We start from the raw sequence: 114,483 nt of genomic DNA on the forward strand, positions 1-114,483 counted from the left end.
CCCCCCCCCCCCCCCCCCCCCCCCCCCCCCCCCCCCCCCCCCCCCCCCCCCCCCCCCCCCCCCCCCCCCCCCCCCCCCCCCCCCCCCCCCCCCCCCCCCCCCACGGTGGCGGGCCGGCTCAGTAGCCGGGGCCGACCTGACCGACCGCCCCGAGCAGCACCCGGAGCGCGGCCAGCTGCTGCTGCCTCACCGGGGGGCCCGCGGCCGCCCACGCGTCGAGGGCGCAGTCGGGGTCGTCGGCGGTGTGCCCGCAGCCGGGCGGGCACTCGGTGGCCGCCTCGGCGATGTCCTCGAACGCGGCCAGGACGTCGTCGGCGGTGACGTGGGCCAGCCCGAACGAGCGGATCCCCGGGGTGTCGATCACGGTGCCGCCGCCGGGCAGGTCGAAGAGCACGGCCGACGACGACGTGTGCCGGCCCTTGCCGATCTTGCTGACGTCACCGGTCGCCCGGAACGCGTCGGGGACGAGCCGGTTCACCAGCGTCGACTTGCCCACGCCGGACTGGCCGACGAAGACGCTCATCCGGTCGAACAGCCGGTCCAGCAGCGGCTCCAGCGGTGCCTCGCGGGAGAGGGCGACCGCGTCGAGGCCCAGCCCCGCGTAGCGGTCCAGCAGCGGCTGGGGGCTGCCCAGGTCGGTCTTGGTCAGGCAGAGCAGGGGCTCGAGGCCGCCGGCGTAGGCGGCGACGAGGCACCTGTCGAGGAAGCCCAGCGCCGGGTCCGGGTCGGTGACCGCGGTGACGATGACCAGCAGGTCGGCGTTGGCCACGACGACGCGTTCGGTGGGGTCGGTGTCGTCCGCCGTCCGGCGCAGCGAGGTCGTCCGCTCCTCGATCGTCACGATGCGGGCGAGGGTGTCGGGGCGGCCGCTGGTGTCGCCGACGAGGCGCACCCGGTCGCCGACCACCACCCCGTGCCTGCCGAGCTCACGGGCCCGCATCGAGGTGACGTCCACCGGCTCGCCGGCCGGGCCGTCCACGCGCACGGTCATGCGCCCCCGGTCCACCGCCACCACCAGCCCGGGGACGGCGTCGTCGTGGGCCGGCCGCTGCCGGGTGCGGGGACGGGAGCCACGACGATTGGGCCGGACCCGGATGTCGTCCTCGTCCGAGCGGCTGTCGTGCCTCCGGCTCATGGCTCGGCTCCGGGCTCGTTCCGCTCCTCGGTCGCTGGCGCTCCCTGCGATGCTCGCTCGCCCGTCGCCTTCGCGCGCCTCAGGAGACCACTCCCGCGGGCTCGCCCAGCAGCCCGCCCCAGCGGTCGACGAAGTCGGGCAGCGTCTTGGAGACGGCGCCCGGGTCGCCGGCGCGCACGCCCTCGATGGCGAGCCCGAGGACGGCCGCCGCGTGGACCATCCGGTGGTCGGCGTAGGAGTCCAGCAGTGCGGGCCGCCGCGGGCCGGGCTCGATCACCAGACCGTCGGGCAGCTGCTCCACCCGCGCGCCGACCGCCGTCAGCACCTCGTCGAGCGCCTGCAGCCGGTCGGTCTCGTGGCCGCGGAGGTGCCCGATACCGGTCAGCCGCGAGGGCCCGTCGGCCAGGGCGCAGAGCGCGGCGAGGACCGGGGTCAGCTCCCCGACCTCGCCCAGATCGGCGACCAGCGGCCGGATCGTGCCCGTGCCGGTGACCTGGAGCCCGCCGGGGGTCCGCTGCACGTCCGCCCCCATCTCGGTGAGCAGCCGGTCGAGCTGGGCGCCGGGCTGGGTGGTGACCTCCGGCCAGTCGCGCACGGTCACCCGACCGCCGGTCACCAGCGCGGCGGCGAGGAAGGGAGCCGCGTTGGAGAGGTCCGGTTCGACGACGACGTCCCGCGCGGCGATCGGACCGGGCGAGACCCGCCATCCCCGCTCCGTCGCGGCCACCTCGACGCCGTGGGCCCGCAGCGTCGTCACGGTCATCTCGACGTGCGGCATCGACGGCACCCCGCCGGTGAGGGAGAGCTCGAGCCCCTCGTCGAAGCGGGCGGCGGCCATCAGCAGACCCGAGACGATCTGCGAGGACTCGCTCGCGTCCACGGTCACCGCGCCACCGCGCACCCGGCCGGCGCCGTGCACGGTGAAGGGCGCCTTGCCGCGCCCGCCGTCGTCAACCTCGACGCCGAGATCGCGGAGTGCGCCGAGGAGGCCGGCGTTGGGGCGGTCGCGCAGCCGCGGGTCGCCGTCCAGCCGGACCGGTCCGGTGGCCAGGGCGGCGACGGGGGGCAGGAAGCGCAGCACGGTGCCGGACAGGCCGGCGTCCACGTCGGCGGGACCGCGCAGCGGTCCCGGGGTGACCACCCAGTCGCCGTCGTCGTCCTCGACGACTGCCCCGAGGGACCGCAGCCCGGCCGCCATCAGATCCGTGTCGCGGGCGCGCAGCGGCCGCACGAGGCGGCTGGGCCCGTCGGCGATCGCCGCCAGGATCAGGGCCCGCGCGGTGATCGACTTGGACCCGGGCAGGCTGACGACGGCGTCGACGGGTGCCGTGCGGTGCGGCGTCGTCCAGACCGGGGTCATGCCTACATCCTGCCCCGTCGGCGGCGTCGCACCGCGCGGCCCCGCCTCAGCCGGCCTGCGGCTTCTCGGCCTTCTTGGCCGGCACCGTGCGCAGCAGCCGCCGGTTGGCGAACTCGAACATCGCCAGTTCGGACAGCTCGCGGCCGTACCCGGACCGCTTGATCCCGCCGAAGGGGAGCTCGGGGGAGGAGCCGGTGGGCTGGTTGATCCAGACCATGCCGGCCTCGATGCGCTCGGCCACCGCCCGCGCCCGGTCGAGGTCGCCGCTCATGACGGTGGCGCCCAGGCCGTACACGGAGTCGTTGGCCAGGGCGATCGCCTCGTCCTCGTCCTTGACCTTGTAGACGACGGCGGCGGGGCCGAACAGCTCCTCGTGGTAGGCCCGCATGTCGGGGGTGACGTCGGCCAGCAGGGTCGGCTCGACGAAGGCGCCCGGCAGGTCGGGGCGGCCGCCACCGGCCAGCACGGTGGCACCCTTCTCGACGGCGTCCTGGATCTGCGCGTGCAGGTCCTTGGCCGCCTGCTCCGACGACAGCGGCGCGAGCGTCGTCGACGGGTCGGACGGGTCGCCGGGGGAGAAGGTGGCCCAGGCCTGCTGGAGCCCGGCGACGACGGGCTCGTAGACGTCCTCGGTCACGATGATCCGCTTCGCGGCGATGCACGCCTGGCCGGTGTTCTGCATCCGGCCCGTCGTGGCCGCCTTGACCGTGGCGCCGAGGTCGTCGGCGTCCAGGACGATGAACGGGTCGCTGCCGCCGAGCTCCAGCACCGACTTCTTCAGGTGCTTGCCGGCGAGGGCGCCGACCGCGCTACCCGCGCGCTCGCTGCCGGTGAGCGTCACGCCCGCGATGCGCGGGTCGGCGATCACCTGCTCGATGTCGGCGATCCGCAGGAACGTGTTGGTGAAGACGCCCTCGGGGGCGCCGGCGTCGGTGAACAGCCGCTCGATCGCCTGCGCGCACTGCGGCACGATCTCGGCGTGCTTGAGGATCACCGTGTTCCCGAGCACCAGGTTCGGGCCGGCCACGCGGACCACCTGGTAATAGGGGTAGTTCCACGGTTCGATCGCCAGCAGCGCACCCACCGGCTGCGTCTCGACGACGGCCTCGCCCTTGCCCAGCAGCGGCTGGATCGGCGTGGGCTGCAGGAACGCCGGGCCGTTGTCGGCGTAGTACTTGAGGATCATCGAGCACAGGAACAGCTCGCCGGCGGCTTCCTCGACGCGCTTGCCCATCTCCTTCGTGGCGAGCGCGGCCAGCTCGTCCCGCCGCTCGTCCATCAGGTCGGCGGCGCGGCGCACGACGGCCGCCCTGTCCTCCACCGACCGCGTGCGCCACTCCTGGAAGGCCGCGTGCGCCCGCCCGACGATCCCGTCGATCGCCTCGGTGGGCGTGAAGTCGAACTCCTGCTCCGTCTCGCCGGTGAACGGGTTCACCGTCGCGTAGCGCCGCTCCCCGGTGGGGCCGGCGGTCTTCGGGTGCTCGGTCGGGGGGTTCTGGGTGGCGGTCACGCGCGTGGTCCTCGTCTCTGGGGAACGTCGTCCGGTACGAGGTCTACCCCTCGCCCCGGCACGCACGCACGGCGGGTTGTCGCAGGCCGCACCTAGGCTTCGGGGAGGACAGCCCGAGCAGGGAGGAAGCGCCGATGTGCGGTCGCTACGCGGCCAGCCGCAGCCCCGACGACCTCGTCGTCGAGTTCGAGGCGGTCCGCGCCGAGGGCCAGAAGCCGCTGCCGGCCGACTACAACGTCGCGCCGACCAAGGACGTGTACGTCGTCCGGCACAAGAAGGAGCGGGACGCCGAGGGGGCGCCGACGGGCGCCGGCCACCGCGAGCTGCGGTCGGTGCGCTGGGGTCTGGTCCCGTCGTGGGCCAAGGACGCCTCCGTCGGCAACCGGCTGCTCAACGCCCGCGTGGAGTCGCTCACGGAGAAGCCGGCCTTCCGCAAGGCGGCCGCCTCGCGGCGCTGCCTCGTGCCGGCCGACGGCTGGTACGAGTGGGCCAAGCGGCTGGACTCGCCCACCAAGCAGCCGTACTTCATCACGCCGCAGGACGGTTCGGTGCTCGCCTTCGCCGGGTTGTACGAGGTCTGGGGGCGCGGTGAGGACCGCCTCTACACCTGCACGATCGTCACCGCGCCGGCCGTCGGCGAGCTCACCGAGATCCACGAGCGGATGCCGCTCGTCCTCCCGCCGGACCGCTGGGGCTCGTGGCTGGATCCGGCCCGGGAGGACGTCGGCGAGCTGACGGAGCCGACGCCGATCGAGGTGGTCGAGGCGTTGGAGCTGCGGCCGGTGAGCACCGCGGTGAACAACGTGGCGAACAACGGGCGCGACCTCCTGGCCCGTGCGGAGTCGGTCAGCCCCCCTGCTGACCAGCCCGCGCTGTTCTGACGGTGGCCGCGCCCGCGGACCAGGCCGCGCCGACCGGTCCGGTGCCCTCCGGTGCGCTGCCCGGCTGGGTCGCGGCCGTCGTCACCTTCCTCAGCTCCGGTGCCGTCCTGGTGTTGGAGATCGTCGGGCTGCGGCTGATCGCCCCGTACGTCGGCGTCACGCTGCAGACCAGCACCGCCGTCATCGGCTACGCGCTGGCGGCCATCGCCCTCGGGGCCTGGAGCGGCGGCATCGTCGCCGACCGCACCGACCCGCGCCGGTTGATCGCCCCGCTGATGGTGGCCGGCGGCGCGCTGGTGATCGCCGTCCTGCCGCTCGTGCGGTTCACCGGCTCGCTGCTCAGCGGACCGGACGCCGGAGCGGTCCTGCTGCTCGCGGCGGTGGCGGTCGTCGTCCCGGCGGCGTTGCTGTCGGCGGTGCCGCCGATGGTGGTGAAGCTGCAGCTGGCCAGCCTCGACGAGACCGGCGCGGTGGTGGGCCGGCTCTCGGGCATCGGCACGCTCGGCGGCATCGCGGCCACCTTCGTCACCGGTTTCGTGCTCATCGCGATCCTGCCCAGCAGCGTGATCATGGTCGCGACCGGCGTGGTCACCGTCCTGGTCGGGCTTGCGGTGGCGGTGTTCCTCCGGCGCCGGGCAGGGGGCGGCGCGGGGTCGGTCCCCGTCGCGCTGCTCGTCCTGGCCGTGGCCGGCGGCGGTCTCGCCGCGATCGCGCCCAGCCCCTGCGAGACGGAGACCGGCTACCACTGCGCGCGGGTGGAGGCCGATCCCGAGCGCGAGTCCGGGCGGGTGCTGTTCCTCGACACGGCGCGGCACTCCTACGTGGACCTCGAGGACCCGACGTACCTGGAGTTCTCCTACGTCCGGGCCATCGCGTCGGTCACCGACGTGCTGCGCGACGAGGGCGACCCGCTCTCGGCGCTGCACGTCGGCGGGGGAGGGCTGACCCTGCCGCGCTACCTGGAGGAGGTCCGGCCCGGCACCGAGAGCCTGGTGCTGGAGGTCGACCCCGGGGTCGTCGCCATCGACCGCGAGCAGCTGGAGCTGGAGACCTCCGACCGGATGCAGGTCCGCGTCACCGACGGCCGAGTCGGCCTCGCGGAGGAGCGCGCGGGCTCGCGCGACCTCGTCGTCGGCGACGCCTTCGGCGGCTTGTCGGTGCCGTGGCAGCTGACCACCCGCGAGGCAGTCGAGCTGGTCGACCGGGCGCTGACCGACGACGGCGTCTACGCCATCAACCTCATCGACCACCCGCCGCTGGCGTTCGTCCGCGCGGAGCTCGCGACGCTCCGGGCGGTGTTCCCGCACGTGGCGCTGCTCGCCCGTGCGCCGATCCTGGCGGGGGAGGACGGCGGGAACGTCGTCGCCGTGGCCTCGCGCTCACCCATCCCCGTGGAGGCCCTGGAGCGACGGCTCACCGAGCGCGAGCCGGACTGGCAGCTGGCGGAGGGCGCGGAGCTGGACCGCTTCATCGGGGACGCCGAGACGCTCACCGACGACTTTGCGCCGGTCGACCAGCTGCTCACCCCGTACGGCTGAGTCAGCGGCCGATCGGTGCGGTGCGGGCACGGGTGAGGGCGACCAGGTCCTGGGGCGGCAGCTCCAGCTGCAGGCCGCGCTTGCCGGCGCTCACCATGACGGTGGGGAAGCCGAGCGCGGACTCGTCGACCACCGTGGGCAGCGCCTTCTTCTGCCCGAGCGGGCTGATGCCGCCGAGCACGTAGCCGGTCGCCCGCTCGGCGTCGGATGGTTCGGCCATGGCCGCCTTCCGGCCGCCGACCGCGGCGGCCAGCGCCTTGAGGTCGAGGGTGCCGGCGACCGGGACGACCGCGACGGTCAGCGTGCCGTCGACGCGGGCCACCAGCGTCTTGAAGACCTGGTGCGGATCGGCGCCGAGCGCGGCGACGGCGGCCTCGCCGTGCCCCTGGTCGGCCGGGTGCTCCGGGTCGTAGGGGTGCAGGGTGTGCGCCACCCGGGCCTTCTCGAGCACTCGCACCGCAGGGGTCGCCGCCACGGCGCCGCAGCGTAGCGAGGGTCTCGCGAGAGGCCGACGCGACCGGGAATCGGTGCCCACCGGCGTCGGTTGCAGGAACCGTGAGCAGCACCGTCTCCAGCGCCCGCCCGAGGGCCGCGCACCGGCGGCCCCCGGGCCGTCCCGACGCCGCGCGGCTAGGATCGACCGATGCGGCGCCCCGCATCCGGGGGCCCCAGAGAGGACGGTCGGTGCCTGAGCAGACCGCAGATCAGACTCCCGAGGTGACGGTTCCCGTCGAGACGCCCGAGGCCCGGGCCGACGGCAGCCGTGCCGGGGTGGCCGAGACCCGCGCCGAGCGGGACGCCCGCTTCGAGCGGGACGCGCTGCCCTTCCTCGACCAGCTCTACCCGGCGGCGCTGCGGATGACCCGCAACCCCGCCGACGCCGAGGACCTGGTGCAGGAGACCTTCGTGAAGGCGTACTCGGCCTTCCACCAGTTCGCCGAGGGCACGAACCTCAAGGCGTGGCTGTACCGGATCCTGACCAACACCTACATCAACAGCTACCGCAAGAAGCAGCGCCAGCCGCAGCAGTACCCCACCGAGCAGGTGCAGGACTGGCAGCTCTATGCCGCGGAGGAGCACACCTCCAGCGGGCTGCGGTCGGCCGAGATCGAGGCGCTGGACCACCTCCCGGACTCCGACATCAAGGAAGCCCTCCAGCAGCTGCCAGAGGACTTCCGCCTGGCGGTGTACCTCGCCGACGTCGAGGGCTTCGCCTACAAGGAGATCGCGGAGATCATGGGCACCCCGATAGGCACGGTGATGTCGCGACTGCACCGCGGCCGCCGGGGTCTGCAGAAGCTGTTGGCCGATTACGCCCGCGAGCGCGGCTTCGTCCGCGCCGGAGCCGGTGAGGAGGCGAGCCAGTCATGACCGACGACGTCCATGGCGGGGCTGAGCCGATCGACATCACCTCGTGCGACGACGTGCTCTCCCACGTGTTCGAGTTCCTCGACCACGAGACCGGTGACGCGCGCCGGGCGCAGATCGCCGAGCACCTCGAGGACTGCTCGCCGTGCCTGCGCGAGTTCGGCATCGAGCAGGAGTTCAAGGCGCTGGTCCGCCGCCGCTGCGGTGGCGACGCGCCGCCGTCCGGTCTCCGCGAGCGGATCAAGATCCAGCTCACCAGCGTCTCGTTCGAGGAGGACGGCACGCAGGTCAGCGTCGAGCGGATCACCGCCGAGCGCACCGGCGAGTAACCGGCCCCCGAACGACGAAGCGCCCCACTCCCGCAGTCGCGGAGGTGGGGCGCTTCTCGTGCTCTCAGGCGTTGGGCCGCTTGCCGTGGTTGGCCTTGTTCCCCTTGCGGGAGCGACGCTTGCGTCCACGCTTGGACATCGCGCTGCCCTCCTCTCGCTGCCGGTGGGGCTGCAGACCCCTCGTTCTCGCGGGCCGGGACGCCGGTCACTATCGTGCGCGGGGCCGCCGGAACCGCCAAGCTGACGTTGCAAGCCTCTCACGGGGTGCTCCGGCTGCGTGCCGGGCGGGGGGTTGCTGAGGGGGCAGTGGTGGCACAGCTGGCGATCGAGAGCGTGCTGGTGGCGGGACGGGGGCCGGCCGCGTGCGCCGTGATCTCGGCGTGCACACGGCTCGGCGTGAAGGCCGTGGCGGTGCACTCGGAGGCCGAGCGTTCCGCGCGCCACGTGCGGCTCGCCGACGACGCGGTGCTGCTGGGGCCGGCGCCCGCCTCCGAGTCCTACCTCGCGGTCGACCGCATCGTCGAGGCGGCCCGGCGCAGCGGCGTGCGCGCCGTCCTGCCGGTGCCCCCGGCGCTGGCCGGCAACGCCCGCCTGGCCGCGGCGGTGGTGGACGCCGGGTTGACGTGGGTCGGACCCGACGCCGACGTCCTCGAGCGCCTGGGCGGGGACGGCGTGGAACCGGCGAGCGAACGGGGCTTCCTGGCCTGGGTCACCGCCGACGGCCTGCGGTTCGCGACGCCGGTCGCCCGTGACCGGGCAGCCGGCATCGCCCGCGTCTCCTGGACGCCGGACGGGTGGGCTGGGGGCGCCCTGGAGCTGCCCCAGGCCGCGCGCCGGCTGGCCGACGTGGGCTGGCGGGGGCTGGTGACGGTCGGCATCGCCCCGGACGGCGCGCTGGCCGAGGTGGCGGCAGGCTTCTCGCTCGACATCGCGGTCCTCGAGCGGGCCCACGGGGTGGACGCCGTGGAGCTCGCCCTCCGCAGCGCGGGTGGTGCGGCCGGGCCGGCGCCGGCCGGCCGCGGCCCGCGTGCGGCGGTGGCCGCGCAGCTGCGCTCGACGCTCCCTCCGGGGACGGCGGGGCGGATCACCGGGACGCTGCCGATCCACTCGGGACCGCCGGCGGACGACGTCGACCTCGTGGCCGTCAGCGGCTACGAGCCGGGCGACCGCCTGGACGGGTGGTACGACGCCCTGCTGGCGACGGTCAGCGCCGGCGGGCCGGGCACGGCAACCGCTGCGGGGGCCGTCTCGGGGGTGCTGTCGGCCCTCCCGGACGTCGGCGTGCCCCACGACGGCGACGAGGTCTGCGCGGTCATCGCGCGACTGGCGGCCGGGAGCAGCGTCCCCCGCGCCTGAGCGGCGTGCTTGGATGCAACCGCCGGGTTCGGTGCACGCTCACGAGGAGGCACGGTGGCGGTCGAGGAGATCCACGCGGAGATGGTCTCCAGCGTCTGGAAGGTCCTCGTGGAGCCCGGCGCGACGGTGGCGCCCGGCGACACCCTGGTCATCCTCGAGTCGATGAAGATGGAGATCCCCGTCCTCACCGAACGCGCCGGCGTCGTGCAGGAGATGCACGTGGTCGAGGGCGAGGTGCTCCAGGAGGGCGACCTGATCGCCACCGTCACCGACGCCTGAGCCTCGCGGGACCTCCGTCCCTGGACCACCGCCAGGGGCGCTGCGAACGTCGGCTGCGCGCACGCCGCCGACGGAGGAGGTGCCGTGGATCTCGGACGCGCCGCGCCGTGGGCCCGGGCGGCCGGTCTGTCGGGACACGCCGCCAACCTCCTGCTCGCGGCGTTCTTCGCGGTCGAGGCGGGACGACGCCGCGTCCTGCCCGTGTCCCTGGGATCGGCCAACGACGTCGTCGGCTCGGTCGGCTCCGCGCTGATGGTGCCGGTCGTCCTGGCGGTCAGCCCGGGGCGGCGGACCCGTCTGCTGGGGCTCACCGCGACAGCCGTGCTGACCGCCGCGGGCCCGGCGCTCGTGCTCGGCTGGGTGCGCTTCGCCGTGCAGGCGCCGATCGCGAGCGGCGCCTTCGAGGGCCTCGCCGCCTGGCTGGTGCTCACCAGCCGGGCCGGGCGCGGCGTCCTGCCCGACGACGTCGTCAGGCTGGGGATCCGTTCGGGAGGTGCGGTACTCGTCGGCGGAGCCGTGGCCGGCGGCGGGCTGCTGCTGCCGGAGCGGAGCGTCCCGCGGCGGCTGGCGCTGGCGCTGGGCGGCGTGCCGGGGGTCATCGGCATGCTGGCGGTGCCGACCTGGTTCCAGCGGCTCGGCCGCCCGGGTCAGAGGTCGAGCGCGTAGACCATCAGGTCGATGCCGGGGACCGGAGTCCAGTCCCGCTCGGGCAGCCGCCGGAAGCCCAGCCGTTCGTAGAGGCGGTGGGCCGCCGTCATCGCCGGGCCGGTCGAGAGCACCATCCGCCGCTTCCCGGCTGCCCGGGCGAGCTCCAGGCAGGTCCGCACCAGCAGCTCGCCGATGCCGCGCCCCTGCCACCGCGGGTCGACGACGAGCATCCGGAACGCCGCCTCGTCCTCGGACTCGGTCACCTCGCCGAAGTCGCCGCTGAGGACGAGCGCGACGCTGCCGACCACCCGGTCGTCCTCGTCCCGGACGACGAGCAGCTGCGACCGCGTCGACCGGCCGGTGACGTCGGCGAGCTCGGCGGTGTACCCGGAGGACGCCAGCCCGCCGTCCACGTAGACGCCGACGGTCAGCTCGGCGATGCGCTCGAACTCGTCGGGGCGGGCGGGCTGCACGGACAGAGCGGGAGCGGGGCGGACCACCTGCGCAGCGTATGCGGCCCTCCTGCAGGGGCCCGTCGCGAGCCTGCGAGCGGCGGGGGGTAGGCGGGTCCTGTGTCTAGGCTCGGACCACCATGGACACCACAGGCGCCGCATGAGCAGCCTCTCGGACCGGCTGACCCGCGGGTCGGCGTCCCACCCGTCGCAGGTCGAGCACGCCCGCCGCCTGGTCGCGGACTGGCAGCTGCTCGCCGATCTCGCCTTCGCCGATCTCACGCTGTGGGTCCCGCTGGCCAGCGGGACCTGGTGGTGCGTGGCGCAGGTGCGGCCCCTCACCGCGCCCACGAGCCGGCCGGAGGACCTGGTCGGCAGCGAGGTGTCCGGGGAGATCGCCGAGCCGTTCGTGACCGCGCACCGGGAGGGCCGGCCGGTCACCGAGGGCGAGCCCGACTGGTCGGGGGCGGCTCCCCGGCGTCGCGAGGTCATCCCGGTCCGCCACGACGGCGTGGTGGTGGCGGTCCTGGCCAAGGACACCAACCTGGCGGTCACCCGCTCGCCGTCGACGCTGGAGCTGACCTACCTCGACATCGCCGCGGACCTGTGCCTGATGGTGTCGGCGGGCACCTTCCCGCCGCAGAAGCTGCAGGACGCCGAGATGAGCCCGCGGGTGGGCGACGGCCTGGTGCGCCTGGACGCCGCCGGGCGGGCCACCTACGCCAGCCCGAACGCGCTGTCGGCCTACCGGCGCATCGGTGTCCCGGGGGACGTCGTCGGCGCAGACCTCGCGGAGCTGACCCGGCTGGCGTCGGCCGACCGGGTCGCCGGCGAGGCCGCCGCGGCGTGCATCAGTGCCGCCGTGTCCGGGCGGTTCCCCGACCCCGTGGACGTCGAGGGCCCCACGGCCACGATGCTGGTGCGCGCGCTGCCGCTCCAGGCGCCCGGAGCCGAGGCGGGTGCGCTGGTCCTCGTCCGCGACGTCACCGACGTCCGTCGCCGGGACCGGGCGCTGCTGACCAAGGACGCCACCATCCGGGAGATCCACCACCGGGTGAAGAACAACCTGCAGACGGTCGCCGCCCTGCTGCGGCTCCAGGCCCGGCGCATGACGGAGCCGGCGGCACGGGCCGCGCTGGAGGAGTCGGTGCGGCGGGTGGCGTCGATCGCCGTCGTCCACGAGACCTTGGCCGGCAGCCGCGAGGACGTCGTGGACGTCGACGACGTCCTCGACCAGGTGCTGCCGATGCTCGGGGACCTGACGTCGGTGGGCCCGGCGGCACGGACCCGGCGGACGGGTTCGTTCGGGGAGCTGCCGGCGGCCGCGGCGACGCCGCTGGTCCTCGCCGTGACCGAGCTGCTGCACAACGCGGCCGAGCACGCCTTCCCCGACGGGGAGCCGGGCAGCATCGAGCTGGTCGCGGAGCGGGACGGCGACGACCTGGTGGTGCGGGTGCGCGACAACGGCCGCGGCCTGCCCGAGGACTTCGACCCGGCCGCCAGCGACGGGCTGGGCCTGCAGATCGTCCGAACGCTGGTCACCAGCGAGCTGGGCGGCACGCTGCGCATGGGCGCCCCGGCAGACCAGCCAGGGACGGAGGCAGTGCTCCTCCTGCCCGGAGCCGGCCTGCCCAAGCGGTAGGCGGGCAGGCGACCGAGGCGTCTAGCCGAGCCGAGCAAGGAGGTGCCCGGCGGCGTCGAGCCGAGTGGGCCAGGAGGTGACCGGCGCCGTCGGGCCGAGTGGGCCCGGCGGGGTCCGCGCAGGCACGACTCAACGGCTCAGCGGCGCGGGGGGACGGCACGTGGCCGCGGTGCGATCCGGAGGATCGCGATGGGCACAGCACAGCACGAAGGCCGGCCCGGGAGATCCCGGACCGGCCTCGGTGGCGTTCTGTCGGTCGTGCGGGGCGCCGCGGGGGAGATCCCCCGGGTGCCGGTGGTGCTCCGGCTCAGGCGGTGTGCACCCGGGTGCGAGCCTGACGGCGCTTGAGCGCGCGTCGCTCGTCCTCGGAGAGCCCACCCCAGACGCCGGAGTCCTGACCCGAGCGCAGGGCCCAGTCCAGGCACGACTGCACCACGGGGCAGCGGCGGCACACGGCCTTGGCCTGCTCGATCTGCACGACGGCCGGACCGGTCGTCCCGATGGGGAAGAACAGTTCCGGATCCTCGTCCCGGCAGAGCGCGCGGTGGCGCCAGTCCATGGCGGTGTACTCCTCGGTGTCGTCTACGGTCGGTACTTCAGTCGCCGGCCTCGGACCGCGGTTCAGGGCCGACACCGGTTGCCCAGCGCTTTGGCTCAGCGACTCACTTGCTTTGTTACCGGCAAGTTGCGTTCTTCACGCGATGTTTTCACGAGAAAGACGCCTGTCAAGCAGATCGAGGCCGTCGTGGGACCCCTCGTGAGCAAGCTCACCACGGGCGTGCTAGGCCCGCCACTCGACGGAACCACACGCCGCTGAGGAGCGTTGACAACGCCCGCCGGACGTGCGTGAGAGGCCCGGCCGTCGGGCTCAGGCGACGACCCGGAGAGCGGCCGGCACGTGCCGGACGCGCAGGCCCGTCGCCGTCCCCAGGTGGTCGCCGTCGACCTGCCACCCCTGCGGTCGCGACGCCGTCAGCGACAGCTCCGCCAGGTCGTGCCGGCGGTGCACGCCACGACCGCGCGCGTCGGGCTCGCGCGCCAGGGTCTGGCGCAGGGTGTGCAGCATGCGCAGGGGGCCCATGCGGCCCATGGCGAAGACATCGAGGCCGGTGTCGAACGAGGCCTCCGGTGACGGGTTCACCGGGCGGGCGCCCAGGTACGTCCAGGGGCTGACGTTGGAGACCAGGCAGAGGAACAACCCGTCGAGGTCCGGCTCGCCCGGCAGGTGCAGGGACATCGCCGGACGGCGCCGCTCGCGGCCGAGCAGGAAGGCCGCGGTGGCCTCCTTCACGTACAGCGGGCCGGTGGAGCGCCGGCCGGCCGCCCGGCGGGCCTCGACGCGGGCGATGACCTCGGCGTCGAAGCCCAGCCCGGCCGCGAAGACGAAGTAGCGGGGCGTCGTCCACTCGTCGTGCGCGGCCGCGTCGGCGGCGGCCACCACCTCGGCGGCGTCGGGCGCCGTGCCGCGCACAAGTGCCGTGCTCGTCCCGGTCGCGCTCGCCGTGCCGAGCGATACCAGCCGGGTGCGGCCCGCCCGGAGCGACGCGAGGATCTCCGCCGTCGCCTCCACCGGGTCGCGCGAACGCCCCAGCGCCCGGGAGAAGACGTTCGTCGACCCGCCGGGGACCACGGCGAGCATCGGCAGGTGCGGACCGGGCCCGTTGGACAGCAGGCCGTTGACGACCTCGTTCACCGTGCCGTCGCCGCCGACCGAGACCACGAGGTCCATGCCTTCGGCGGCCGCCTGCTCGCCGAGCTCACGACCGTGCCCGCGGTGGGAGGTCTCGACGACGTCGAGCTTCAGCTCGCTGGCGAGGGCGCCGACCAGCACGTCGCGCATCTTGGAGCTGGTGCTGGTCGCCGCCGGATTGACCACCACGAGCGCGCGCATGGAGGTCAGGCTAACCAGCGGGAGCACGGTTCCGCCGGAGGACGGCCCTTACCGGGACGGCCGGATGGTGGCCGCACCCGCGTAATCTCGCCGTCGTGACCGAGCCGACGCAGCCGCCCCGCCGCGCCCTGGACCGGTTGTTCGGTGCGGCCGCCGACCCCACGGCGCCGCGGGCCGAGCGGCCGCGCGTGGACGCCCCGGGCTCGCTGCGCTGGGCGGCGGTCCTCGTGGGCGTCCAGGCCGCGGCCGTGGGCGCCGGCGCCGCCATCTGGCTGTGGCTGACCCTGACCAGCACGCCGGACAGCTACGCCCGCGCGCTGGCCGAGGTGGTCATCCTCGCCCTCGTCGCGGTCGGTCTCGCCGTGGCGGCCCGCGCCCTGGCGCGGGTCGCCGGCTGGGCGCGTGGTCCGGTCATCGCGGCGCAGATCTTCTTCGGCCTCACCGGGTTCGTGACCGCTTTCGAGGCGCAGCGCCCGTTGATCGGCCTGCCGATCCTGCTGCTCGTCGCCGCGGTGCTGTACCTGCTGGCCACCCCCGAGGCCCGGCTCGCCTACGTCGAGCGCGACGAGGAGCGCCGCCGCTAGATCAGGTCGATGACGTCGGCGATCGAGTCGAGGATCCGGCTCGGCCGGAACGGGAACCGCGCCACGTCGCCGGCCGCCGTCGACCCGGACAGGACGAGGACGGTCTCCAGGCCGGCCTCGATGCCCGCGACGACGTCGGTGTCCATGCGGTCGCCGACCATGATCGTCGACTCCGAGTGGGCCTCGATCCGGTTCATGGCGCTGCGGAACATCATCGGGTTGGGCTTGCCGACGAAGTAGGGCTCCGCGCCCGTGGCGCGGGTGATCATCGCGGCGACCGACCCGGTGGCGGGCAGCGGCCCCTCGGGCGACGGCCCCGTCACGTCGGGGTTCGTGGCGATGAAGCGGGCGCCGCGGCCGACCAGCCGGATGGCCCGGGTGATGGCCTCGAACGAGTACGTGCGCGTCTCGCCCAGGACGACGTAGTCCGGGTCGGTGTCGGTCATGACGTAGCCGACCTCGTGCAGCGCGGTCGTCAGGCCCGCCTCGCCGATGACGTAGGCGGAGCCGCCGGGCAGCTGCGTGGTCAGGAAGTCCGCCGTCGCCAGCGCGGAGGTCCAGATGGACTCCTCCGGCACGTGCAGGCCGGTGCGGGCCAGCCGCGCGGCCAGGTCGCGGGGGGTGAAGATGGAGTTGTTGGTGAGCACCAGGAACCGGCGCTGCTTCTGCACCAGCCGCTCGAGGAACTCCGCGGCGCCCGGCAGCGCCTTCTCCTCGTGGACGAGGACGCCGTCCATGTCGGTGAGCCAGCACTCCGGCGGGACGCGTTCGGTCGTCATGCCGCGAACGCTAGCGCGTGGGCTCGGTCGGCCCGCCTGCGAAGCTGGTCAGCGCGTCGTCGGTGAGCCGGAAGACCGTCCACTCGTCCATCGGGACGGCGCCGGCCGCCTTGTAGAACTCGATCGAGGGCGTGTTCCAGTCCAGCACCGACCACTCCAGCCGGGAGTACCCGCGCGCCACGCAGACCTCCGCGAGGGTGCGCAACAGCTCCTTGCCGAGCCCGCTGCCGCGGTGGGCGGGGGAGACGTACAGGTCCTCGAGGTAGATGCCGTGGGTGCCGCGCCAGGTGGAGAAGTTGAGGAACCACAGCGCCATGCCGACCACCTGCCCCTCGACCTCGGCCACGTGACCGAACACCGCCGGGGACTCGCCGAACAGGTACCGCGTCAGCTGCTCCTCCGTGAGCCGCACCTCGTCGAGGGCCCGCTCATATTCGGCGAGCTCGCGGACGAGCCCGACGACCGCGGGGACGTCGTCCGGGCGGATGGGGCGCACGGTCATGACAGGACCTCCTTGAGCCGCGCCGGCACGAGCTTCGCCAGCGGGGAGACGATCGGCAGCAGCAGCGGGGCCAGCAGGTAGCCGTAGGCCAGCACGACTCCGGTGACGGTCGGCACGAGCGCGAAGCCCACGACGAGGACCACGGCGAGGGCGATGATCCCGTACGGCCGGCCGCTCTTCGGGCTGACCAGGGACCGGAACGACCGGAACCGGATGTTGCTGACCATCAGCAGAGCCGGGACGACGACGACCAGGAGCACCCAGAGCCGGTCACGGCCCTCCAGGTGGTCGCCGAAGGCGAACACCGACGCCAGGACGACGCCGGCCGCTCCCGGGCTCGGCAGGCCGGTGAAGTACCGCTTGTCGGCCGTCGGGTCGACGGTGGTGTTGAAGCGCGCCAGCCGGATGGCGGCGCAGGCCAGCCACACGAAGCAGGCGACCCAGCCCAGCGGGTCCCACTCGTCACGCCCCTGCGAGAAGAGCGTGAAGGCCAGCAGCGACGGGGCGAGCCCGAACGACACCAGGTCGGCCAGCGAGTCGAACTGCAGCCCGAACGGGGTGACCGCACCGACCAGCCGGGCGACGGCGCCGTCGGTGATGTCGAAGACGATCGACAGGCCGATGAGGACGGCGGCCAGCCGGTACTCGCCGCGGATGGCGACGAGGATCGCGAAGAACCCGCAGAACATGTTGGCGAGCGTGAACAGGCTCGGCAGCGTCGCGAGCGCCCGGCGGCGGGTGCCGCGGACGGATCCGCGGACGAACTCGACGGTGGCCGTGCGGCGTGTCGGTGGCATGCGGCTCCCTCAGCCCGCAGCGGGCCAGCGCGCGATGACGGTCTCGCCGCCCCGCACCCGCTGCCCCTTCGTCACTGTCACCGTGCACTCCGGTGGCACGAAGACGTCCATCCGGGAGCCGAACTTCATCAGGCCCATCCGCTCGCCCGTGGCCAGCCGCTGACCCGGCCCGGTACGGGTGACGATGCGCCGCGCGAGCACGCCCACGATCTGCCGGAACACGACGGTGCGGTCACCGTCGCGCAACCACAGCTCGCTGCGCTCGTTCCGGTGCGCGGACTCCTTGCGGTAGGCGGCCAGGAAGCTGCCCTTGCGGTAGGAGCTCTCCACGACCTCGCCGCGGTACGGCGAGCGGTTGACGTGCACGTCGACGACGGAGAGGAACACGCTGACCTGCTGCCAGTCGCCCTCGGGGGCGACGCCCTCCTGCGGTTCGCCGGCGACCATGACCACGCCGTCGGCGGGGGAGAGGACGTCGTCCGGGTCCGGCGGCACCGTGTCGCAGCGCCGGTCGGGGTCGCGGAAGAACAGGGCCATGTAGGCGGACAGCGCCAGGAACGGCCAGGCGAGACGGCCCAGCCCGCGGCGACCGGCGCTGCGGCCGGCGACGGCGGCGAGGGCCGCGGGGGCCAGGGGTCCGGTGATGAATGGCCACCCGGCCCGGTCGATGCGCATGGTGAGCCGAACGGTACCGGCCCGCGTCCGCGAGATCCGACCAGCCGATCAGACGGGGCCCGACGCGCGCGCCGGATCCGCCCCGAACTCCGTGACCCGATCACGCCGCGGGCCGCCGTACCAGTCGATGCACACCATCGTGGCGTCGTCGCGCAGGTCGCCCCCGGTGGCCCGGAGGACCGCCGCGCCCAGCTCGTGGACCACCTCGCGGGGATGCAGGTCGGCGCTGTCGCCGAGGGCCGATGCCACGTCGAGGCTCGCGGCGTTGCGCTCGAGCATGCCGTCGGTGAGGAAGATCAGCCGGTCGCCGGCCTCCAGCGGGAAGGCCTGCACCTGGAAGTCCTTCCCGGGGACGACGCCGAACGGCGGCTCGACGACCAGCCCCACCTCCTCGACCCGGCCGTTCCGCAGCCGGAGCGGCAGGGTGTGCCCCGCGTTGATGATCAGCGCTGTTCCCGTGCGCAGGTCGAGCTGCAGGAGCTGGCCGGTGACGAACTGCCCGGCGCCGGCGTGCGCGGCGAGGGCGTCGTTGGCGTACCGGGCCTGCCCCGCGAGGTCCAGCCCTCTGCGCCGCGCGTTCCGCAGCGCCCCGACGAGCAGGGTGGCTACGAGCGCGGCGGCGACCTGGTGGCCGACCGCGTCGGTGATCGACACCAGCAACGTGTCCCGGTCCAGCGAGTAGTCGAAGGTGTCGCCCCCGACGGAGGCGGCCGGCTCCAGCCAGCCGGCCAGGGTGAACTGGCCCGCCTCGCACGTGTAGGAGGCCGGCAGCAGCCGGCGCTGGATCTCGGCGGCGAGCTCGAAGGGAGCGGACCGCTGGCCCCACTCGAACACGTCGGTGTGTCGGCGGGCGGCGATCACGATGTAGGCCAGTGCGTGGGCGGCGCTGCCGATGTCGGTCACCTCGTCCGTGGAGGGGTACCGCGGCAGGTCGAGCTCGAGCAGGCCGATCGCGTCGCCGCGGTCGGTGACCGGCACGACCACCCGGGCGCCGTCACCGATCGGCTCGACGTCCGCCTGCTGGGTCCGGAGGACCCGTTCGTAGTGCGTCCCGGGGAGCGGCACCGTCTCGGCCTGCTCGCTGCCCTTGCGGCGGGTTCCCTCGACGAGGTCGGACGACGTGAGGCGGACCACGGCTCGTCCGCTGAAATCGGCGATGAGCAGGGTCACCGTGTGGGCGTCCACCATGCGGCCCAGCTCGGCGGCCACCACCTCGACAGCGTCGATGGGCGGAGCGGCCTCGACCCTCTGCAGCAGCGCGCCGACGTCGATCACGCGATCCTCCGAGGCGCGCATCGGTTGACCCGGGCGGATGCGCGACTCGCCGCGGGTGGGCAGGGGGGGCACAGCATGGCGCTGCCGGGCCGTCCGAGGACGACCCGGCAGCGCGGGTGCAGCGTGGGGGCTAGGCGGCGGCCTTGGTCTCCCAGAAGATCTTGTCGATCTCGGCGATGTAGTCGAGCAGCTTCTGGCCCTCGGCCGGGTCCATGCTGCCCTTGCCACCGGCCGCGCCGGCCTGCTTGGTGGCCTTGTTGAACAGCTCGTGCAGCTGCGGGTACTTCTCGAAGTGCGGCGGCTTGAAGTAGTCGGTCCAGAGCACCCACAGGTGGTGCTTCACCAGGTCCGAGCGCTGCTCCTTGATCAGGATGGCGCGCGTGCGGAAGACCGGGTCCTCGTTGGCCTGGTACTTCTCCTGGATGGCCTTGACGGACTCCGCCTCGATGCGGGCCTGGGCCGGGTCGTAGACGCCGCAGGGGAGGTCGCAGTGCGCGGTGGCCTCGACGGCGGAGAACATGCGGGTGAGACGCACGGATGTACCTCCGGATGTCGTGAAATCGGGTCGTCTGCGACCCTACTCGCGGTGATCAGCGACGACAGGGCGGGAGACGAGCCTCACGCGCCCGTCGCGCCGCTGGGCAGCGTCTGGGCAACCGTCCGGGTCACCGGCCCGTCCATGTCGCCGTCGGTCCGCCACGGCGACCGGCTCCTGGCCCGCCGGGTCCGGTCCGCGTCGGCGGTGCGTCCCGGTGACGTCGTCCTGGCCCGCTTCCCCTCCCGCCCCGAACTGCTGGTCGTCAAGCGGGTCCGGCGCGAGGTGCCGGGTGGGCACTGGGTCGAGGGGGACAACGCGTTCGTCGGCGACGACAGCCGGGCGTTCGGTCCGGCGGTGGTCGTCGGCCGCGTGCTGTGCCGCCTCTGGCCGCGCCCGGGGCGGGTGCCCGCCGTACCGCGCACCTGACCGGCGGTACAGCTCCGCCGCCCGATTACGCTCGGTGTCCATGGGCGGCAACTCTCCCGGCGGCGACGATGCCGCCACGACCGACCGCTTCGCCGACGACCCGGCATTCGCGGTGCACGAGGGCGGCAAGCTCTCGGTGACGGCGACCCGGCCGATCGAGTCGATCGCCGACCTCGCCCTCACCTACACGCCCGGCGTGGCCCGGGTGTCGAGCGCGATCGCCGCCGAGCCGGAGCTGGCCCGCCGGTTCACCTGGGCCCCGCGCGTGGTCGCCGTGGTCTCCGACGGCACCGCCGTCCTCGGGCTCGGCGACATCGGGCCGACGGCGTCCCTGCCCGTCATGGAGGGCAAGGCCTGCCTGTTCAAGGAGTTCGCCGACCTCTCGGCCGTCCCGGTCGTGCTGTCCACGACGGACGTCGACGCGGTCGTCGAGACGGTCGCGGCGATCGCGCCCTCCTTCGGCGGGATCAACCTCGAGGACATCAGCGCACCCCGGTGCTTCGAGATCGAGGCCCGGTTGCGGGAACGGCTCGACATCCCGGTCATGCACGACGACCAGCACGGGACGGCGATCGTCGTCCTGGCGGCCCTGCGCAACGCCGCGAAGGTCGTCGGCCGGGAGCTCGGCGACCTGCGGGTGGTCGTCGCCGGCGCCGGGGCGGCGGGCGTCGCGTGCACGAAGATCCTGGTCGAGGCCGGCATCGGCGACATCGCGGTGGCCGACTCCAAGGGCGTACTCCACTCCGGCCGCGACGACCTGACACCGATCAAGCAGTGGCTGGTCGAGAACACGAACAAGGCCGGCTACGCCGGGACGATGGTCGGCGCGCTCGAGGGCGCGGACGTCTACCTCGGCCTCTCCGGCGGGTCGGTCCCGGAGTCGGCGATCGCCTCGATGGCCCCCGACTGCATCGTCTTCTCCCTGGCCAACCCGACACCGGAGGTCGACCCGGAGATGGCCGCGAAGTACGCCGCGGTCGTGGCCACGGGGCGCAGTGACCTGCCCAACCAGATCAACAACGTGCTCGCCTTCCCCGGCGTCTTCCGCGGCGCGATCGACGCCGGTGCCACCAGCATCACCGAGGAGATGAAGCTGGCCGCCGCGTCCGCGATCGCCGACGTCGTCGGCGACGAGGTGCGTGCCGACTACGTCGTGCCCAGCCCGCTCGACCGCCGGGTCGCCGAGGCCGTCGCCGCGGCGGTCGGGGCCTGCGCGCGGGAACAGGGCGTCACGCGCTAGCGGGGTCCCGGCTGGGTCGGTAGACCAGGTCGAGGACGCCGGCGAGCAGCCGCTCGGCCACGGGCCGGGGGAGCGCCGCGACCAGGGCGTGCACCGGCGCCATCCGCTCGGGCAGCCGGCCCCCGCCGACCCCGGCGACCTCGAGCAGCGCGTCGACCTCCGCGACGGTGAGCGTCGCGGGGTCGATGGTCGCGGCCGCGGCGACCAGGTCGGGGTCGGCGACGGGTGGGGGCAGCACCGACGCCGCGCGGGCGGCCTCGGCGAGGTCGGCCAGCAGCGCGTCCACCCGGCCGGCCGTCGCCCCGGTCACCGTCAGGTGCAGCGTCGCGGGCAGGTCGCCGCCGGGCTGGGCGAAGGGCGGCTGCGGCTGCAGCAGCCAGCCGCGCGCGGTCATCTCGTCGGCCAGGTTCAGCACGTCGACGCCGTCCGGGCCGTCCTGGGCGACCGCCACCAGGGTGGTGACCGGGTCGCCGACGACCCGGAGGCCGTCGAGGGCGTCGATGCCCGCTGCGAGGGCCCGGGTCGCCTCGTGCGCCTGCCGGGCCAGCGCCCGGTAGCCGTCGTCGCCGAGCCAGCGGTGGATCGCCCACGCCGCCGCCATGGCACCGGCCGGGCGGGTGCCGGCCAGCGTCGGGTTCACGACGGGGTAGCCGGGCCAGCCGGCGGTTGCGAACCAGTGCTCCTGCCGCAGCTCCGGGTCGGCGGTCAGCAGCACCGAGACGCCCTTGGGCGCGTAGCCGTACTTGTGCAGGTCGACCGAGAGGGAGGAGACGCCCGGGACCGACAGGTCGAACGGCTCGGGGACGTCGTCGAGGAACGGCAGGATCCACCCGCCGATGCAGGCGTCGACGTGGCAGGGGACGCCCGCGGCAGCGGCCGGCCCGGCGACCTCGCCGACCGGGTCGAGGACGCCGTGCGGGTAGGACGGCGCGCTCACCACCACCAGCGCCGCCCGGTCGTCGAGCAGGTCGGCGACGGCGGCCGGGACGGCGCGGCAGGTGACCGGGTCCACCGGGACGTCGGCGATCTCCAGGTCGAACAGGTGCGCGGCCTTGCGGAAGGCGGCGTGCGCGGTGACCGGCAGCAGCAGCCGCGGCCGTCCCTGCCCGCCGCGGCGGCGCCACCGCTCCCGCGCGGCGAGCACAGCCAGCAGGCAGCTCTCGGTCCCCCCGCTGGTCAGCGTGCCGACCGTGGCGGCGCCCCCACCGAGCAGGCGGACAGCCGCTCCGACGAGGTCGTTCTCGATGCGGGCGACGCTCGGGAAGGCGGTCGGGTCGAGGGCGTTGGTCCACTGGAACGCCGCCTGGGCGGCCGCCGCGAGCTCCTCGATCTCCTCGCGGCCGGAGTCGTAGACGTAGGCCATGGTCGCGCCGCCGTGGGTCGGGAGGTCGCCGGTCTGGAGGGCGGTCAGCTCGGCGAGCACGTCGTCGGGGGTCACGCGTTCTCCTGGGCGTCGAGGCGGTAGCGCGCGAGGACGGGGATGCTGGCGAAGACCAGCAGTGCCGGGACGAGGGTGAACCCGACGCGGACGGCGAGGACGGCCGTGTCCGACTGCGCGACCACCTCGTCGCCGGTGGACGAGACGTAGCCGGCCGCGGCGAGCAGCAGGCCGAGGAGTCCGGGGCCGACGGCCAGGCCGAGGGTCTCGGCGGCGGTCCACACCCCGGTGAAGACGCCGGCGCGGCGCTCGCCGGACGCCGTCTCGTCAGCGGCGATCACGTCCGGGAGCATCGACAGCGGGAACATCTGCATCCCGGCGTAGCCGACGCCGACGAGGACGACCAGCGGAACGGCGAGAGCCGTGCCACCCGAGGGCACCACGGCCAGCAGCGCGGCGCCGGCGGTGAACAGCGCCGACGAGACGAGCAGGCCGGTGCGCTTGCCGAGCCGGCGGCCGACCCGCAGCCAGAGCGGCATGACGAGGATCGCCGGCGCGACGAGCGCGGCGAACAGCAGCGTGCCGGCGTCCGGGTCGTCGAGGACCTGCTCGGAGAAGTACGGGACCCCGGCCAGCATCACGCCGATCCCGAGCGCCTGGACGACGAAGCCGACCAGCAGCACCCGGAACGGCCGCGACGCCCAGGCCAGCCTCAAGGTCGTCCCCAGCCGGCCCTCGCTCCGGACGCGGGTCAGCGTGGGCGCCTTCCTCGTGCCGAGGACGGCGCCGAGCATCCCGACGGCGAGCAGCAGGGCGACGAAGACCGACATCGCGAGGTAGCCGCCGCGCCCGTCGCCGAAGGCGTCCACGACGGCGGGCGCGCCCGCGCCGGCGAGCAGGATGCCCAGCGCGAGAGCGGCCACCCGCCAGGCCATCAGCGTCGAGCGCTCACCGGGGTCGTCGGTGATCTCGGCGGGCTGGGCGACGTAGGGCACCTGGAAGCAGCCGTAGGCCGTGGCGGCCAGCAGGAAGGTGACCGCAACCCACACCGCGGCGAGCGCCGGGGGAGCGCCCGGACCGGCGAAGACCAGGACGAACAGCAGCGGCAGGGTCACCGCGCCGGCCAGCATCCACGGGCGCCGCGGACCCCACCGGCTCTCGGTCCGGTCTGAGCGGCTGCCGATCCACGGGTTCAGGACGACGTCCCACGCCTTGGGCAGGAACACCACCAGCCCGGCGATCCCGGCGGCGACGCCGAGCACGTCGGTCAGGTAGTAGAGGAGCAGGAGGCCCGGCACCGTGCCGAACGCTGCTGTCCCGATCGAGCCCAGGGCGTAGCCGACGTGCGTGCCCCGGCTGAGCCGAGGGGCTGGCGAGACGGCGGTCACAAGATCGGCACGGTACCGCTCAGTCGCCCTTCACGTTCACCAGCTGCCGGAGGGTGTGCCGGATCTCGACCAGGTCGGCGGCGTCGGCCATCACGACGTCGACGTCCTTGTAGGCCGCCGGGATCTCGTCGAGGAAGGCGTCGCTGTGCCGCCACTCGATGCCGCGCATGGACTCCTCGAGCTGCGCCCGGGTGAAGGTCCGGCGGGCCTTGCTCCGGGAGTAGACCCGGCCGGCACCGTGCGGCGAGGACTCCAGAGACTCGGGGTTGCCGAGGCCCCGGACCACGTAGCTCGCCGTCCCCATCGAGCCCGGGATCACCCCGTCCTGGCCCTTCCTCGCCTGGATGGCGCCCTTGCGGGAGATCCACAGGTCCTCGTCGAAGTGCCGTTCCCGCTGGGTGAAGTTGTGGTGGCAGTTGATCCGCTCGAGTTCCGGCGTCCCGTCGGCGCGCATGTGTGCCGCGAGGGCCGCGGCGACCCGGTCCATCATCTCCTCGCGGTTGAGCAGGGCGAAGTGCTGCGCCCACTGCAGCTCGGCGATGTACCGGTCGAACTCCGGGGTGCCCTCGTCGAGCCAGGCGAGGTCGCGGTCGGGGAGGTCGAGGTGCTCGTCGCGGGCCCGCTGCTGGGCGATGGCGATGTGCTTCGAGGCGATCTTGTTGCCCACGCCGCGGCTGCCCGAGTGCAGGAAGAGCCAGACCCGCTGCCGCTCGTCGGCGGTGACCTCGATGAAGTGGTTGCCCGAGCCGAGGCTGCCCAGCTGCAGGGCCCAGTTCGGCGCGGTGGAGGTGACCGAGCGGAGCACCGTCGGGCCGAGCTCGTCGGCCTTCGCCTCCAGCTCGGCGACGCGGCGCTTCGCGGAGTCGGTCAGCTTCTTGTTGTACTTGCCGGCCGACAGCGGGACGGCGCGCTCGATGTCGCCGCGCAGGGGTGCCAGCGACCCGCGCGAGCGCACCTCGTCCACCGACCACGGCGTCCGGACGGCGATCATCCCGCAGCCGATGTCCACGCCCACCGCGGCCGGGATGATCGCGCCCTTGGTGGGCAGGACCGAGCCCACGGTCGCGCCCTTGCCCAGGTGCGCGTCGGGCATCAGCGCGATGTGCGGGTGGATGAACGGCAGCGTCGCGGTGCGCTCGGCCTGCCGGCGGGTCTCGTCGTCCAGGATGCTGGCCCAGTTGAGCAGCGTGCCCGAGAGGCGTTCCACGGGACGGGTCTGCCCGCCCCGGGCGCCCGTGAACCCGGTCAGCCGAGGCTGAGGATGCGCTCCACGATCGGGTCGATGGCGGTGCCCGCCGCGGTGTTCAGGTAGACGAACACCGCGATCGCGACCAGGAAGACCGGCACGAGGACGGCCTTCTCGACGAAGGCCCCGGTGCGCAGGTGGATCGGCGCCAACCGGCTGCGGCGGACCAGCCAGAAGACGGGCACCGGGATGCCCTCCTTGGTCAGGAAGTCACCGGCGATGTGGGTGAGCACTCCGACGCCCACCGCGTACGGCAGCCACGCGGGGCTCGGGCTGTGCTCCAGGAGGTACCACGCGCCGCCCCACGACAGCAGCAGGTTGCCGATGACGGTGTTCTCGGCCCGGCCGGGGATGACGAAGTGCAGGGCGCGCAGGGCCAGGCCGATGGCCAGCGCCATGAGCAGCAGGCTCGACCAGTACGCGCCGGCCGCGAGGTAGGCGAGCCCGCCGAGGACGGCGGGGCCGAGGATCGCGTCGTGCGTGCCCCAGCGGTGCCCGCGGGCGACCGTGCCGACCAGGCCCGAGGGGACGTCGGTGAACGGCCCCCACATCCGCGAGATCGTCGAACCCTGCTGGTCGAGGTCGGGCAGCATCGCGAACCCGCCGGCCGCCGAGATCCAGGCGACCTGGGCGACGGTGCCGTGTACGGGCGCCCAGGGCAGCGTCGCCGCGCCCGCGGCCAGGCCCGACAGGGCGTGCGAGTGTCCGAGCACGCGCACAGGGTGACGCCCCCGCGGCCACCGGTCGGGAAGGCGCGCGGTCTGCGGCCCCGACTTCGGGGAAACAGGGCTCTGGAGGTGTGCCCAGGGCCCTACTTCCCGGAAGTCGGGGTCACGACAGCAGCCTCACTCGTCGTCGTCGTCGTCCGTGCCCCCGCGGGCCAGCCAGGTGGCCAGCCGCTCGACCGGCACCTCGAAGTCGGGGTTCTGGTCGACGAAGGCCTGCATCTGGTCGGCCAACCAGGCGAGCGTCACCTGCTCCTCGCCGCGCCGGTCGGCGAGCTCCTCGAGCCCGCGATCGGTGAAGTACATCGGCTAGTCCGCGAACGCCTCGGCGATCAGCTTGCGCTGCTCGACCTCGTGCACCTTGGCCGACCCGACCGCCGGGCTGGCCGACGCGCGCCGGCTGACCCGGCGGAACGTGCGGCCCTCCGGCAGGTGCTCGGGGAGGTTGACCGCCATGAACTGCCAGGCGCCCATGTTGGCCGGCTCCTCCTGCACCCACACGACGTCGTTCGCGTTCGGGTACCGCTCCAGCTCGGCCCGGATCTGCTCGGCCGGCAACGGGTAGAGCTGCTCGACCCGCACGATCGCGGTGTCGGCGGTGCCGTCGTTCTCCCGCTGCGCCATGAGGTCGTAGGCGATCTTGCCGCTGCAGAGCAGCACCTTGCGGACGGCGGAGGCGTCGAGCGGCTCGCCGCCGACACCGGTGTCCGGCAGCACCGGGCGGAAGCGCTGCTCGGTGAACTCCTCGACCGAGCTCACCGCCGCCTTGGCCCGCAGCAGCGACTTCGGCGTGAACACGACCAGGGGGCGGTGCACGTCGGAGAGCGCCTGGCGGCGGAGCAGGTGGAAGTAGTTGCCCGGCGTCGAGCAGTTGGCGACCGTCATGTTGTTCTCGGCCGACAGCTGCAGGAACCGCTCGATGCGGCCGCTGGAGTGGTCGGGGCCCTGGCCCTCGAGCCCGTGGGGCAGCAGCATGACCACGCCGGAGCGCTGGCCCCACTTGGCCTCACCGGAGCTGATGAACTCGTCGATGACCATCTGGGCGCCGTCGACGAAGTCGCCGAACTGCGCCTCCCAGAGCACCAGCGCCTTCGGGTTGGCCACCGAGTAGCCGTACTCGAAGCCCAGCGCCGCGTACTCCGACAGCAGCGAGTCGTAGACGAAGAACTTCGCCTGGTCGTCGGTGAGGTGCAGCAGCGGCGTGTACTCGGCCGCGGTCTCGCGGTCGATGAGGACCGAGTGGCGCTGGACGAACGTGCCGCGTCGGGAGTCCTGGCCGGCCAGGCGGACCGGCACGCCCTGCATGAGCAGCGACCCGAAGGCGAGCAGCTCGCCCATCGCCCAGTCGATGCCGCCCTCGCTGGCCATCGCGGCCCGCTTCTCGAGCATCTTCTGCAGCTTCGGGTGCGGCGTGAAGTCCGGCGGGAACGAGACGTGCGCGTCGCCGACGGCCTTGAGCACCTCACGGGTGATCGCCGTGTCGACCTGCGACTCCTGCGGGGTGCGCGGGTCCATGACGGGCTCGGGCTTCGAGGAGTCCTGGGCGTCGTGGGTCTCGGCGAAGGCCCGCTCGAGCTGGCCCCGGTAGTCCTTGAGGGCCTCCTCGGCCTCGTCCAGGGTGATGTCGCCCCGGCCGACCAGCGCCTCGGTGTAGAGCTTCCGGACCGAGCGCTTGCGGTCGATGATGTCGTACATCAGCGGCTGGGTCATCGACGGGTCGTCGCCCTCGTTGTGCCCGCGCCGGCGGTAGCAGACGAGGTCGATGACGACGTCCTTCTTGAACTCCTGCCGGTAGTCGACCGCCAGCCGGGCGACCCGCACGCAGGCCTCCGGGTCGTCGCCGTTCACGTGGAAGACCGGTGCGTTGACCATGCGGGCGACGTCGGTGGAGTAGAGGCTCGACCGGGCCGCCGTCGGGCTGGTGGTGAAGCCGACCTGGTTGTTGACGACGACGTGCACCGTGCCGCCGGTGCGGTAGCCGCGCAGCTGGGAGAGGTTCAGCGTCTCCTGGACGACGCCCTGGCCGGCGAACGACGAGTCGCCGTGCAGGAGGACCGGCAGGACGGTGAAGCCCTGCTCGCCCTTGTCGATCATGTCCTGCTTGGCCCGCACGATGCCCTCGAGCACCGGGTTGACCGTCTCCAGGTGGCTGGGGTTGCTGGCCAGCGAGACGGCGATCTCGGCCTCGGGCTTGAACGGGTTGCGGAAGGTGCCGGTGGCGCCGAGGTGGTACTTCACGTCGCCGGAGCCCTGGACGGTGCCGGGGTCGATGTTGCCCTCGAACTCGCCGAAGATCTTCGCGTAGCTCTTGCCCAGCACGTTGGCCAGGACGTTGAGCCGGCCGCGGTGCGGCATGCCGATCGCGACCTCGTCGAGGCCGTGGTCGGTGCCGGCGAGCAGGACCTCGTCCAGGACCGGGATGAGCGACTCGCCGCCCTCGAGGCTGAACCGCTTCTGCCCCACGTACTTCGTCTGCAGGAAGGTCTCGAACGCCTCCGCGGCGTTGAGCCGGCCCAGCACGTGCTTCTGCTTCTCGCGGTCGGGCTGCTCGTGCTTGACCTCGACCCGCTTCTGGAGCCACTCGCGCTCCTCGGGGTCGGTGATGTGCATGTACTCCACGCCGACCGTGCGGCAGTAGGAGTTGCGCAGGACGCCCAGGATGTCGCGCAGCGCCATCAGCTTCTCGCCGGCGAAGCCGCCGACGGGGAACTTCCGGTCGAGGTCCCAGAGGGTCAGGCCGTGCTCGAGGATGTCGAGGTCGGGGTGGGTGCGGACCTTGAACTCGAGCGGGTCGGTGTCGGCCATGAGGTGGCCGTTGCGCCGGTAGGACTCGATGACCTCGATGACGCGGGCTTCCTTGTCGATCTGCCCCTCGCGCGTGATCCGCACGTCCGGCATCCAGCGCACCGGCTCGTAGGGGATCCGCAGCGAGCGGAAGACCTCGTCGTAGAAGCCGTCCTCGCCCAGCAGGAGGGCGTGCAGCCGGCGCAGGAAGTCGCCGGACTCGGCGCCCTGGATGATCCGGTGGTCGTAGGTCGAGGTCAGCGTGATGATCTTCGACACGGCCATCTCGGTGAGCGCGTCGGGGTTCATCCCCTGGAACTCGGCCGGGTACTCCATGGCCCCGACGCCGATGATCGCGCCCTGGCCGGCGGTCAGCCGCGGCACCGAGTGGTTGGTGCCGATCGTGCCCGGGTTGGTGAGGCTGATCGTCGTGCCGGAGAAGTCCTCCATCGTCAGCTTGTTCTGACGCGCCCGGCGGATGACGTCCTCGTAGGCGGCCCAGTACTGGGCGAAGTCCATCTCCTCGGCGGCCTTGATCGAGGCGACGACGAGGGAGCGGGAGCCGTCGGGCTTCGGCAGGTCGATGGCCAGGCCGAAGTTGACGTGCTCGGGCTGCACCAGCACCGGCTTGCCGTCGACCTCGGCGTAGGCGTTGTTCATGTTGGGGAAGTCGTCCAGCGCCCGCACCAGCGCGTAGCCGATGAGGTGGGTGAAGGAGACCTTCCCGCCGCGGGAGCGGGCCAGGTGGTTGTTGATGACGATGCGGTTGTCGGCCAGGAGCTTCGCCGGCACCGCGCGCACGCTCGTCGCCGTCGGGACGGTGAGCGAGACGTTCATGTTCTTGACGACGGCCGCGGCGGCGCCGCGCAGCGGCGACTGGGAGCCGGCAGCGACCGGCGCGGCCGGTGCCTTCGCGGCGGCGGCCGCCGGGGCGGGCTTGTCCGCGGGCTTCTCGGCCGGCTTGGGGGCGGGCTTCTCCGCGGGCGCGGCGGCGGCCGGCTTCGGGGCGGGGGACGGCGCCGGAGCCTGCGCGGCCGGCTGCTGCTTCGGCGCGGCGGCTCCGTTGGAGGCGGCCGGCTGCTCGGTGCGGTCGGCGGCCCCCACCGGGCTGCCGGGCCGGTAGTCGGCGAAGAACTCGTGCCACGCCTGGTCCACGCTGGCGGGGTCGGCGAGGTACTGCTGGTACATCTCCTCGACCAGCCACTCGTTGGTGCCGAAGCCGGCCACCGGGGAGGAGGACGCGGGGGAGGGCCGGGATGAGCTCACGCTTGACACGGGGTCGAGTGCCTTCTTCGTCTGTTGGCTGCGTCGTGTGTGCTGGTGCTGCTGTCGTCGTGACCGCAGGCCGTGGTGCACGAGCCTGAGGGCATGGCTGGACCGGGTGTCGAGTCTACGCCCGGTCCTGTTCCCTGACCGGGTGCGACGGTCCTAGTCGGTGGCGCCGTGCGACGCGAGCAGGTCGACCAGCGCATCGTTGGCGGTCGCCCTCCCCGCGTCGCCCCTCCGGTGGCGGGCCGCGGCCACCCGGGTGATGTCCAGGGCGCTCGCGCCGTCGTTGGTGGTCGCGTTGACGTCGGCCCCGGCGGCCAGCAGCACCCGGACGACGTCGAGCGACTCCTCGGCGCCGCTGCTGACGGCCGCGTGCAGCGGCACGCGTCCGGAGTCCCGGTCCCGGCGGTCGACGTCGGCGCCGGCGTCCAGGAGGAGCCGCACCAGTTCGAGACGGGCCCCGGATGCCGCCGCGAGCAGCGCGCCGCCGTCGGCGTCCGCCCCGCGCTCCAGGAGCAGCCGCGCGGTGGACGGTGCCCCGCCGAGCGCGGCCCAGGACAGCAGGTCCACCCCGGACTCGGCGTCGGCGAGCGAGGCGCCGTCGTCCAGGTGCGCGGTCAGCTCGTCGAGCCGGTCCAGGTAGGCCGCGCTCGGGGCGTCGAGGACCGCGCCGAGCTCGAGGAGCAGCGGGACCAGGTCCGGGCAGTGCTCGAGGGCCACGTGCAGGGGCGTGCGGCGGTGCTCGGTCCGCGCCCCGAGGTCGGCACCCGCGGCCACCAGGAGCCGCACGACGTCGGACTGGCACTCGGCGACCGCGACGTGCAGCGGCGTCCAGCCGCCCTGCCCGTCCCGCTCGACGGTGCCGCCGAGCAGCCGGGGGGACGCCTCGACGGCGGTGCGCACCTCGTCGACCTCCCCGGCCGCGATCGACCGGCACAGCCGCTGGGCCGTCATGCGCGTGGTCACACGGGTCTCCCGTTCTCCGTGGCGACGAGGACGGGGTCGTGGCTACACGACGTCGCGCCGCACCGCCAGCAGGGTGCCGAGCAACGCCGCGAGCAGGCCGTAGCCGACGAGCAGCAGGGCGCCCTGCCAGCCGGCCAGGAGCTCCGGGCCCTCGAACGTCGCCGTCAGCGCCTCGAGCGCGCCGCCGGGCATCCACTTGTAGGCGCCCGCCGTCGCCGGGATCGAGCGGATGACCGGCTCGACGACGAACAGGTAGACCAGGCCGCCGACGATGGCGCCCACCTGGTTCTTGAAGAGCGCCCCGATGCCGACGCCGATCACCGCGTAGATCACCAGCGCCAGGGCGGAGCGGCCCAGGACCGCGAGGTTCTCCCCGTTCAGCGCCGGGGCGGCACCGCGGGCGCCGGCGTGGATGGCCACGACGACGTAGTTGACCGCCGCCACGATCACGGCGAAGACGACGGACGCCGCGGCGTAGGCCAGCAGCTTCGCCACGACCACCCGGCCGCGTCGGGGCTCGGTGAGGAAGGTCGGCGTCGCCGTCCGGTGCCGGTACTCCTGCGTCATCCCGATGATCCCGAGGATGAGGAACAGGATGTTGGCGTTCGCCGCCTGCGAGAGGGCCAGCTCCTCGTAGAGCGAGGTGCCCACCGCCGGGATGCCGCTCTCGGCGTTGCCGGCGAATGAGGTGAACAGGATCGAGAACCCGACCACCATGACGATGGAGCCGAGCAGGAGCCCGAGCCAGACCTTCGTGGTGAACAGCTTGGTCCACTCGGCGCGCACCAGGCGGGTCATCGGGTGGCCTCCTGCACGGTCGGCGACGGCGCGGCGTACTGCTCGGAGCCGCTGGTGAGCTGGAAGTAGATCTCCTCGAGACCGCTGGTGCGCGAGCGCAGCTCGTGCAGCTCGATGCCGGCGGCGAACGCCCGGCGGCCCACGTCGGCCGGGGTGGTGCCGGTGACGGTGAGCGCTCCGTCCTCCTGGCCGACCTGCGCGCCGTCGGCACGGAGGACGTCGGCCAGCCGCGCGACCTCGGGGCTCCGGACGAGGACCGTCCCGGCGCCGTCGGCGCCCGAGCGCAGCTGCTCCATGGAGCCTTCGCGGACCAGGCGGCCGGCGCCGACGATCACGACCCGGTCGACGGTCTGCTCGACCTCCGACAGCAGGTGGCTGGACACCAGGACGGTCCGCCCCTGGTCGTGGGCCATGTGCCGCAGGAAGCCGCGCAGCCACTGGATGCCCTCGGGGTCCAGGCCGTTGGCCGGCTCGTCGAGGACCAGGACGGCGGGGTCGCCGAGCAGGGCGGTGGCCAGGGCGAGCCGCTGCCGCATGCCGAGCGAGTAGCCGCCGGCCCGCCGGTTGCCGGCATCGGCCAGCCCGACCTGCACCAGCACCTCGTCGGCACGGGAGAGCGGGAAGCCTGCGGCGCGGCAGTACACGCGCAGGTGGTTGCGGCCCGAGCGCGCCGGGTGGAAGGCGGTCTCCAGGACGGCGCCCACGGTCCGCAGCGGCTGCGCCAGGGACGCGTACGGGGCGCCGTTGAAGGTCGCCGTCCCGGCGTCGGGCCGCATGAGGCCGAGCAGCATGCGGAGCGTGGTGGTCTTCCCGGCGCCGTTCGGGCCCAGGAAGCCGGTCACCGAACCGGGTTCGACGGTGAAGCCGAGGTCGGAGACGGCGCGCACCTGACCGAAGGACTTGCTGAGTCCGCGCACCTCGACCCGGACGGGGTCGACCGTCGCGGTGCTGGGGTTGGAAATGACGTCTCCTCGAGGTGGACCGCCGGGGCGCACCCATCCAAGCGCACCAGGGGTTGCTCCCGGGAGCCCTCGCAGCTGATCGGCGTGCCGTCGCGCTCCGCCGTGCGCGAAATGATCTCGGGGTGACCCACGTCATCAGGTCACATAGAGTCCCCGCCGTGAGCGAGACCTCGAGCGCCTACCGGACGATCGTCGTCGGGACCGACGGGTCGGAGTCCTCCCTCCGCGCCGTCGCGCGGGCCGGTGCCGTGGCCGGCGCCTCCGGTGCCACGCTGGTCATCGCCTGCGCCTACCTGCCGACCGAGGCCGACGACCGCGAGCTGTCGCGCGCCCAGGACGCCCTCGGGGAGGACGCCTACCAGGTCGTCGGCTCGCACCCCGCCGAGGACACCGTGCGCACCGCCGCCGAGCGGGCGGGCGCCGCGGGCGCGAAGAACGTGAAGACCGTCGCCGTCCAGGGATCGCCGGTGGAGGCACTGCTCGACGTCGTCCGCCGGGAGGACGCCGATCTGCTGGTGGTCGGCAACCGGGGGCTGGCCGGCATCAAGGGACGGCTGCTCGGCTCGGTGCCCGCCGACGCGACCCGCCGGTCGCAGGTCGACGTGCTCGTCGTGCACACCACCGGCTGAGGTCGATCGAGGCGCATGGACGACGCGGGGGAGGCGCCGGGCCCGGACGCCCGGGAGGCGCTCGAGCGGCTGCTGCTCGACGGACCGCGCCGCTACACGCGGCTCCAGGTGGCCGAGATGGCCGGCATGCCCCCCGAGCGCACGCAGCGGCTGTGGCGGGCCCTGGGGTTCCCCGACGCCGCCGACGACGACCCGGCGTTCACCGACGCCGACGTCGAGGCCCTGGGCGTGCTCTCGTCCATGATCGAGTCCGGGTTCGTCGGACCCGACACCGAGGCCTCGATCGCGCGCGCCATGGGCCAGGCGCTGTCGCGCCTGGCCGACTGGCAGACCGACATGCTGGCCGATGCCCTCGCCCGCGCCGGGGGTGACGACGACCGGCCGACGGCGTCGGTCGACGAGGCCATCGACGCCGCCCGGCTGCTGCTGCCCAGGCTCCGCCAGGTCCAGGACTACGTGTGGCGGCGGCACCTGGCCGCGAACGCCGACCGGCTGCTGGCCGCGACGGGCACCGGCGACCGCCGCGAGCTGGCCGTGGGCTTCGCCGACCTCGTCGGCTACACCTCGCGCAGCCGCGGCATGGGCGGGCGGGAGCTCGGGGCCATGGTGGAGGACTTCGAGAGCATCGCCGCCGAGGTCATCGCCCGCCACCACGGCCGGGTCGTCAAGACCGTGGGGGACGGCGTCCTGTTCACCGCGGGCAGCGCCATCGACGCCGTCGAGATCGGGCTGTCGCTGCCGGTGGCGTGGAACGCCGACGAGCGCCCGCCGCTGCGGGTCGGGGCGGCCTACGGAGCCGTCCTGACCCGGCTCGGCGACGTCTACTCGCCGGTGGTGAACCTGGCCAGCCGGCTCACGTCGCTGGCGCGCCCGGGCACGATGCTGGTCGACCGCGACCTCGCCGAGTGGCTGCGCGAGCACCCTGCCTACAAGGTCCGCCCGCTGCGGCGGGTCTCCGTCCGCGGGTACGACCACCTCCAGCCGTGGCTCGTCCGGCGGCGCCCCTCGGGCGACGACACGGCCGACGGGGACGGCTACGACGAGGACGCCTTCGACCCGGACGGCGAAAACGGCGGGTGAACCCCCCAGCGGCTCGGCTATCGTCGGGTCGTGCTCTCGCTGCGGTAGTCGCCGATCCCGTCCGGCCCTCTCGTACCGCCTAGGAGCAACCCCCCATGAGTGCCACCCTCGTCGCGCGCGGCCTCTCCGCCGGCCACGGCGCCCGCGTCCTCTTCTCCGGTCTCGACCTCGTCGTGGCCCCCGGTGACGTCGTCGGGCTCGTCGGCGTCAACGGCGCGGGCAAGTCGACGCTGCTGCGCATCCTCGCCGGCGAGCTCCCGGCCGAGGCAGGCTCGCTCGTCGTCAGCCCGCCGACCGCCACCCTCGGTTACCTGCCGCAGGAGCACGAGCGCCGGGAGGGGGAGACCGTCCTCGCCGCGCTCGCCCGGCGCACCGGCGTCGCGGCCGCGCAGGCGGCCCTGGACGCGGCCACCGACGACCTGGCCGCCGGCCGCCCCGGCGCCGACGACGCCTACGGCGACGCCCTCGAGCAGTGGCTCGCGCTCGGCGGCGCCGATCTCGAGGACCGTGCCGCGGAGGTCGTCGCCGAGGTGGCGCCCGGCGTAGCCCTCGACGCCGCGACCGCCGGCCTGTCCGGTGGCCAGGCGGCCCGCGTGGGTCTGGCCGCGCTGCTGCTCTCGCGCTACGACGTCCTGCTGCTCGACGAGCCGACCAACGACCTCGACCTGGCCGCGCTGGACCAGCTGGAGCGGTTCGTCACCGGGGCGCGGGCGGGCATCGTCGTCGTCAGCCACGACCGCGAGTTCCTCAGCCGCACCGTGACCCGCGTGGTCGAGCTCGACCTCGCCCAGCAGCTCGTGCGCGTGGTGGACGGCGGCTACGAGGCGTACCTGACCGAGCGGGAGGTCGCCCGGCGGCACGCGCGCGAGGAGTACGAGGAGTACGCCGAGACCAAGGCAGGGCTCGAGGCCCGGGCACGGATGCAGCGCAACTGGCTGGCCAAGGGCGTCCGCGACTCGATCAAGAAGGCCACCGACGGCGACAAGCACGTCAAGAACCACCACCGCGCCACCTCGGAGAAGCAGGGCGCCAAGGCCAAGCAGACCGAGCGGATGATCGAGCGCCTCGAGGTCGTCCAGGAGCCCCGCAAGGAGTGGGAGCTGCGGATGGAGATCGCCGCGGCCCCCCGCGCCGGCGCCGTGGTGGCCACCCTCCGCGGCGCCGTGGTCCGGCGGGGCGGCTTCACGCTCGGCCCGGTCGACCTGCAGGTCGACTGGGGCGACCGGGTCGCGATCACCGGCGCCAACGGCTCGGGGAAGTCGACCCTGCTCGCGGCGCTGCTCGGCCGGGTGCCGCTGGAGGAGGGCAGCGCGTCCCTGGGGCCCGCGGTGCAGATCGGCGAGATCGAGCAGGCGCGCAGCCGGTTCTTCGGGGCCGAGCAGCTGCTGGACGCGTTCTCCGCCGAGGTGCCCGACTGGCCGACGTCCGAGGTGCGCACGCTCCTGGCCAAGTTCGGGCTCACGGCCGAGCACGTGCTGCGGCCCGCGGCCACGCTCTCACCGGGCGAGCGCACCCGCGCGGGGCTGGCGCTGCTGCAGGCGCGCGGGATCAACGTGCTGGTGCTCGACGAGCCGACCAACCACCTCGACCTGCCGGCGATCGAGCAGCTGGAGCAGGCGCTCGCCGCCTACCCGGGCACGCTGCTGCTGGTCACCCACGACCGCCGGATGCTCGACGCCGTGCACACCACGCGCCGGCTCGAGGTCGTCGACGGGCAGGTCACGGAGCGCTGAGCGGGGCGGGCTGGACCACCCAGTCGACGTGCTCCACCGGCGGGAGGGGCAACGGGTCCCCGTAGGAGTGCACCTCGAGCAGGGACAACCGTCCGGCGTCCAGGAACAGGAGCAGGCCGCCGACCTCCTCACCCGAAGCGTCCCGGATGACCCCTTCAGCGGGCACGGGACTCCCCGCCGTCGACGCCGGCGACGACGGAGCCGGGAGGAGGTCGATGCTCCCGCAACCGCAGGTGTAGCCCGGCCCCGCACGCACCTGCTCCACCTGCTCGCGGAGCTCCGCGACGCCCTCGAAGTCCTGCGCGAGGAGGCCGTCGAGCAGCGCCCGCTCGCCAGGCTTCAGCTCTCGTGGACGTGGCATGGCGGCGACCGTATCGCCGGGTCTCCCTAGCGACGTCTCATTTCCGCAGGCACGACGTCAGCCGCCGGCGGAGCTCAGCTCGTCGGCGATGCCGACGGTGTCCATCCCCGCCCACGTCTCGTTCACGTGGTGGGCGAGCACCATGAGGTCGCGCAGCTCGCCGTTCCGGTCGCGGATGTGGTCGCGCAGCAGCGCCTCGCCGCTGAACCCGAGGTCGGTGAACAGCGCCAGCGCCGCGCCCTGCTCGGCGACGACCTCCACCACCAGCTTGGACAGGCCGGAGGAGACCGCCTCGGTCAGGGCGCGCCGGGCCAGCGTGCGGCCCAGCCCGCTGCCGCGGCTGGCGGGCGAGACGACCAGCCGCACCTCGCCGACGTGATCGGACCAGCCCGGTAGCGGCCGGACGGCGACGTAGCCGGTCACCTCGTCTCCGTCGACGGCGATCCACCGCCCTCCGGACGAGGTCTCGGTGGCCCAGGAGCGCACCGTCTCCGGATCGGTGACCTCCTCCTTGATGAAGGTGACGTCGCCCTCGGGCAGGGACGCGAAGAACGCCAGCAGGGCGTCGCACCGCTCGGGTCCGAGCTGCTCGATCTCCACCTCAGGCCTCCTGCGCCGCGTCGGCGTCGATCGGGTCGCTCCGGCGGCGGACGAAGTCGATGATCGTGGGCACCGTCGTCTTCGCGGCCGTGCGCCCCACGACCAGGCCCATGTGCCCGGCGTCCAGGCAGAGCTCGTGCTTGTCCGGCGAGCCGACGAGGTCGATCAGCGGCGCGGTCGCGTCCGGCGGGACGATGTGGTCGCGGTTGGCCCGCACAGTGAGGAATGGGACCTGTATGTCGGCCAGGTGCACCGGGTCGCCGCCGACGGTGAGCCGGTCGGTGAGCATGCCGTTGTTCCGCACCAGCATCTCGGCGGTCTCGCGGGCCGCGGCGCCGGGGAACGGCACGTGGTCGTCCGACCAGCCCGTCATCGCCTGGTAGGACGCGACGTACTCGTCGTTCCAGAGCCGCTCCCACAGGGTCACGTAGCGGCTGACCTCCGCCGTCGGCGTCAGCGTCCGGAAGCCCTGCACGACCACCGACGGCGGCACGTTGCCGTCCTCGCCGAGGACCGATCCGACGTCCATCCCGCCCACGCTGAAGATGTCGGCCAGCGGCCCCATGTGCCGGAAGTCGACCGGCGTCGCGAGCACGGTGAGGCTGCGCAGCGGCGCGTCGGGGTGGTGGGCGGCGTACAGCAGGGCCAGGTCACCGCCGAAGCAGTAGCCGAAGAGGTTCACCTCGTCCGCGCCGGAGAGCTCCATGACCCGGTCGATGCCGGCGGGGATGTAGTCGTCGACGTAGTCCTCGAGCCGGTTCTCCGCGTCCCGCTCGTCGGGCTCGCCCCAGTCGAGCATGTAGACGTCGAAGCCCGCCCTGAGCAGCTGCTCGACGAAGCTGTTGCCGGGCGTCAGGTCGAGGATGTAGCTGCGGCTGATCAGGCTGAAGACCAGCAGCAGCGGCGGCTCGTACCGGACGCCGCCGTAGGTCTCCGGGTCGTTGCGGTAGTGCCACAGCTGCGTGCGGCCGCGCTGCCAGACGACCTCCTTGGGGGTCTGGCCGACGCCGGGTCGGTCGACACCGGCGACGAGCTTGATGCCGTTACGGGCGCGCAGGGCGTTGCGCTCGACGTCGCGCCGGACGCGGTCGAGCACCGTCTGCGGGCTGGGCACCGTCGGCATCGCTGTCCTCCGTCGACGTCGTGGGCAGGGACCGCGCGCCGGCCGAGCGGCGCCGCTCCTGCTCCAGCTGGATGGTCAGGCGCCGCACCTCGCGGTCGAGCGCCCCGATCTGCGTGCGCAGCCGGCGGACGTCGGTGCCCGCCGGCAGGTTGAGCAGGTGCCACGCGCGGGCGCTGAGGCCCTGGGCCGACCGGCCGGCCAGCATCCGGGCGCGTCGCGCCAGGGCCACCCCGAGCGAGAAGTACTCGGTGCGGACGAGTTGCTCCGCCCGCGGGGCGACCGCGCGCTCGGCCGCGTCGTACGCCTGCCGCCACAGCGGCGGAGCGGGCGCGGGCTTCTTCGGTCGGGCGGGTTCGCTCACCGCTGGCCCACCTGCTCGGGCACCTCGACGGCGCGGCGGAGGATCTTCCCCGTCGGGCCCTTGGGCAGGGAGTCCACCAGCCACAGGTGCCGCGGGTACTTGTAGGCGGCGACGCGCGCCTTGACGAACTCGCGCAGCTCGTCGACCTCGGCCGAGGCGCCGGGCTTCAGCGCGACCGCCGCGGCCACCTCCTCACCGAGCTCGGGGTGCGCGACGCCGACGCAGGCGACCTCGGCGACCGCCGGGTGCTCGTAGAGCGCTTCCTCGATCTCGCGCGGGTACACGTTGTAGCCGCCGCGGATGATCATCTCCTTCTTGCGGTCGACGATGAAGAAGTAGCCGTCGTCGTCCTGGCGGGCGAGGTCACCGGTGCGGAACCAGCCGTCCGGGATCGCCTTGGCCGTCTCCTCGGGCTTGCCCCAGTAGCCCTTCATCACGTTCTCGCCGCGGATGGCGATCTCGCCGACCTCCCCGACGGCGACGTCCTCGCCGTCGTCGTCGACCAGCCGCATCTCGACGCCGGCGATCGGCGTCCCGATGGAACCGGGCTTCCGCTCGGCGTGCGGGTGGTTGAAGGACGCCACCGGCGAGGTCTCGGACAGTCCGTAGCCCTCGAGGATGACGCAGCCGAACTTCTCCTCGAAAGCCCGCATGATCTCCACCGGCATGGCCGAGCCGCCGGAGACGCACAGCCGCAGGCTGCTGACGTCCTGGGTGCCCGCGGCGGGGGAGTGCAGCATCGCGGCGAACATCGTGGGCACGCCGTCGAAGATCGTGACCTTGTCGCGGGCGATGACCGACAGCGCCTTGGTGCCGTCGAAGCGCGGGATGAGGGTGAGCGTCGAGCCCTTGAGGACGGCGGTGTTGAGCCCGCAGGTGAGCCCGAAGACGTGGAACAGCGGCAGGCAGCCCATGATCACGTCGTCGGCGGTGTTCTCGGCGAGCGTGTCGGCGGTCGTCCGCGCGTTGCCCGCCATGTTGGCGTAGGTGAGCTCGGCGCCCTTCGGCTGCCCGGTCGTGCCCGACGTGTAGAGGATGACCGCGAGGTCGTCGTCGGCCCGCTCGACCGCCCCGTCCACCGGCTCCCCGTCCATCAGCTCCTCGGGGAGGGCCGGACCGACGCTCACCGCGTCGATGCCGACGCCGCCGGCGGCCTCGACGACGGCCGCGTCCGAGCCGGAGAGGGCCACGACGACCCGGGCCCCGGAGTCGCGCAGGTAGTACTCGACCTCTCGCGCCTTGAGCAGGGGGTTCATCGGCACCACGGCCGCGCCGGCGAGCAGCGCCCCGTAGAAGACGACGGGGAAGGAGAGGACGTTGGGCAGCACCATGCCGACGCGGTCGCCCGGCTGGACCCCGCGGGCCTCCAGCGCTCCGGCCACCGCCAGGGAGGCGTCCCGGAACTGGCCGTAGGTGAGCGTGGCGTCGTCCATCGTCAGCGCCGGGTGCTCGGCGTGCTCCGCGGCGGTCTCCAGCAGGTTCTGCGCCAGGTTGGTCACGGTGGTTCCTCCCCCTCGAGGTCCGGGTTCGCGCCCTACCCGCCCGGGAGGTGACCTACCCCACGATGTGGCTACCGTGCGGGGGACGCCCGAGACCCGACGACAGGAGCTGACTCCGGTGGCAGACCGCACGATCCTTGACATGTTCCGGCTCGACGGCCGGGTGGCGATCGTGACGGGAGCGTCCTCCGGCCTCGGGGCGGTGTTCGCCCGCACGCTGGCCGAGGCCGGTGCCGACGTGGTGCTCGGGGCGCGGCGGGCCGACCGGCTTGCCGAGACGCAGAGCGCGGTCGAGGCGGCCGGCCGCCGCGCGATCTCCGTCCGCACCGACGTCGCCGTGCCCGAGGACTGCCAGGGCCTCGTGGACGCCGCGATGGCCGAGTTCGGCCGCGTGGACGTGCTGGTGAACAACGCCGGCATCGGTACCGCGGTGCCGGCCACCCGCGAGACCCCGGAGCAGTTCCGGCAGGTCGTCGACGTCAACCTCAACGGCTGCTACTGGATGGCGCAGGCGTGCGCGCGGGTCATGCAGCCGGGCAGCTCGATCGTGAACATCTCCAGCGTGCTGGGGCTGACGACGGCGGGTCTGCCGCAGGCGGCCTACGCGGCGACCAAGGCGGGCTTGATCGGGCTGACCCGGGACCTCGCCCAGCAGTGGACCGGGCGGAAGGGCATCCGGGTCAACGCGCTGGCGCCGGGCTTCTTCGAGTCGGAGATGACCGACCAGTACCCCGAGGGCTACATCGAGTCGCAGCTCGCCCGCGTGCTGGTGGGCCGCAAGGGCGACCCGGACGAGCTGGCCGCCGCGCTGGTCTTCCTGGTCAGCGACGCCGGCGGCTACGTCACCGGCACCACCATCCCGGTCGAGGGCGGGATGCTGACCAGCTGAGCGGTCAGCCCGCCCGGGCGATCAGCGCGCTGATCCGGTCGAGGATCTCCGGCCACATCGCCCGGGGCAGGTCGTGACCCATGCCGTCGACGAGGAAGAGCTCGGCGCCGGGGACGGCGGCGGCCGTGGCCTTGCCGCCGCTGACGTCGACCAGCGTGTCCTGCGACCCGTGGATCACGAGGGTCGGGACGGCGACCTTCGCCAGGTCGGGCGTGCGGTCGTGCGTGGTCAGGATCGCGGCGAGCTGGCGGGCCACACCGGCCGGGTCGTGCGCCCGGTCGAACGACAGCCCCGCGCGGTCGCGGAGCGCCGCCTCGTCGAACTCGAAACCGGGGGAGCCGATCACCCGGTAGGTGTCGATGACCCGCTGGATCGCGCCCTCGCGGTCGGTGGCGGCGGGTGCCAGCAGGACCGGCAGGGCGACCTCGGCGGGCGCACCGACGCCGGGCTCGCCGGTCGTGGACATGATCGAGGTGAGGCTGCGGACGCGCTCGGGTGCCTGGATCGCGACGAGCTGGGCGATCATGCCGCCCATCGAGGCGCCGACCAGGTGCACGCTGTCGAGCGCGAGGGCGTCGAGCAGACCGATCGTGTCGTTCGCCAGGTCGGGCAGCCCGTAGGCGGCCGTCGAGGCGTCGCCGCCGAACATCGCCATGATGTCCGGCGCACCGGCGCTGTGCAGGTGCGTCGACAGGCCGATGTCGCGGTTGTCGAAGCGGACGACGAAGTGGCCGCGGCCTGCCAGGTCGGCGCAGAACTCGTCCGGCCAGCCGATCATCTGGGTGGCCAGCCCCATGACGAGCAGGACCGGCGGATCGCCGGCGTCGCCGAAGGTCTCGTAGGCGATCTCGAGCTCGCCCACCCGTGCCCGCTGGATGCCACTCGTCTGCATGCGCGCGGACGCTAGCCGAGCCGCTCCGGCCGTTCGGCACGGCCCCGGACTGTCGGACCCGGCGGCCACACTCCCGGCCACCGCCATCGGGGCGGTGAAGACCCCAGGAGGTCCCCGTGCCGGTCGAGCTGATCAACCCCGACGGACTGCCGACGTCCGACGCCTACGTCCAGGTGGGCGTCGCCACCGGCTCCCGGACCGTCTACGTGTCCGGGCAGGTGGCGCGCACCGCCGACGGGCAGCCGGTGGGCGCCGGCGACCTCGCCGCGCAGGTGGAGCAGGCCTACCTGAACCTGCACACCGCGCTGGCCGCGGCAGGCGCGGGCTTCGACGACCTGGCGAAGGTGAACGTCTACGTCGTCGGCTGGGACGACTCCAGCCTGCCGGCCCTGATGGACGGCGCCGGTCGGGTGGCCGCACGGCTGGGGAGCTTCCCGATCCGGCCGATGACGCTCGTCGGTGTCACGGCCCTGACCGAACCGGACCTGCTGGTCGAGGTCGAGGCGGTGGCGGTGCTGCCCTGAGGCGGGCTGTCCGGCGGAGTGCCCCCGGCAGGATTCGAACCTGCGCACCCGCCTCCGGAGGGCGGTGCTCTATCCCCTGAGCTACGGGGGCTCGTGGTGGTGGGGCGCTGGAGAAGTTACCAGCCCGGGGAACCGCTCCGGAGAGCGGGCCCGAGGTCGGCTCAGGGCGCGGGCAGCGGGGTGCCGCCCCGCGCGGTGAGCATGTCGGTCATCGTCCCGGTCTCCGCCGTCTGGGTCTGCGCGATGGTGTCGGCGAGCTCACGGACGGCCCGCTCCTGGGCGTGCTCGGCGGCGTACTCGGCCATGTCCTTGCCGCCCTGGTGGTGCCGGATCATCAGCCGCAGGAACTCCACGTCGAACGGGGTGCCCGACAGCTGGCGGAGGTTCGCCAGCTCCTCCTCCGTCGCCATGCCCGGCATCAGGCCGCCGTCCATGCCCGCCATGTCGTGGCTGTGGCCCCCCGACTCCGACATCCACGCCATCGTGTCGCCGCCGGTGGTGGGCAGGCCCCAGAGCGCCAGCCAGCCCTGCATCCGGCCGGCCTGGTTGGTCTGCGTGGCGGAGATGTCGAAGGCCAGCTGCCGCACCTCCGGGTCCTGGCTGCGCTCGGCGACCAGGTTGGCCATCTCGACGCCCTGCAGGTGGTGGCGCGCCATGTCGCGCGAGAAGCCGGCGTCCACCGAGTCCACGGTCGGGTCCGCCGTGCGGCCGATGCCCAGTGCCACGGCGAGGCCGCCGCCGAGGAGCACGAGGCCGATCGCGATGACCGCCAGGAGCGTGGTCCGCAGCGGGCTGCGGCGAGCGGGTCGGCCGTCGGTCACGTCGTCCACCTCCTCGGCGTGCGGCATCACGGGCGCGGTCATCAGGGGGCAGTGGTCTCCGACGTCGGGGCCTCCGTCGGCTCCGTGGCGGCCGGCTCGGTCGTCGTCGGCTCGGCCGACGGCGTCGGCGTGGTGGGCATGTCGCTCTCGCCGATCGGCGTGCTCGCGTCGCCCTCGACGAGCGGGCTGGCGGCGAACGCCGGGTTCTCGCAGCTGGCGCCCGGCTCGGGGAACTCACCGGTGCGGAGGGTGAGGAAGTCGGCGAACTGCTCGATGCGGATGTCGTCGGCCGAGTCGACCTTCAGCTGGTGGTTCCACGACTGGAGGCTGATGGGGGAGTCCAGCCCGGCGTAGGGCGACAGCATCCGGCCGTTCTCGCCCTCGACCAGGTCGGCGAGCTTCGCGACGTCGTCGTCGGACACCTCGTCGGGGTTGTAGGTGATCCAGACCGCGCCGTGCTCGAGCCCGTGCACCGCGTTCTCGTGGCGGATGTCGACGTCGTAGACGGTGCCGGTGCAGTCGGCCCAGTTCCCGTCGTGCGGCCCGCCGACCGGCGGGTCCTCGGTGTAGTCGACCTCGGTGGTGACGTGGTCCTGGCCGGCCGCGTAGTCGAAGGTCTGGACGCCGTCGATCTCGTCGATCGACTCGACCTCGTTCTCCTTGGACTTGTTCACCTGCACCACGGCGTAGGTGATGACCGCGGCCGCGAACACCACGACGGCGAGCGCCGCGGCGATCAGGCCCCAGGGCCGCTGCGGGGCGACGACGTTGGCCGCGGGCCGGTTGCGCCCGCCCGAGGCGGAGGACCCGCCCCTGCCGGCGGAACCGCCCTTCCCGGCAGACCTGCCGGTGCCGGTCGCGGGCTTGCGGTCCTTGGCCAAGGCCTCTCCTCGATGCTGGGGTGCGGGTGCTCGCGGGCGCGGGAGGACGCCCCCGTGGACAGGTGCCGGTCCCGCGCCCGTGCGAGTCTAGGTGCGCTCCCTGTGCGGTCCCTGGGAACGTGGGGTTCCTGGGGGAAGGCGGGTGGACGGGGCCGGGGAGACCGGTCAGTACGCTCGTGCGGTGACACCTGAGCAGCTGCGTGACGTCGTCCGGACCGTCGTGGCCGCGGCCGTCGGCCGCGGCGCGCTCGCGGTCGAGGTGCCCGACGAGGTCCTCGTGGAGCGCCCGAAGAACCGGGCTCACGGCGACTACGCCACCAACGTCGCGCTCCGGCTCGCCAAGGCGGCGGGCCGGCCGCCGCGCGAGATCGCCGGCCTGCTGGCCACCGACCTCGCCGCGCAGCCGGGGATCGCGGCCGTCGACGTCGCCGGCCCGGGCTTCCTCAACATCACCCTCGCCCAGGGCGCGCTCGGGCAGATCGCCGTCCAGGCCGTCACGGCCGGGGCCGCCTACGGGCGGACCGAGGTGCTGGCGGGGCAGAAGATCAACCTCGAGTTCGTGTCGGCGAACCCGACCGGCCCGGTGACCCTCGGCTCGACCCGGTGGGCCGCGGTCGGCGACGCGCTCGCGCGGCTGCTGGAGGCCAGCGGCGCCGACGTCAGCCGCGAGTACTACGTCAACGACGCCGGCGCCCAGATCGAGCGCTTCGGCCGCAGCCTGCAGGCCGTGGCGCTCGGCCGGCCGGTTCCCGAGGACGGGTACCAGGGCGACTACGTCGAGACGGTGGCCCAGCAGGTGGTCGCCGCGGAGCCGGGCCTGCTCGACCGGCCCGAGAACGAGCAGCTCGCCGTCTTCGCCGACCGCGGGGTCGCCGCCATGGTCGCCGACATCCGGGCCACCCTCGACGGCTTCGGCGTCCACTTCGACACGTTCTTCTCGGAGCGGACGCTGCACGAGTCCGGGGCGCTGGAGAAGGCGGTCGCCACGCTGCGGGAGCAGGGGCACGTCTTCGAGGCCGACGGCGCCGTGTGGCTGCGCACCACCGACTTCGGCGACGACAAGGACCGGGTGCTGGTCAAGGCCGACGGCGAGCCCACCTACTTCGCCGCCGACTGCGCCTACTACCTGGACAAGCGCGCCCGCGGCTTCGACCGGGTCGTGATCCTGCTCGGCGCCGACCACTCCGGCTACGTCGGCAGGTACAAGGCGCTGGTCGCGGCGTCGGGTGACGACCCGGCCACGCACCTGGAGATCCAGATCGGCCAGCTGGTGAACCTGGTCAAGGACGGCGAGCCCGTCCGCATGAGCAAGCGCAAGGGCAACTTCGTGCTGCTCACCGACCTCGTCGACGCCGTGGGGGTCGACGCAGCCCGGTACGCCCTGGCGCGGGCGTCGGTGGACCAGCAGATCGACATCGACGCCGACCTGTGGAGCCGGCAGACCAACGACAACCCGGTCTTCTACGTCCAGTACGCGCACGCCCGGATCTCCTCGGTGCTCCGCAACGCCGCCGACCTCGGGCTGACCCTGGGCGAGGCCGGCGACGTCGACGTCACCCAGCTGGCCCACGAGCGGGAGAGCGACCTGCTGCGCGCCATCGGCGAGTTCCCGCGGGTGCTCTCCGCCGCCGCCGAGCTGCGGGCCGCGCACCGGGTGGCCCGCTACCTCGAGGAGCTGGCCGGCACCTACCACCGGTTCTACGACTCCTGCCGGGTCCTGCCCCGCGGCGACGAGGAGGCGACCCCGTTGACGACGGCGCGGCTGTGGCTGTGCGCGGCCACCGCGACGGTGCTGCGCAACGGCCTCGACGTCCTCGGCGTGAGCGCACCGGAGCGGATGTGAGGGCGCACCCGGCGGGGCCGCTGCACGGGAACATCCAGCAGCCCACCGCCGCCGGCGCGCCGCCGAGCGATCTCGGCGCCCTCGACCCGCACGTCTGGCCCCGGACCGCGCAGCGGGTCGACGGCGAGCTGCACCTGGGCGGCCGCCCGGTCACCGAGCTGGCCCGCGAGCACGGCACCCCGCTGTTCGTCCTGGACGAGGCCGACTTCCGCGGCCGGGCGGCGGACTTCGCGTCGGCCTTCGACGACGCCGACGTCCACTACGCCTCGAAGGCGTTCCTCTGCGGGCAGGTGGCCCGCTGGATCGCCGACGACGGCCTGCACCTGGACGCCTGCAGCGGCAACGAGCTCTCCCTGGCCCTGGCCGCCGGCTTCCCGGCCGAGCGGATCGCCCTGCACGGCAACAACAAGTCGCTGGTGGAGCTGCAGCTGGCGGTCGACTCCGGGATCGGGCACGTCGTGCTCGACTCCTTCGACGAGATCGAGCGGCTCGTCCCGCTCGCCGAGGCGCGCGTCGCCGCAGGCGGCACCCCCGTGCCGGTCCTGATCCGCGCGACCGTCGGCATCGAGGCGCACACCCACGAGTTCATCGCCACCGCGCACGAGGACCAGAAGTTCGGCTTCTCGCTCGCCACCGGCGACGCGCTCACCGCCGCCGTCCGGGTCATCCGCGAGCCGGCCCTCGAGCTCACCGGGCTGCACAGCCACATCGGCTCGCAGATCTTCGACACCGCCGGGTTCGAGGCGGCCGCGCACCGCGTGGTCGGGCTCCTCGCCCAGGTCCAGCAGGCCACCGGGCAGCTCCTCGGCGAGCTCAACCTCGGCGGTGGCTTCGGCATCGCCTACCTCGCCGAGGACGACCCGGTCACCCCGGACGACGTCGCGGCGCGGCTGCGGGCGGTCGTGGCGGCCGAGTGCGCGGCGCTCGGGCTGCCGGTGCCCCGCCTGGCGGTGGAGCCCGGTCGCGCCATCGCCGGACCCGGCACGGTGACCCTGTACGAGATCGGGACCATCAAGCCCGTGCGGCTCGGCGCCAGCGGCGCTCCCGGCACCCCGCTGGTGCGCAACTACGTCTCGGTCGACGGCGGGATGAGCGACAACATCCGCACCGCGCTCTACGACGCCAGCTACACCTGCGTCCTCGCCAACCGGACCTCCGACGCCCCGCCCGCGCTCTGCCGGGTGGTCGGCAAGCACTGCGAGAGCGGCGACATCCTTGTCCGCGACCTGTGGCTGCCGTCGGACGTCCAGCCGGGGGACCTGCTCGCGGTCGCCGCGACCGGCGCCTACTGCTGGTCGATGGCCAGCAACTACAACTACCTGCTCAAGCCGCCGGTCGTCGCGGTCCGGGACGGCGCCGCGACCGAGATCGTCCGGCGGCAGACACTGTCCGACGTGTTCGCGCTGGACGCCGTCCTCGCCGACCGGCCCGCGCCCTCGCCGGCGCCGTCCCAGCCGGCGCCGGAGCACCCCGTGGGAGCCCGCCCGTGACCACCGCCACCTCTGCACCCCTGAAGGTCGCCCTCCTCGGCTGCGGCACGGTCGGGAGCGCCGTGCTGCGGCTGATCGAGGAGCAGGCCGACGACCTCGCGGCGCGCATCGGCCGCCCGGTCGAGGTGGCCGGCATCGCGGTCCGGCGGCCGGCCCACCACCCCGACGTCCCGCAACACCTGCTCACCACCGACGGGCAGGCGCTGGTCACCCGCGACGACGTCGACCTCGTCGTCGAGGTGATCGGCGGCATCGAGCCGGCCCGCACGCTCATCCTCGGCGCGCTCGAGGCGGGCAAGTCGGTGGTCAGCGCCAACAAGGCGCTGCTGGCCGACGACGGCCCGCAGCTGCACGCCACCGCCGCCAAGTTCGGCGTCGACCTGTACTACGAGGCTGCGGTGGCCGGCGCGATCCCGCTGCTGCGGCCGCTGCGCGAGTCACTGGCCGGCGACCAGCTCCGCCGGGTGGTCGGCATCGTCAACGGGACGACGAACTACATCCTGTCCCGGATGGCGGAGACCGGCGCCGGCTTCGCCGAGGCCCTCGCCGAGGCCACCGAGCTCGGGTACGCCGAGGCCGACCCGACGGCCGACGTCGACGGGTTCGACGCCGCCGCCAAGGCCGCGATCCTCGCCTCCCTGGCCTTCCACACGCCGGTGTCGGCCGCCGACGTCTACCGAGAGGGGATCTCCGCGGTGTCGGCCACCGACGTGGCCCGCGCCGCCGAGATCGGCTGCACGGTCAAGCTGCTGGCCATCTGCGAGCGCGTGGCGAACGGCACCGGCGACTCGGTGGCCGTCCGCGTGCACCCCGCGATGATCCCGACCACCCACCCGCTCGCGTCTGTCGGCGGTGCCTTCAACGCCGTCTTCGTCGAGGCCGAGGCGGCCGGCCAGCTGATGTTCTACGGCCAGGGCGCCGGGGGAGAGCCCACCGCCAGCGCGGTGCTCGGCGATCTCGTCGCCGTCGCGCGCAACCGGATCGCGGGCGCCTCCGGGCAGGGGCCGACCGGCTACGCGAACCTGGACGTGCGGCCGATCGCCGAGACCCCGACCCGCTACCACGTGAGCCTCGACGTGGCCGACAAGCCGGGCGTCCTGGCGACCGTCGCTCAGGAGTTCGCGCGGCACGAGGTCAGCATCGCGACCGTCCGGCAGAACGGGCACGGCGACGCCGCCACGCTGGTCATCGTCACGCACAGCGCCCCCGACGCGGCGCTGTCTGCCACGATCGCCGCGCTGCGGGACATGCCCGCCGTCCGGGCCGTGACCAGCGTGCTGCGCGTGGAGGGGTTGTCATGAGCATCTCGCCGACGACTGTGTCGCCCGGCTGGCCGGGTCTGATCGAGGCCTACCGCTCGCGGTTGCCGGTCAGCGACGACACTCCGGTGATCACCCTGCAGGAGGGCGCGACCCCGCTGCTGCCGGCGCCCGAGCTGTCCCGGCGGACCGGCTGCGAGGTGTTCCTCAAGGTCGAGGGCGCCAACCCGACGGGGTCGTTCAAGGACCGCGGCATGACGATGGCCATCACCAAGGCCGTCGAGGAGGGTTCGAAGGCGGTCATCTGCGCCTCGACCGGCAACACCAGCGCCAGCGCCGCCGCCTACGCGGCCCGCGCCGGTCTCACCTGCGCCGTCCTCGTGCCGCAGGGCAAGATCGCGATGGGCAAGCTGGCCCAGGCACTGGTGCACGGGGCCCAGCTGCTGCAGGTCGAGGGCAACTTCGACGACTGCCTCGCGCTGGCCAGCAAGCTGGCGATCGACTACCCGGTCAGCCTGGTCAACAGCGTCAACCAGTTCCGCATCGAGGGCCAGAAGACGGCGTCGTTCGAGATCGTCGACGTCCTCGGCGACGCCCCCGACATCCACTGCCTGCCGGTCGGGAACGCGGGCAACATCACGGCCTACTGGCAGGGCTACCGCGAGTACGCCGCCGACGGCACCGCCACCCGGACCCCGCGGATGTGGGGGTTCCAGGCCGCCGGCGCCGCGCCGATCGTCTCCGGGAAGGTCGTGGAGAACCCGAGCACGATCGCGACGGCGATCAGGATCGGGAACCCGGCGTCCTGGACCAAGGCGCTCGCCGCCCGCGACGAGTCCGGCGGGCGCATCGACGCCGTCACCGACCGCGCGATCCTGTCGGCGTACCGGCTGCTCGCGCGCAGCGAGGCGGTCTTCGTCGAGCCGGCGTCGGCGGCGTCGGTCGCCGGGCTGCTGCAGGTGGCGGCGGCCGGGGAGCTCGAGCCGGGGCAGCGCGTCGTCTGCACCGTCACGGGCAACGGGCTCAAGGACCCGGAGTGGGCCATCTCCGGCGCGCCGGCACCCGTGACGATCCCGGTCGACGCCGCCGCGGCGGCCGCCCAGCTCGGCCTGTGAGCGCCGTCCGCGTCAGGGTCCCCGCCACCAGCGCGAACCTCGGTCCGGCGTTCGACTGCGCCGGGCTGGCCCTCACCCGGCACGACCACCTCGAGTTCGAGGTCACCGGTTCCGGGCTGGAGGTGGCGATCTCCGGCGTCGGCGCCGGGGAGCTGCCCACCGACGAGTCGCACCTCGTGGTCCGGGCCTTCCGCGCGGCCTGCGCGGAGCTCGGCTGGTCGCCGTCGGGTCTGCGCGTCGTCGCCGAGAACGCGATCCCGCAGGGGCGGGGGATGGGCTCCTCGGCCGCGGCCGTCGTCGCCGGCGTCGTCGCCGCCTGGGCGCTGTGCCCCCACGTCGAGAAGGTCGACGACGACGCGGTCCTGCGGCTGACCACCGAGCTCGAGGGGCACCCCGACAACGTCGCCGCCTGCCTGCTCGGTGGCGCGACCTTGTCGTGGATGACTCCCGGTGGCGCCCGTGCGGCCCGCCTCGACGTGGCGCCCGCCGTCGCACCCGTCGTCCTCGTGCCCGGCGAGACGCTGTCGACGCACGTCGCCCGCGGGCTGCTGCCGGCGACCGTCCCGCACGCCGACGCCGCGCACGCGGCCGGCCGGGCCGCCCTTCTGGTGCACGCGCTGACCCGCGAGCCGGCGCTGCTGCTCGATGCGACCGAGGACCGGCTGCACCAGCGGCAGCGGACCGCGGCCATGCCGGAGTCGCTGGCGCTCGTCGACCGGCTGCGCGAGCGCGGCCTCGCGGCGGTGGTCTCCGGTGCCGGACCCAGCGTGCTCGCCCTGACCACCGGCGCGGCCGACCTCGCGACCGTCCGCGACCTGGGCGCGGAAGGGTGGTCGGTGCTCCCGCTGGCCGTCGACGCCGATGGGGCCCGAATTCTCCATGGGAACTCGCAGGTATCGTCTCGGTAACGAGGAACACACTGGAACCCACCGGTGTTGTCGAGTCCGTGAGCTGCGTCTAGGCTCACGGCGTAGCCGCCCACCTCGGGCGAGCCTCGCGCGGGGCCGAAGCAGACGAACTCTTCGCCGCTGATCCGCCTCGCATCTTTTCGACCCGTTCCCTTCTGCGTTCCCGCCCCCGGGCCGGACCTCCAGGGGCCGGGGGACCCCTGCGCCGGTAGGCGCAGGTTCACCGCAGGGAAGGACCTGTACGTGAGTGAAACCACCGACCTCGTCGTGAACGGCGCGCAGGACGCCGCCGTCCCGACCGAGGCGACTGCCGCTTCTGGGACGACGGGCAGCTCCCGTCGCCGCGGCAACGGACTGTCCGGGATGCTGCTGCCCGAGCTGCAGCGGCTCGCCGGCGAGCTCGGCATCTCCGGCACGGGCCGGATGCGCAAGGGCGACCTCGTCGCCGCCATCTCCGCCCGCCAGGTGGGTGCCGGCGCCGCGAACGGCGCCCCCGCCGACAGCCCCGCCACCGGCACCCCCGCCGAGAGCACCCCTGCTGGCACCACGGCGTCCACCGGCGGTGCCCCCGAGGCCCGCGGCGTCGCCGCCTCCTCGGCCCCGCTCGAGGCTCCCGTCAGCGGCGGCGCCAACAGCGGCCCGCTGACCGGCGCGACCGAGGGCACCCGTCCCGTCCGCACCCGCCGCGGCGCGAGCCGTCCGGCCGGCTCCCCGGCCGCCGACGTCGCGCCGGCCGCCGACGCGGCCCCGGCTCCGGAGACCGCCGCGCCCACGACGGACGCCCCGGCCGACGGCGACCAGCGGACCGACGACGACCGCCCGCAGCGCAACCGCGACCGCAACCGCACCCGCGGCGACCGTGACGGTTCCCCCCGCGAGGGCGGCAACCGGGACGGCGGCAACCGTGACGGCGGCACCGCCCGCGACGGCGGCAACCGCGACCGTGACGGCGGCAACCGCGACCGTGACGGCGGCAACCGCGACGGCAACCGCGGTCCCGACCGCGGCGAGCGCAACGACCGCGGTGGCCGACCGGACAACCGGAACGACAACCGCACCGACGGTCGCGGCCCCGCCAACGACGAGGACGACGACGACTTCGAGGGTGGCCGCGGCCGCCGCGGGCGCCGCTACCGCGACCGCAACAAGCGCGGCGGCGGTGGCCGGGAGCGCTTCGACCAGGGCGAGCCCACCGTCAGCGAGGACGACGTGCTGCTGCCCGTCGCCGGCATCCTCGACGTCCTCGACAACTACGCCTTCGTCCGGACGTCGGGCTACCTGACCGGCCCGAACGACGTCTACGTGTCGCTGTCCCAGGTGCGTCGCTACGGCCTGCGCCGCGGTGACGCCATCACCGGCGCCGTCCGCCAGCCCCGCGAGGGCGAGCGCAAGGACAAGTACAACGCGCTGGTCCGGCTCGACACCGTCAACGGCCTCGACCCCGAGCAGGCCAAGCGCCGGCCGGAGTTCACCAAGCTGACGCCGCTCTACCCCCAGGAGCGGCTGCGCCTGGAGACCGAGGCGCACGTGCTGACCACCCGGGTCATCGACCTGGTCATGCCGATCGGCAAGGGCCAGCGCGCGCTCATCGTCTCGCCGCCCAAGGCCGGCAAGACGATGGTGCTGCAGTCGCTCGCGAACGCGATCACGACGAACAACCCCGAGTGCCACCTCATGGTCGTCCTCGTCGACGAGCGGCCCGAGGAGGTCACCGACATGCAGCGCTCGGTGAAGGGCGAGGTCATCGCCTCGACCTTCGACCGGCCGCCGTCGGACCACACCACCGTCGCGGAGTTGTCCATCGAGCGGGCCAAGCGCCTGGTCGAGATGGGCCACGACGTCGTCGTCCTGCTGGACTCGATCACCCGCCTGGGCCGCGCCTACAACCTGGCGGCCCCCGCCAGCGGGCGCATCCTCTCCGGTGGTGTCGACTCCACGGCGCTCTACCCGCCGAAGCGCTTTCTCGGGGCCGCCCGCAACATCGAGAACGGCGGCTCGCTGACGATCATCGCCTCGGCCCTGGTCGAGACCGGCTCCACCATGGACACGGTCATCTTCGAGGAGTTCAAGGGCACCGGTAACGCCGAGATCAAGCTCGACCGCCGCCTGGCGGACAAGCGGGTCTTCCCCGCGGTCGACGTGAACGCGTCGGGCACCCGCAAGGAGGAGATCCTGATGAACGCCGACGAGCTGGCGATCGTGATCAAGCTCCGCCGGGTGCTCGCGGCCCTCGAGCCGCAGCAGGCGCTGGAGCTGCTCCTGGACAAGCTGAAGAAGACGCGCAACAACGTCGAGTTCCTCATGCAGATCCAGAAGACGACGCTGGGCCCGGACAAGGACTGAGCCCCGGGCGGCCGGCCGGTCTCCCGATCTGGGAGACTGGTCGGCCGAGCCCCGCTGTGCGCCGGAATAACCACCGGCCGCCGGCGTTCCACCACCTGAACGACCAAGACTTCCGCAGAAGAGGCGATATGAAGCCCGACATCCACCCGGCCTACAACGTCACCACCGTGACCTGCGGCTGCGGCAACACGTTCCAGACCCGCAGCACCTCGCCGACCGGTCAGCTGACCGTCGAGGTCTGCTCGGCCTGCCACCCCTTCTACACCGGCAAGCAGAAGATCCTGGACACCGGTGGCCGCGTCGCCCGCTTCGAGAAGCGGTTCGGCAAGCGCGCCGCTGCCGGGGCCGACGCCGGCAAGTAGCTCGTCCGACGGCGCCCGTGCCGCTCCTCCTCCGAGGGGCGGGGCGGGCGCCGTTCGCATGTCCGCACCCGCCGTCCCGAGGAACTCCCATGACCAGCACCGAGGCGCAGCCCGACCGGCTGGCGGACCTGCTCGCCGAGCACGCGTCCCTGGAGCAGGAGCTCGCCGACCCCGACGTCCACGCCGACCAGTCCCGTGCCCGGCGGCTGGGGCGCCGCTACGCGCAGCTGGCCCCGCTCGTGGAGACGTCGCGAGCTCTGGAGGAGGCGCGGGGCGACCTGGCCACCGCCCGCGAGCTCGCCGGGGAGGACGCGTCCTTCGCCGCCGAGGCCCGGTCGCTGGAGGCCCGGGTGGAGGAGCTGTCCGCCCGGTTGCGCGAGCAGCTGCTGCCCAAGGACCCGGACGATGACAAGGACGTGATCCTCGAGATCAAGGCGGGGGAGGGCGGCGCCGAGTCGGCGCTGTTCGCCGGCGACCTGCTGCGGATGTACCTGCGCTACGCCGAGCGGCGCGGCTGGTCGACCGAGGTGCTCGACGCCGTCGACGCCGAACTGGGCGGGTACAAGGACGTCGCCGTCGCCATCAAGTCCCGCACGGACGAGGGCATCTGGTCGCGCCTGAAGTTCGAGGGCGGGGTGCACAGGGTCCAGCGGGTGCCGGTCACCGAGTCGCAGGGGCGGATCCACACCTCCGCCGCCGGCGTCCTGGTGCTGCCCGAGGCGGAGGACGTCGACGTCCAGGTCGACCCGAACGACCTGCGCATCGACGTGTTCCGGTCGTCCGGGCCGGGCGGGCAGAGCGTGAACACCACCGACTCCGCGGTCCGCATCACGCACCTGCCCACCGGCATCGTGGTCAGCTCGCAGAACGAGAAGAGCCAGCTGCAGAACAAGGAGTCGGCGCTGCGCGTGCTGCGCTCCCGGCTGCTGGCCGCCGCGCGCGAGGAGGCCGAGGCCGCCGCCAGCGACCAGCGCCGCAGCCAGGTGCGGACGATGGACCGCAGCGAGCGGGTGCGCACCTACAACTTCCCGGAGAACCGGATCGCCGACCACCGGGTCGGCTACAAGGCGCACAACCTCGACCAGGTCATCGACGGCGACCTCGACGCGGTCATCGACGCGCTGGTCAGCGCGCACACCGCCGAGCTGCTGGCGGCCGGGTCGTAGGGGCGGGTCGGTCGGGGATGAACTGCAGAGCGCTGCTGACCGGTGCCGCCCGGCGGCTCGGCGACGCCGGGGTGGAGTCCCCCCGGGTGGACGCCGAGCTGCTGCTCGCCCACGTCCTCGCCGCCCCTCGTGCCCGCCTGCTCACCCTCGACGAGGTCGGCGACGACGACGCCGCCCGCTTCGAGACGCTCGTCGAGCAGCGCGCCGACCGCGTGCCGCTGCAGCACCTCACCGGCCGGGCGCCGTTCCGCCACCTGGAGCTGGCGGTCGGCCCGGGGGTGTTCGTGCCGCGGCCGGAGACCGAGCAGCTCGCCGGCTGGGCGCTGGACCGGCTGGCGGGCGCCGACGGCGCGATCGTCGTCGACCTCGGGAGCGGCTCCGGTGCCCTGGCGCTGTCCATCGCGAACGAGCACCCCGGCGCGCGGGTGACCGCGGTCGAGCGGGACCCCGGCGCCATCGCCTGGACCCGGCACAACGCCATGGCGCGGGTGGGCGCGGGGGACACGCCCGTCGGCGTCGTCCAGGGCGACATGACCGACCCGTCGCTGCTCACCGAGCTCGACGGGCGGGTGACCGTGGTGGTGTCCAACCCGCCGTACGTCCCGGACGACGCCGTGCTGCCGCGGGAGGTCGCCGACCACGACCCGCCGCTCGCCCTGTGGGGCGGGCCGGACGGGCTCGACGTCGTCCGCGGGATGCTGACCGTCGCCGCGCGGCTGCTGCACCCGGGCGGGTGGCTCGGCATCGAGCACGCCGACCAGCAGGGCGTGGCCCTGCCGGCGGTGGTGCGGGCGCACGGCGGCTTCACCGACGTCGAGGACCACCCCGACCTCGCCGGACGACCCCGCTTCACCACCGCCCGCAGGCTCTGAACGGGGGCTGGGGGAGACTCCCTGCTCGTGGCTGACCTCTTCGACTGCACCGACCCGGAGCAGCGCGCGGCCGGGCTGGACGCCGCGGCCGCCGCCATCGCCCGCGGCGAGCTGGTGCTGCTGCCGACCGACACCGTCTACGGGGTGGCCGCCGACGCCTTCACCCCGGCTGCCGTGACCGGCCTGCTCGCCGCGAAGAACCGGGGACGGACCATGCCCGTCCCCGTGCTCATCGGCGAGGCGTCGACGCTCGCCGGCCTCGTCGTGAACCTGCCGCCGGTGGCGAACGACCTCGCGCAGGCGTTCTGGCCCGGTGGCCTCACCCTCGTGCTCGAGCACGCGCCTTCGCTGGCCTGGGACCTGGGTGACGCCGAGGGGACCGTGGCCGTCCGGCTCCCCGACGACGAGATCGCCCGCGACCTGCTCCGGCGGACGGGGCCGCTGGCCGTCTCCAGCGCCAACCGCTCCGGCCGGCCCGCCGCGACGACGGTGGCCGAGGCGGTCGAGCAGCTCGGGAGCCACGCCGCGGTCGCCCTCGACGGCGGCTCGCGCGCCGGATCGGCCGCCAGCACCATCGTCGACTGCACCGGGCCGGTCCCGCGCGTGCTGCGCGTCGGCGCGATCCCCGTGGAGCGCCTCCGGGACGTCGTCCCCGCGATCACCGACTGAGTAAGGACTCCGTCCTCCCCACGCTTCGCAGGCTCAGCGCGGGCCCCGGGACGGGGCCGACGTCAGGCATTACCGTGGTTGCACCGCCGCGCGCCCGCACGGCGTCGCGGGCAGCCGCATCGATCCGATCGAGTGGGGGTCCGACCCGTGCGCGAGTACGCCGTCGTGCTCCTCACCGCCGCGCTGGTCACCTTCCTGACCACCCCGGTGGTGCGGATGCTCGCCATCCGCGCGCGGATGATGGCGGCTCCCCGCGAGCGCGACGTCCACGTCATCCCGACCCCCCGCGGTGGCGGCGTCGCGATGTACCTCGGGGTCGCCGCGGCGATCCTCGTCGCCACCCGGCTGCCGGCGCTGCAGCGGACGTTCGATGACTCCCAGACGTTCGCCGTGCTCGTCGCGGGCGGGCTGATCTGCCTGCTCGGCGTCCTCGACGACCGCTGGGGGCTCGACGCCCTGACGAAGCTGACCGGTCAGATCGCCGCGGCCGGCGTCCTCGTCCTGCTCGGCGTCCAGCTCGCCTTCCTGTTCCTGCCGGTCGCCGACATCGGCACCATCTCGCTCGGCCCCGACATCGGGGTGCCGCTCACGATCCTGCTCACCGTCGCCACGGTGAACGCGCTGAACTTCATCGACGGCCTCGACGGCCTCGCCGCCGGGGTGTCCGGCATCGCGGCGCTGGCCTTCTTCGCCTACAGCTACCACCTCGGGATGGTCGGCTACGACGACGTCGCGAGCGCCCCCGCCCTGATCACGGCGGTGCTGGCCGGCGCGTGCATCGGCTTCCTGCCGCACAACTTCAGCCCGGCCCGGATCTTCATGGGCGACTCCGGCTCGATGCTGGTCGGCCTGATGCTGTCCGCAGCGGCGGTGACGGCGACCGGGGGAGTGGACCCGCAGTCGTTCGACTCCGCCGCCAGCCTGCTCCCGCTGGCGCTGCCGCTGCTCGTGCCGATCGCGATCCTGTTCATCCCCTTCGTCGACCTGCTGATGGCGGTCGTGCGACGCACGCGCAAGGGTCAGTCGCCGTTCTCGCCGGACAAGATGCACCTGCACCACCGGCTGCTCTCGATCGGCCACTCGCACCGCCGCGCGGTGCTGGTCATGTACTTCTGGGCCGCGCTGCTCTCCTTCGGCGCGGTGGGCCTGTCCATCACCGGCGGCCAGGCCGAGCTCCTCGTCGCCATCGCCGTCCTGCTCGTCGTGGGCGTGGTCGTCGTCCTCAGCCCCCGGGCCCGGCGGGCGGCCCGTGAGGCGCGGGCCGCGGAGCTCGCCGCCCAGCGCGAGCGCAGCCGGGCCGAGCACCCGACCGCGCGTGCGACGCGGGGCCAGGCGGCCGCGCAGCGCCCCCGCACCGGGCCGGAGCAGCGTGCCGCCGGCGCCGGGCAGGTGCTCCGGTGAGCGCCCCCGCCGCGCGGCCGCCGCGCAGCGACGCCCCGTGGGACATCTCCTTCCTGCGGCCGGGCCTGCTCGTCACCGCGGCCGCGGCCGCCGTCGCCGCTCCGGTGGCGGGCGTCGTCGGCGGCTGGGGGAGCGCCGTGGCGGTGCTGGCCGGCGCGGCGGTCGTGGCTGCCTTCTTCTGCGTCTCCGCCGTGGTGATCGCGTGGGCGGGCCGGATCGACGACGCGTTCGCGCTGCCCGCCGCCCTGGGAACCTTCCTGGTCAAGGCACTGGTGCTGTTCGCCGTGCTGGGTTCGCTGCCCGAGGACGGCTGGCTGGACCGGCTGACCCTGGCGTGGACCGTCATCGCCGCGGCGCTGCTCTGGAGCGCCGTCCAGGTCCGGTGGGTGTGGACCCGTCAGCTGTACTACGTCCCCCCGCCCGCGCCCCCCTCGCGAGCCCCCGAGCACCCCCGGACGGACCCGGAAAAGCCCGCGTCACGCGGCTGAGATAGTGTCCGGAGCGATGGCCGAGGACAGCCCTGCTCGCGGGGACTCTCGACCTCGATCCACCGAACCGACCGACCGTCAGCCCAGCGGGGCGGACATCGGCTGGGGGATCACCGGGACGATGCTCTCGGGGATCATCGTGTGGGGCGGGGTCGGGCTGCTGCTCGACCGGTGGTGGGAGACACGCTTCCTCGCCTTGGTCGGCGTGATCCTCGGTCTCGGAACGGCCATCTACCTGGTGGTCGTCAAGTACGGGGCCATCGACCAGCCTCCGGCAGGTCGCCGGCCCACGCGCACGAACCCGGGTGGGCAGCGGAGCCGGCCACGGACGCAAGGCCCGACGCAGAAGGGACAACGGTGACCTCCAGCGCCATCGCGCTCGACACTGCGCTCGGCAGCGTGCTCGCAGCCAACGGGGAGGGCTTCGAGGCTCCGACGGTCGAGGAGTTCTACCCGGAGCCGATCGCGTCGTTCGACCTCTTCGGCATCGCGTTCGAGATCACCCGCATCACGCTGATCATGTGGGTCGCCACGGCGCTGATGATCTGGCTGATGGTCGCGGCGGTCCGCAAGGCCTCGATCGTGCCGGGCAAGCTGCAGTTCCTCGGCGAGAGCGGCTACTCCCTCGTCCGCGACGGCATGGCGCGCGACGTCATCGGCCCCAAGGGCCTCCCGTTCGCCCCGTTCCTGGCCTCGCTCTTCTTCTTCATCCTCGCGAACAACGCGATGTCGATCATCCCGTTCGCGCAGATCTCCCCGATGTCGAAGTTCGCGTTCCCGCTGGTCCTCGCCGTCATCGTGTGGATCGTCTACAACTGGGTCGGCATCCGCGAGCAGGGCGCCGGGCGCTACTTCAAGGACGCCGCGGTGCCCCCGGGCGTGCCCATCGGCGCGCTGATCCTGGTGACGCCGATCGAGCTGCTCCAGGTCTTCATCATCCGGCCGTTCACCCTCGCGGTCCGGCTCTTCGCCAACATGTTCGCCGGCCACATGCTGCTGGCGGTCTTCTCGCTCGGCACGGTCTACCTGCTCACCGTCGGCAACTTCTCGGTGATCTTCGCGCCCTTCTCGTTCCTCATGGCGCTGGCCATGACGTTCTTCGAGCTGCTGGTGATCGTGCTGCAGGCCTACGTCTTCACCGTCCTGACGGCCACCTACCTCAACGGCGCCGTCGAACCCGCCCACTGACCGCTCCACCCCGCCAGCCGCCCGGGACGACCCCGGGCGACCGACACAGGAGGAAGACCCCCCAATGATCGAGGTACTCGCAGAGCTCGAGGGCAACATCGGTGCGGTCGGCTACGGCCTCGCCGCCATCGGCCCCGGCATCGGTGTGGGCATCGTGTGGGCCGCCTACATCCAGGCGACCGCCCGTCAGCCCGAGTCCGCCGGCCTGACCCGGACCTACGCCTTCCTCGGTGCCGCCCTCTCCGAGGCGCTCGCGCTCATCGGTCTGGTCGCGCCCTTCATCTACGGCTGAGCCAGCCGGTCCGGTCCAGCTGACTCAGGGAGTGCAGCGCATGAACATCCTGGCCGCGGAGTCGCACAATCCGCTGATCCCGCCCGTGGGCGAGATCATCGTCGGCACCATCACGTTCGCCATCCTCGCGTTCGTGATGTTCAAGGTCGTCGTGCCGCGCTTCGAGCAGGTCTTCCAGGCCCGTCGCGAGGCGATCGAGGGCGGCATCGAGCGCGCCGAGGCCATGCAGGCCGAGGCGAAGGCGGCGCTGGAGCAGTACCGGGCGCAGCTGGCCGACGCACGCAACGAGGCCGCCCAGATCCGCGACCAGGCCCGGGCCGAGGGTCAGCAGATCCTCGAGGAGCTGCGGGCCCAGGCGCAGGAGGAGTCGGCGCGGATCGTCGCCCGCGGCGAGGAGCAGCTGGCCACGGCGCGGCAGCAGGTCGTCAACGAGCTGCGCGGCCAGATCGGCACGCTCGCCGTCCAGCTGGCCGGCCAGGTCGTGGGCGAGTCGCTCGCCGACGACGCCCGGCGCAGCGGCACGGTCGACCGCTTCCTCGCCGAGCTCGACGGCATGGCGGCCGCCGGTGACGGCGCCGTCGGCGCACGGGAGGGCTCCCGCTGATGGAGGCCTCCAGCCGGGCGGCGCTCGTGGAGGCGCGCGAGCGCCTCGCCGAGCTGACCCGTCCTGCCTCCGGCGTCCTGGAGCGGGCGAAGGACCGGCTCACCCGGCAGCCCGCGCGGGCCGCCACCGGTCCGGAGCTGCTCACCCTCGCGGACGAGCTCTTCGCCGTCGGGCGCCTGCTCGACGGTCAGCTCTCGCTGCGCCGGGCGCTCTCGGACCCGGCCGGCCGGCCGGACGACCGCGCGGGCCTCGCCCGACGGCTGTTCTCCGGGAAGCTCTCGAGCACCGCCCTGGAGCTCGTCGAGACCGTCGCACGCCAGCGCTGGTCGCGCCCGATCGACCTCGTCGACGCGTTCACCACCCTGGCCACCGAGGCGTCCCTGGACGCCGCCGACGTCCGGGGCGAGCTCGACGGCGTCGAGGACGAGCTGTTCCGGTTCGGCCGCATCGTCGGTGCCGATCGCGAGCTGGCCCGCATCCTCGGCGACCGGAAGGCCCCTGCCGAGGGCAAGGCGGCACTGCTGGACCGGCTGCTCTCCGGCCGGGTCAGCCCGGTCACCGAGCAGCTGCTGCGCAACGTGCTGACCGGCCCGCCCGCGGGCAACCCGGAGGTCGCCATCGAGCGGCTCTCCGACGTCGCCAGCCGGCGCCGCGGCCAGTCGATCGCCCGCGTGACCACCGCGGTGGCGCTCACCGCCACCCAGGAGCAGCGGCTGACCGAGGTCCTCGGCCGGCTGTACGGGCGCACCATCGGACTGCAGGTCACGGTGGACCCGGGTGTCCTCGGCGGCCTGATCGTCCAGGTCGGCGACGAGGTCATCGACGGCAGCATCGCCCACCGCCTGGAAGTCGCCGAACGGCGACTGGCCGGCTGACCGCCCCACCGACCCACCCCAGACACGACCCCGCAGGGAAGAGGACTCAGACCATGGCCGAGCTGACGATCTCCGCAGACGAGATCCGCAGTGCCATCCAGAGCTACGTCACCGAGTACAGCCCCGACATCTCCCGCGAGGAGGTCGGCACGGTCACCGAGGCCGGCGACGGCATCGCCCGTGTCGAGGGCCTGCCCTCGGTCATGACCAACGAGCTGCTCGAGTTCGAGAGCGGTGTCCGCGGCCTGGCCCTCAACCTCGACGTCCGCGAGGTCGGCGTCGTGGTCCTGGGTGACTTCTCCGGCATCGAGGAGGGCCAGCAGGTCCGCCGGACCGGCGAGGTGCTCTCCGTACCCGTCGGCGACGGCTACCTCGGCCGCGTCGTCGACCCGCTCGGCAACCCGATCGACGGCGGCGGCGCCATCGAGACCACCGGTCGCCGCGCCCTCGAGCTGCAGGCCCCCACCGTGGTCCAGCGGCAGTCGGTGCACGAGCCGATGCAGACCGGCATCAAGGCCATCGACGCCATGACGCCGATCGGCCGTGGCCAGCGCCAGCTGATCATCGGCGACCGCCAGACCGGCAAGACGGCGATCGCGCTCGACACGATCATCAACCAGAAGGAAGCCTGGGCGACCGGCGACCCGAAGCAGCAGGTCCGCTGCATCTACGTCGCGGTCGGCCAGAAGGGCTCCACGATCGCGGCGATCCGTTCCTCCCTCGAGGAGGCGGGTGCGATGGAGTACACGACCATCGTCGCGGCGCCGGCGTCCGAGGCGGCCGGCTTCAAGTACATCGCCCCCTACACCGGCTCGGCCATCGGCCAGCACTGGATGTACGAGGGCAAGCACGTCCTGATCGTGTTCGACGACCTGTCGAAGCAGGCCGAGGCCTACCGCGCGGTCTCGCTGCTGCTGCGCCGCCCGCCGGGCCGCGAGGCCTACCCGGGCGACGTCTTCTACTTGCACTCCCGCCTGCTGGAGCGCTGCGCCAAGCTCTCCGACGACCTCGGCGCGGGCTCGATGACCGGTCTCCCGCTCATCGAGACCAAGGGCAACGACGTGTCGGCCTACATCCCGACCAACGTCATCTCGATCACCGACGGGCAGATCTTCCTCGAGACCGGCCTCTTCAACTCCGGTGTCCGCCCGGCCATCAACGTGGGCATCTCGGTGTCCCGCGTGGGTGGTTCCGCCCAGATCAAGGCCATGAAGTCGGTGGCCGGCCGCCTCCGGCTGGACCTGGCCCAGTACCGCGAGCTCGAGGCCTTCGCCTCGTTCTCGTCGGACCTGGACGCCTCCAGCCGCGCGACCCTCGACCGCGGCCAGCGCCTGGTGGAGCTGCTCAAGCAGGGCCAGTACCAGCCGTACCCGGTCGAGCGCGAGGTCGTCTCCCTCTGGCTCGGCACCACCGGCAAGCTCGACCGCGTGCCGGTCGGCGACGTGCGCCGCTTCGAGGCCGAGTTCCTCGACCACCTCTCGCGCAACGAGCCCGGTGTGTTCGACGAGATCCGGCAGAGCAAGGCGCTGGGCGACGACTCGGTGCAGACCCTCGAGCGGACCGTCGAGGCCTTCTACGGCCAGTTCACGACGTCCGAGGGCGAGAACCTGGCGGGCAACGAGCCCGAGGCCGAGGCCATGGACGCCTCGGAGCGGGGTCAGGAGCGCGTCCAGGTCAAGCGGGCCGGCTGACCGATGGCCGCGTCCCTCCGCGCGCTGCGGCGCCGCATCCGCTCCACGCAGTCGACGAAGAAGATCTTCTCGGCGCAGGAGCTGATCGCCGGTGCCCGCATCGTGCGCGCCCAGGCCCGGGTGGAGGCGTCCAAGCCGTACGCCCGGGAGATCACCCGGGTGCTGTCGGCGCTGGCCTCCTCGGCCAGCCTCGACCACCCGCTGCTGACCGAGCGGCAGAACCCGCAGCGGGCCGCCGTCCTGGTCATCACCTCCGACCGAGGCTTCGCCGGCTCGTACAACGTCAACGTGCTGCGGCGCACCGAGGAACTGCTCTCCCTGCTCCGGCAGGAGGGCAAGGAGCCGGTCCTGTACGTGGTCGGCCGGAAGGGGGAGACGTACTACTCCTTCCGCAACCGCGATATGGCCGACACCTTCACCGGGTTCTCGGAGCAGCCGAACTACGAGGACGCCCAGCGGGTCGGGCAGGAGCTCATCGCCGCCTTCACCGCCGGTGAGGACGACGAGGACGGCGGAGCTGGTGCCGACGGCATCCTCGGCGTGGACGAGCTGCACATCGTCTACACCGAGTTCCGCTCGCTGCTCGCGCAGGTCCCGGTCGCCAAGCGGATGGCCCCGCTGGAGGTGGAGGAGGTCGAGGAGTTCGACTACGAGCGGGAGGACCGCGAAGCCGGACGCACCGGCGACAGCGGCGTCCCGACCTCGTACGAGTTCGAGCCCTCCGCCGAGGGCCTGCTCGACGCGCTGCTGCCGAAGTACATCACCACGCGGATCTACGCGGCGATGCTCGAGGCGGCCGCCTCGGAGTCCGCGTCGCGGCGCCGCGCGATGAAGTCGGCCTCCGACAACGCCGAGGAGCTGGCGAAGAACCTGTCGCGCCAGGCGAACCAGGCCCGCCAGGCCGAGATCACCCAGGAGATCAGCGAGATCGTCGGCGGCGCCGACGCTCTGGTCTCCGCGGGTGCCGACGACTGACCTTTTCGAGACACCACCGAAGCCCGAGGGCAGGAGAGCAGTACAGATGACCGTCACCGAGGACCGTCCGACCACCTCGCAGACCACCGGCACCGGCCGGGTCGTGCGGGTCACCGGGCCGGTCGTCGACGTCGAGTTCCCCCGCGACGCGATGCCCGACCTGTTCAACGCCCTGAAGGTCGATGTCACGCTGGCCGACCTCAGCAAGACCCTGACCCTCGAGGTCGCCCAGCACCTGGGCGAGAACGTCGTCCGCACCATCTCCATGGCGCCGACCGACGGCCTCGTCCGCGGCGCCGAGGTCACCGACACGGGTGAGTCGATCACCGTGCCCGTCGGCGACGTGACCAAGGGCCACGTGTTCAACGCCCTCGGCGACTGCCTGGACGAGCCCGGCTACGGCGTCGACGCGCCGCACTGGTCCATCCACCGGCACGCCCCGCGCTTCGACCAGCTCGAGGGCCGCACCGAGATGCTGGAGACCGGCATCAAGGTCATCGACCTGCTGACGCCCTACGTGGCCGGCGGGAAGATCGGCCTGTTCGGCGGGGCCGGCGTGGGCAAGACCGTCCTCATCCAGGAGATGATCCGACGGGTCGCCCAGGAGTTCGGTGGTGTGTCGGTGTTCGCCGGTGTCGGCGAGCGCACCCGCGAGGGCAACGACCTCATCACGGAGATGACCGAGTCCGGCGTCATCAACTCGACCGCCCTGGTCTTCGGCCAGATGGACGAGCCGCCGGGCACCCGCCTACGCGTCGCCCTCTCGGCGCTGACGATGGCCGAGTACTTCCGCGACGAGCAGAACCAGGACGTGCTGCTCTTCATCGACAACATCTTCCGGTTCACCCAGGCCGGGTCCGAGGTGTCGACCCTGCTGGGCCGCATGCCCTCGGCCGTGGGTTACCAGCCCACGCTGGCCGACGAGATGGGTGAGCTGCAGGAGCGGATCACCTCGACCCGTGGCCGGTCGATCACCTCGATGCAGGCGATCTACGTGCCCGCCGACGACATCACCGACCCGGCGCCGCACACCACGTTCGCCCACCTCGACGCGACGACCGTGCTCTCGCGGCCGATCTCGGAGAAGGGCATCTACCCGGCCGTCGACCCGCTGGACTCCACCAGCCGGATCCTCGACCCGCAGTACGTCGGGCAGGAGCACTACGCGATCGCCCAGACCGTCAAGCAGATCCTGCAGCGCTACCAGGAGCTCCAGGACATCATCGCCATCCTCGGCATCGACGAGCTCTCCGAGGAGGACAAGGTCACGGTCAACCGGGCCCGGCGCATCGAGCGCTTCCTCTCGCAGAACATGTTCGTCGCCGAGGCGTTCACCGGTCAGCCGGGTTCGTTCGTGCCGCGGTCGGAGACCCTCGAGGCCTTCAAGGCGATCACCGAGGGCAACTACGACAACGTGCCCGAGCAGGCCTTCTTCATGTGCGGTGGCCTCGAGGACCTCGAGCGCAACGCCGACAAGCTGAAGAAGGGCTGAGCCCAGCTCCGACGCCTGGCAGACGGCCGGACCCCTCCAGGGGGTCCGGCCGTCCGTCGTCGGGGGCCCGGTGCTCACGATCGGGGGAACCTGGCGTCACCCGTGTGGGTGGAACGGGACTAGGGTCTCTCCTGGTCAGCGCCCCGGGTGCCGACCATTCGACCGATGAGCCCGAGCCACGGGCACCGTGACGAGGACGACGTGGACCTGAACGACGCCATGCGCACGAACGTGGAACCCGGTTCCGCCGATCCCGGCTGGACCTGGCCCCCGTACGCGCCGTGGGAGCCCGTCGACGGCGAGCCGTTCGGCGTCGAGGAGTGGGCACCCGCCTCGACGGTGCGGCGTCCCTGGGTCCGTCTGGGGCGCTGGACGCTCCTCTACCGCCGCGCCTCCTAGCCGGCCCGGACCTCCCGCGGGCGCGCTCCCGACACGCCGGTAGGGTGAGGGGGACCGACGCCGTGTCCCCGGACCGGCGACCCCCGTACCGCACCGTCCCGCCGACCGGCTGGGCGGTGGATCCCGAGGAGAGTCGTGGCGACCCTGCAGGTCGAGTTGGTGGCCGTCGAGCGGAAGATCTGGTCCGGCGAGGCGACGATGGTCATCGCCCGCACGACCGAGGGGGAGCTGGGCGTCCTGCCCGGTCACGCACCGTTGCTCGGCGAGCTGGCCGGCGGCGGAGTGGTCACCATCCGCACGGAGTCCGGTGAGGACGTCGTCGTCGCCGCCCACGGCGGGTTCCTGTCGGTGACCGAGCGCGGGGTCTCGATCCTGGCGGAGACCGCCGAGATCTCGACCGAGATCGACGTCGAGCGTGCCCGTGAGGCGCTGCGCCGCGCGGAGGACTCGGACGACCCGGAGGCGCTCGAGGCCGCCCGTCGCGCCCAGTCGCGGCTCCGGGCGGCCGGCGAGAGCGCCTGAGCCACCGGACCACCCCCGCCGAGTCCCTGCCCGCCCACGCCGCGCCGTGACCACGGTCCTGCTGGTCCTGCTCGGCGTCCTGGTCGTGGTGCTGGCGGTCGCCTTCCTGCTCCGCCGCCGCTTCCTGCTGTCCGGGCTCGGGGCGGTCACCATGTGGCTGCGCCCCGTCCGGTCGCCGCGGTGGTCGGTGGGCGTGGCCTGGTACGGCGGCGACGTCCTCCTGTGGTACCGGGGGCTGTCCCTCGCGGTGCGCCCCCACGAGCGGTTCTCCCGCGCCGAGCTGGGCGTCGAGGCCCGGCGCAGCGCCGGCCGGGACGACCTCGCTCTGCCCTCCGACGTCGTCGTCCTGGCGATCACGACCCCGGAGGGGCCGCGCGAGCTCGCCATGGACTCCTCGACGGTGACCGGCTTCCTGTCCTGGATCGAGTCGGCACCCCCGGGGAGCTAGTGGCTACTCCGACCGTGCCGCCTGACGCTGGGCGTGGGCGCCGCTGTGCGCGCCGGGCTCCCACAGGATGTCGCCGTCCGGGTTGGCCACCCGCGCCAGGATGAACAGCAGGTCCGACAGCCGGTTGAGGTAGCGTGCCGTCTCCGGGTTGGTGCGCTCGCCGTCGGCCTGGAGCAGGGCCCACACGCTGCGCTCGGCGCGGCGGGCCACCACCCGGGCCTGGTGGAGCAGGGCCGCCGCGGGGGTGCCGCCGGGGAGGATGAAGCTGTCGAGCTTGGGCAGCGTCTCGTTGTACTCGTCGCACGCCGCCTCCAGCCGCTCGGTGTAGGCGGGTGTCACCCGCAGCGGCGGGTACTTCGGGTCCGGCACGATCGGCGTGCAGAGGTCGGCGCCGACGTCGAACAGGTCGTTCTGGATGCTGCGCAGCAGGTCGGCGACGGCCGGTTCCGGCGCACCGAGCGCGAGCGCGGTGCCGATCACGCTGTTGGCCTCGTCCACGTCGGCGTAGGCCACCAGCCGGGGATCGGTCTTGGCGACCCGGCTCATGTCGCCGAGGTGCGTCTGGCCGGCGTCGCCGGTCTTCGTGTAGATGCGGGTCAGCCGGACGGTCATGCCGGAGAGCGTAAGAGCAGCCGCCGTAGGGTGGTCACGTGGAGTGCTTCGAGGTGACCGGTGGTACGGGCCTGACCGGCCGGGTGCGGGTCACGGGTGCGAAGAACAGCGCGCTCAAGCTCATGGCAGCCGCCCTGCTGGCGCCCGGCCGCACCACCATCGACGAGGTCCCGGACATCCTCGACGTCTCGATCATGAGCGAGGTGCTCCGGCGGCTGGGCTGCGACGTGGACTACGAGCGCACCGGGAACGGCGGTGGCGGCGGACGGGTGACGATCGACGTCCCGGACAAGCCGTCGACCGAGACCGACTACGACCTGGTCCGCAAGATGCGCGCCTCGATCAGCGTGCTCGGACCGCTCGTGGCCCGCTGCGGCAGCGCCAAGGTCGCCCTGCCGGGCGGCGACGCCATCGGCTCGCGCGGGCTGGACATGCACATCTCCGGCCTCGAGCGGCTGGGCGCCACCATCGTGAGCGAGCACGGCTTCCTCGTCGCCACCGCCCCCCGGCTGGCCGGCACGTCCATCTGGCTGGACTTCCCGTCGGTGGGTGCCACGGAGAACCTGGTCATGGCGGCCGTCCTGGCCAGCGGCACCACGGTCATCGACAACGCCGCACGCGAACCGGAGATCGTCGACCTGTGCTCGATGCTGCGGGCGATGGGCGCCCGCATCGACGGCGCGGGCACCTCGACGATCACCGTCGAGGGCGTCGAGTCGCTCGCGCCGGTCACCTACACGACCGTCCCGGACCGGATCGTCGCCGGCACGTGGGCGATCGGTGCCGTGATGACCCGCGGCGACGTGCTGATCGAGCGCGCCGTCGCCGAGCACCTGACCGTCGCCCTCGACAAGCTGACCGACGCCGGGGCCACCGTCGAGGCGCAGCCGGGGGGCGTCCGCGTCGCCATGACCGAGCGCCCGCGCTGCGTCGACATCGTCACGCTGCCCTTCCCCGGGTTCCCGACCGACCTCCAGCCCATGGCCGTCGCCCTCGCGGCGGTCTCCACGGGGACCGCGCTGGTCACCGAGAACGTGTTCGAGGGCCGGTTCATGTTCGTCAACGAGCTCGTCCGGCTCGGTGCCGACGTGCGCATCGACGGCCACCACGCCGTCGTGCGCGGGCGGGAGAAGCTGTCCAGCGCCCCGGTCGTCGCGACGGACATCCGCGCCGGTGCCGGCCTGGTGCTGGCCGGTCTGGTGTCCGACGGCGTCACCGAGGTGCAGGAGGTGCACCACGTCGACCGGGGCTACCCGGACTTCGTGGAGCAGCTGCGCGGGCTCGGCGCCACGATCGAGCGGACCGAGCGGCCCGGCTAACCGGGAAACGTCGCGGCGAGGGACCGCGCGCGGGCGGCGTCCTCCGGGAAGACCAGGACGTCGGCGCGGTGCGGCGCCGGGTAGCGCACCGTCGACCGGATGCCGGCGTCGGAGAGCACCGCGCGCAGGGCCAGTGCCGACTCCCGGCGGGTGAGCGTGGCGACCGGCGTCAGCAGCCCGTCGTCCGCGCCGGGAGTCGTCGGCTGCCGCCGTCGGTCGCGGCCGTAGCCGGTGCCGAACGCCCAGCGCATGAACAGCGCGAGCAGGCCGAGGACGGCGAACGCGACCGCCGGCCCCACCAGGGGCTGCAGGCTGCCGGCCAGCGCCATCGACATGGTCGATCTCCCCTCCGCTCGTTCGAGTGTGCCACCGCTCACGCTCCCCGGCCGGGGCTGCTACTCGCGGGTAACCGCCCTAGACTCCGCCGGTATGCCGTTCCCTTCAACGCCGAAGGAGCGCGACCGCCCCTGGGTCATGCGCACCTATGCCGGCCACTCCTCGCCGGCCGAGTCCAACGCCCTGTACCGGCGCAACCTCGCCAAGGGCCAGACCGGCCTCTCGGTCGCCTTCGACCTGCCCACCCAGACCGGCTACGACCCCGACGACGAGCTCGCCGTCGGCGAGGTCGGCAAGGTCGGCGTCCCCGTCACGCACATCGGTGACATGCGGGCGCTCTTCGACGGCATCCCGCTCGACGAGATGAACACGTCGATGACGATCAACGCCACCGCGATGTGGCTGCTCGCGCTCTACCAGGCGGTGGCCGAGGAGCACGGGCACGACGTCAGCAAGCTGGCCGGCACGACGCAGAACGACATCATCAAGGAGTACCTGTCGCGGGGGACCTACGTCTTCCCGCCGGCTCCGTCGATGCGGCTGATCACCGACATGGTCGCCTACACGGTCACGACCATGCCGAAGTGGAACCCCACCAACATCTGCAGCTACCACCTGCAGGAGGCCGGGGCGACGCCGGAGCAGGAGATCGCCTACGCCCTGTCGACGGCGATCGCCGTCCTCGACTCGGTCCGCGACTCCGGGCAGGTGCCGCAGGAGAAGTTCGGCGAGGTCGTCGCGCGCATCTCCTTCTTCGTCAACGCGGGCGTCCGCTTCGTCGAGGAGATGTGCAAGATGCGCGCCTTCACGCAGCTCTGGGACGAGCTGACGAAGGAGCGCTACGGCGTCGAGGACCCCAAGCACCGCCGGTTCCGCTACGGCGTGCAGGTGAACTCCCTGGGCCTCACGGAGGCGCAGCCGGAGAACAACGTTCAGCGCATCGTGCTGGAGATGCTCGCGGTCACCCTGTCCCGCGACGCCCGCGCCCGCGCCGTGCAGCTGCCCGCCTGGAACGAGGCGCTCGGGCTGCCCCGGCCGTGGGACCAGCAGTGGTCGCTGCGCCTGCAGCAGGTGCTGGCCTACGAGACCGACCTGCTCGAGTACGAGGACCTGTTCACCGGTTCCGTCGTGGTCGAGAAGAAGGTCGCCGAGATCGTCGAGGGCGCCCGCGCGGAGATGGCGCGGGTCGAGGAGCTGGGCGGGGCGGTCGCCGCCGTCGAGTCCGGCTACATGAAGGGGCAGCTGGTCGCCTCGCTGGCCGAGCGACGCCGCAAGATGGAGAGCGGCGAGGACGTCGTCGTCGGCGTCAACAGGTTCGACAGCACCGAGCCCAACCCGCTCACCGCCGACCTCGACACCGCGATCATGGTCGTCGACCCGGCGGTCGAGAACGCCGCCCAGGAGGCGGTGCAGAAGTGGCGGGCCGAGCGTGACCAGCAGGCCGCCGACGCGGCGCTGGAGGCGCTGCGCGAGGCCGCGTCGTCCGACGTCAACCTGATGCCGGCCACCCTGGAGTGCGCCCGCGCGGGCGTGACCACGGGGGAGTGGGCGGGGGTGCTCCGCGAGGTGTTCGGCGAGTACCGCGCGCCCACGGGGGTCGCCGCTGCGACCGGTGGCGGTGAGGCCGACGAGACGCTGACCGACGTCCGCGAGCGGGTCCGGGCAACCGGCGAGGAGCTCGGCGGCCGGCTGCGCTTCCTGGTCGGCAAGCCCGGCCTCGACGGGCACTCGAACGGCGCCGAGCAGATCGCCGTCCGGGCCCGCGACGCCGGCTTCGAGGTCATCTACCAGGGAATCCGCCTGACGCCCTCGCAGATCGTCTCGGCCGCGGTCGAGGAGGACGTGCACGTCGTCGGCCTGTCGGTGCTGTCCGGCTCGCACCTGCAGGTGGTCCCGGCCGTGCTGAAGGGCCTGGCCGACGCCGGGCTGGACGACGTCCCGGTGGTCGTCGGCGGGATCATCCCCGACAGCGACGCCCGCAGGCTGCGCGAGCTCGGGGTGGCCCGCGTCTTCACGCCCAAGGACTTCGGCCTCACCGACATCATGGGCCAGGTCGTGGACGTGATCCGCGAGGCCCATGACCTCCCCGCCCACCCGGACGAGGAGAAGGTGCCCGCCCCGGCCTGATCCGGCTAGCGTCGGGCCATGGCTGACGGCGCCCCCCGGGTCGAGCGCGACGGCGACGTCGTCCGCATCACGATGGTGCGGGCGGCGCGCCGCAACGCGCTCTCCCGGGAGCACCTGACCCAGCTGCTCGCGGCGGTGACGGAGGCCGGCGAGAGCGACGCCACCGGCATCGTGCTGGGCGGCGAGGGCCCGGTCTTCAGCGCCGGGCACGACTTCGCCGACGTCGCGGGCAAGCCGGTCGCCGAGGTGCGGAGCCTGCTGCAGCTGTGCACCGACCTGATGGGGACCATCCAGCAGGTGCCGCAGGTGGTGGTGGCCCGCGTGCACGCGCTGGCCACCGCGGCCGGCTGCCAGCTCGTCGCCTCGTGCGACCTGGCCGTCGCGGCCGAGTCGGCCGGGTTCGCCGCCCCCGGCGGCAAGGGCGGCTGGTTCTGCCACACGCCGATGGTCGCGATCGCCCGCAACGTCGGACGCAAGCGCGCCATGGAGCTCGCGCTCACCGGCGACGTCATCGACGCCCGGACGGCGCTGGACTGGGGCCTGGTCAACCGAGTGGTGCCCGACGCGGAGCTGGACGCGGCGGTGGACGAGCTGCTGGCGCGCGCCACGCGGGGTTCGCGGGCGAGCAAGGCGTGGGGCAAGCAGACGATGTACGCGCAGCTGGACCGTCCCGAGCGGGACGCCTACGCGACCGCCGTCGAGGTCATGGCCGCCGCGAGCCAGCTCGACGGCGCCCGGGAGGGCATGGCCGCCTTCCTGGAGAAGCGCCCGCCCGTCTGGACCGACTGAACCCGTGAGTCCCGACACAGCGGGATGACGGTCGGGCGTGCGCGCATTGCCCTACCTGTGCAGAACCTGTGGGGCCTCACGCGTCGGCGGGCCCTCGACTTCGGACGGATGACGACCGCCGGCTGTTGACGCCGGCCGCCGCTCGTCTCCTCCTCTCCCGAACCCTCGAAAGGCCCTCTTCGTCGTGCTCGCTCGACTCCGCCGCGTGCCCTTCGCGGCGCAGGTACTCCTCGCCCTCGTCGTGGGCGTCGCCCTCGGCTTCGTCGCCCGTGAGATGGGCCCCGTCTCCGACGGCTCGCCCAACTGGCTGACCAGCACCCTGCAGACCATCGGCAGCACCTTCGTGACGCTGCTGAAGACGCTGGTCCCCGCGCTCATCGTCACCGCGGTGATCGTCAGCATCGCCAACCTCAAGCAGGTCTCCAACGCCGCCCGCCTGGCCGGTCAGACGCTGCTCTGGTTCGCCATCACCGCGCTGATCGCCGTCGGCATCGGCATCGGCCTGGGGCTGCTCACCGAGCCCGGCCGCAACAGCTCCGTCGACGCCGCGAGCGCCCAGGACGTCGGGACCACCGGCGGCTGGTGGGACTTCCTCAACGGCCTCGTGCCCGGCAACATCCTCGGCCTGCAGGCGTCGGCCGGCGACGACGGCTCGGTCGGTCTGTCGTTCAACGTGCTGCAGCTGATCGTCATCGCGGTCGCCATCGGCATCGCGGCGCTCAAGGTCGGCGAGGCGGCCGAGCCGTTCCTCGGCTTCGTGCGCTCCGCCCTGGCCATCGTCCAGAAGGTGCTGTGGTGGGTCATCCTGCTCGCGCCGCTGGGCACCGTCGGCCTGATCGGCAACGCCGTGGCCAGCTACGGCTGGGACTCCCTCGGTTCGCTGGGCGTCTTCGCGGGCGCCGTCTACATCGGCCTCGCGCTGGTGCTGTTCGTCGTCTACCCGGTGCTGCTGCGCCTGCACGGCCTCTCGCCGCTGCGGTACTTCGCGGGCGCCTGGCCGGCCATCCAGCTGGCGTTCGTGTCCCGCTCGTCCGTCGGCACCCTGCCGGTGACCGAGCGCGTGACCGAGCAGAACCTCGGCGTCCCGCGGTCCTACGCGTCCTTCGCCGTGCCGCTGGGCGCGACGACGAAGATGGACGGCTGCGCCGCGATCTACCCGGCGCTGGCGGCGATCTTCGTGGCCCAGTTCTTCGGCGTGGACCTGTCGATCACCGACTACCTGCTGATCGCGCTCGTCTCGGTCATCGGCTCGGCGGCGACCGCCGGCGTCACCGGCGCGGTGGTCATGCTGACCCTCACGCTGTCGACGCTCGGCCTGCCGCTGGCCGGCGTGGGTCTGCTCCTGGCGATCGACCCGATCCTCGACATGGGCCGCACCGCGGTGAACGTCGCGGGCCAGGCGCTCGTGCCGACCATCGTGGCCAAGCGCGAGGGCATCCTCGACGTCGAGCGCTACCGGTCGACCTCCACGATCGACCCGCTCGCCCGGGTGGAGGAGCGCGAGGGCGTCGACGCCGACCTACGCCGGCCCGAGCCCGTCACCGCGTAAGCACGCACCCGCACCCGGCCGGCCCGGTCCTCCTCGGAGGGCCGGGCCGGTCGTCGTCTCAGGACCCGAGGTCGGCGCAGCCGGTCTCGTCGGGCAACAGCGGGCGGAAGGTGACCGACCAGCGCAGCCCGTCGCCGGTGGTCCACGGGGTGGCGGCGTTCGCTCCCTGGGCCGCCTCGAGCAGGCGCTGCGCATCCGCGCCCGTCGCCGTCACGCAGCTGACGTCGGGCGGACCGCTCGTCGGCTCCCCGGGCAGTGCCGGACCGGCCCAGGGGAGCTCCGGCTGCACGAGCCCGTCACCGGGGTCGACCCACGGGGTGACGACGGCGGCGACCGACTCCGGCAGGTAGGAGGAGGTGTCCGCGCCGCCGGCGTCGGTGAGCGACGACAGGAGGTCGCTCAGCCGGCCGCGCGCATCCTCCTGCTCGGGCGTCAGGCCGCTGCCCTCGGGTGGCGTCTCCCAGAGCGCGTACACCTCGCGCTCGTGCACGCCCTCGCTCGTCACCAGCGTGAAGCGGGTGGAGGGCGCGTCGGCTACCGGGGGCGTGCCGAGGTCGGCGTCGTCGGTGACGCCGGCGGCCACGGCCTGTTCCACGAGACCCTGGACCCCCGCGGCATCGAGCTCGGCGACCTGCACGTTCGGCAGGGCGGGGCCGGGGTAGATGGCCGGCACCGGCCCCTCGGTGACGACGCGTCCGTCGGCGTACACGCTCACCAGCGGCAGCCGGCCGAGCGTCGTCGACGGTGTGACGAAGCCCCCGGTGTGCTCCACCCGCAGCACCAGGCCGTCGTCGGCCGGGACCGCTGGAGGCGCCGACGAGGGGGCCGGGCTGCCCGCAGCGCCGCGCTCGGCGCACCCGGTGAGGCCGAGCACCAGGAGAGCCGCGACGCCCGGTCCGGCGAGCCGCGTGATCGTCATGCCCCTCCGACGACGGGGCCGCGGGCGAGGTTCCCGCGCGCGGTAGCGTCGGGCCCCGTGCGCCTGGTCATCGCCCGCTGCTCCGTCGATTACATCGGGCGGCTCACCGCCCACCTGCCGATGGCGACCCGCCTGCTGCTGGTCAAGGCCGACGGCTCGGTGTCCATCCACGCCGACGACCGGGCCTACAAGCCGCTGAACTGGATGACCCCGCCGTGCACGCTCAAGGAGGACGTCAGCGACGGGGCCGGCACGTGGACGGTCACCAACAAGGCCGGTGAGCAGCTGATCATCACCATCGAGGCCGTCGAGCACGAGCACTCCCACGACCTCGGCGTCGACCCGGGCCTGCAGAAGGACGGCGTCGAGGCCGAGCTGCAGCGCCTGCTCGCCCTGCACGTGGAGACCTTCGGCCAGGGCTGGTCGCTCGTCCGGCGCGAGTACCCGACGGCCATCGGACCGGTCGACCTGCTCTGCCGGGACGCGTCGGGCGCGGTGGTCGCCGTGGAGATCAAGCGCCGCGGCGAGATCGACGGCGTCGAGCAGCTGACCCGCTACCTCGAGCTGCTCAACCGCGACCCGCTGCTCGCGCCGGTCAAGGGCGTGTTCGCCGCGCAGGAGATCAAGCCGCAGGCGCGGGTGCTCGCCCAGGACCGCGGCATCGACTGCGTGACCGTCGACTACGCCGTCCTCAAGGGCACCGACGACCCGTCGCAGCGCCTCTTCTGAGCGCACGCGCGGACCCCTGGTCCGCGGGACGCGCGGTGGCCACGCTTCTGCCGTGACCACCGCGACGCCGCACCTCCGTTCCGTCGAGGACGTCCTCGCCGCCTTCCGGGAGGTGGTGGACGACGCGGCGCGGACCGGTGACCGCGTCGGGTACTTCGCGGCCCTCTACCGGCAGGTCACGCTGGCCGTCGCCCGCGGGATCGAACGCGGCGACTTCGACGACGGTGAGCGGATGGACCGGCTCGACGCCACGTTCGCCGGGCGCTACCTGGACGCCCTGCGCGGCTGGCGGGCCGGCGCGGAGATCAGCCGCAGCTGGCGGGCGGCGTTCCGTGCGGCGGACGAACCCGGCCCCGTCCTCGTCCAGCACCTGGTCCTGGGCGTCAACGCGCACATCAACCTGGATCTCGCGGTGGCGGCCGCACGCACCTGCCCGGGCGCGGGCATCGTGGAGCTCGAAGGCGACTTCCACCGGGTGAACGACATCCTCGTGGCCACCCTGGCCGACGTGCAGGAGGCGGTCGCCGACCTGTCGCCGATGTTCGGCGTCCTCGACGTCGTCCTCGGCCGGCTGGACGAGGCCGTGATCGGCTTCGACATCGTGCGAGCGCGCAGCCAGGCGTGGGAGGCCGCCGAGCTGCTGGCCCGGCAGCCCCCGGATGCGGCAGCAGCCACGGAACGCCTGCTCGACCGCTACGCCACGGGCCTGGCCCGGGTGGCGCTCGCACCGCCGTTCCCCATGCCCGCCGCCCTGGAGCTGCTGCGCGCCACGGAGCGCACCCCGGTGGGCGACGCGGTGCGCCGGCTCGACCGGGGCTGAAGTTACCGGTCGGTAGGCCCGCGGAGCGCCGCCGCGCGCGGGGTGAGAGACTGCCCGCGATCACCGGCGGTGGGAGGAGATGGCAACGTGGCCAGGGAACTGAACGAGGTCGGCGTCGTGGGGCTGGGCACCATGGGTGCCGGCATCGCCGAGGTGCTCGCGCGGGCGGGCCTGTCGGTCACCGCCGTGGAGGTCACCGACGAGGCGCTGGCCCGCGGCCGCGGCCACGTCGAGCAGTCCACCGACCGGGCCGTCGCCCGCGGCAAGCTCGACCCGGCCGACCGGGACGCCATCTTCGAGCGGATCCGCTTCAGCACCTCGCTGGAGGACCTGGCCGACGCCGAGCTGGTCATCGAGGCCGTGCCGGAGCGCATGGAGCTCAAGGCCGAGGTCTTCACCCAGCTGGACAAGATCTGCGCCCCGGACACGATCCTGGCCACCAACACCTCGAGCCTCTCGGTCACCGAGCTCTCGGTGGTCACCGGCCGCCCGAGCAAGGTCATCGGGATGCACTTCTTCAACCCGGCGCCGGTCATGAAGCTGGTCGAGGTCGTGCAGACCGTCGTCACCGAGCCCTCGGTCGTCGAGGACGTCGAGGCGCTGGCCGAGCGGCTGGGCAAGGTCGACGTCACCATCGGCGACCGCGCCGGCTTCATCGCCAACGCGCTGCTGTTCGGCTACCTCAACCACGCGGTCTCGATGTACGAGAACCGCTACGCGACGCGCGAGGACATCGACGCGGCCATGCGGCTGGGCTGCGGCCTGCCGATGGGCCCGCTCGCGCTGATGGACCTCATCGGCATCGACACCGCCTACGAGATCCTCGACACGATGTACAAGCAGTCGCGCAACCGGCTGCACGCGCCCAGCCCGATCATCAAGCAGATGATGACCGCCGGGCTGCTGGGCCGGAAGTCCGGTCGCGGCTTCTACACCTACGCCGAGGAAGGCTCCGCCGAGGTCGTCGACGACGCCGCGACGCCGGCCGTCGGCGGTGCGGCCGAGGGGGCCCGCGAGGTGCGGACCGTGGGTGTCATCGGCTCGGGCACCATGGCCACCGGCATCATCGAGGTCGTCGCCAAGGGCGGCTACGACGTCCGGTTCGTGGCCCGCACGCCGGAGAAGGTCGAGGCCGTCACCACGGCGCTCACCAAGTCCCTCGACAAGCAGGTCGTGCGCGGCCGCCTGGACGAGGCTGCCAAGGACGAGATCCTGGCCCGGGTCGGCGGGACGACGTCGCTGGACGAGCTGGCCGACCGCGACCTCATCATCGAGGCCGTCGTCGAGTCGCTGCCGGTCAAGGAGGCGCTGTTCGCCAACCTCGGCGAGATCGCCAAGCCGGGCGCGGTCCTCGCGACCACGACGTCCAGCCTGCCGGTCATCGAGTGCGCCAAGGCCAGCGGCCGCCCGGCCGACGTCGTCGGCATGCACTTCTTCAACCCGGCCCAGGTGATGAAGCTGGTCGAGATCGTCTCCACGATCTCGACCGCCCCCGACGTCGCCGCCACCGCGCACGCGGTCAGCGCGCAGCTGGGCAAGCACGCCGTCGCCTGCACCGACCGGGCCGGCTTCATCGTCAACGCCCTGCTCTTCCCGTACCTGAACGACGCGGTGAAGATGCTCGAGGCGCACTACGCCACGGCCGACGACATCGACGCCGCCATGAAGGTGGGCTGCGGGTACCCGATGGGGCCGTTCGAGCTGCTCGACGTCGTCGGCCTGGACGTGTCGCTGGCCATCGAGCGCGAGCTCTACATCGAGTTCCGGGAGCCCGGCTTCGCGCCGGCTCCGCTGCTCGAGCACCTGGTGACCGCCGGCTACCTGGGCCGCAAGACCGGCCGCGGGTTCCGGGACTACGCCAGCCGCTGACCGGGTGCCCCGTCGCCGTCCCCGGACCGGCTCCCGACCGTCGGGTCGCGAGCCGGTCCGCCGCACCGAGCAGGTCGAGCAGGCGGCGGGCGGCGACTGGGTGGTCCGCGCCGTCACCGGGGCCGCGACCGGGAAGACCTACCGCTGCCCGGGCTGCGACCAGGAGATCCGCCCCGGGACGCCGCACGTGGTGACGTGGGCGGCCTACGCCCGCGACTCCGACCTGGACCCGTGGGACACCGAGTCGGCGGCCGACCTGCGCCGGCACTGGCACACCACCTGCTGGCGGGCGCGCGACCGCCGCCGCTGAGTCAGCCCACGGACTCGGCGAACACCACCACGTTGTCCTCGTAGCTGCCCGCTGCGCGGTCGAACGAGCCGCCGCACGTGATGAGCCGCAGCTCCGCGCCGGCGGTCGGCGCGTACACCTCGTCGGCCGGGAAGTCGGTCTTCGGCCGGGTGACGACCCGCGTCACCGCGAAGCGCGCGGTGCCGCCGTCCACCCTGCCCACGACGATCTCGGCGCCGGGCCGCAGGTCGCCGATCCGCGAGAACACCCCCGGGGCTCCCGCCCAGTCGACGTGCCCGGCGATGACCGCGGGACCGGGGAGGCCGGGCAGCGGGCCGCCGGTGTACCAGCCCGCCACCGCCGCGTCGGCGGGCGGCACCAGCGCGCCGGCAGGATCGAGGCCCGCCGCCGTGAGCGCGGCGTCCACACCGGCGTCGGGGACGCTGAGGTGGACGGGGGCGGCGGGGAAGCCGACCGGAGCCACCGCCACGGCCGGGTGGGCCGGCGCCGTGGTGGCGGGCTCCACGGCGAGGGCCGGCGTGGTCACGCCCGTGACGGCGGCCAGCCCGGTGGCGACGAGCAGGACCCTGCCCCGCCGGCCGGCGGCGGCCAGCCCGGCCGTGGCGGCGAGGGCGAGGGCGAGCGGTGCAGGGCCGCGACGGAGGTCGCCGGTGCCCGCCTCGACCGCACCGGCGGGCACGACCGCCGGTCCGGCGGCGTCGACGACCGGGCGGACGACGAGTCCTCCGTCCTCCTGGTCGAGGACGAGGACGGTGACGACGGACCCCGCCGCGAAGGACACCGGGACCGGCTCCGCGTCCCCCACGAGCAGGGTCGCCGGGCCGGCGGGCACCGTCCGCGGCTCGGCGGCGGCGCCGAACGACAGGGCGGACGCGAGCGCCGGTCCACCGCTCAGCGTGACGTCCAGCGACGGGACGCTGCCGGCCGCCGCGAGCACGCGGACCCGTGCGGAGCCCGGCGGGGGAGCGGACAGGTCGTCGTCGAGGGCGGCGACCCGGAGGTCGGCGAACGCGCCGGTGAGGGTCACAGTCCGGGCGCCGCCGGCCGGCACGTCGACCCGCGCCGACAGGGCAGGGGGCACGGTGCGACCGGTCCCCGCGGCGCGCACGCTGACCGCGTAGCTGCCGGCGGGGAGGTCGACGGGAGCGCTGACCGCGCCGTAGCCCAGGCCGGTCGTGGCGTCCTCACCCGGGTCGGTCAGCGGCCCGGTGCGGTCCGGCGGCAGGGGAGCGATCGCGACGTCCACGGCCGGGGTGTCGGGGGAGAGGTGGGCGAACCTCAGCTGCCCGTCGTCCTCCGCGCCCGCCACGGGCATGCCGAGGGACGACCACAGCAGGCCCACCACGACGACGAACAGCCCGCGCGCCGACCGGACCGTGCGGTCCGGCGACGGGCGGGCTGCCGGTCGTGCGTCTGGGCTCAGGAACGCCCCTGGCTCACCGGCTGGTCGATCGCCTGGGTCGGCGGCCCCTGCACCGGGGTGGCGCCGGTTCCGGGGCGCGGCGGCATCGGCAGCTGGCGCGTCGCCGGCTCGGTCCGCGTGGGCTGACGGGCCGCGGCGGCCTCGCCCTCACCGCGGGCGGTCGTGCTCTGGGGAGCGGTGGTGGGCGCGGTCGTCGTCGACGGGGTGGGCGAGGGACGTCGCTCGGTCTCGCGCGCGGGGGTGGCGGCGGGAGAGCTGCCGGCGGCCGGTGCGCTGCTCGGGGCGGCCTCGCTCGACGTCGTCCCCGAGCCCTGGGCCGACGTGGCCGGCTGCTGCGCCGCGGGCTGCTGGGAGGCCGGCTGCTGAGGCGTCGACTGCTGCGGGGCGGGCTGCTGGGGGCGGTCGGAGAGGTCCGGCAGCGTGGTGAGCAGCTGACGGGCGGCCAGCAGGCGGCTGGTGAGCTCGTCCCGGACGTCGCGGATCGCCTCGGCCTTGGCCTCCGCCTCGGCGATGAGCTGGGCGGCGTGCTGCTCCGCGGTCGCGATGCGCTGGCGCGCGGCCTGGGTGGAGACGCGCTCGCGCTCCTCCTCCTGCGCGGCGGCCTCGGCGCGTCGCGCACGCTGCGCGATCTCGAAGTCCTCCTCGACCTTGGCCCGGCGCGCCTGCGACTCGGCGTCGAGGCGGGCGACCCGCTCCTGGGCCTTGGCCACGAGCTCGTCGGCGCGCTGCTGGGCCTTCTGCATGATCTGCTCGGCGTTCTGGCGGGCCTCGGCGAGCATCCGCTCGACCTCCGCCTGACCGGCGGCGTGCCGCTCCAGCAGCGCCCGCTCCTCGGCCGCCGTCTGCTCGCGGACGGCCTGGGCGTCGAGCTCGGCGGCGCGGCGGATCTCGCCGGCCTCCTCCTCGGCGAGCTGCAGCATGTGCTGGATGCGCTCGCTGATGTTCTCGAAGGTCGGCGCCGAGGCGGTGGCGGCCTTGCGGCGCAGCGACTCGATCTCGCCGTGCAGCGCGGAGAGCTGACCGGCCAGGTCGGCGGAGCGGTTGACGGCCGCGTCGCGGTCGGCGATGGCGATCCGGAAGTCGGCCTCCAGCCGCTCGATCGTCTCCGCCACCTGGTTGCGGTCATAACCCCGCAGGACCACGTCGAACGAGTGCTGGGCCTCGTGGATCGGCAGCAGGTCGCGGCGGGGATCGCTCATGTCTCCATCCTCGCAGAAGGTGCGGGGCTCGTCAGCGTGTCGTCGGGATCTCGGTGCCAGTGGGACGGCTGTGCAACGCCGCGGGGCCCGGCCGCAACCTGCGACCGGGCCCCTGGTGCGGTTCTGGAGCGGCCCCCTCGCAGGGCCCCGGCGCGAGCGTGCGAGTGCCGGGGGGCGAGGGGGTCCTTTTCACACCCCGCGGAAGCGGTTGATCGCGTCGATGTGCTTCGCGCGCTTCTCGGCGTCCTTGACGCCCAGCCCCTCCTCGGGGGCGAGGGTGAGGACGCCGACCTTGCCCTGGTGGGCGTTGCGGTGGACGTCGAGGGCTGCCTGGCCGACCTCCTCCATCGGGTACACCTTCGACAGGGTCGGGTGGATGAGGCCCTTGTCGATCAGCCGGTTGGCCTCCCACGCCTCCTTGTAGTTGGCGAAGTGGGAGCTGAGGATCTTCTTCAGGTTCATCCACAGGTACCGGTTGTCGTACTGGTGCATGTACCCGGTGGTCGAGGCGCAGGTGACCACCGTGCCGCCCTTCTTGGCCACGTAGACGCTGGCGCCAAAGGTCTCCCGGCCGGGGTGCTCGAAGACGATGTCGACGTCCTCGCCGCCGGTCAGCTCGCGGATCTTCTTCCCCAGGCGCTGCCACTCCTTGGGGTCCTGGGTGTCCTCGTCCTTCCAGAACTTGTACTGCTCCGCGGACCTGTCGATGATCAGCTCCGCGCCCATCTTCCGGACGATCTCGGCCTTCTCCGGGCTGCTCACGACGCAGACCGGGATGGCCCCGCCGTTGAGCGCCATCTGGGTGGCGTACGAGCCCAGGCCGCCGGAGGCGCCCCAGATGAGGACCGTGTCGCCCTGCTTCATGTTGGCGCCGTTGCGGCTGACCAGCTGGCGGTAGGCGGTCGAGTTGACCAGCCCGGGTGCCGCGGCCTCCTCCCACGAGAGGTGGCCGGGCTTGGGCATGAGCTGGTTGCTCTTCACCAGGGCGAGCTCGGCCAGGCCGCCGAAGTTGGTCTCGAAGCCCCAGATCCGCTGCTGCGGGTCCATCATCGTGTCGTCGTGGCCGGCCGGGTCCTCGAGCTCGACCGACAGGCAGTGGGCCACGACCTCGTCGCCGGGCTTCCACTTGTTCACGCCCGGCCCGACCTTGAGGACGACGCCGGCCAAGTCGGAGCCGACGACGTGGTAGGGCAGGTCGTGCCGCTTGGTCAGCTCGGACACCCGGCCGTAGCGCTCCAGGAAGCCGAAGGTGGAGACCGGCTCGAAGATCGACGTCCAGACGGTGTTGTAGTTCACCGACGACGCCATGACGGCGACGATCGCCTCACCCGGTCCGAGCTCCGGCGTCGCCACCTCCTGCACGTGCAGCGACTTGCGCGGGTCCTTCTCCTTGGTGGCCATGCCCTGGAACATGTCCTGCTCGTCCTTGCGGACGACGACGGCGCGGTAGGACTCCGGCACCGCCAGTCCTGCAACGGCATCCAGCTGGTCGGCGAGGATGGCGTCCCTGATCTCGTTCACGCGAACTCCCGGGTCTTCGTCGGCTCGGTAGGGCGGTGCGTCGAGCGGATGTTACTGGTGAGTAATTGTCAGTGCCCAGCGGCGGGCTGGACGAGCTCCACGAGCACGCCCCCGGCGTCCTTCGGGTGGATGAAGTTGACCCGGCTGTCGGCCGTGCCGCGCTTGGGCTCGTCGTAGAGCAGGCGCAGGCCCCGCTCGCGCAGGGTCGCGCTAACGGCCTCGACGTCCTCCACCCGGAAGGCCAGCTGCTGCAGGCCCGGGCCGGACCGCCCGATGAACTTCGCGATCGTCGACTCGGGCGTGAGCGGCGCCAGCAGCTGGATCCGCGTGTCCCCGTTGCCCACGGCGAGCATGGCCTCGCGGACCCCCTGCTCCTCGTTGGTCTCCTCGTGCACCGACTGGACACCGAAGGCCTGCGCGTAGAAGGCGATGGCCTCGTCCAGGTCCGGGACGGCGATGCCGACGTGGTCGATCGTCGTGAACAGCTCGCCGGGCAGCCCGGCACGCGTCTCGTTGGTCACGCGGGGCATCCTGCCGCCAGACGTCTCAGACGTCACATCGATGTGGCGGGGTTCACCCCCGGGTGGACGAGCCCGGACGCGGGGTGGCTCGTTGCTCAGGGCGCCCTATCCTCATGCCACAGATCTGCACACGACACGGCCGCCAACGGCGGCGGCCCGGTACTGGAGGCAGCAATGTCCCGCTCCGTCATCGTCAGCGGCGCCCGTACGCCCATGGGCCGGCTGCTCGGCTCGCTGAAGGACTTCTCCGCGGCCGACCTCGGCGGCGTCGCCATCAAGGCGGCGCTCGAGCGGGCCGGCATCTCCGGCGACCAGGTCGACTACGTGATCATGGGCCAGGTCATCCAGGCCGGCGCCGGCCAGAACCCGGCCCGGCCCGCCGCGGTCGCCGGCGGCATCCCGATGTCGGTGCCGTCGTTCACGCTGAACAAGGTCTGCCTCTCCGGCCTCGACGCGATCGCCCTGGCCGACCAGCTGATCCGCGCCGGCGAGTTCGACGTCGTCGTCGCCGGCGGCATGGAGTCGATGACCCAGGCGCCGCACCTGCTGGCCAACTCCCGCACCGGCACGAAGTACGGCGACACCAAGCTCGTCGACGCCATGGCGCACGACGGCCTGTCCGACACCTTCGACCAGGTGGCCATGGGCGTCCTGACCGAGCAGGCCAACAGCCGCTACGACCTGACCCGCGAGGAGCAGGACGAGTTCGCCGCGGCCAGCCACCAGAAGGCCGCCCGGGCGTGGAAGAACGGGATCTTCGACGAGGAGGTCACCCCGGTCCTCATCCCGCAGCGCAAGGGCGACCCGATCGAGTTCAAGGAGGACGAGGGCATCCGGCCGGACACGACGGCCGAGAGCCTCTCGAAGCTCAAGCCCGCCTTCGCGAAGGACGGCACGATCACCGCCGGCACCGCGTCGCAGATCTCGGACGGCGCCTGCGCGGTCGTGGTCATGAGCGCCGAGAAGGCCGCCGAGCTCGGCTGCACGGTGCTCGCCGAGATCGGCGCGCACGGCGTCGTCGCCGGTCCGGACGCCACGCTGCAGAGCCAGCCGTCGCGGGCCATCCAGAAGGCCTGCGCCCGCGAGGGCATCGACCCCAAGGACCTCGACGTCGTCGAGCTGAACGAGGCCTTCGCCGCGGTCGGCATCGTCTCCACCCGCGAGCTCGGCATCGACCCGGAGAAGGTCAACCCCAACGGCGGCGCCATCGCCCTCGGCCACCCGGTCGGGATGAGCGGTGCGCGCATCGTGCTCGACCTGGCGCTCGAGCTCCGTCGTCGCGGTGGCGGCGTCGGCGCCGCGGCCCTGTGCGGCGGCGGTGGCCAGGGCGACGCCCTGATCCTGCACGTGCCCGCCAAGGCGTGACTTCGGACGGACTCGCCGTCCAGACGGACGCCCCCGCCGCCCCGACCGGGCGGCGGGGGCGCCGTGCCGCTGACGTCCCGACCCTCGTCGAGCGCGCCCGCGAGGGCGACGCCCGCTCGGTGGCGCGGCTGATCTCGCTCGTCGAGGACGCCAGCCCCGCGCTGCGCGAGGTGGCGGCGGCGCTGGCGCCCCACACGGGCCACGCCCAGGTGCTGGGCCTGACCGGCTCGCCGGGCGTCGGCAAGTCGACGTCGACGACGGCGCTCGTGCGCGCGCTGCGGGCGGCCGGCAAGCGGGTCGGCGTGCTCGCGGTCGACCCGTCGTCCCCCTTCTCCGGCGGCGCCCTGCTGGGCGACCGGGTACGGATGCAGGACCACGCCGGCGATAGCGGCGTCTACATCCGCTCCATGGCCTCCCGCGGGCACCTGGGCGGGCTCTCCTGGGCGACCCCCCAGGCGCTGCGCGTCCTCGACGCCGCCGGCTGCGACGTCGTCCTCATCGAGACGGTCGGCGTCGGCCAGTCGGAGCTCGAGATCGCCTCGCTGGCCGACACCACGCTGGTGCTCGTGGCCCCCGGGATGGGCGACGGCATCCAGGCGGCGAAGGCCGGGATCCTCGAGGTCGCCGACGTCTTCGTGGTGAACAAGGCCGACCGGGACGGCGCGGACCAGACGGTGCGCGATCTCCGCTACATGCTGTCGCTGGGCGGCCGGCACTCCGCGGCCGGGCACTGGCGGCCGCCGATCGTGAAGACAGTCGCCAGCCGCGACACCGACAACGGCGTCGACCAGGTGCTGGAGAAGATCGAGGCGCACCGCGAGTGGCTGGAGTCCTCCGGCGAGGGGCAGCGGCGGCGCACCGAGCGGGCCGCGCGCGAGATCGAGGCCATCGCGCTGGCGTCGCTGCGCGAGCGCATGGGCGACGTCCACGGCTCGGCGGCGCTGGGGGCGCTGGCCGACCGGGTCGTCGCGGGGGAGACCGACCCCTACCGCGCCGCGGACGAGCTGCTCGACCAGCTCTGAACGCGCAGGTCCGTCGCCGCACCGCGAGGATGGGTGGGTGAACGGGCTACAACGTTGAACGGCAAGGCTGACGCCGTCGTCGTCGGAGCGGGGCCGAACGGGCTGGCCGCCGCCCTGCGCCTCTCCGCGGCGGGCCTGCGGGTCCAGGTCGTCGAGGCGGCCGAGCGCCCGGGCGGCGGGATGCGCACCGAGGAGCTGATGCGCCCCGGCTACTTCCACGACGTCTGCTCGATCGTGCAGCCGATGGCCGCCGCCGCGCCGTTCTTCCGGGAGTTCGACCCGGAGAGCCGGGGCGTGCGGCTGGTCCAGCCGGAGGTCAACTACGCCCATCCGCTGGACGGCGGGCGGGCCTCGATCTCGATGCGCTCGCTCGAGGACACCGCCGCGAGGCTCGGGGAGGACGCCGCCGCGTACCGGCGGCTGTTCGGACCGCTGGTCGAGCACGGCACCGACGTCGTCGACTTCTTCCTGACCAGCAAGCTGCGCCGGCTGCCCACCCGCAGCCCGCTGCAGATCGCCCACTTCGGGCTCAACGGGCTGCCCAACGTGCGGTGGCTGGCCCACCGGTACTTCGACACCGAGGAGGCGCAGGCCCTGCTGGGCGGTGCCGCTGCGCACGGGATGCTCGACCTGACCCAGCCGCTGACCTCGGCGCTCGGGATGCTCCTGACGATGCTGTCCCACCACGCCGGCTGGCCGCTGATCGAGGGCGGGTCGCAGAAGCTCGCCGATGCCATGGTCCGGGCGCTCGAGGAGCAGGGCGGCGAGGTGGTCACCGGGCACCACGTCACCGACCTGCGCGAGTTCGACGGTGTTCCCGCGGTGCTGCTCAACACCACCCCGGAGGCGTTCGTGGGCATGGCTGGGGACCGGGTGAACGAGGGCTACCGCCGGTGGGTGCGGCGGTACAAGCACGGCGCCGGCGTGTTCAAGATCGACTGGATCCTGTCGGAGCCGGTGCCGTGGACCAACCCCGACGTCCGCCGGGCGGGCACCATCCACGTCGCGGGGAACCTCGACGAGACCATCGCCGGGGAGCGGGCGCCCAACGAGGGCCGGATCACCGACAAGCCCTACGTGCTCGCCGTCCAGCCGACCGTCCCCGACCCGACGCGGGCGCCCGAGGGCGGGCACATCTTCTGGGCGTACGTGCACGTGCCCCACGGGGCCGACGTCGACATGACCGAGGCCATCGAGAACCAGATCGAGCGGTTCGCGCCCGGGTTCCGGGACACGGTGGTCGAGCGGTACACGAAGAACGCCGTCGCGATGGAGCAGTGGAACCCGAGCTACCTCGGCGGCGACATCTCCAACGGCCAGGCGACCCTGCGGCAGATGCTGGCCCGCCCGGTGCCGCGCTGGAACACCTACAAGACGCCGGTGAAGGGCGTCTACCTCGCGTCCGCCGCGACCCCGCCGGGGCCCGCCGTCCACGGCCAGTGCGGTGACAACGCCGCGCGGGTGGCCCTGCGCGAGGTGTTCGGCGTGCGGGAGGTCCCGCCGCTGCGCCCCGCTGTGCGCTGAGGGGGGCGCAGCGGGACTCAGGCGATGCGGCGGGCGGTGTTGTAGCCCTCCATGTCGACGGTCGTGTACTCGACGCCGGTCGACTCGGTGCCAGCGTGGACGATCTGGTTGTCGCCCACGTAGATGCCGACGTGGCTGATCGGCTCGTAGTAGAAGACGAGGTCACCGGGCTGCAGGTCGGCGCGGGCGACCGGGGTGCCCACGTTCGCCTGGTCGGCGCTCCGCCGCGGCAGCTCGATCCCGGCCGAGCGGTAGGCGTAGCTGGTCAGGCCCGAGCAGTCGTAGCTGTCGGGGCCGCTGCCGCCGTACTCGTACGGCTTGCCGACCTGGGCCCGTGCGGTGTCGATCGCGGTCTGCGCGGCGGCGGTCGGCGCGGTGGAGCTCGTCGCCGCCGGCGTGGGCTCGGCGGCCGTGGCGGTGACCGGCGACAGCACGATCGTCAGCGAGGCGGCGGCACCGGTGAGCAGGCCCGCGCCGAGCCGGCGGAGGGGGCGGTGGCCGGTGCTGCGGAGTCGGTAGGCGTCCAGGGTCGGCTGAGTGGTTCCCACGGGTGGGAGCTCTCCTTCCGTTCGCCCGCCGCGGGCACGGCGCAGCACACCTGCGCTGGGGGCTGGGAGCTGATCGCGCTCGCTCACCGGACGGGCCCTCGTGGGCGCACCGCTCCGGGACTGCGGCGGTACCGGGACCGGGGCCACCCTCGTCGGGCGACGACCACCCGGCCGGCATCTCGACCGTACGAAGCGATCATGGCGACCACAACAGCGGAGTCGCCATGTCGAGTCGTCGACTCGGCGACATCTCGCGCCAGCTGCGGGAATACGGGCCTGGATGTGGACCGGGTCACGCTTCGCGCCCCGGCTGTCGGGTTGCTGTCGTCATCCGGGGCCGATGACGACGGCAACCCACCACTCGGCGGCGGGAGCGCCCCTGCGGCACCGGTAGCGTTCTCCGCATGGTGCGACCGCTGGGGCTGCCCTTCGACCCGATCGAGCGGGCCGGTCGGACGTGGGAGCAGCGGTTCGGCCCGGCCTCGGCCATGCGGGCCGCGACGAGCGTCTTCCGCGTCCAGCAGATCCTGCTCGCTCGGTTCGACGAGGTCCTCAAGCCGCACGCGCTGACCTTCGCCCGCTACGAGGTCCTGGTCCTGCTCACGTTCAGCCGCACGGGCGAGCTGCCGCTCAAGGTGATCGGCAGCCGGCTGATGGTGCACCCGACGAGCGTCACGAACGCGATCGACCGGCTGGTGGCCGCCGGCTACGTGCGCCGGCGTCCCAACCCGGACGACGGCCGCGGGGTCCTGGCCGGGATCACCGACGCCGGCCGGGACGTCGTCGAGGTGGCCACGAAGGCGCTCACCGATCTCGACTTCGGCCTCGCCGACCTGCCCGAGGACGAGCGCGCCACGCTCTTCGAGGTCCTGCGCCGGGTGCGGCTGGGCGCCGGGGACGTGGCAGGGGACGCCACCCCCGCCGGATGATCGACGCCAGATAGTTGGACGTCCTACTATCTGGCCATGGGAACCGATGCCGGGCAGCGGTGGCAGCAGCGGTACGACGCGGCGCTGGCCGCGGGCAGGGTGCGCGACGCCGACTTCACGACCCTGTCGGGCGTCGAGGTGGCCCCCGTCTACGGGCCCGCTGACGAGTCGGCCGTCGAGGACTTCGAGCGGATCGGCTATCCGGGGGAGTTCCCGTTCACCCGCGGGCTGCACGCCACGGGCTACCGGGGGCGGGCGTGGACCATCCGCCAGTTCGCCGGGTTCGGCAACGCCAGGCAGACCAACGAGCGCTACCGGATGATCCTGGCCGAGGGCGGTGGCGGCCTCTCCGTCGCCTTCGACATGCCCACCCTCATGGGCCGCGACTCCGACGACCCGCGCAGCCTGGGCGAGGTCGGTCACTGCGGCGTCGCGATCGACAGCGCCGCCGACATGGACGTGCTCTTCGACGGCATCCCGCTCGACGGGACGACGACGTCGATGACGATCAGCGGCCCCGCCGTCCCGGTGTTCTGCATGTACCTGGTCGCGGCCGAGCGGCAGGGTGTCGACCTCGGGAAGCTCAACGGCACCCTGCAGACCGACATCTTCAAGGAGTACATCGCGCAGAAGGAGTGGCTGTTCGCCCCCGAGCCGCACCTGCGCCTCATCGGCGACCTCATGGAGTACTGCGCCGAGAACATCCCGGCCTACAAGCCGATCAGCGTCTCCGGCTACCACATCCGCGAGGCCGGCTCGACCGCCGCGCAGGAGCTGGCCTACACGCTGGCCGACGGCTTCGCGTACGTGGAGCTCGGGCTGTCCCGTGGTCTCGACATCGAGCAGTTCGCGCCCGGGCTGAGCTTCTTCTTCGACGCGCACATCGACTTCTTCGAGGAGATCGCGAAGTTCCGCGCCGCCCGCCGGATCTGGGCCCGCTGGCTGCGCGACGTCTACGGCGCCACCACGGAGAAGGCCCAGCAGCTGCGCTTCCACACCCAGACGGCCGGCGTCAGCCTCACCGCCCAGCAGCCCGACAACAACATCGTCCGGACGGCGATCGAGGCGCTCTCGGCCGTGCTCGGGGGCACCCAGAGCCTGCACACCAACGCGCTCGACGAGGTCCTCGCCCTGCCCAGCGCCAAGGCGGCCCAGATCGCGCTGCGCACCCAGCAGGTGATCGCCGAGGAGACCGGGGTCATGAACGTGGCCGACCCGCTCGGTGGCTCCTGGTACGTCGAGGCGCTCACCGACGAGCTGGAGCGGCAGGCCGAGGAGATCTTCGCCCGCATCAAGGACATGGGCACCGACGGCACGATGACCAGCGGGATCCTCCGCGGCATCGAGGACGGCTGGTTCACCGGCGAGATCGCCGAGGCCGCCTTCGTCTACCAGCGCGCCTTGGAGAAGGGCGACAAGAAGGTCGTCGGCGTCAACACGCTCACCGGCTCCGTGGAGGCCCACGACAAGCTGGACATCCTCCGGGTCAGCCACCAGGTCGAGATCGACCAGAAGGCCGAGCTGGCCGGCCGGCGGCGGCAGCGGGACGACGACGCCGCCCGTGCCGCGGTCGCGCGGATGGTCGAGGTCTCGCGGACCGACGCCAACATGGTCCCGGCCATGCTCGACGCCGTCCGGGCGGAGGCGACGCTCGGCGAGATCTGCGACGCGCTGCGCGCGGAGTGGGGGAGCTACACCGAACCGGCCCGGTTCTGACCTTCCTCGTTCCGCATGGGCCGGTGACGTAACTCACCGGTAACTTCGCTCGTTCCGCACGGCACTTCTCCCGGATCCCGGAGGTCGTCGTGCGGTTGCCCGCCCTGCCCACATCGCTCGTGCTCGTCACCGGGCTGGCCGTGTCCGGCCTGGCCACCCCGGCCGGTGCGACCCCCGCTCCGCAGCACGAGGACTACGGCTCGGTCCGCAACGTGCTGCCACCAGGGCAGCGCGGCTCCATGGACGTCCCCGGCACCGTCGGGGCGGTGCTCGGTGACCCGCTCGGGCGGGCCGCGGTCGACGGGCAGAACGCGCCGGACAACTTCGCCGACCAGCTCGAGATGTACGACGCCCTCAACGCGGCCGACCTCTCCGCGCTGACCGAGGAGGACCTCCCGGCCTACTACAAGGACGCCCCGCTCACGCTGACCGACGACGAGGCGGTCAGCGTCGAGCGGCCCCGGGACGGCGTCGCCATCCGCCGCGACGGCTACGGCGTGCCCTACATCGAGGGCGAGACGCGGGAGGACGCCGCGTTCGGTTCCGGGTATGCCGGCACGCAGGACCGGATGTTCCTGATGGACGTCCTCCGGCACGTCGGCGCCGCCCGCGCCGCGGAGTTCCTCGGCCCCAGCGAGGCCAACATCGCGATGGACCAGGAGCAGCTGCGCTCGGCGTTCTACACCGAGGAGGAGGCCGAGGCGCAGGTCGAGGAGGTCGCCGAGCGCTTCGGCGAGGAGGGGCGGCGGCTGCTCGCCGCCTTCGACGCCTTCATCGCCGGCATCAACGCCGCGCAGGAGCAGATGTGCCCGGGCCTGGTGCTCGGCCCGGAGTGCCCGGCCGAGTACCTCGCCCTCCAGCGGGTGCCCGAGCCCTGGGACCGCGCGGACGTCGTCTACATCGCCTCCCTGGTCGGCGGCATCTTCGGCAAGGGCGGGGGAGCGGAGTTCGCCAACGCCCGCTGGCTCCAGCAGCTCGAGCAGCAGTTCGGGCCCGAGGAGGGACGGCGGATCTTCGACGACCTGCGCTCCGCCGACGACGCGCACGCCCCGACGACGTCGTCCATCGCGGCGCCGTACGGCGGCGGGCCGGTCGACCCGACGAAGCCCGGCGTCGCCCTGCCCGACCTCGACGGCCCGACCGCCCCGGGCACCGGGTCCGACGCGGGCGGGGGCGGGCTCCCGCTGCCGTCGCTCGGCTCGCTCTCGGGCCGGCTCGACCCGGCGCCGATGGCCGTGACCACGCCGTTCGGGACCATCGACCTGGCCGCGGTGGCGGACGGCATGAGCAACGCGGCGCTGGTCTCCGGTGACCGCACCGCCGACGGCCACCCGGTCACCGTGTTCGGCCCGCAGACCGGCTACTACGCGCCCCAGCTGCTGACCGAGCAGGCCGTCGTCGCTCCGGGGATCAGCGCACGGGGCGTCTCGTTCGCCGGCACGAACCTCGTGGTGCAGCTGGGCCGTGGCGTCGACTACGCCTGGTCGGCCACCAGCGCGAACAGCGACAACGTCGACACCGTCGTCGTCCGCCTCTGCGACCCCGACGGCGGCGAGGCGACCGTCGAGTCGGAGGGCTGGCTGGACGGCGACCGCTGCGTGCCGATGGACCGGCACGTGCACGAGGAGGTCGCGACCCCGACGGTCGGCGGGGCCGGGGCGCCCCAGGTGCTGAAGATGCTCGTCCTGCGCACCGACGACGGCATCGTGCAGCTGCGTACCACCGTGGACGGCGAGCCGGTCGGCATCGTGACCCAGCGGACCACCTACCACCGCGAGCTCGACTCGGTCATCGGCTTCGAGCGCTTCGGCGACCCGGAGGCGACCTCCGACGCGGCCGGCTTCCAGCGGGCGGCCGCGGCCATCGACTACACGTTCAACTGGTTCTACGCCGACGACCGCGACATCGCGTACTTCTCGTCGGGCCGGCTGCCGGTCCGCGCGGAGGGGACCGACCCGCACCTGCCGCGCTGGGCCGGTGACGAGTACGCGTGGCAGGGCTGGCTGGGCGCCGACGACCACCCGCAGCAGGTCAACCCGCCGTCGGGCTACCTCGTGTCGTGGAACAACCAGCCGGCACCCGGCTGGGCGGCGGCCGACGACGGCTGGGGCTGGGGACCGGTCCAGCGCAGCCTTGCGCTTTCCGACCGGGTGGGGGCGCTGGCCGACGGCGGTGGGGTGACGACGACCGACCTGGTCGCCGCCGTCCAGGACGCCGCCACCGTCGACTCCCGGGCCTTCTACACGCTGCCCCACCTCCTCGACGCCATCGGCGACGACCAGGAGCTGGCCGAGGCGGTGGCGCTGCTGCGTGACTGGGTCTCCGGCGGCGCGCACCGGCTCGACTCCGACCGGGACGGCGCCTACCAGGACCAGGCGGCGGTCGCGCTGTTCGACGCCTGGTGGGAGACGACCGCCGACGACGGCACGGTGCAGTCGGTGGCGCACGAGCTCCTGCGCGGCACGCTGGGCGACCTCGTCACCGAGCTGCCGCAGCGGCTCGACGACCACCCGCGTCAGGGGCTCGGATCCGCCTGGAACAACGTGGCCTGGTACGGCTACGTCGTCCGGGAACTGGCCGTCGAGGACCTCGGCGGCGACGGCGACTGGTCCCGCTCCTACTGCGGGGGCGGCGACGCGACCGCGTGCCAGGAGGACCTGCGGGCCTCGCTGCGGGCCACGGTCGACCGGGTGCTGGCCGAGCAGGGGGTGTCGTCCGTGCGGGACCTGACCTACGACAAGCACATCGACGACATCCGCTCGGTGGCGACGGGCGTGGTCGGCGTGCGGGCCATCGACTGGCAGAACCGGCCGACCTTCCAGCAGGTGGTGGAGTTCGACCGTCACCGGCCGAGGAGCTGACCGCCCCGACACGCCCGGGGACGCGGTGGGATCATGACTGGCATGCAGCCCACCCGTCCCGGACGTCCCGACCCTCGAGCTGCCGCTCAGCAGGCCCAGCTGGCGGCGGCCATGTCCGGCGCCGTCGACCTGGCCGCCGTCAAGGCCCGGTCCGAGGCCGCCGCGCGTGCCGCGGCAGCACCGCCGCCGAGCGCCGAGGCGCCGACGGGAGCCCCCGGTTCGGCCGTCGTCGACGTCACCGAGGCGACGTTCCAGACCGAGGTGCTCGACCGCTCCTTCCAGGTGCCGGTCGTCCTCGACCTGTGGGCGGAGTGGTGCGGGCCCTGCAAGCAGCTCTCCCCGGTGCTGGAGCGGCTGGCCGCCGAGGGCGGCGGGTCCTGGGTGCTGGCCAAGGTCGACGTGGACGCCAACCCCGCGCTGGCCCAGGGCCTGCGGGTCCAGGGCATCCCGGCGGTGAAGGCGGTCTGGCAGGGGCAGCTGGTCGCGGAGTTCACCGGGGCCATCCCGGAGGAGCAAGCCCGTCAGTTCGTGACCGAGCTGGTGCGCGCGACGACCGGTGGTGCGGTCCCCGGCGCCGACGGCGAGGAGACCGTGGCGGAGGACCCGCGGCTGGACGCCGCGGAGGCGGCGCTCGAGCGCGGTGACCTGGTCGCCGCCGAGGCCGCCTACCAGGCGATCCTCGACGCGGAGCCCGACCACCCCGAGGCCGCGCTGGCCCTGCGGCAGGTGCAGCTGTTCCGCCGGGCCGACGAGGCCGGCCCGGATGCGCTGGCCACGGCGGACGCCGCGCCCGAGGACGTCGAGGCCCAGACGCGGGCGGCCGACTTCCTCCTCGGGACCGGCAACATCGAGGCCGCGTTCGACCGGCTGCTCGACGTCGTCCGGCGCACCGCGGGCGAGGACCGCGACCGGGCGCGCACGCACCTGGTGGAGCTGTTCGCGGTCGTCGGCGACGAGGACCCGCGCGTCGGCGCGGCCCGCCGCCAGCTCATGGCCGCGCTCTTCTGAGGCTCAGACCCCGACGTCGCAGGCGGTGACGCCCTCGACGAAGCCGTTGCGGAAGACGTCGACCAGCTGGAAGCCGGACAGGTCGGCGGCACCCAGGACGTCGGGCTGCACGCCGTACTCGAGCAGGAAGAGCACGCTCTCGTCGAGGTCGCCGGGGGAGATCAGCAGGTCGGGGATCTGCTGGTTGTAGACCTGCGCGCTGAACCAGCCGGTCAGGCAGACGGCGGACCGCAGGGCGTCGGGGTCGGCCGGGTCGAGGCCCAGCTGGTCGCGGGCGCCCAGGGCGTAGGGGATCGAGATCGCGGTGGCCACCGCGAAGTCGCCGATCTCGTAGGCCTCGCGGGTGAGGTCCCGCTCGTCGTACCCCACGACGTTGCCGTCCGCGCAGTAGACGAGGTCGCGGTCGGCGGGCGCGCAGTCCGGCGCCGTCCCCTGGAACGCCTCCACCGGGGGCGGGTCGAAGCGCTCGTCGAAGACCTCGGAGAAGGCGCGCTCCCAGAAGGTGGGCAGGGCGCCCTCGACGTAGCCGATGAGGTCGTCGTACGGCGCGTTGCCCTGCCGCTCGAAGTCGACGTCGGACGTGAACCGGCCCTGGGTGAACACGCGCTCGGGGCCGAAGCGGTCCCGGCAGGCCGCCGGCCCGTCGTCGAAGCCCTCCTGGAAGGCCGACGCCCGGTCGAAGTAGGAGCCGTGCGCCGACTCCGCCGCCGAGCTGGTCCCCACCGGATCGCGCAGCTGGAAGTAGCCCCGCAGCAGCTCGTCGAGCTCCGGCGCCTGCAGGTCCGAGTGCTCGGCCTCGCCCTCGGCGACCCAGCGGGTCCAGGCACCGGCGAGGCAGTCGGCCTGGGTCTCGGTGGCGATCGAGGTCTCCGGCAGGCCGACCCGCGCCTGGACGGCGTGACCGAACTCGTGCGCCATCACCAGCGCCGGGATGAACCGGCCGAACTGGTCGGCGAGCTCCGCCAGGAAGGCGCGGTCGTAGGTGATCGAGTCGCTGTTGGCCGTGTTCGGGGACTGGCAGTAGAAGGCGTTGTTCTCGACCTCGAGCGGCTGCGCCCCGCAGCCCACCCCCTGCGGGTACTCCGCCGGGTCGACGTCACCGGGGTCGACGCTGAAGTAGCCGCCCTGGATCGGCTGGAACTGCTGCCCGAAGGTGTCGGGCAGCTGCTGCGACCAGAAGACCTCGAGGTCGGCGAGGGCGTTCCTGGCGAGGATGTCGACCGGCTCGTCGGTGGCGCCCTGGACGGTCACCTCTCCGCTGGTGGTGTCGCGGACGGGTGGCTCGACGCGGCCGGGCTGGCCGATCACCACCGTGGCGCAGCCGCTCAGGCAGGCGGTCGCGAGCGCCAGGACGGCGGGCAGCACGCGGTGCCGCAGCGGTCGGGCCATGACGGGTGCATCGGCGTTCCGGTGCCCACGCAAACGCCGACCGGGTCACGCGCGGGCGTCAGCCCTCCAGGTCGCAGGCCTCGCCGCCCTCGAGGAAGCCGGTGCGGAAGGCTCCCACCAGCTCGAATCCCGACGCGTCGGTGTTCGGGAACACCTCTGGGTCCACCCCGTAGGTGAGGAGGAACTGCACCGCCTCGTCGATGTCGCCGGGGCTGATGACTGCGTACTCCTCGAACTGCCGGTTGAACCACTGGGCCTCGTACCAGCCGGTGAGGCAGACGGCCGAGCGGGTCGCCGCGCCGTCATCGATCGAGAGACCGGCCTGGTCGCGGACCGCCAGCGAGTACGGCAGGGAGATCGCCGTGGTGAGGGCGAAGTCGCCGATGTCGTCGTAGGCGGGCGTCGCGAGGTCGGTCTCGTCGACGTAGACGGTGGAGTCCTCGGGGCAGTAGCCCAGGTCGCGGTCCTCGAGGCCCTCGCAGTCAGGGGCCGTCCCCTGGAAGCCCTCGATCGCCGGAGGCTCGAACTCGGTGCCGAACGCCGCAGGGAACACCTCGCCGTAGAACAGCGGGAGCGTGGCCGAGATGAAGTCGACGGCGTCCTCGAACGGGGCGTTGCCCTGGCTGGCGTAGTCCTCGGGCCGGTCGAACTCGGCCGCGGTGAACAGCCGGTCGGGGCCGAAGCGGTCGCGGCACGGCTCGACACCGCCGTCGAAGCCCTCGTAGAAGGCCGAGACGCGGTCGAAGTAGGAGCCGTGCGCCTGGGTGTCGTCCGGGTCGCTGCCGACGTCGTCGCGCAGCAGCAGGAACCCGCGGATGACGTCGTCGAGGTCCGGCGTCCGGATCGAGACGTGCTCCGCCTCGCCTGCGGCCACCCACGACGTCCAGGCGCCGGCGAGGCAGTCGGCCTGGGTCTCGTCTTGGATGCCGCGCTCGGAGAAGCCGAACCGCCCCTGCATGGCGTGGCCGAACTCGTGCGCCATCACGACCGGGACGAGGAAGCGCCCGTAGTCGGTCGCCAGCTCCTCGAGCAGCGCCCGGTCGTACGCGATCAGGTCGCAGGTGGGGTCGTAGAACGCGTTGCCCGCGACCTCCTCTGGAGAGGTGGGCGAGCCGTCGCAGCCGATGCCGGTCTCCGGGTAGGCGCCCTCGTCGACGGCCTCGGAGTCGACGGAGAAGTAGCCGCCCTCCAGCGGCGTGAACTCGTCGTCGAAGAACTCGGGGTAGGCGTCGCTCCAGAACGTGTTGAGGTCGGCCAGCGCGTTGCGGGCGAACCGGTCGATCGGCTCGTCGCTGACCCCGGTGATCGGGAAGTCGTCGGCCGCGACGTCGACCGGCTCACCGGCTCCCGGCGACGCCTGGCCGGTGACGACCTCGGTGGCGCAACCGGTGAGCAGCAGGACGCCGAGGGCGGCGGGCAGGACACGGCGCAGGACCGGCGTCATCGGCGACTGGTTCCCCCTGTGAGGTGGGCCGGCTGCGGCCCGGACCAACGGCAGCCGCACCAGGATGCCTGGTCAGCGGACTCCGCGGGGCTCTCCGGCGCGCCGACGCCGGAGAGCCCGCCGCCGGATCAGCCTTCGTGCAGCAGCCAGACGGTGCCGAGCGGGGGAGCGGCCACGGTCGCCGAGTACGGCTGCCCGTGCCACGGCGTCTCCTCGGCCTCGACGCCGCCCAGGTTCCCGACGCCCGACCCGCCGTAGCCCTCGGCGTCGGTGTTGAGCACCTCGCGCCAGTAGCCGCCCCGCGGCAGGCCGATCCGGTAGCCGTGGTGCGGGGAGCCCGAGAAGTTGACGACGCAGGCCAGCGCCGAGCCGGCGGCCGGGTCGGACGCCTCGGCGCCCTCCTTCGCGGGCTTGCCGTACCGGAGGAACGACAGCACGTTCCCGCTGGCGTCGTTCGCGTCGATCCACTGGAAGCCGGCCGGGTCGACGTCCTGCGACCACAGGGCGTCCAGCTCCTTGTAGCGGCCGTTCAGGTCGGTGACCAGCTGCAGGATCCCGCGGTGCGCCGGGTCGTCGAGGTGCCACCAGTCCAGCGAACGGCTCTCGGCCCACTCCGAGTCCTGCGCGAACTCCGAGCCCATGAACAGCAGCTGCTTGCCGGGGTGCGCCCACATGTAGGCCAGGTAGGCGCGCAGGTTGGCCAGCTGCTGCCAGCGGTCGCCGGGCATCTTCCGGAGCATCGAGCCCTTGCCGTAGACGACCTCGTCGTGGCTGATCGGCAGGACGTAGTTCTCCGAGTACGCGTACATCATCGAGAACGTCAGCTGGCCGTGGTGGTAGCTGCGGTAGATCGGCTCGCGCTCCACGTAGGCGAGCGAGTCGTGCATCCAGCCCATGTTCCACTTGAAGCCGAAGCCGAGGCCGCCCAGGTGGGTGGGGCGGGTGACGCCCGGCCACGCCGTCGACTCCTCGGCGATGGTGACGACGCCCGGCACCTCCCGGTAGACGGTCGCGTTCATCTCCTGCAGGAACGCCACCGCCTCCAGGTTCTCCCGGCCGCCGTACTGGTTGGGCAGCCACTCGGTCCGCGAGTAGTCGAGGTAGAGCATCGAGGCGACGGCGTCGACCCGGATGCCGTCGACGTGGAACTCCTTGGCCCAGTACAGGGCGTTGGCGACGAGGAAGTTGCGCACCTCGGAGCGGCCGAAGTCGAAGACGTAGGTGCCCCAGTCCAGCTGCTCGCCGCGCCGCGGGTCACCGTGCTCGTAGAGCGGGGTGCCGTCGAAGCGGGCCAGCGCCCACTCGTCCTTCGGGAAGTGGGCGGGCACCCAGTCGACGATGACGCCGATGCCGGCCTGGTGGGCGCGGTCGATCAGGTAGCGCAGGTCGTCCGGGCTGCCGTAGCGCGCGGTGGGGGCGTAGTACGAGGTGACCTGGTAGCCCCACGAGCCGCCGAACGGGTGCTCGGCCAGCGGCATGAACTCGATGTGGGTGAAGCCCGCCGCCACGACGTAGTCGACGAGCTCGTCGGCCAGCTCGCGGTAGGAGAGCCCCTGGCGCCACGAGCCGGCGTGCACCTCGTAGACGCTCATCGGCCGCTCGTGCCAGCCCCCCGCGGCCCGCTCGGTCAGCCAGGCGTCGTCGTTCCACTCGTAGGTGGACTCGGTGACGACGGAGGCGTTGAGCGGTGGCACCTCGGTGGCGAAGGCCAGCGGGTCCGACTTCTCCCGCCAGGCGCCGTCGGCCCCGAGCACGTGGTAGCGGTAGCGGCTGCCCACCTGGACGCCGGGGATGAAGATCTCCCAGACACCGGAGGAACCGAGCGAGCGCATCGGGTAGGCGCGCGCCTCCCAGTAGTCGAAGTCGCCGGTGACCTTCACACCCCGGGCGGCGGGCGCCCAGACGGCGAAGGAGACGCCCTCGACGGTGCCCCGCGGGGTGTCGTAGCGCCGGACGTGCGCACCGAGCACGTCGTAGAGCCGCTCGTGCCGGCCCTCGCGGATCAGGTGCTCGTCGAGCGGCCCCAGGGTCGGCATCCAGCGGTAGGGGTCGTCGACGGTGAACGTGTTCTGCCCGCCCTGGCCGTCCGGGTAGACGACCTCGACGCGGTAGTCCCCGGGCTGCTGCGGCAGCTGAGCCTCGTAGATGCCTCCAGCGTGCAGCTGCCGGGCCTCGTACCGGGTGCCGTCCTCGTCGACGACCGCGACCGAGACGGCGTCCGGGCGCAGCGTCCGCACGACCCAGCCGGCGCCGTCCTCGTGCGCGCCGAGGATCCCGTGCGGGTCGTGCGACCAGCCCTCGACGATCGCGCGCAGCTCCTCGTCGCTGACCTGGCGGGTCTCCACGCTGCCCGTGCCACCGGCCGGCGCGCTGCCACCCGCATCGGCGGCGGGGACCGCGGCGGCGTCCTGGCCGGTGCTGTCCTCGGGAGCCTGCGGCGTGCTCGGCTCGGCGGGGTCGGGGCTCGGCGGCTCCGGCTGGGGCGCCGGGGCGCCCGTGCCGTCACCGGGCTCGGCGATGGGAGCCGGTGCGACGACGGGGGTCGCCGTCGTCTCCTCGGCAGGGCCCTCGTCGGGCCGGTTGACCGCGTCGGGTCGCTCCTCGAGCTGGGCCGGCGCCGCCTTCTTCGCCGTCGTCCGCTTGGCCGCCGTCTTCTTCGCGGCCGGCGCCTTGGCAGCGGCCGTCTTCTTGGCCGCCGTGGTCTTCGCGGCCGTCGTCTTCTTCGCCGCCGGCGCCTTCTTGGCCGCCGTCTTGCGGGCCGCCTTCTTCGCCGGCTCGGCGTTCACGACGGGTTCGGTGCCGGCGGCGGCCTCCACGGCAGCCACCCGCTCCTCGACGGCACGCTGCAGATCGTCCTTGTCGGCCACCGGGCCGCTGTCGTCGGTCGTCATCGTCTCGCCGTCCTCTTCGGTGCTGGGGTCACTGAGCGCTGGTGAGTCGCGACAGGGAATTGAGCGGGATCATCAGCCAGTGCGGACGGTTCCGTGCCTCGTAGACGCACTCGTAAACCGCTTTGTCCGCCTCGAACGCCCGAAGGAGTGGTGACTCCCCGCACGGGTCCAGCCCGCTGGCGGCGGAGTAACCGGCGCAGTAGGCCGCGCGGTTGCGGGCCGCCCACTCCTGCGCCCGGTAGGCGCGCTGCGCGTCGTCGGGCTGCTCGACCAGCATGTGCCGGGCCGCGTAGTCGAAGCTGCGCAGCATGCCGGCGACGTCGCGGAGCGGGCTGTCGAGCTCCCGGCGGCTGGCCAGCGACCGGGCCGGCTCACCCTCGAAGTCGAGGACGATCCACCCGGTGGCCGTGCGCAGCACCTGGCCGAGGTGCAGGTCGCCGTGCACCCGCTGCCGGACGACGGGCTCCCGGCTCTCGGCCACCGCGGCGTAGAGGGCGCGCAGCCCGTCGGCGTGCTCGGCCAGCTGCGGGACAACCTCGATCGCGGCGTCGAGCCGCTCGTTCATCTGGGCGGCCGTCGCGGCGTACCAGTCCTCGCCGGCCGGCTCGCTGGGCAGGACGCGCGCCATGTCGGCGTGCACCGACGCCGTGGCCGCCCCGAGCCGCTCGCTGTCGGCGGCGAAGTCGCCACCGACCTCGTCGGCGTGCAGGTCGCCCTCGGCGTAGAGGTCGCGGACGCTCGCCGTGGCCAGCCGCCAGCCGTCGCTGGCGTTCGGCACGAAGGTCTGCAGCATCGCGACCGTGGCCGGAGGGGTGTCCCCGTCGGGGTCGTCGATCTCGATGTGCCCGAGCAGCGGGGCGATGTGCTCGTTCTCCGTCTCGCGCAGCGCGGCGTGCACCTCGACGTCGGGGTTGAGGCCGGGCTCGAGCCGCCGGAACAGCTTGAGGATCGCCTCCTGCCCGTAGATCAGGGAGGTGTTGCTCTGCTCGCCCGAGACGATGTCGCCGGGCAGGCCCTCCGGGATGTAGGCGACGCCCGCCGGGTGGAAGTGCATCGGCCCGACCGTCGAGGCGTTGACCAGGTGGATGAGCCACGGGGTCGTGGCCTCGCGGTCGCGCATCGCGTCGTAGGCGTAGGTCTCGCGGCCGTCGTTGGCGACCGCGCCGACGAACGCCGACTCCAGCTCCTCGGCCGGGTGGTCCCGCCAGGACAGCGGCACCAGGTAGGTCTCCCGCGTGCCGTCGGTGTAGCTCACGCGGACCCGGTGCACCGACACCACGGGGGTGCCGCGGTCGAGGAAGAAGCCGTCCTCGGTGACGTCGGCCCACTCGCGGCCCTTGCTGCCGAACCAGCGCTGGTGCGGCATCCACTCGCGGAACAGCTCGGTCAGGGCCTTCATCGGTCGTCTCCCGATCCCGGTGCGCTGTCGTCGGGGAGGTTGTCGCCGGGGGTCTCCTCGGCCGCGCTGACCACCCCCGCGGCCAGCAGGGTGTCGGCCACGGAGCTCGAGGTCGCGCTCTCCCAGTCCTCGTGCTCGTCGGCGGTCGGCTCGGGGACCGGCTTGCTCAGCTCGAACCAGTAGAAGCCGTGCCCGGCGAGGGTGAGCATGTACGGCAGGACGCCGATCTGCGGGAACTCCACCCGCCCGGTCAGCTCGATCGGGGTGTAGCCCTCGAACTGCCGGAGGTCGAGCTCGACCGGCTGCGGGAACCGGGACAGGTTGTTCACGCACAGCACCACGTCGTCGCCGAACTTGCGGACGAACGACAGCACCGTCGGGTTGCGCGAGCCGACCTCCTCGAAGCTGCCCAGGCCGAACGTCGGGTGCTCGTTGCGGACCTGGATCATCCGGCGGATCCAGTGCAGCAGCGACGTCGTGTTGCGCAGCTGCGACTCGACGTTGGTGACCTGGTAGCCGTACACCGGGTCCTGGTTGAGCGGCAGGTACATCCGCTGCGGGTCGGCGGTGGAGAACCCGCCGTTGCGGTCGGGGGTCCACTGCATCGGCGTCCGGACGCCGTCGCGGTCACCGAGCCAGATGTTGTCGCCCATGCCGATCTCGTCCCCGTAGTAGAGGACCGGCGAGCCGGGCAGCGACAGCAGCAGCGCGTTGAACAGCTCGAGGGTGTTGACGTCGTTGTCCAGCAGCGGGGCCAGCCGCCGGCGGATGCCGATGTTGGCCTTCATGCGGGGGTCCTTGGCGTACTCGTCCCACATGTAGTCGCGTTCCTCGTCGGTGACCATCTCGAGCGTGAGCTCGTCGTGGTTGCGGAGGAAGACGCCCCACTGGCAGTTGTCGGGGATGTCCGGCGTCTGCGCCATGATCTCCGAGATCGGGAACCGCTGTTCCCGGCGGACGGCCATGAACAGGCGCGGCATGACCGGGAAGTGGAAGGCCATCTGGCACTCGTCGCCGTCCTCGCCGAAGTACTCGACGACGTCGGCCGGCCACTGGTTGGCCTCGCAGAGCAGCACGCGGTCGGGGTAGTCGGCGTCGACGACCTTGCGGACCTGCTTGAGGAACTCGTGCGTCTTGGGCAGGTTCTCGCAGTTGGTGCCCTCCTCCTCGTAGAGGTAGGGCACGGCGTCGAGCCGGAAGCCGTCGATGCCCAGGTCCAGCCAGAAGCGCAGGGCGTCGATGATCGCCTCCTGCACCCGCGGGTTCTCGAAGTTGAGGTCCGGCTGGTGGGAGAAGAAGCGGTGCCAGAAGTACTGCTTGCGCACCGGGTCGAACGTCCAGTTCGAGCTCTCGGTGTCGACGAAGATGATGCGGGCGTCGGCGTACTTCGTGTCGTCGTCGGACCACACGTAGAAGTCGCCGTAGGGCCCCTCGGGGTCGCTGCGGCTGGCCTGGAACCACGGGTGCTGGTCCGAGGTGTGGTTCATGACGAAGTCGATGATCACGCGCATGCCGCGCGCGTGCGCCTCGGTCAGGAACTCCCGGAAGTCCTCGATGTCGCCGAACTCCGGCAGCACCGCGGTGTAGTCGCTGACGTCGTAGCCGCCGTCGCGCAGCGGGGAGGCGAAGAACGGCGGCAGCCACAGGCAGTCGACGCCGAGCCACTGCAGGTAGTCCAGCTTGTCGATCATGCCGCGCAGGTCGCCGATGCCGTCGGCGTTGCTGTCGGCGAAGCCCCGGACGAGGACCTCGTAGAAGACCGCGCGCTTGTACCACTCGGGGTCGGTCCCGGGCGGGGGGAGCGCGGAGCGGGAGTCGGGGAAGTCGGGGACGGGAACGGTCATCGCTTGGGACAGACCTCGTTCGGTTCGCGGGCGGTCAGGGGGAAGTCGGTTCAGGCGACCGGCGGCGGGAACTGCACCGGCCGCGGCAGGGTGACCGCGAAGACGTGGGCCGGCTCCCGGTAGGGGTCCAGCTCCAGGTAGTTGAACTGGCCCCAGTCGTAGTGGGCGCCGGTGAGCTCGTCGGTGACGCCGAACCGCTCGTGCCAGTCCAGGCCGAGGACGGGGAGGTCCAGGGCCGTCGTCCCGATCTGGGTGTTGTGGCTGGACAGGTTGACCACCACGAGGACGGCGTCCTGCGACCCGGGATCGGTCTTCGAGAAGCAGATCAGGTTCGGGTTGTCGACCGAGTGGAAGTGCAGCGTGCGCAGCTGCTGGAGCGCCGGGTGGGCCCGGCGGATCTCGTTGAGCCGGCGCAGGTAGGGCGCGAGGCTCCGCCCGGAGGCCTCGGCGGCGTCCCAGTCGCGGGGGCGCAGCTTGTACTTCTCGCTGTCGAGGTACTCCTCGCTGCCCGGCTTCACCGCCACGTGCTCGAACAGCTCGAAGCCCGAGTAGACGCCCCAGGTGGGGCTCATCATCGACGCGAGCACCGCACGGATCTTGAACATCGGCGGGCCGCCGAACTGCAGCGACTCGTGGAGGATGTCCGGGGTGTTCACGAAGAAGTTCGGCCGCATGTAGTGCGCGTTGCTGGCCAGCTCGCGGCCGTAGTCCTCGAGCTCGCCGCGCTCGGTCCGCCACGTGAAGTACGTGTAGGACTGCGTGAACCCGATGCGCGCCAGCTGGTGCATCATCGCCGGTCGCGTGAACGCCTCGGCGAGGAACAGCACGTCGGGGTCGGTCTTCTTGACCTCCCAGATCAGCCAGTGCCAGAAGTTCAGCGGCTTGGTGTGCGGGTTGTCGACGCGGAAGATCTTGACCCCGGCCTCGACCCACACCCGGATGACCCGGAGGCACTCGGCGTAGATGCCCTCGGGGTCGTTGTCGAAGTTGATCGGGTAGATGTCCTGGTACTTCTTCGGCGGGTTCTCCGCGTAGGCGATCGTGCCGTCGGGCTTGGTGGTGAACCACTCCGGGTGCGCCTCGACCCACGGGTGGTCCGGCGCCGCCTGGAGGGCGAAGTCCAGCGCGACCTCCATGCCGAGCTCGCGGGTCCGCGCGACGAAGGCGCGGAAGTCCTCCATCGTGCCGAGCTGGGGGTGCACGGCGTCGTGACCGCCCTCGGCGCTGCCGATGGCCCACGGGGAGCCGACGTCGTCCGGGCCGATCTCGTGCGGGTTGCCGCCGGGGAACTGCGTCGAGTTCGGGCCCTTGCGGTTGACCGTGCCGATCGGGTGGATCGGCGGCAGGTAGACGACGTCGAAGCCCATGTCGGCGATGGCGGGCAGGCGGTCGGCCGCGTTGGCGAAGGTGCCGTGCGTGGGCTTCCCCCCGACGACCGGCCCCTCCGACCGCGGGAAGAACTCGTACCAGGAGCCGTAGAGCGCCTCGCGCCGGTCCACCCAGACCTCGTAGCGGGGGGAGCGGGTGACGAGCTCGCGCACCGGGTGCTCGTGCAGATACCGCTGCAGGCCGGCGGCCAGTGCCGGCGCGATGCGGACGGTGAGCTCCTGGGTGGTGTCGCGCAGGGCGGCGGCCGCGGAGCTGACCCGGTCGCGGAAGTCGTCGTCGGCCTCGGCGGCGACGCGGTCGAGCAGCCGCGCGCCCTCCTCGAGGTCGTTGGCCAGCTCCTCGGCGCCCTGGCCGGCCTCGACCTTCACCTCGACGGCGTGCCGCCAGGTGGCCAGCGGGTCGCTCCACGCCTCGACGCAGAAGGTCCAGAGGCCCTCGCGGTCGGGCACGACGGTGGCGATCCAGCGGTCCGGCTCCGGAGGGAGCTTCGCCATGCGGACGAACGGCGACTTCGAGTCGTCGTCACCGGGGGCGGTCCACACGACGTTCGCGGCGACGGCGTCGTGTCCCTCCCGGAACACGGTGGCGGTCACCGGCAGGTGCTCTCCGACCACCGCTCGGGCGGAGAAGGACCCGCAGGACACGACAGGGGCGACATCGGAGATGCCGAGGCGGAGATCAGCGCGGCCAGTCATCACCGACCACGCTACTGAGGTCCCGTCCCACCAGCACCTCGGCTCCGATCGCGCCCCACCAACCTCACCCGTCGGGGCGTACCGGGGGGTAGGTCGGGCAATTCGCGCGAACCCCTGGCGGTACGCCGTCGGCTGGTTAGTCTCGGCCGGTGCGTGCTCTTCGTCGGTTCACCGTCCGTGCGGCGCTGCCCGAACCCCTGACGCCCCTGTCCCAGCTCGTGATGAACCTCCGGTGGTCCTGGCACCCGGAGACCCGCGACCTCTTCGAGACCCTCGACCCCTCGCTGTGGCAGACCTGCGGCGGCGACCCGGTCCGGGCGCTCGGGGAGGTGTCGGCCGAGCGGCTCGCCCAGCTGGCCAAGGACCGCCGGTTCGTGCGCCGCCTCCAGGACGCCGTCGACGACCTCGAGGAGTACCTGACGACCCCGCGCTGGTACCAGTCGCTGGGCTCCGAGGCGCCGAAGAGCATCGCCTACTTCTCCGCGGAGTTCGGCATCACCGAGGTGCTGCCGCAGTACTCCGGCGGCCTCGGCATCCTCGCTGGCGACCACCTCAAGGCCGCCTCCGACCTCGGCGTCCCGCTGATCGGCGTGGGGCTGCTCTACCGCGCCGGCTACTTTGCGCAGAGCCTGTCGGCCGACGGCTGGCAGCTCGAGCACTACCCGTCGCTGGACCCGCACGGTCTGCCGGTGAAGCTGCTGCGCGAGCCGGACGGCACGGCCGCGGTCATCACCGTGCCGCTGCCCGAGGGGCGCACCCTGCACGCCCACGTGTGGCGCGCCCAGGTCGGCCGCGTGACCCTCCTGCTGCTCGACAGCGACATCGAGGAGAACGCGCCGTCGGAGCGGCTGGTCACCGACCGCCTCTACGGCGGCGACGAGGACCACCGGCTCCGGCAGGAGATGCTGCTGGGCATCGGCGGCGTCCGGGCCCTGCGCGCCTACTGCGGCCTGACCGACACCCCGCTGCCCGAGGTGTTCCACGCCAACGAGGGCCACGCCGGCTTCCAGGGGATCGAGCGGATCCGCGAGCTGACCGAGGCGCACGGGCTGTCGTTCCCCGAGGCGCTGCAGGCCGTCCGCGCCGGCACGGTGTTCACCACGCACACCCCGGTCCCGGCCGGCATTGACCGCTTCCCGAAGGCGCTCATCGAGCGCTACTTCGCCGGCTTCGGGGTGCCGCTGCACGACCTGCTCGTGCTCGGCGCCGAGGAGGACCCGTCGAAGTTCAACATGGCGCACATGGGCCTGCGCCTGGGCCAGCGGGCCAACGGGGTCAGCGAGCTGCACGGGCACGTCAGCCGCGGGATGTTCAGCGACCTGTGGCCGGGCTTCGACGAGTCCGACGTCCCGATCGGCTCGATCACCAACGGCGTGCACGCCCCCACCTGGACCGCCCGCGAGCTGGTCGAGATGGGCACCCAGACCACCAGCCAGGGCGACCCGGCGGTCGTCGACGGGCCCGTGCACTTCGACGGCGTGGACAAGATCCCGGCCGGTGACCTGTGGGCGATCCGCCGCACCCTCCGCGGCCGGCTCGTCGACGAGGTGCGGCGCCGGCTGCGCGAGACCGCGCTCTCGCGCGGCGCCACCGAGGCCGAGGTCGGCTGGACCGACACCGCCTTCGACCCCGACGTCCTCACCATCGGCTTCGCCCGCCGCGTGCCGTCCTACAAGCGGCTCACCCTGATGCTGCGCGACCCGGCCCGCCTCAAGGCGCTGCTGCTGGACCCGCAGCGGCCGATCCAGCTGATCATCGCCGGCAAGAGCCACCCGGCCGACGACGGCGGCAAGAAGCTCATCCAGCAGATGGTCGAGTTCGCCGACGACCCGGAGATCCGGCACCGCATCGCGTTCCTGCCGGGCTACGACATCGGCATGGCGCGCTACCTGTACTGGGGCTGCGACGTCTGGCTGAACAACCCGCTGCGGCCGCTGGAGGCCTGCGGGACGTCGGGTATGAAGGCCGCGCTCAACGGCGGGCTCAACCTGTCCATCCGCGACGGGTGGTGGGACGAGTGGTTCGACGGCCAGAACGGCTGGGCGATCCCGACCGCCGACGGCGTCAGCGACCCCGACCGCCGCGACGAGGTCGAGGCGCGGGCCATCTACGAGCTGCTGGAGAACCAGGTGCAGCCGCGCTTCTACGAGCGCGACCGCGACGGTGTCCCCGGGCGCTGGGTGGAGATGGTGCGGCACACGCTGCGCGAGACCGGCCCCAAGGTGCTGGCCACCCGCATGGTCCGCGACTACGTGCAGGCGCTGTACGTGCCGGCCGCCGGCTCGGCCCGCGAGATGGCCGCCGACGGCTACGCGCCGGCCCGCGAGGAGGCGGCCTGGCGGTCGCACCTGCTGTCGAACTGGCAGTCGGTGCGGGTCGCGCACGTCGAGGCGACCGGCGCGGGGGACACCCCGGAGATCGGGACGACGCTCGCGCTGCGCGCCGAGGTCGAGCTGCCGGGGCTCGCGCCGGGTGACGTCGAGGTGCAGGCCGCCTACGGGCGGGTCGACGACGCCGACGGGCTGCACGACGTGACCAGCGTGCCGATGGCGCACGAGCACACCGACGGGTCGCGGCACTGGTTCACGGCCACGGTCCCGCTCGAGCGGACGGGTGCTTTCGGTTACACCGTGCGCGTGCTCCCGCACTCCGAGCGCATGGCAGATCCGGCCGAGCTGGGTGTGGTGAGCAGCGCGTGAACGTTGTGCACCATCAATCTGACGAGGCACTTTCATCACAGGTGACCCAATGACCTCGCGGAACGTGGCGACAGCCCGGCGTGGCGGGGGCGCGGGCGCGCCGAGACGGCGTGTCGATCACTAGGCTGGAGGCCATGCCTGACCGCTGTGAAGTGCTCCCCGGAGATTCTGTCGTCGCCCGCCGCGGCGGCGGACTGCTGTGGGTCGACGCTCCCGGCTCGCCCGCCCTCGTCGCGGCCCTGCACGCCTGCCTCGGTGTGTCCGGTCCCGGCGCCGACCGGGTGCTCGCCGCCGTCGCCGGACAGGTGAGCTCCCTCGCCCACGGGGCGGCCTCCTTCGCCCTCGTCGTCGCCGACCCCTCGACCGGCACGGGCGTCGCCCTGTGGTCCGGCAAGGGCCAGCCGGCCGTCGACGGCGTCCCGGTGTCCGGGTCGTCGGTCGAGGGCGGCACGCTCGCCTCCGGCTTCCAGCTGGGCCAGACGCTCTACGTCGGTCCCGGGCAGGCCGCGCCGCAGATGCCCCCGGGCGTGGCGTTCGACCTCGTCGAGGGCACGGTCCCCGGCTCGGGCGCCATGCTCCAGCTGGCCGCCTCCGCGCCTGCGTCCGCCGCTGCCCAGCCGGCCTCGGCGCCGTCCTTCAGCGCCGCGTCGGACGCCGGCTTCGGTTCGGGCTCCGGCTCCAGCCGGGTCGCGGCGCCGGACTCCGGTGAGCAGACCGCCTTCTGGCGACCGGACACCAAGGCGTCCGCGCCGGTGCTGCGGTTCGACGACGGCATGGTCGTCACCGTCGACGAGGACATCGTGCTGGGCCGCCGTCCCGACAACCACGAGATGGTGACCAGCGGCGGCGCCCGCCCGGTGCCGATCGCCGACACCCAGAACGTGCTGTCCTCGGCGCACGCCGCGTTGCAGCGCTCGGGCAGCGAGGTGTCGCTGATCGACCTCGGGTCGCTCAACGGCACCCACGTGGCCGGCCCCGAGGCGACGGAGTGGACGCAGCTCGAGCCGGGTGTCGCGCACCCGCTCTCGGACGGCGACCGCCTGCTCCTTGGTTGGACCGTCATCACGTTCGAGCAGCCCCAGGACTGACTCGGCACCAGCTCTGAACCACAGCGGCCCACAACCTCCCCGGTTGTGGGCCGCTGTGGTTCAACGGTGACTCAGGGACGGCGGAGCACTCGCAGCAGCCAGACGCAGCGGCTCGGCACCTCGACGGTCCCCGGGGCGACGATCGTCGTCTCCGGGGGAGTCCCGGTCGCGTACTCGGTCGAGACGACGAGCTCGTAGCCGTCCGCCCACGGGGCACCGGGCAGCTCGACGGTGACCGGGGCCGGCCCGGCGTGCAGCTGGACCAGGTACGAGTCGTCGACCACCGGCCGGCCGTGCTCGTCGCGGTGCCGGATCCCGCGGCCGTCCAGGTACATGCCGAGCGTCTGCAGGCCGGTGTCGAACCAGTCCTGCGTGGTGAGCTGGCCGCCGTCGGGCGCGAACCAGGCGAGGTCGCGCGTGCCCCCGGTGCCGGGCACCTCGTGCCCCTCGAAGAACGCCTCCTGCCGCAGGACCGGTGAGCCGCGGCGCAGGCGGATCAGCTGCGTGACGAACGTCCGCAGGTCGTCGTCGACGTCCTTCCAGTCCATCCAGGACACCTCGTTGTCCTGGCAGTAGGCGTTGTTGTTGCCCTGCTGCGTGCGGCCCAGCTCGTCGCCGGCGGTGAGCATCGGGACGCCGGTCGAGAGCAGCAGCGTCGCCAGGTGGTTGCGCACCTGCCTGGCCCGCAGCGCGGTGACGTCGGGGTCGACGGTCGGACCCTCGACGCCGCAGTTCCAGTTCCGGTTGTGGCTCTCGCCGTCCCGGTTGTCCTCGCCGTTGGCCTCGTTGCGCTTGTGCTCGTAGGTGACCAGGTCGGTCATCGTGAACCCGTCGTGCGCCGTCACGAAGTTGATGGAGGCGAAGGGCCGCCGCCCGTCGGAGCGGTAGAGGTCCGACGAGCCGGTCAGCCGGTAGGCCAGGTCGCGGACGCCGACGTGCGCCCCCGACCAGACGTCGCGCACGGTGTCGCGGTACTTGCCGTTCCACTCCGTCCACGGCGGCGGGAAGTTGCCCACCTGGTAGCCGCCGGGCCCGACGTCCCACGGCTCGGCGATCAGCTTCACCTGGCTGACCACCGGGTCCTGGTGCACGACGTCGAAGAAGGCCGAGAGCCGGTCGACGTCGTGCATCGAGCGGGCGAGCGCCGAGGCGAGGTCGAACCGGAAACCGTCGACGTGCATCTCGTTCACCCAGTAGCGCAACGAGTCCATGAGCAGCGCCAGGACGGCCGGACGGCGGACGTCGAGGGTGTTCCCGCAGCCGGTGTAGTCGGTGTACCGGCCGTGGTTGCCGCCGTCGAGCCGGTAGTAGCCGGCGTTGTCGATGCCCTTGAAGGACAGGGTCGGGCCGGTGTGGTCGCCCTCGGCGGTGTGGTTGTAGACGACGTCGAGGATCACCTCGATGCCGGCGGCGTGGAGCTCCTTGACCATCGTCTTGAACTCGACGACCTGCCCACCGCCGCTGCCCGAGGCGCTGTACGCGGCGTGCGGCGCGAAGTACCCGAGGGTGTTGTAGCCCCAGTAGTTGGTCAGCCCGCGGCGGAGCAGGTGCGGCTCGCTGACGAACTGGTGCACCGGCAGCAGCTCCACCGCCGAGACCCCGAGCGACTGCAGGTGCTCCACGAACGCGGGGTGCGCGAGGCCTGCGTACGTGCCGCGCAGGTGCGCGGGGACGTCGGGGTGCGCCGCGGTGGCGCCCTTGACGTGCACCTCGTAGATGACGGTGTCCGACCACGGGGTGCGCAGCGGTCGGTCGCCGTCCCAGGGGAAGGGGTCGTGGACGACGACGCCGCGGGGCACGTACGGCGCGGAGTCGTGGTCGCAGGGGCCCCCGTCGCCGTTGTCGCCGGTGTACCCGAACAGGGACGGGTGCAGGGTCACGTCGCCGTCGACGGCGCGGGCGTAGGGGTCGAGCAGCAGCTTCGCGGGGTTGTACCGCTGGCCGGCGCCCGGGTCGTAGGGGCCGTGGACGCGGTAGCCGTAGCGCTGGCCGGGGCCGACGCCGGGCACCCGGCCGTGCCACACCTGGTGGGTCGTCTCCTCGAGCCGGTGGCGGTGCTCGGTGCCGTCGGCGTCGAACAGGCACAGGTCGACCGCCTGGGCGCCGGACGACCACAGCGCGAAGTTCGTGCCGGTCCCGTCCCAGACGGCGCCGAGCGGTGACGGGGTGCCCGGCAGCACCTCCCGCGCGCGTTCGCTGCCGGTGCGGTCGGTGCCGGGTCCGCTCATGCCGTGATCGTGCCAACTCCGTCGCCGATGCGTGCGCAGGTGCGGCGTCCCGGGTTGGTTGGATGGGGGCGTGTCGAGCCCCACTGCCGATGAGGCGGTTGTCCGGATGACCGGTGTCGACGTCGTGCGGGGTGAGAACTTCCTGCTCCGCGGCGTCGACTGGACCGTCGAGGCGGAGCACCGGTGGGTGGTCCTCGGCCCGAACGGGGCGGGCAAGACGACGCTGATGCAGCTGGCCGCCGCGCAGCTGCACCCCACCCGGGGCGAGGTCCGGCTCCTGGGGGAGACCCTCGGCGCGGTCGACGTGTTCGAGCTGCGGCCGCGGATCGGGATCACCAGCGCCGCGCTGGCCCAGCGGATCCCGCCGTCGGAGACCACCGGCGACATCGTCGTCTCCGCGGGCTACGCGGTGGTCGGTCGGTGGCGGGAGCGCTACGACGTCCACGACCTCACCCGCGCCGGGATGCTCATGGAGCAGTGGGGTGTCGCGCAGTACGCGCACCGCCCGTTCGGCACGCTCAGCGAGGGCGAGCGCAAGCGCGCGCAGATCGCCCGCGCGCTCATGCCCGACCCCGAGCTGCTGCTGCTCGACGAGCCGGGTGCCGGCCTCGACCTGGGCGGCCGGGAGGACCTCGTCGCCCGGCTGTCGGACCTCGCGAAGTACCTCTACGCGCCGGCCCAGGTGCTGGTCACGCACCACGTCGAGGAGATCCCGCCGGGGTACACCCACGCGCTGCTCCTCCGGGACGGTGAGGTGGTCACCTCCGGCCCGGCGGACGACGTCCTCACGCCCGAGGCGTTGTCGGAGACGTTCGGGCTGGGACTCTCCCTGGAGCGGCGGAACGGCCGCTTCACCGCCCGCCGCGCGGCCTGACCGCCCCGCCGCGTCAGGCAGTGGCGGCGATCGCGGCGGCGCCGACGGACAACAACGCCAGGCCGGCCGCGACGGGCAGGCTGCGCGGCACGGTGCGTTCCCGGCCGATGCGGTCGTAGACCCGCGCGAGCCGGCGCCGGACCCGCTCGCCGTGCAGCATGCCGAGGAGCAGCAGGACGAGGCAGGGCAGGCAGTAGACGACGGCGTAGACGGCCAGCACCGGGATCGCCGTGGTGCTCGGGACGCCGGCTGCCACCAACCGCTCGATGGCGACCAGGTACGGGAAGGCGTTGGGCAGGTCGGCTCCGGTGACGAGCACCCCGATCGGCGCCGCGGTCCAGGGCGAGAACCAGGACGGCAGCTCGACGGCGCCCCTCCGCCGCTCGCGCAGCCGTCTGACGGCGGCGACCAGCAGCGCGAGGGCGGCGAAGGCGAACGCGAGCCGGCGGACCCAGACCAGTCCGCCGGTCACCGCCGATGCCGCGGCGCCGGCCGAGAGGAAGACCGCCGTCCCCATCGCCAGCACGACGGCGTAGGCGCCGAGCACGAACGCGAGCGCCGACAGCACCGGGCGGTGCACGGGCGACAGCAGTATGAGGGCGACTCCGGCGATCGTCGCCGGGTTGAGGGAGTCGAGGGCCGCCAGGCCGGCGATGCCCTTGGCGAGCCCGGGAGTCATCAGAGGAGTACGTCGACCGGAGCCATGAGACGAGCATAGCTCGTCTGAGACTCCAGCGTCTCACAGCGGGTAGGATGGGCGCATGTCGTCCGACTCCGTCGCGGAAGCCGCCTCGCGTCTGCTGGCCGTCCGACCCGCGGCGTCGATGGCGGAGGTGGCAGCTGCGGCCGGCATCAGCCGCGCCACGCTCTTCCGCCGGTTCCCCTCTCGGGCGGCCCTCGTCGAAGAGCTCGGCAGACGCGCCGTCGTGGCCTACACCTCGGCCGTCGACGCAGCCCGGCCGGAGGAGGGGCAGGCGACGGAGGCACTGCTGCGGCTTCTCGGGCAGCTGGCGGGCCTGGCCCCCGGCTACGGGCTGCTCGCACTGCAACCCCTGGGCGAGCCGGTCGAGGCCGACCTGCTCGAACTCGCCACCGCAGCCGACGACCGCGTGCGCCGTCTCGTGCACCGGGGACAGGAGGCGGGCGACTTCCGGGTCGACCTGCCGGCCGAGTGGGTCCTCTCCTCGGTCACCTGGCTCGTCGTGGCCGCCGCGGACGGTGTCCGACTCGGGCGGCTGGCGCCGAGGGACGTCGAGCGCCTGGTGTGCACGACCGTCCTCGACGGTCTGCGCCGACGGGACGGAGAGGCGGCCACCGGCTCTGGCTAAGGTCGCGGCGACGACGTCGTCGGTTCAGGAGGCCCGCACATGGCAGCGCCCGAGTTCGTGACCCTGCAGGTCGATGAGGGGGTCGGCACGATCCGCCTCGACCGGCCGAAGATGAACGCGATCGACGAGCAGCTGCACCAGGAGGTGCGGGTCGCGGCGATGGAGGCGACCGAGCGCGCCGAGGTCCGCGCCGTCGTCCTCTACGGCGGCGAGCGGGTGTTCGCCGCCGGCGCCGACATCAAGGCGATGTCCCAGCTCGACGGCACCGGCATGACGGCGTGGGGCCGCGAGCTGCAGAACTCGTTCCGCACCGTCGCCCGCATCCCGAAGCCGGTCATCGCCGCGATCACCGGCTACGCCCTGGGCGGCGGATACGAGCTGGCGCTGTGCGCCGACTTCCGGGTCCTCGGCGCGAGCGCCAAGATCGGCCAGCCCGAGATCCTGCTCGGCGTCATCCCCGGCGCCGGGGGCACCCAGCGGCTGGCCCGGCTGGTCGGCCCGGCCAAGGCGAAGGACCTCGTGTTCACCGGCCGGCACGTCGGCGCGGAGGAGGCGCTCGAGATCGGCCTCGCCGACGCCGTGGTCCCGGACGACGAGGTCTACTCGACCGCCGTGGCCATGGCCAAGAAGTTCGCCGCGGGCCCGCCCCTGGCCCTGGCTGCCGCGAAGCGGGCCATCGACGAGGGGCTCGACCGCAGCCTCGACGAGGGGCTCGCCCTGGAGACCGAGCTGTTCGCCGGTCTCTTCGACACCGAGGACCAGAAGACCGGCATGCGGTCGTTCCTCGAGAACGGCCCGGGAAAGGCGCAGTTCAGCGGTCGCTGACTCTTCACGCGACGTTCGTGTGCCGTAACCGCCCAGGGTCGGGCGACGTCCGCCACAATCTCGACGCCGGCCGCCCAGCGTCAACGGGGCACTGGGCAGGCCCGGCGCCACCCCCAGGAGGACACGTGCGACGAACCACCCTGCGGACCGCGGTCGCGGTCGTCACGGCCGGGCTCACCCTCACCGCGTGCGGCTCGGGCGACGACGGCGGCTCCGGGGGCAGTGGGTCCGACGCCGCGACCGCCACGTCGGCCGAGGACTTCGGCGGCATGGACGCGCTGATCGAGGCCGCGCAGGAGGAGGGCACGCTCAACGTCATCGCGCTGCCCCGCGACTGGGCGAACTACGGCGAGATGCTCGACACCTTCAGCGAGAAGTACGACATCGAGATCAACGAGGCGAACCCGACCGGTACCAGCCAGGACGAGCTCAACGCGGTGGAGAGCCAGAAGGGCCAGGACCGCGCCCCCGACGTCCTCGACCTCGGCACCGCGTTCGCCCGGCAGGCGCAGGCCCAGGACCTGACCGCCCCGTACCAGGTCGAGACCTGGGACGAGATCCCCGAGGGCCAGAAGGACCTCGACGGCCACTGGTTCAACGACTACGGCGGCTACATCTCGATCGGCTGCAACGCCTCGGTGATCGCCGAGTGCCCGACGTCGTTCGCCGACCTGCTCGACCCCCAGTACGCCGGCAAGGTCGCGCTCAACGGCAACCCGACCCAGGCCGCGGCGGCGTTCGCGGGTGTGTGGGCGGCCTCCCTGGCCAACGGCGGGGACCTCGACGACATCGGCCCGGGCATCGACTTCTTCAAGCAGGTCAAGGACGTCGGCAACTTCAACCCGGTCGAGATCACCC

107 protein-coding genes and 1 tRNA gene (1 of these 108 only partly in view) are annotated in these 114,483 nt (G+C 73.2%); 60 read left to right on the plus strand and 48 right to left on the minus strand.

What is annotated here, in order from left to right; translation table 11 throughout:
* Positions 1-118 precede the first annotated feature (118 nt).
* From rsgA to ACI78T_RS08960, 3 genes are all read right to left on the minus strand, one after another.
* Positions 119-1,135 (minus strand): ribosome small subunit-dependent GTPase A, encoded by a 1,017-nt coding sequence (gene rsgA, locus ACI78T_RS08950; protein ID WP_456557745.1) that lies wholly within the window; start codon positions 1,133-1,135, stop codon positions 119-121.
* Positions 1,136-1,214: 79 nt separating this feature from the next.
* Complete coding sequence (gene aroA, locus ACI78T_RS08955; RefSeq protein WP_456557746.1) at positions 1,215-2,495, minus strand: 3-phosphoshikimate 1-carboxyvinyltransferase; 1,281 nt, start codon at positions 2,493-2,495, stop codon at positions 1,215-1,217.
* A gap of 46 nt (positions 2,496-2,541) precedes the next feature.
* Positions 2,542-4,005: an NAD-dependent succinate-semialdehyde dehydrogenase gene (locus ACI78T_RS08960; RefSeq protein WP_456557747.1), complete on the minus strand. Its 1,464-nt coding sequence runs from the start codon at positions 4,003-4,005 to the stop codon at positions 2,542-2,544.
* 134 nt (positions 4,006-4,139) lie between these two features.
* Here ACI78T_RS08960 and ACI78T_RS08965 point away from each other — a divergent pair, with 134 nt between their 5' ends.
* Complete coding sequence (locus tag ACI78T_RS08965; protein WP_456557748.1) at positions 4,140-4,886, plus strand: SOS response-associated peptidase; 747 nt, start codon at positions 4,140-4,142, stop codon at positions 4,884-4,886.
* 2 nt (positions 4,887-4,888) lie between these two features.
* Positions 4,889-6,424, plus strand: coding sequence for a fused MFS/spermidine synthase (locus tag ACI78T_RS08970; RefSeq protein ID WP_456557749.1), 1,536 nt, complete (start codon positions 4,889-4,891; stop codon positions 6,422-6,424).
* A 1-nt stretch (position 6,425) separates the two neighbouring features.
* Here the strand turns inward: ACI78T_RS08970 and ybaK are convergent, their stop codons facing one another.
* Positions 6,426-6,899 (minus strand): Cys-tRNA(Pro) deacylase, encoded by a 474-nt coding sequence (ybaK, locus tag ACI78T_RS08975; RefSeq protein WP_456557750.1) that lies wholly within the window; start codon positions 6,897-6,899, stop codon positions 6,426-6,428.
* 242 nt (positions 6,900-7,141) lie between these two features.
* Here ybaK and ACI78T_RS08980 point away from each other — a divergent pair, with 242 nt between their 5' ends.
* Together ACI78T_RS08980 and rsrA are read left to right on the plus strand one after the other, a co-directional pair.
* The gene (locus ACI78T_RS08980) at positions 7,142-7,795 is read left to right on the plus strand and encodes a sigma-70 family RNA polymerase sigma factor (protein ID WP_456557751.1); all 654 of its coding nucleotides are present in this window, start codon (positions 7,142-7,144) and stop codon (positions 7,793-7,795) included.
* Positions 7,792-8,121 carry a mycothiol system anti-sigma-R factor gene (gene rsrA / locus ACI78T_RS08985; protein ID WP_456557752.1) on the plus strand — a complete coding sequence of 110 codons (330 nt, stop codon included), beginning with the start codon at positions 7,792-7,794 and terminating at the stop codon, positions 8,119-8,121. Before ACI78T_RS08980 ends, rsrA begins: the two co-directional genes overlap by 4 nt.
* Positions 8,122-8,185: 64 nt before the next feature.
* Here the strand turns inward: rsrA and ACI78T_RS08990 are convergent, their stop codons facing one another.
* Positions 8,186-8,260: a 50S ribosomal protein bL37 gene (locus tag ACI78T_RS08990; RefSeq protein ID WP_014377707.1), complete on the minus strand. Its 75-nt coding sequence runs from the start codon at positions 8,258-8,260 to the stop codon at positions 8,186-8,188.
* 170 nt (positions 8,261-8,430) lie between these two features.
* On the opposite strand from ACI78T_RS08990, the gene ACI78T_RS08995 reads away from it, so the two are divergent.
* From ACI78T_RS08995 to ACI78T_RS09005, 3 genes are all read left to right on the plus strand, one after another.
* Positions 8,431-9,477, plus strand: a complete 1,047-nt coding sequence (locus ACI78T_RS08995; RefSeq protein WP_456557753.1) for a biotin carboxylase N-terminal domain-containing protein — start codon at positions 8,431-8,433, stop codon at positions 9,475-9,477.
* A gap of 54 nt (positions 9,478-9,531) precedes the next feature.
* The gene (locus tag ACI78T_RS09000; protein WP_116452633.1) at positions 9,532-9,756 is read left to right on the plus strand and encodes a biotin/lipoyl-binding carrier protein; all 225 of its coding nucleotides are present in this window, start codon (positions 9,532-9,534) and stop codon (positions 9,754-9,756) included.
* A gap of 84 nt (positions 9,757-9,840) precedes the next feature.
* A complete protein-coding gene (locus tag ACI78T_RS09005) occupies positions 9,841-10,422 on the plus strand; it encodes a hypothetical protein (RefSeq protein WP_456557754.1) in 582 nt (193 codons plus the stop codon).
* Here ACI78T_RS09005 and ACI78T_RS09010 read toward each other — a convergent pair.
* On the minus strand, positions 10,404-10,904 hold the full coding sequence (locus tag ACI78T_RS09010; RefSeq protein ID WP_456557755.1) for a GNAT family N-acetyltransferase: 501 nt from the start codon (positions 10,902-10,904) through the stop codon (positions 10,404-10,406). The genes ACI78T_RS09005 and ACI78T_RS09010 overlap by 19 nt on opposite strands.
* A gap of 112 nt (positions 10,905-11,016) precedes the next feature.
* On the opposite strand from ACI78T_RS09010, the gene ACI78T_RS09015 reads away from it, so the two are divergent.
* The gene (locus tag ACI78T_RS09015) at positions 11,017-12,498 is read left to right on the plus strand and encodes a sensor histidine kinase (protein ID WP_456557756.1); all 1,482 of its coding nucleotides are present in this window, start codon (positions 11,017-11,019) and stop codon (positions 12,496-12,498) included.
* Positions 12,499-12,805: 307 nt separating this feature from the next.
* On the opposite strand, the gene ACI78T_RS09020 is transcribed toward ACI78T_RS09015, so the two are convergent.
* Together ACI78T_RS09020 and ACI78T_RS09025 are read right to left on the minus strand one after the other, a co-directional pair.
* Positions 12,806-13,057 (minus strand): WhiB family transcriptional regulator, encoded by a 252-nt coding sequence (locus ACI78T_RS09020; protein WP_116452636.1) that lies wholly within the window; start codon positions 13,055-13,057, stop codon positions 12,806-12,808.
* A gap of 309 nt (positions 13,058-13,366) precedes the next feature.
* A complete protein-coding gene (locus ACI78T_RS09025; protein ID WP_456557757.1) occupies positions 13,367-14,389 on the minus strand; it encodes a diacylglycerol/lipid kinase family protein in 1,023 nt (340 codons plus the stop codon).
* A gap of 95 nt (positions 14,390-14,484) precedes the next feature.
* Here ACI78T_RS09025 and ACI78T_RS09030 point away from each other — a divergent pair, with 95 nt between their 5' ends.
* The gene (locus tag ACI78T_RS09030) at positions 14,485-14,973 is read left to right on the plus strand and encodes a hypothetical protein (RefSeq protein ID WP_456557758.1); all 489 of its coding nucleotides are present in this window, start codon (positions 14,485-14,487) and stop codon (positions 14,971-14,973) included.
* Here ACI78T_RS09030 and ACI78T_RS09035 read toward each other — a convergent pair.
* From ACI78T_RS09035 to sodN, 6 genes are all read right to left on the minus strand, one after another.
* Positions 14,970-15,752: an HAD-IIA family hydrolase gene (locus tag ACI78T_RS09035; protein ID WP_456557759.1), complete on the minus strand. Its 783-nt coding sequence runs from the start codon at positions 15,750-15,752 to the stop codon at positions 14,970-14,972. The genes ACI78T_RS09030 and ACI78T_RS09035 overlap by 4 nt on opposite strands.
* A 10-nt stretch (positions 15,753-15,762) precedes the next feature.
* On the minus strand, positions 15,763-16,254 hold the full coding sequence (locus ACI78T_RS09040) for an N-acetyltransferase family protein (protein WP_456557760.1): 492 nt from the start codon (positions 16,252-16,254) through the stop codon (positions 15,763-15,765).
* Positions 16,251-17,051, minus strand: a complete 801-nt coding sequence (pssA, locus tag ACI78T_RS09045) for a CDP-diacylglycerol--serine O-phosphatidyltransferase (protein ID WP_456557761.1) — start codon at positions 17,049-17,051, stop codon at positions 16,251-16,253. The genes ACI78T_RS09040 and pssA overlap by 4 nt, the downstream gene beginning before the upstream one ends.
* 9 nt (positions 17,052-17,060) lie before the next feature.
* Complete coding sequence (locus ACI78T_RS09050; RefSeq protein ID WP_456557762.1) at positions 17,061-17,726, minus strand: phosphatidylserine decarboxylase; 666 nt, start codon at positions 17,724-17,726, stop codon at positions 17,061-17,063.
* Between the two features lie 48 nt (positions 17,727-17,774).
* A complete protein-coding gene (locus ACI78T_RS09055) occupies positions 17,775-19,001 on the minus strand; it encodes a PP2C family protein-serine/threonine phosphatase (protein ID WP_456557763.1) in 1,227 nt (408 codons plus the stop codon).
* A gap of 130 nt (positions 19,002-19,131) precedes the next feature.
* On the minus strand, positions 19,132-19,536 hold the full coding sequence (sodN, locus tag ACI78T_RS09060) for a superoxide dismutase, Ni (RefSeq protein WP_456557764.1): 405 nt from the start codon (positions 19,534-19,536) through the stop codon (positions 19,132-19,134).
* A gap of 51 nt (positions 19,537-19,587) precedes the next feature.
* Between sodN and ACI78T_RS09065 the strand changes: the two genes are divergently transcribed.
* The gene (locus ACI78T_RS09065; protein ID WP_456557765.1) at positions 19,588-19,965 is read left to right on the plus strand and encodes a S26 family signal peptidase; all 378 of its coding nucleotides are present in this window, start codon (positions 19,588-19,590) and stop codon (positions 19,963-19,965) included.
* A gap of 40 nt (positions 19,966-20,005) precedes the next feature.
* Positions 20,006-21,205: an NAD(P)-dependent malic enzyme gene (locus tag ACI78T_RS09070; RefSeq protein ID WP_456557766.1), complete on the plus strand. Its 1,200-nt coding sequence runs from the start codon at positions 20,006-20,008 to the stop codon at positions 21,203-21,205.
* Here the strand turns inward: ACI78T_RS09070 and ACI78T_RS09075 are convergent.
* The 9 genes from ACI78T_RS09075 to ACI78T_RS09115 form a co-directional block, all read right to left on the minus strand.
* Positions 21,195-22,643, minus strand: coding sequence for a pyridoxal phosphate-dependent decarboxylase family protein (locus ACI78T_RS09075; protein ID WP_456557767.1), 1,449 nt, complete (start codon positions 22,641-22,643; stop codon positions 21,195-21,197). The two genes, ACI78T_RS09070 and ACI78T_RS09075, sit on opposite strands and share 11 nt — an antisense overlap.
* Entirely contained in the window at positions 22,640-23,971 is a 1,332-nt protein-coding gene (locus tag ACI78T_RS09080) for an MFS transporter (protein WP_456557768.1), read from the minus strand. The genes ACI78T_RS09075 and ACI78T_RS09080 overlap by 4 nt, the downstream gene beginning before the upstream one ends.
* Positions 23,972-23,990: 19 nt before the next feature.
* Positions 23,991-25,178: an RtcB family protein gene (locus ACI78T_RS09085; protein WP_456557769.1), complete on the minus strand. Its 1,188-nt coding sequence runs from the start codon at positions 25,176-25,178 to the stop codon at positions 23,991-23,993.
* A gap of 38 nt (positions 25,179-25,216) precedes the next feature.
* Entirely contained in the window at positions 25,217-25,930 is a 714-nt protein-coding gene (locus ACI78T_RS09090) for a metal-dependent hydrolase (protein ID WP_456557770.1), read from the minus strand.
* 132 nt (positions 25,931-26,062) lie between these two features.
* Positions 26,063-26,248 (minus strand): DUF6104 family protein, encoded by a 186-nt coding sequence (locus ACI78T_RS09095; RefSeq protein WP_456557771.1) that lies wholly within the window; start codon positions 26,246-26,248, stop codon positions 26,063-26,065.
* Positions 26,249-26,251: 3 nt separating this feature from the next.
* Complete coding sequence (locus ACI78T_RS09100) at positions 26,252-29,992, minus strand: multifunctional oxoglutarate decarboxylase/oxoglutarate dehydrogenase thiamine pyrophosphate-binding subunit/dihydrolipoyllysine-residue succinyltransferase subunit (protein WP_456557772.1); 3,741 nt, start codon at positions 29,990-29,992, stop codon at positions 26,252-26,254.
* Between the two features lie 162 nt (positions 29,993-30,154).
* Positions 30,155-30,961, minus strand: coding sequence for an ankyrin repeat domain-containing protein (locus ACI78T_RS09105; RefSeq protein WP_456557773.1), 807 nt, complete (start codon positions 30,959-30,961; stop codon positions 30,155-30,157).
* 42 nt (positions 30,962-31,003) lie between these two features.
* Positions 31,004-31,759 carry an ABC transporter permease gene (locus ACI78T_RS09110; protein WP_456557774.1) on the minus strand — a complete coding sequence of 252 codons (756 nt, stop codon included), beginning with the start codon at positions 31,757-31,759 and terminating at the stop codon, positions 31,004-31,006.
* Entirely contained in the window at positions 31,756-32,676 is a 921-nt protein-coding gene (locus tag ACI78T_RS09115) for an ABC transporter ATP-binding protein (RefSeq protein ID WP_456557775.1), read from the minus strand. The genes ACI78T_RS09110 and ACI78T_RS09115 overlap by 4 nt, the downstream gene beginning before the upstream one ends.
* Positions 32,677-32,879: 203 nt before the next feature.
* On the opposite strand from ACI78T_RS09115, the gene ACI78T_RS09120 reads away from it, so the two are divergent.
* From ACI78T_RS09120 to ACI78T_RS09130, 3 genes are all read left to right on the plus strand, one after another.
* Positions 32,880-33,350: a universal stress protein gene (locus ACI78T_RS09120; protein WP_456557776.1), complete on the plus strand. Its 471-nt coding sequence runs from the start codon at positions 32,880-32,882 to the stop codon at positions 33,348-33,350.
* A gap of 15 nt (positions 33,351-33,365) precedes the next feature.
* The gene (locus tag ACI78T_RS09125) at positions 33,366-34,430 is read left to right on the plus strand and encodes an adenylate/guanylate cyclase domain-containing protein (protein ID WP_456557777.1); all 1,065 of its coding nucleotides are present in this window, start codon (positions 33,366-33,368) and stop codon (positions 34,428-34,430) included.
* Between the two features lie 95 nt (positions 34,431-34,525).
* Entirely contained in the window at positions 34,526-36,163 is a 1,638-nt protein-coding gene (locus ACI78T_RS09130) for an ABC-F family ATP-binding cassette domain-containing protein (RefSeq protein ID WP_456557778.1), read from the plus strand.
* Here ACI78T_RS09130 and ACI78T_RS09135 read toward each other — a convergent pair.
* From ACI78T_RS09135 to ACI78T_RS09155, 5 genes are read right to left on the minus strand one after another with little or no spacing between them, the layout of a single operon-like run.
* On the minus strand, positions 36,150-36,524 hold the full coding sequence (locus ACI78T_RS09135) for a hypothetical protein (protein ID WP_456557779.1): 375 nt from the start codon (positions 36,522-36,524) through the stop codon (positions 36,150-36,152). The two genes, ACI78T_RS09130 and ACI78T_RS09135, sit on opposite strands and share 14 nt — an antisense overlap.
* Before the next feature lie 57 nt (positions 36,525-36,581).
* Entirely contained in the window at positions 36,582-37,124 is a 543-nt protein-coding gene (locus ACI78T_RS09140; RefSeq protein WP_456557780.1) for an N-acetyltransferase family protein, read from the minus strand.
* A gap of 1 nt (position 37,125) precedes the next feature.
* A complete protein-coding gene (locus ACI78T_RS09145) occupies positions 37,126-38,247 on the minus strand; it encodes an alpha/beta fold hydrolase (protein ID WP_456557781.1) in 1,122 nt (373 codons plus the stop codon).
* Positions 38,168-38,608, minus strand: a complete 441-nt coding sequence (locus ACI78T_RS09150; RefSeq protein WP_456557782.1) for a hypothetical protein — start codon at positions 38,606-38,608, stop codon at positions 38,168-38,170. Before ACI78T_RS09150 ends, ACI78T_RS09145 begins: the two co-directional genes overlap by 80 nt.
* Positions 38,605-40,107 carry a long-chain-fatty-acid--CoA ligase gene (locus tag ACI78T_RS09155; RefSeq protein ID WP_456557783.1) on the minus strand — a complete coding sequence of 501 codons (1,503 nt, stop codon included), beginning with the start codon at positions 40,105-40,107 and terminating at the stop codon, positions 38,605-38,607. Before ACI78T_RS09155 ends, ACI78T_RS09150 begins: the two co-directional genes overlap by 4 nt.
* Before the next feature lie 118 nt (positions 40,108-40,225).
* Here ACI78T_RS09155 and ACI78T_RS09160 point away from each other — a divergent pair, with 118 nt between their 5' ends.
* Positions 40,226-40,996 (plus strand): SDR family NAD(P)-dependent oxidoreductase, encoded by a 771-nt coding sequence (locus tag ACI78T_RS09160; RefSeq protein WP_456557784.1) that lies wholly within the window; start codon positions 40,226-40,228, stop codon positions 40,994-40,996.
* 4 nt (positions 40,997-41,000) lie between these two features.
* Here the strand turns inward: ACI78T_RS09160 and ACI78T_RS09165 are convergent, their stop codons facing one another.
* Positions 41,001-41,888: an alpha/beta fold hydrolase gene (locus ACI78T_RS09165; protein WP_456557785.1), complete on the minus strand. Its 888-nt coding sequence runs from the start codon at positions 41,886-41,888 to the stop codon at positions 41,001-41,003.
* Between the two features lie 116 nt (positions 41,889-42,004).
* On the opposite strand from ACI78T_RS09165, the gene ACI78T_RS09170 reads away from it, so the two are divergent.
* The gene (locus ACI78T_RS09170) at positions 42,005-42,412 is read left to right on the plus strand and encodes a RidA family protein (RefSeq protein ID WP_456557786.1); all 408 of its coding nucleotides are present in this window, start codon (positions 42,005-42,007) and stop codon (positions 42,410-42,412) included.
* Between the two features lie 19 nt (positions 42,413-42,431).
* On the opposite strand, the gene ACI78T_RS09175 is transcribed toward ACI78T_RS09170, so the two are convergent.
* The 3 genes from ACI78T_RS09175 to ACI78T_RS09185 form a co-directional block, all read right to left on the minus strand.
* Positions 42,432-42,503: transfer RNA gene (locus ACI78T_RS09175), tRNA-Arg, on the minus strand.
* A 70-nt stretch (positions 42,504-42,573) separates the two neighbouring features.
* Entirely contained in the window at positions 42,574-43,275 is a 702-nt protein-coding gene (locus ACI78T_RS09180) for a DUF305 domain-containing protein (protein WP_456557787.1), read from the minus strand.
* A complete protein-coding gene (locus tag ACI78T_RS09185; protein WP_456557788.1) occupies positions 43,275-44,114 on the minus strand; it encodes a DUF3105 domain-containing protein in 840 nt (279 codons plus the stop codon). Before ACI78T_RS09185 ends, ACI78T_RS09180 begins: the two co-directional genes overlap by 1 nt.
* A 181-nt stretch (positions 44,115-44,295) precedes the next feature.
* Between ACI78T_RS09185 and argS the strand changes: the two genes are divergently transcribed.
* The 23 genes from argS to ACI78T_RS09300 all read left to right on the plus strand — a co-directional run bounded on the left by argS (position 44,296) and on the right by ACI78T_RS09300 (position 66,516).
* The gene (gene argS / locus ACI78T_RS09190; RefSeq protein WP_456557789.1) at positions 44,296-45,957 is read left to right on the plus strand and encodes an arginine--tRNA ligase; all 1,662 of its coding nucleotides are present in this window, start codon (positions 44,296-44,298) and stop codon (positions 45,955-45,957) included.
* Positions 45,954-47,447 (plus strand): diaminopimelate decarboxylase, encoded by a 1,494-nt coding sequence (gene lysA, locus ACI78T_RS09195; protein WP_456557790.1) that lies wholly within the window; start codon positions 45,954-45,956, stop codon positions 47,445-47,447. Before argS ends, lysA begins: the two co-directional genes overlap by 4 nt.
* On the plus strand, positions 47,444-48,748 hold the full coding sequence (locus ACI78T_RS09200; RefSeq protein ID WP_456557791.1) for a homoserine dehydrogenase: 1,305 nt from the start codon (positions 47,444-47,446) through the stop codon (positions 48,746-48,748). Before lysA ends, ACI78T_RS09200 begins: the two co-directional genes overlap by 4 nt.
* Positions 48,745-49,821 (plus strand): threonine synthase, encoded by a 1,077-nt coding sequence (gene thrC / locus ACI78T_RS09205; protein ID WP_456557792.1) that lies wholly within the window; start codon positions 48,745-48,747, stop codon positions 49,819-49,821. Before ACI78T_RS09200 ends, thrC begins: the two co-directional genes overlap by 4 nt.
* Entirely contained in the window at positions 49,818-50,729 is a 912-nt protein-coding gene (gene thrB, locus ACI78T_RS09210; RefSeq protein ID WP_456557793.1) for a homoserine kinase, read from the plus strand. The genes thrC and thrB overlap by 4 nt, the downstream gene beginning before the upstream one ends.
* A gap of 243 nt (positions 50,730-50,972) precedes the next feature.
* On the plus strand, positions 50,973-53,072 hold the full coding sequence (rho, locus tag ACI78T_RS09215; RefSeq protein WP_456557794.1) for a transcription termination factor Rho: 2,100 nt from the start codon (positions 50,973-50,975) through the stop codon (positions 53,070-53,072).
* Between the two features lie 128 nt (positions 53,073-53,200).
* Positions 53,201-53,434: a 50S ribosomal protein L31 gene (gene rpmE / locus ACI78T_RS09220; RefSeq protein ID WP_116452668.1), complete on the plus strand. Its 234-nt coding sequence runs from the start codon at positions 53,201-53,203 to the stop codon at positions 53,432-53,434.
* 89 nt (positions 53,435-53,523) lie between these two features.
* Positions 53,524-54,600 carry a peptide chain release factor 1 gene (gene prfA / locus ACI78T_RS09225; RefSeq protein WP_456557795.1) on the plus strand — a complete coding sequence of 359 codons (1,077 nt, stop codon included), beginning with the start codon at positions 53,524-53,526 and terminating at the stop codon, positions 54,598-54,600.
* A 17-nt stretch (positions 54,601-54,617) separates the two neighbouring features.
* Positions 54,618-55,472, plus strand: a complete 855-nt coding sequence (gene prmC, locus ACI78T_RS09230; protein WP_456557796.1) for a peptide chain release factor N(5)-glutamine methyltransferase — start codon at positions 54,618-54,620, stop codon at positions 55,470-55,472.
* Between the two features lie 27 nt (positions 55,473-55,499).
* Positions 55,500-56,141 (plus strand): L-threonylcarbamoyladenylate synthase, encoded by a 642-nt coding sequence (locus tag ACI78T_RS09235; protein WP_456557797.1) that lies wholly within the window; start codon positions 55,500-55,502, stop codon positions 56,139-56,141.
* A 147-nt stretch (positions 56,142-56,288) separates the two neighbouring features.
* Positions 56,289-57,542, plus strand: coding sequence for a glycosyltransferase family 4 protein (locus ACI78T_RS09240; RefSeq protein ID WP_456557798.1), 1,254 nt, complete (start codon positions 56,289-56,291; stop codon positions 57,540-57,542).
* Positions 57,539-58,030, plus strand: a complete 492-nt coding sequence (locus ACI78T_RS09245) for a hypothetical protein (RefSeq protein WP_456557799.1) — start codon at positions 57,539-57,541, stop codon at positions 58,028-58,030. Before ACI78T_RS09240 ends, ACI78T_RS09245 begins: the two co-directional genes overlap by 4 nt.
* A gap of 16 nt (positions 58,031-58,046) precedes the next feature.
* Positions 58,047-58,391 carry an AtpZ/AtpI family protein gene (locus tag ACI78T_RS09250; protein WP_456557800.1) on the plus strand — a complete coding sequence of 115 codons (345 nt, stop codon included), beginning with the start codon at positions 58,047-58,049 and terminating at the stop codon, positions 58,389-58,391.
* Positions 58,388-59,218 carry a F0F1 ATP synthase subunit A gene (atpB, locus tag ACI78T_RS09255; RefSeq protein ID WP_456557801.1) on the plus strand — a complete coding sequence of 277 codons (831 nt, stop codon included), beginning with the start codon at positions 58,388-58,390 and terminating at the stop codon, positions 59,216-59,218. Before ACI78T_RS09250 ends, atpB begins: the two co-directional genes overlap by 4 nt.
* A 64-nt stretch (positions 59,219-59,282) precedes the next feature.
* The gene (atpE, locus tag ACI78T_RS09260; RefSeq protein ID WP_164704633.1) at positions 59,283-59,510 is read left to right on the plus strand and encodes an ATP synthase F0 subunit C; all 228 of its coding nucleotides are present in this window, start codon (positions 59,283-59,285) and stop codon (positions 59,508-59,510) included.
* Between the two features lie 40 nt (positions 59,511-59,550).
* Positions 59,551-60,114 (plus strand): F0F1 ATP synthase subunit B, encoded by a 564-nt coding sequence (locus ACI78T_RS09265; protein WP_456557802.1) that lies wholly within the window; start codon positions 59,551-59,553, stop codon positions 60,112-60,114.
* Complete coding sequence (locus ACI78T_RS09270; RefSeq protein ID WP_456557803.1) at positions 60,114-60,989, plus strand: F0F1 ATP synthase subunit delta; 876 nt, start codon at positions 60,114-60,116, stop codon at positions 60,987-60,989. The genes ACI78T_RS09265 and ACI78T_RS09270 overlap by 1 nt, the downstream gene beginning before the upstream one ends.
* Positions 60,990-61,042: 53 nt before the next feature.
* The gene (gene atpA, locus ACI78T_RS09275) at positions 61,043-62,680 is read left to right on the plus strand and encodes a F0F1 ATP synthase subunit alpha (RefSeq protein WP_456557804.1); all 1,638 of its coding nucleotides are present in this window, start codon (positions 61,043-61,045) and stop codon (positions 62,678-62,680) included.
* 3 nt (positions 62,681-62,683) lie between these two features.
* Positions 62,684-63,655: a F0F1 ATP synthase subunit gamma gene (locus ACI78T_RS09280; RefSeq protein WP_456557805.1), complete on the plus strand. Its 972-nt coding sequence runs from the start codon at positions 62,684-62,686 to the stop codon at positions 63,653-63,655.
* Between the two features lie 46 nt (positions 63,656-63,701).
* Positions 63,702-65,147 carry a F0F1 ATP synthase subunit beta gene (gene atpD / locus ACI78T_RS09285; protein WP_456557806.1) on the plus strand — a complete coding sequence of 482 codons (1,446 nt, stop codon included), beginning with the start codon at positions 63,702-63,704 and terminating at the stop codon, positions 65,145-65,147.
* Positions 65,148-65,312: 165 nt separating this feature from the next.
* Positions 65,313-65,546 (plus strand): hypothetical protein, encoded by a 234-nt coding sequence (locus ACI78T_RS09290; RefSeq protein WP_456557807.1) that lies wholly within the window; start codon positions 65,313-65,315, stop codon positions 65,544-65,546.
* 135 nt (positions 65,547-65,681) lie between these two features.
* Entirely contained in the window at positions 65,682-66,068 is a 387-nt protein-coding gene (locus ACI78T_RS09295; protein ID WP_456557808.1) for a F0F1 ATP synthase subunit epsilon, read from the plus strand.
* A gap of 46 nt (positions 66,069-66,114) precedes the next feature.
* Positions 66,115-66,516 (plus strand): DUF2550 domain-containing protein, encoded by a 402-nt coding sequence (locus ACI78T_RS09300; protein ID WP_456557809.1) that lies wholly within the window; start codon positions 66,115-66,117, stop codon positions 66,514-66,516.
* Positions 66,517-66,519: 3 nt separating this feature from the next.
* On the opposite strand, the gene ACI78T_RS09305 is transcribed toward ACI78T_RS09300, so the two are convergent.
* A complete protein-coding gene (locus ACI78T_RS09305) occupies positions 66,520-67,128 on the minus strand; it encodes a cob(I)yrinic acid a,c-diamide adenosyltransferase (protein WP_456557810.1) in 609 nt (202 codons plus the stop codon).
* A gap of 38 nt (positions 67,129-67,166) precedes the next feature.
* Between ACI78T_RS09305 and murA the strand changes: the two genes are divergently transcribed.
* Positions 67,167-68,447, plus strand: a complete 1,281-nt coding sequence (gene murA, locus ACI78T_RS09310) for a UDP-N-acetylglucosamine 1-carboxyvinyltransferase (RefSeq protein ID WP_456557811.1) — start codon at positions 67,167-67,169, stop codon at positions 68,445-68,447.
* Here murA and ACI78T_RS09315 read toward each other — a convergent pair.
* Positions 68,444-68,782, minus strand: coding sequence for a hypothetical protein (locus ACI78T_RS09315; protein WP_456557812.1), 339 nt, complete (start codon positions 68,780-68,782; stop codon positions 68,444-68,446). The genes murA and ACI78T_RS09315 overlap by 4 nt on opposite strands.
* Before the next feature lie 94 nt (positions 68,783-68,876).
* On the opposite strand from ACI78T_RS09315, the gene ACI78T_RS09320 reads away from it, so the two are divergent.
* The 3 genes from ACI78T_RS09320 to ACI78T_RS09330 all read left to right on the plus strand — a co-directional run bounded on the left by ACI78T_RS09320 (position 68,877) and on the right by ACI78T_RS09330 (position 73,248).
* Positions 68,877-70,910 carry a protein meaA gene (locus tag ACI78T_RS09320; RefSeq protein WP_456557813.1) on the plus strand — a complete coding sequence of 678 codons (2,034 nt, stop codon included), beginning with the start codon at positions 68,877-68,879 and terminating at the stop codon, positions 70,908-70,910.
* Between the two features lie 18 nt (positions 70,911-70,928).
* Complete coding sequence (locus ACI78T_RS09325; RefSeq protein ID WP_456557814.1) at positions 70,929-71,699, plus strand: enoyl-CoA hydratase-related protein; 771 nt, start codon at positions 70,929-70,931, stop codon at positions 71,697-71,699.
* A gap of 205 nt (positions 71,700-71,904) precedes the next feature.
* Positions 71,905-73,248 (plus strand): dicarboxylate/amino acid:cation symporter, encoded by a 1,344-nt coding sequence (locus ACI78T_RS09330; RefSeq protein ID WP_456557815.1) that lies wholly within the window; start codon positions 71,905-71,907, stop codon positions 73,246-73,248.
* Between the two features lie 58 nt (positions 73,249-73,306).
* On the opposite strand, the gene ACI78T_RS09335 is transcribed toward ACI78T_RS09330, so the two are convergent.
* Entirely contained in the window at positions 73,307-74,167 is an 861-nt protein-coding gene (locus ACI78T_RS09335) for a hypothetical protein (protein ID WP_456557816.1), read from the minus strand.
* Between the two features lie 57 nt (positions 74,168-74,224).
* On the opposite strand from ACI78T_RS09335, the gene nucS reads away from it, so the two are divergent.
* The 4 genes from nucS to ACI78T_RS09355 all read left to right on the plus strand — a co-directional run bounded on the left by nucS (position 74,225) and on the right by ACI78T_RS09355 (position 77,895).
* Complete coding sequence (gene nucS / locus ACI78T_RS09340) at positions 74,225-74,896, plus strand: endonuclease NucS (protein ID WP_456557817.1); 672 nt, start codon at positions 74,225-74,227, stop codon at positions 74,894-74,896.
* 52 nt (positions 74,897-74,948) lie between these two features.
* A complete protein-coding gene (locus ACI78T_RS09345) occupies positions 74,949-75,716 on the plus strand; it encodes a DUF5995 family protein (RefSeq protein ID WP_456557818.1) in 768 nt (255 codons plus the stop codon).
* 87 nt (positions 75,717-75,803) lie between these two features.
* On the plus strand, positions 75,804-77,585 hold the full coding sequence (locus tag ACI78T_RS09350) for a 3-hydroxyacyl-CoA dehydrogenase family protein (protein ID WP_456557819.1): 1,782 nt from the start codon (positions 75,804-75,806) through the stop codon (positions 77,583-77,585).
* Between the two features lie 4 nt (positions 77,586-77,589).
* Complete coding sequence (locus ACI78T_RS09355) at positions 77,590-77,895, plus strand: hypothetical protein (protein ID WP_456557820.1); 306 nt, start codon at positions 77,590-77,592, stop codon at positions 77,893-77,895.
* A gap of 1 nt (position 77,896) precedes the next feature.
* Here ACI78T_RS09355 and ACI78T_RS09360 read toward each other — a convergent pair whose 3' ends face one another.
* The 4 genes from ACI78T_RS09360 to mce all read right to left on the minus strand — a co-directional run bounded on the left by ACI78T_RS09360 (position 77,897) and on the right by mce (position 82,559).
* Positions 77,897-79,240 carry a class F sortase gene (locus ACI78T_RS09360; RefSeq protein WP_456557821.1) on the minus strand — a complete coding sequence of 448 codons (1,344 nt, stop codon included), beginning with the start codon at positions 79,238-79,240 and terminating at the stop codon, positions 77,897-77,899.
* Positions 79,241-79,314: 74 nt separating this feature from the next.
* Positions 79,315-80,517 carry a hypothetical protein gene (locus tag ACI78T_RS09365; protein WP_456557822.1) on the minus strand — a complete coding sequence of 401 codons (1,203 nt, stop codon included), beginning with the start codon at positions 80,515-80,517 and terminating at the stop codon, positions 79,315-79,317.
* Between the two features lie 189 nt (positions 80,518-80,706).
* The gene (gene ccrA, locus ACI78T_RS09370; protein WP_456557823.1) at positions 80,707-82,038 is read right to left on the minus strand and encodes a crotonyl-CoA carboxylase/reductase; all 1,332 of its coding nucleotides are present in this window, start codon (positions 82,036-82,038) and stop codon (positions 80,707-80,709) included.
* Between the two features lie 68 nt (positions 82,039-82,106).
* Positions 82,107-82,559 (minus strand): methylmalonyl-CoA epimerase, encoded by a 453-nt coding sequence (gene mce, locus ACI78T_RS09375; RefSeq protein WP_456557824.1) that lies wholly within the window; start codon positions 82,557-82,559, stop codon positions 82,107-82,109.
* A 174-nt stretch (positions 82,560-82,733) separates the two neighbouring features.
* On the opposite strand from mce, the gene ACI78T_RS09380 reads away from it, so the two are divergent.
* Genes ACI78T_RS09380 through ACI78T_RS09390 form a run of 3 tightly spaced genes read left to right on the plus strand, consistent with a single transcriptional unit; the run spans position 82,734 to position 86,470 of the window.
* Positions 82,734-83,924 (plus strand): acetyl-CoA C-acetyltransferase, encoded by a 1,191-nt coding sequence (locus ACI78T_RS09380; RefSeq protein WP_456557825.1) that lies wholly within the window; start codon positions 82,734-82,736, stop codon positions 83,922-83,924.
* A complete protein-coding gene (meaB, locus tag ACI78T_RS09385) occupies positions 83,921-84,946 on the plus strand; it encodes a methylmalonyl Co-A mutase-associated GTPase MeaB (protein ID WP_456557826.1) in 1,026 nt (341 codons plus the stop codon). Before ACI78T_RS09380 ends, meaB begins: the two co-directional genes overlap by 4 nt.
* 54 nt (positions 84,947-85,000) lie before the next feature.
* Entirely contained in the window at positions 85,001-86,470 is a 1,470-nt protein-coding gene (locus ACI78T_RS09390) for a phytoene desaturase family protein (RefSeq protein ID WP_456557827.1), read from the plus strand.
* Positions 86,471-86,487: 17 nt separating this feature from the next.
* Here ACI78T_RS09390 and ACI78T_RS09395 read toward each other — a convergent pair whose 3' ends face one another.
* Positions 86,488-87,018 (minus strand): C40 family peptidase, encoded by a 531-nt coding sequence (locus ACI78T_RS09395; protein WP_456557828.1) that lies wholly within the window; start codon positions 87,016-87,018, stop codon positions 86,488-86,490.
* Positions 87,019-87,422: 404 nt separating this feature from the next.
* On the opposite strand from ACI78T_RS09395, the gene ACI78T_RS09400 reads away from it, so the two are divergent.
* From ACI78T_RS09400 to ACI78T_RS09415, 4 genes are all read left to right on the plus strand, one after another.
* Entirely contained in the window at positions 87,423-87,947 is a 525-nt protein-coding gene (locus ACI78T_RS09400) for a MarR family winged helix-turn-helix transcriptional regulator (RefSeq protein ID WP_456557829.1), read from the plus strand.
* A 36-nt stretch (positions 87,948-87,983) separates the two neighbouring features.
* Positions 87,984-89,663, plus strand: a complete 1,680-nt coding sequence (locus ACI78T_RS09405; protein ID WP_456557830.1) for an acyl-CoA mutase large subunit family protein — start codon at positions 87,984-87,986, stop codon at positions 89,661-89,663.
* 89 nt (positions 89,664-89,752) lie between these two features.
* The gene (locus tag ACI78T_RS09410) at positions 89,753-92,524 is read left to right on the plus strand and encodes a penicillin acylase family protein (RefSeq protein WP_456557831.1); all 2,772 of its coding nucleotides are present in this window, start codon (positions 89,753-89,755) and stop codon (positions 92,522-92,524) included.
* Positions 92,525-92,557: 33 nt separating this feature from the next.
* Positions 92,558-93,532 carry a tetratricopeptide repeat protein gene (locus ACI78T_RS09415; RefSeq protein ID WP_456557832.1) on the plus strand — a complete coding sequence of 325 codons (975 nt, stop codon included), beginning with the start codon at positions 92,558-92,560 and terminating at the stop codon, positions 93,530-93,532.
* A 3-nt stretch (positions 93,533-93,535) separates the two neighbouring features.
* Here the strand turns inward: ACI78T_RS09415 and ACI78T_RS09420 are convergent, their stop codons facing one another.
* The 6 genes from ACI78T_RS09420 to ACI78T_RS09445 all read right to left on the minus strand — a co-directional run bounded on the left by ACI78T_RS09420 (position 93,536) and on the right by ACI78T_RS09445 (position 104,583).
* Positions 93,536-94,921, minus strand: coding sequence for a neutral zinc metallopeptidase (locus tag ACI78T_RS09420; RefSeq protein ID WP_456557833.1), 1,386 nt, complete (start codon positions 94,919-94,921; stop codon positions 93,536-93,538).
* Positions 94,922-94,979: 58 nt separating this feature from the next.
* Positions 94,980-96,365, minus strand: a complete 1,386-nt coding sequence (locus tag ACI78T_RS09425; RefSeq protein WP_456557834.1) for a neutral zinc metallopeptidase — start codon at positions 96,363-96,365, stop codon at positions 94,980-94,982.
* Between the two features lie 128 nt (positions 96,366-96,493).
* Positions 96,494-99,256: a 1,4-alpha-glucan branching protein GlgB gene (gene glgB / locus ACI78T_RS09430; RefSeq protein WP_456557835.1), complete on the minus strand. Its 2,763-nt coding sequence runs from the start codon at positions 99,254-99,256 to the stop codon at positions 96,494-96,496.
* Positions 99,257-99,284: 28 nt separating this feature from the next.
* Positions 99,285-100,655: a maltokinase N-terminal cap-like domain-containing protein gene (locus ACI78T_RS09435; protein WP_456557836.1), complete on the minus strand. Its 1,371-nt coding sequence runs from the start codon at positions 100,653-100,655 to the stop codon at positions 99,285-99,287.
* On the minus strand, positions 100,652-102,499 hold the full coding sequence (gene treS, locus ACI78T_RS09440; protein ID WP_456557837.1) for a maltose alpha-D-glucosyltransferase: 1,848 nt from the start codon (positions 102,497-102,499) through the stop codon (positions 100,652-100,654). The genes ACI78T_RS09435 and treS overlap by 4 nt, the downstream gene beginning before the upstream one ends.
* Before the next feature lie 50 nt (positions 102,500-102,549).
* Positions 102,550-104,583 carry a maltotransferase domain-containing protein gene (locus tag ACI78T_RS09445; RefSeq protein ID WP_456557838.1) on the minus strand — a complete coding sequence of 678 codons (2,034 nt, stop codon included), beginning with the start codon at positions 104,581-104,583 and terminating at the stop codon, positions 102,550-102,552.
* 149 nt (positions 104,584-104,732) lie between these two features.
* On the opposite strand from ACI78T_RS09445, the gene glgP reads away from it, so the two are divergent.
* Both glgP and ACI78T_RS09455 read left to right on the plus strand, forming a co-directional pair.
* Positions 104,733-107,282 (plus strand): alpha-glucan family phosphorylase, encoded by a 2,550-nt coding sequence (gene glgP / locus ACI78T_RS09450; RefSeq protein ID WP_456557839.1) that lies wholly within the window; start codon positions 104,733-104,735, stop codon positions 107,280-107,282.
* 134 nt (positions 107,283-107,416) lie between these two features.
* Entirely contained in the window at positions 107,417-108,370 is a 954-nt protein-coding gene (locus ACI78T_RS09455; RefSeq protein WP_456557840.1) for an FHA domain-containing protein, read from the plus strand.
* A gap of 71 nt (positions 108,371-108,441) precedes the next feature.
* On the opposite strand, the gene glgX is transcribed toward ACI78T_RS09455, so the two are convergent.
* Positions 108,442-110,598 carry a glycogen debranching protein GlgX gene (gene glgX / locus ACI78T_RS09460; protein ID WP_456557841.1) on the minus strand — a complete coding sequence of 719 codons (2,157 nt, stop codon included), beginning with the start codon at positions 110,596-110,598 and terminating at the stop codon, positions 108,442-108,444.
* Between the two features lie 106 nt (positions 110,599-110,704).
* On the opposite strand from glgX, the gene ACI78T_RS09465 reads away from it, so the two are divergent.
* On the plus strand, positions 110,705-111,472 hold the full coding sequence (locus ACI78T_RS09465; protein ID WP_456557842.1) for an ABC transporter ATP-binding protein: 768 nt from the start codon (positions 110,705-110,707) through the stop codon (positions 111,470-111,472).
* 13 nt (positions 111,473-111,485) lie between these two features.
* Here ACI78T_RS09465 and ACI78T_RS09470 read toward each other — a convergent pair whose 3' ends face one another.
* Positions 111,486-112,151, minus strand: coding sequence for a GAP family protein (locus ACI78T_RS09470; RefSeq protein WP_456557843.1), 666 nt, complete (start codon positions 112,149-112,151; stop codon positions 111,486-111,488).
* An 82-nt stretch (positions 112,152-112,233) separates the two neighbouring features.
* On the opposite strand from ACI78T_RS09470, the gene ACI78T_RS09475 reads away from it, so the two are divergent.
* From ACI78T_RS09475 to ACI78T_RS09485, 3 genes are all read left to right on the plus strand, one after another.
* Complete coding sequence (locus tag ACI78T_RS09475; protein WP_456557844.1) at positions 112,234-112,800, plus strand: TetR/AcrR family transcriptional regulator; 567 nt, start codon at positions 112,234-112,236, stop codon at positions 112,798-112,800.
* Positions 112,801-112,839: 39 nt separating this feature from the next.
* On the plus strand, positions 112,840-113,625 hold the full coding sequence (locus ACI78T_RS09480) for an enoyl-CoA hydratase/isomerase family protein (protein ID WP_456557845.1): 786 nt from the start codon (positions 112,840-112,842) through the stop codon (positions 113,623-113,625).
* Between the two features lie 125 nt (positions 113,626-113,750).
* Positions 113,751-114,483, plus strand: partial view of an ABC transporter substrate-binding protein gene (locus tag ACI78T_RS09485; RefSeq protein WP_456557846.1) — the 5' portion only. It continues 410 nt past the right edge of the window; only the first 733 of its 1,143 coding nucleotides appear in the window; it begins with the start codon at positions 113,751-113,753; the stop codon falls past the right edge of the window.

Source organism: Blastococcus sp. SYSU D00922 (assembly GCF_054050495.1).

Bases quoted from the DNA above. Each gene is read 5' to 3' on its own strand.
- atpA (WP_456557804.1), top strand. From the start codon at position 61,043: ATGGCCGAGCTGACGATCTCCGCAGACGAGATCCGCAGTGCCATCCAG.
- prmC (WP_456557796.1), top strand. From the start codon at position 54,618: ATGAACTGCAGAGCGCTGCTGACCGGTGCCGCCCGGCGGCTCGGCGAC.
- atpE (WP_164704633.1), top strand. From the start codon at position 59,283: ATGATCGAGGTACTCGCAGAGCTCGAGGGCAACATCGGTGCGGTCGGC.
- ACI78T_RS09015 (WP_456557756.1), top strand. From the start codon at position 11,017: ATGAGCAGCCTCTCGGACCGGCTGACCCGCGGGTCGGCGTCCCACCCG.
- aroA (WP_456557746.1), bottom strand. From the start codon at position 2,495: ATGACCCCGGTCTGGACGACGCCGCACCGCACGGCACCCGTCGACGCC.
- ACI78T_RS09165 (WP_456557785.1), bottom strand. From the start codon at position 41,888: ATGCAGACGAGTGGCATCCAGCGGGCACGGGTGGGCGAGCTCGAGATC.
- ACI78T_RS09380 (WP_456557825.1), top strand. From the start codon at position 82,734: ATGTCCCGCTCCGTCATCGTCAGCGGCGCCCGTACGCCCATGGGCCGG.
- ACI78T_RS09420 (WP_456557833.1), bottom strand. From the start codon at position 94,921: ATGGCCCGACCGCTGCGGCACCGCGTGCTGCCCGCCGTCCTGGCGCTC.
- ACI78T_RS09400 (WP_456557829.1), top strand. From the start codon at position 87,423: ATGGTGCGACCGCTGGGGCTGCCCTTCGACCCGATCGAGCGGGCCGGT.
- ACI78T_RS09480 (WP_456557845.1), top strand. From the start codon at position 112,840: ATGGCAGCGCCCGAGTTCGTGACCCTGCAGGTCGATGAGGGGGTCGGC.
- glgB (WP_456557835.1), bottom strand. From the start codon at position 99,256: ATGACGACCGACGACAGCGGCCCGGTGGCCGACAAGGACGATCTGCAG.
- ACI78T_RS09435 (WP_456557836.1), bottom strand. From the start codon at position 100,655: ATGAAGGCCCTGACCGAGCTGTTCCGCGAGTGGATGCCGCACCAGCGC.
- ACI78T_RS09315 (WP_456557812.1), bottom strand. From the start codon at position 68,782: ATGTCGATGGCGCTGGCCGGCAGCCTGCAGCCCCTGGTGGGGCCGGCG.
- ACI78T_RS09125 (WP_456557777.1), top strand. From the start codon at position 33,366: ATGGACGACGCGGGGGAGGCGCCGGGCCCGGACGCCCGGGAGGCGCTC.
- ACI78T_RS09050 (WP_456557762.1), bottom strand. From the start codon at position 17,726: ATGCGCATCGACCGGGCCGGGTGGCCATTCATCACCGGACCCCTGGCC.
- rpmE (WP_116452668.1), top strand. From the start codon at position 53,201: ATGAAGCCCGACATCCACCCGGCCTACAACGTCACCACCGTGACCTGC.
- rsrA (WP_456557752.1), top strand. From the start codon at position 7,792: ATGACCGACGACGTCCATGGCGGGGCTGAGCCGATCGACATCACCTCG.
- ACI78T_RS09405 (WP_456557830.1), top strand. From the start codon at position 87,984: ATGGGAACCGATGCCGGGCAGCGGTGGCAGCAGCGGTACGACGCGGCG.
- ACI78T_RS09180 (WP_456557787.1), bottom strand. From the start codon at position 43,275: ATGACCGCGCCCGTGATGCCGCACGCCGAGGAGGTGGACGACGTGACC.
- prfA (WP_456557795.1), top strand. From the start codon at position 53,524: ATGACCAGCACCGAGGCGCAGCCCGACCGGCTGGCGGACCTGCTCGCC.
- ACI78T_RS09415 (WP_456557832.1), top strand. From the start codon at position 92,558: ATGACTGGCATGCAGCCCACCCGTCCCGGACGTCCCGACCCTCGAGCT.
- pssA (WP_456557761.1), bottom strand. From the start codon at position 17,051: ATGCCACCGACACGCCGCACGGCCACCGTCGAGTTCGTCCGCGGATCC.
- ACI78T_RS09135 (WP_456557779.1), bottom strand. From the start codon at position 36,524: ATGCCACGTCCACGAGAGCTGAAGCCTGGCGAGCGGGCGCTGCTCGAC.
- treS (WP_456557837.1), bottom strand. From the start codon at position 102,499: ATGACCGTTCCCGTCCCCGACTTCCCCGACTCCCGCTCCGCGCTCCCC.
- ACI78T_RS09130 (WP_456557778.1), top strand. From the start codon at position 34,526: ATGAGTGCCACCCTCGTCGCGCGCGGCCTCTCCGCCGGCCACGGCGCC.
- ACI78T_RS09020 (WP_116452636.1), bottom strand. From the start codon at position 13,057: ATGGACTGGCGCCACCGCGCGCTCTGCCGGGACGAGGATCCGGAACTG.
- ACI78T_RS09470 (WP_456557843.1), bottom strand. From the start codon at position 112,151: ATGACTCCCGGGCTCGCCAAGGGCATCGCCGGCCTGGCGGCCCTCGAC.
- ACI78T_RS09475 (WP_456557844.1), top strand. From the start codon at position 112,234: ATGTCGTCCGACTCCGTCGCGGAAGCCGCCTCGCGTCTGCTGGCCGTC.
- ACI78T_RS08965 (WP_456557748.1), top strand. From the start codon at position 4,140: ATGTGCGGTCGCTACGCGGCCAGCCGCAGCCCCGACGACCTCGTCGTC.
- ACI78T_RS09040 (WP_456557760.1), bottom strand. From the start codon at position 16,254: ATGACCGTGCGCCCCATCCGCCCGGACGACGTCCCCGCGGTCGTCGGG.
- ACI78T_RS09145 (WP_456557781.1), bottom strand. From the start codon at position 38,247: ATGCCGACGGTGCCCAGCCCGCAGACGGTGCTCGACCGCGTCCGGCGC.
- rsgA (WP_456557745.1), bottom strand. From the start codon at position 1,135: ATGAGCCGGAGGCACGACAGCCGCTCGGACGAGGACGACATCCGGGTC.
- ACI78T_RS09445 (WP_456557838.1), bottom strand. From the start codon at position 104,583: ATGACTGGCCGCGCTGATCTCCGCCTCGGCATCTCCGATGTCGCCCCT.
- ACI78T_RS09110 (WP_456557774.1), bottom strand. From the start codon at position 31,759: ATGACCCGCCTGGTGCGCGCCGAGTGGACCAAGCTGTTCACCACGAAG.
- ACI78T_RS09325 (WP_456557814.1), top strand. From the start codon at position 70,929: ATGGCTGACGGCGCCCCCCGGGTCGAGCGCGACGGCGACGTCGTCCGC.
- ACI78T_RS09425 (WP_456557834.1), bottom strand. From the start codon at position 96,365: ATGACGCCGGTCCTGCGCCGTGTCCTGCCCGCCGCCCTCGGCGTCCTG.
- ACI78T_RS09250 (WP_456557800.1), top strand. From the start codon at position 58,047: ATGGCCGAGGACAGCCCTGCTCGCGGGGACTCTCGACCTCGATCCACC.
- ACI78T_RS09095 (WP_456557771.1), bottom strand. From the start codon at position 26,248: ATGTACTTCACCGATCGCGGGCTCGAGGAGCTCGCCGACCGGCGCGGC.
- thrC (WP_456557792.1), top strand. From the start codon at position 48,745: ATGAGCATCTCGCCGACGACTGTGTCGCCCGGCTGGCCGGGTCTGATC.
- ACI78T_RS09290 (WP_456557807.1), top strand. From the start codon at position 65,313: ATGAGCCCGAGCCACGGGCACCGTGACGAGGACGACGTGGACCTGAAC.
- ACI78T_RS09365 (WP_456557822.1), bottom strand. From the start codon at position 80,517: ATGAGCGATCCCCGCCGCGACCTGCTGCCGATCCACGAGGCCCAGCAC.
- atpD (WP_456557806.1), top strand. From the start codon at position 63,702: ATGACCGTCACCGAGGACCGTCCGACCACCTCGCAGACCACCGGCACC.
- glgX (WP_456557841.1), bottom strand. From the start codon at position 110,598: ATGAGCGGACCCGGCACCGACCGCACCGGCAGCGAACGCGCGCGGGAG.
- ACI78T_RS09455 (WP_456557840.1), top strand. From the start codon at position 107,417: ATGCCTGACCGCTGTGAAGTGCTCCCCGGAGATTCTGTCGTCGCCCGC.
- ACI78T_RS09280 (WP_456557805.1), top strand. From the start codon at position 62,684: ATGGCCGCGTCCCTCCGCGCGCTGCGGCGCCGCATCCGCTCCACGCAG.
- ACI78T_RS09465 (WP_456557842.1), top strand. From the start codon at position 110,705: ATGACCGGTGTCGACGTCGTGCGGGGTGAGAACTTCCTGCTCCGCGGC.
- ACI78T_RS09270 (WP_456557803.1), top strand. From the start codon at position 60,114: ATGGAGGCCTCCAGCCGGGCGGCGCTCGTGGAGGCGCGCGAGCGCCTC.
- ACI78T_RS09320 (WP_456557813.1), top strand. From the start codon at position 68,877: ATGCCGTTCCCTTCAACGCCGAAGGAGCGCGACCGCCCCTGGGTCATG.
- ACI78T_RS09070 (WP_456557766.1), top strand. From the start codon at position 20,006: ATGGGCGGCAACTCTCCCGGCGGCGACGATGCCGCCACGACCGACCGC.
- ACI78T_RS09035 (WP_456557759.1), bottom strand. From the start codon at position 15,752: ATGACGACCGAACGCGTCCCGCCGGAGTGCTGGCTCACCGACATGGAC.
- ACI78T_RS09305 (WP_456557810.1), bottom strand. From the start codon at position 67,128: ATGACCGTCCGGCTGACCCGCATCTACACGAAGACCGGCGACGCCGGC.
- ACI78T_RS09265 (WP_456557802.1), top strand. From the start codon at position 59,551: ATGAACATCCTGGCCGCGGAGTCGCACAATCCGCTGATCCCGCCCGTG.
- ACI78T_RS09335 (WP_456557816.1), bottom strand. From the start codon at position 74,167: ATGACGATCACGCGGCTCGCCGGACCGGGCGTCGCGGCTCTCCTGGTG.
- ACI78T_RS09025 (WP_456557757.1), bottom strand. From the start codon at position 14,389: ATGCGCGCGCTCGTGGTGGTCAATCCGGCGGCGACCAGCACCAGCTCC.